General features: G+C 60.3%; 103 protein-coding genes. 41 read left to right on the forward strand and 62 right to left on the reverse strand.

The features are described from left to right. Positions 1-84 precede the first annotated feature (84 nt). Both EAY64_RS02935 and EAY64_RS02940 read left to right on the forward strand, forming a co-directional pair. The gene (locus EAY64_RS02935; protein WP_103523391.1) at positions 85-309 is read left to right on the forward strand and encodes a TIGR02450 family Trp-rich protein; all 225 of its coding nucleotides are present in this window, start codon (positions 85-87) and stop codon (positions 307-309) included. A gap of 40 nt (positions 310-349) precedes the next feature. Next, the gene (locus EAY64_RS02940; RefSeq protein WP_103523298.1) at positions 350-1,897 is read left to right on the forward strand and encodes an FAD-binding domain-containing protein; all 1,548 of its coding nucleotides are present in this window, start codon (positions 350-352) and stop codon (positions 1,895-1,897) included. Between the two features lie 14 nt (positions 1,898-1,911). On the opposite strand, the gene EAY64_RS02945 is transcribed toward EAY64_RS02940, so the two are convergent. Beyond that, positions 1,912-2,865 (reverse strand): LysR substrate-binding domain-containing protein, encoded by a 954-nt coding sequence (locus EAY64_RS02945; RefSeq protein WP_103523299.1) that lies wholly within the window; start codon positions 2,863-2,865, stop codon positions 1,912-1,914. Positions 2,866-3,072: 207 nt separating this feature from the next. On the opposite strand from EAY64_RS02945, the gene EAY64_RS02950 reads away from it, so the two are divergent. Further along, positions 3,073-5,364 (forward strand): NADP-dependent malic enzyme, encoded by a 2,292-nt coding sequence (locus EAY64_RS02950; protein ID WP_103523300.1) that lies wholly within the window; start codon positions 3,073-3,075, stop codon positions 5,362-5,364. A gap of 322 nt (positions 5,365-5,686) precedes the next feature. Continuing rightward, positions 5,687-6,112, forward strand: coding sequence for an organic hydroperoxide resistance protein (locus tag EAY64_RS02955; RefSeq protein ID WP_103523392.1), 426 nt, complete (start codon positions 5,687-5,689; stop codon positions 6,110-6,112). 85 nt (positions 6,113-6,197) lie between these two features. Here the strand turns inward: EAY64_RS02955 and EAY64_RS20340 are convergent, their stop codons facing one another. The 3 genes from EAY64_RS20340 to EAY64_RS02965 form a co-directional block, all read right to left on the reverse strand. Then, positions 6,198-6,362 (reverse strand): hypothetical protein, encoded by a 165-nt coding sequence (locus EAY64_RS20340; RefSeq protein WP_158604602.1) that lies wholly within the window; start codon positions 6,360-6,362, stop codon positions 6,198-6,200. A 105-nt stretch (positions 6,363-6,467) separates the two neighbouring features. Continuing rightward, positions 6,468-7,190, reverse strand: coding sequence for a TetR/AcrR family transcriptional regulator (locus EAY64_RS02960; protein WP_103523301.1), 723 nt, complete (start codon positions 7,188-7,190; stop codon positions 6,468-6,470). Between the two features lie 38 nt (positions 7,191-7,228). After that, entirely contained in the window at positions 7,229-8,743 is a 1,515-nt protein-coding gene (locus EAY64_RS02965; protein WP_103523302.1) for an MFS transporter, read from the reverse strand. An 86-nt stretch (positions 8,744-8,829) separates the two neighbouring features. On the opposite strand from EAY64_RS02965, the gene EAY64_RS02970 reads away from it, so the two are divergent. Next, positions 8,830-9,831, forward strand: a complete 1,002-nt coding sequence (locus EAY64_RS02970; protein ID WP_103523303.1) for a LysR family transcriptional regulator — start codon at positions 8,830-8,832, stop codon at positions 9,829-9,831. A gap of 18 nt (positions 9,832-9,849) precedes the next feature. Here EAY64_RS02970 and EAY64_RS02975 read toward each other — a convergent pair whose 3' ends face one another. Beyond that, positions 9,850-10,767 carry a LysO family transporter gene (locus EAY64_RS02975; RefSeq protein ID WP_103523304.1) on the reverse strand — a complete coding sequence of 306 codons (918 nt, stop codon included), beginning with the start codon at positions 10,765-10,767 and terminating at the stop codon, positions 9,850-9,852. A gap of 214 nt (positions 10,768-10,981) precedes the next feature. On the opposite strand from EAY64_RS02975, the gene EAY64_RS02980 reads away from it, so the two are divergent. Then, on the forward strand, positions 10,982-11,896 hold the full coding sequence (locus EAY64_RS02980; RefSeq protein WP_103523305.1) for a LysR family transcriptional regulator: 915 nt from the start codon (positions 10,982-10,984) through the stop codon (positions 11,894-11,896). Between the two features lie 20 nt (positions 11,897-11,916). Here EAY64_RS02980 and EAY64_RS02985 read toward each other — a convergent pair whose 3' ends face one another. Further along, positions 11,917-13,128, reverse strand: a complete 1,212-nt coding sequence (locus EAY64_RS02985; RefSeq protein WP_103523306.1) for an MFS transporter — start codon at positions 13,126-13,128, stop codon at positions 11,917-11,919. Between the two features lie 96 nt (positions 13,129-13,224). Here EAY64_RS02985 and EAY64_RS02990 point away from each other — a divergent pair, with 96 nt between their 5' ends. The 5 genes from EAY64_RS02990 to EAY64_RS03010 all read left to right on the forward strand — a co-directional run bounded on the left by EAY64_RS02990 (position 13,225) and on the right by EAY64_RS03010 (position 17,793). Further along, complete coding sequence (locus tag EAY64_RS02990) at positions 13,225-14,211, forward strand: LysR family transcriptional regulator (protein WP_199734376.1); 987 nt, start codon at positions 13,225-13,227, stop codon at positions 14,209-14,211. Positions 14,212-14,450: 239 nt separating this feature from the next. Continuing rightward, on the forward strand, positions 14,451-15,074 hold the full coding sequence (locus tag EAY64_RS02995; RefSeq protein ID WP_103523307.1) for a TetR/AcrR family transcriptional regulator: 624 nt from the start codon (positions 14,451-14,453) through the stop codon (positions 15,072-15,074). A gap of 99 nt (positions 15,075-15,173) precedes the next feature. After that, positions 15,174-15,914, forward strand: coding sequence for an NADPH-dependent oxidoreductase (locus EAY64_RS03000; RefSeq protein ID WP_103523308.1), 741 nt, complete (start codon positions 15,174-15,176; stop codon positions 15,912-15,914). 31 nt (positions 15,915-15,945) lie between these two features. Further along, positions 15,946-17,046 carry an N-ethylmaleimide reductase gene (gene nemA, locus EAY64_RS03005; protein ID WP_103523309.1) on the forward strand — a complete coding sequence of 367 codons (1,101 nt, stop codon included), beginning with the start codon at positions 15,946-15,948 and terminating at the stop codon, positions 17,044-17,046. A gap of 69 nt (positions 17,047-17,115) precedes the next feature. Then, complete coding sequence (locus EAY64_RS03010) at positions 17,116-17,793, forward strand: type 1 glutamine amidotransferase domain-containing protein (RefSeq protein WP_103523310.1); 678 nt, start codon at positions 17,116-17,118, stop codon at positions 17,791-17,793. A 146-nt stretch (positions 17,794-17,939) separates the two neighbouring features. Here the strand turns inward: EAY64_RS03010 and EAY64_RS03015 are convergent, their stop codons facing one another. Further along, entirely contained in the window at positions 17,940-18,878 is a 939-nt protein-coding gene (locus EAY64_RS03015) for a diacylglycerol/lipid kinase family protein (protein WP_103523311.1), read from the reverse strand. Positions 18,879-19,173: 295 nt separating this feature from the next. Here EAY64_RS03015 and queC point away from each other — a divergent pair, with 295 nt between their 5' ends. The 11 genes from queC to EAY64_RS03070 all read left to right on the forward strand — a co-directional run bounded on the left by queC (position 19,174) and on the right by EAY64_RS03070 (position 27,148). Beyond that, entirely contained in the window at positions 19,174-19,878 is a 705-nt protein-coding gene (gene queC / locus EAY64_RS03020) for a 7-cyano-7-deazaguanine synthase QueC (RefSeq protein ID WP_103523312.1), read from the forward strand. A 1-nt stretch (position 19,879) separates the two neighbouring features. Then, positions 19,880-20,911, forward strand: coding sequence for a 6-carboxytetrahydropterin synthase (locus tag EAY64_RS20900; RefSeq protein WP_103523313.1), 1,032 nt, complete (start codon positions 19,880-19,882; stop codon positions 20,909-20,911). Next, entirely contained in the window at positions 20,908-21,543 is a 636-nt protein-coding gene (gene queE, locus EAY64_RS03030) for a 7-carboxy-7-deazaguanine synthase (RefSeq protein WP_226034242.1), read from the forward strand. Before EAY64_RS20900 ends, queE begins: the two co-directional genes overlap by 4 nt. 255 nt (positions 21,544-21,798) lie before the next feature. After that, entirely contained in the window at positions 21,799-22,065 is a 267-nt protein-coding gene (locus EAY64_RS03035) for a BufA1 family periplasmic bufferin-type metallophore (protein WP_059286406.1), read from the forward strand. A 109-nt stretch (positions 22,066-22,174) separates the two neighbouring features. Continuing rightward, entirely contained in the window at positions 22,175-22,429 is a 255-nt protein-coding gene (locus tag EAY64_RS03040; protein ID WP_103523314.1) for a BufA1 family periplasmic bufferin-type metallophore, read from the forward strand. Positions 22,430-22,498: 69 nt separating this feature from the next. Then, positions 22,499-23,329: an MNIO family bufferin maturase gene (gene bufB / locus EAY64_RS03045; protein ID WP_103523315.1), complete on the forward strand. Its 831-nt coding sequence runs from the start codon at positions 22,499-22,501 to the stop codon at positions 23,327-23,329. Next, positions 23,319-24,068: an HvfC/BufC family peptide modification chaperone gene (locus tag EAY64_RS03050; protein ID WP_103523316.1), complete on the forward strand. Its 750-nt coding sequence runs from the start codon at positions 23,319-23,321 to the stop codon at positions 24,066-24,068. The genes bufB and EAY64_RS03050 overlap by 11 nt, the downstream gene beginning before the upstream one ends. A gap of 70 nt (positions 24,069-24,138) precedes the next feature. Further along, positions 24,139-24,606, forward strand: a complete 468-nt coding sequence (locus EAY64_RS03055; protein ID WP_103523317.1) for a DoxX family protein — start codon at positions 24,139-24,141, stop codon at positions 24,604-24,606. A 123-nt stretch (positions 24,607-24,729) separates the two neighbouring features. Further along, a complete protein-coding gene (gene serB / locus EAY64_RS03060; protein ID WP_103523318.1) occupies positions 24,730-25,572 on the forward strand; it encodes a phosphoserine phosphatase SerB in 843 nt (280 codons plus the stop codon). 23 nt (positions 25,573-25,595) lie between these two features. Continuing rightward, positions 25,596-26,108, forward strand: coding sequence for a hypothetical protein (locus EAY64_RS03065; protein ID WP_103523319.1), 513 nt, complete (start codon positions 25,596-25,598; stop codon positions 26,106-26,108). A 104-nt stretch (positions 26,109-26,212) separates the two neighbouring features. Next, a complete protein-coding gene (locus EAY64_RS03070; protein ID WP_103523320.1) occupies positions 26,213-27,148 on the forward strand; it encodes a GGDEF domain-containing protein in 936 nt (311 codons plus the stop codon). 6 nt (positions 27,149-27,154) lie between these two features. Here EAY64_RS03070 and EAY64_RS03075 read toward each other — a convergent pair whose 3' ends face one another. Both EAY64_RS03075 and mpl read right to left on the reverse strand, forming a co-directional pair. After that, positions 27,155-27,787, reverse strand: a complete 633-nt coding sequence (locus EAY64_RS03075) for a LysE family translocator (protein WP_103523321.1) — start codon at positions 27,785-27,787, stop codon at positions 27,155-27,157. A gap of 26 nt (positions 27,788-27,813) precedes the next feature. Then, positions 27,814-29,199, reverse strand: a complete 1,386-nt coding sequence (gene mpl / locus EAY64_RS03080; RefSeq protein ID WP_103523322.1) for a UDP-N-acetylmuramate:L-alanyl-gamma-D-glutamyl-meso-diaminopimelate ligase — start codon at positions 29,197-29,199, stop codon at positions 27,814-27,816. A 145-nt stretch (positions 29,200-29,344) separates the two neighbouring features. On the opposite strand from mpl, the gene ypfH reads away from it, so the two are divergent. Beyond that, positions 29,345-30,031 (forward strand): esterase, encoded by a 687-nt coding sequence (gene ypfH, locus EAY64_RS03085; protein ID WP_103523323.1) that lies wholly within the window; start codon positions 29,345-29,347, stop codon positions 30,029-30,031. A 66-nt stretch (positions 30,032-30,097) separates the two neighbouring features. On the opposite strand, the gene EAY64_RS03090 is transcribed toward ypfH, so the two are convergent. From EAY64_RS03090 to EAY64_RS03170, 17 genes are all read right to left on the reverse strand, one after another. After that, on the reverse strand, positions 30,098-31,501 hold the full coding sequence (locus EAY64_RS03090; RefSeq protein WP_103523324.1) for a sodium:proton antiporter: 1,404 nt from the start codon (positions 31,499-31,501) through the stop codon (positions 30,098-30,100). Positions 31,502-31,608: 107 nt separating this feature from the next. Beyond that, a complete protein-coding gene (gloA, locus tag EAY64_RS03095; RefSeq protein WP_103523325.1) occupies positions 31,609-31,998 on the reverse strand; it encodes a lactoylglutathione lyase in 390 nt (129 codons plus the stop codon). 52 nt (positions 31,999-32,050) lie between these two features. Further along, a complete protein-coding gene (locus EAY64_RS03100; protein ID WP_103523326.1) occupies positions 32,051-32,761 on the reverse strand; it encodes a M48 family metallopeptidase in 711 nt (236 codons plus the stop codon). Further along, the gene (locus tag EAY64_RS03105) at positions 32,721-33,491 is read right to left on the reverse strand and encodes a lysophospholipid acyltransferase family protein (protein ID WP_103523327.1); all 771 of its coding nucleotides are present in this window, start codon (positions 33,489-33,491) and stop codon (positions 32,721-32,723) included. The genes EAY64_RS03100 and EAY64_RS03105 overlap by 41 nt, the downstream gene beginning before the upstream one ends. Positions 33,492-33,520: 29 nt before the next feature. Further along, positions 33,521-34,057: a D-glycero-beta-D-manno-heptose 1,7-bisphosphate 7-phosphatase gene (gmhB, locus tag EAY64_RS03110; protein WP_103523328.1), complete on the reverse strand. Its 537-nt coding sequence runs from the start codon at positions 34,055-34,057 to the stop codon at positions 33,521-33,523. Between the two features lie 106 nt (positions 34,058-34,163). Further along, positions 34,164-36,224, reverse strand: a complete 2,061-nt coding sequence (gene glyS / locus EAY64_RS03115) for a glycine--tRNA ligase subunit beta (RefSeq protein ID WP_103523329.1) — start codon at positions 36,222-36,224, stop codon at positions 34,164-34,166. Between the two features lie 3 nt (positions 36,225-36,227). Then, complete coding sequence (locus EAY64_RS03120) at positions 36,228-36,662, reverse strand: surface-adhesin E family protein (RefSeq protein WP_103523330.1); 435 nt, start codon at positions 36,660-36,662, stop codon at positions 36,228-36,230. A 6-nt stretch (positions 36,663-36,668) separates the two neighbouring features. Next, positions 36,669-37,559 (reverse strand): glycine--tRNA ligase subunit alpha, encoded by an 891-nt coding sequence (gene glyQ, locus EAY64_RS03125; RefSeq protein WP_103523331.1) that lies wholly within the window; start codon positions 37,557-37,559, stop codon positions 36,669-36,671. Positions 37,560-37,859: 300 nt separating this feature from the next. Then, positions 37,860-38,414 (reverse strand): cytochrome b, encoded by a 555-nt coding sequence (locus EAY64_RS03130; protein ID WP_147456170.1) that lies wholly within the window; start codon positions 38,412-38,414, stop codon positions 37,860-37,862. Between the two features lie 562 nt (positions 38,415-38,976). Further along, positions 38,977-40,002 (reverse strand): L-threonine 3-dehydrogenase, encoded by a 1,026-nt coding sequence (tdh, locus tag EAY64_RS03135; protein ID WP_103523333.1) that lies wholly within the window; start codon positions 40,000-40,002, stop codon positions 38,977-38,979. A gap of 69 nt (positions 40,003-40,071) precedes the next feature. Continuing rightward, positions 40,072-41,271, reverse strand: a complete 1,200-nt coding sequence (locus tag EAY64_RS03140) for a glycine C-acetyltransferase (protein ID WP_103523395.1) — start codon at positions 41,269-41,271, stop codon at positions 40,072-40,074. A gap of 241 nt (positions 41,272-41,512) precedes the next feature. Then, complete coding sequence (locus EAY64_RS03145; RefSeq protein ID WP_103523334.1) at positions 41,513-42,478, reverse strand: PDR/VanB family oxidoreductase; 966 nt, start codon at positions 42,476-42,478, stop codon at positions 41,513-41,515. Between the two features lie 44 nt (positions 42,479-42,522). After that, entirely contained in the window at positions 42,523-43,971 is a 1,449-nt protein-coding gene (locus EAY64_RS03150) for an NAD-dependent succinate-semialdehyde dehydrogenase (RefSeq protein WP_103523335.1), read from the reverse strand. Between the two features lie 54 nt (positions 43,972-44,025). Next, positions 44,026-45,144 (reverse strand): aromatic ring-hydroxylating oxygenase subunit alpha, encoded by a 1,119-nt coding sequence (locus EAY64_RS03155; protein WP_103523336.1) that lies wholly within the window; start codon positions 45,142-45,144, stop codon positions 44,026-44,028. 125 nt (positions 45,145-45,269) lie between these two features. Next, positions 45,270-46,223, reverse strand: a complete 954-nt coding sequence (locus EAY64_RS03160) for an alpha/beta hydrolase (protein WP_103523337.1) — start codon at positions 46,221-46,223, stop codon at positions 45,270-45,272. A gap of 8 nt (positions 46,224-46,231) precedes the next feature. Continuing rightward, positions 46,232-47,806 (reverse strand): BCCT family transporter, encoded by a 1,575-nt coding sequence (locus EAY64_RS03165; RefSeq protein WP_103523338.1) that lies wholly within the window; start codon positions 47,804-47,806, stop codon positions 46,232-46,234. A gap of 93 nt (positions 47,807-47,899) precedes the next feature. After that, the gene (locus EAY64_RS03170; RefSeq protein WP_103523339.1) at positions 47,900-49,003 is read right to left on the reverse strand and encodes a tartrate dehydrogenase; all 1,104 of its coding nucleotides are present in this window, start codon (positions 49,001-49,003) and stop codon (positions 47,900-47,902) included. Positions 49,004-49,113: 110 nt separating this feature from the next. Between EAY64_RS03170 and EAY64_RS03175 the strand changes: the two genes are divergently transcribed. Continuing rightward, positions 49,114-50,019, forward strand: a complete 906-nt coding sequence (locus EAY64_RS03175) for a LysR family transcriptional regulator (protein WP_103523340.1) — start codon at positions 49,114-49,116, stop codon at positions 50,017-50,019. A gap of 38 nt (positions 50,020-50,057) precedes the next feature. Here EAY64_RS03175 and EAY64_RS03180 read toward each other — a convergent pair whose 3' ends face one another. Beyond that, a complete protein-coding gene (locus EAY64_RS03180; protein WP_103523341.1) occupies positions 50,058-50,273 on the reverse strand; it encodes a hypothetical protein in 216 nt (71 codons plus the stop codon). A gap of 61 nt (positions 50,274-50,334) precedes the next feature. Continuing rightward, complete coding sequence (hemB, locus tag EAY64_RS03185; protein WP_103523342.1) at positions 50,335-51,339, reverse strand: porphobilinogen synthase; 1,005 nt, start codon at positions 51,337-51,339, stop codon at positions 50,335-50,337. A 598-nt stretch (positions 51,340-51,937) separates the two neighbouring features. Between hemB and EAY64_RS03190 the strand changes: the two genes are divergently transcribed. Continuing rightward, on the forward strand, positions 51,938-53,023 hold the full coding sequence (locus EAY64_RS03190) for a porin (RefSeq protein ID WP_103523343.1): 1,086 nt from the start codon (positions 51,938-51,940) through the stop codon (positions 53,021-53,023). 165 nt (positions 53,024-53,188) lie between these two features. On the opposite strand, the gene dnaJ is transcribed toward EAY64_RS03190, so the two are convergent. From dnaJ to grpE, 3 genes are all read right to left on the reverse strand, one after another. Next, positions 53,189-54,319: a molecular chaperone DnaJ gene (dnaJ, locus tag EAY64_RS03195; RefSeq protein WP_103523344.1), complete on the reverse strand. Its 1,131-nt coding sequence runs from the start codon at positions 54,317-54,319 to the stop codon at positions 53,189-53,191. Positions 54,320-54,448: 129 nt separating this feature from the next. Beyond that, positions 54,449-56,368: a molecular chaperone DnaK gene (dnaK, locus tag EAY64_RS03200; protein WP_103523345.1), complete on the reverse strand. Its 1,920-nt coding sequence runs from the start codon at positions 56,366-56,368 to the stop codon at positions 54,449-54,451. Positions 56,369-56,500: 132 nt separating this feature from the next. Then, complete coding sequence (gene grpE, locus EAY64_RS03205) at positions 56,501-57,046, reverse strand: nucleotide exchange factor GrpE (RefSeq protein WP_103523346.1); 546 nt, start codon at positions 57,044-57,046, stop codon at positions 56,501-56,503. Positions 57,047-57,499: 453 nt separating this feature from the next. On the opposite strand from grpE, the gene aceA reads away from it, so the two are divergent. Together aceA and EAY64_RS03215 are read left to right on the forward strand one after the other, a co-directional pair. Continuing rightward, positions 57,500-58,798: an isocitrate lyase gene (aceA, locus tag EAY64_RS03210; RefSeq protein WP_103523347.1), complete on the forward strand. Its 1,299-nt coding sequence runs from the start codon at positions 57,500-57,502 to the stop codon at positions 58,796-58,798. Positions 58,799-59,060: 262 nt separating this feature from the next. Beyond that, entirely contained in the window at positions 59,061-59,615 is a 555-nt protein-coding gene (locus EAY64_RS03215) for a flavodoxin family protein (protein ID WP_103523348.1), read from the forward strand. Positions 59,616-59,697: 82 nt separating this feature from the next. Here the strand turns inward: EAY64_RS03215 and bcaP are convergent, their stop codons facing one another. The 6 genes from bcaP to EAY64_RS03245 all read right to left on the reverse strand — a co-directional run bounded on the left by bcaP (position 59,698) and on the right by EAY64_RS03245 (position 67,996). Continuing rightward, positions 59,698-61,095 carry a branched-chain amino acid transporter BcaP gene (gene bcaP, locus EAY64_RS03220; protein WP_103523396.1) on the reverse strand — a complete coding sequence of 466 codons (1,398 nt, stop codon included), beginning with the start codon at positions 61,093-61,095 and terminating at the stop codon, positions 59,698-59,700. Positions 61,096-61,521: 426 nt separating this feature from the next. Next, positions 61,522-62,817 carry a carbohydrate porin gene (locus EAY64_RS03225; protein WP_103523349.1) on the reverse strand — a complete coding sequence of 432 codons (1,296 nt, stop codon included), beginning with the start codon at positions 62,815-62,817 and terminating at the stop codon, positions 61,522-61,524. A gap of 131 nt (positions 62,818-62,948) precedes the next feature. Next, positions 62,949-64,607 (reverse strand): alpha,alpha-phosphotrehalase, encoded by a 1,659-nt coding sequence (gene treC, locus EAY64_RS03230; RefSeq protein ID WP_103523350.1) that lies wholly within the window; start codon positions 64,605-64,607, stop codon positions 62,949-62,951. Continuing rightward, positions 64,600-66,051 carry a PTS system trehalose-specific EIIBC component gene (gene treP, locus EAY64_RS03235; protein WP_103523351.1) on the reverse strand — a complete coding sequence of 484 codons (1,452 nt, stop codon included), beginning with the start codon at positions 66,049-66,051 and terminating at the stop codon, positions 64,600-64,602. The genes treC and treP overlap by 8 nt, the downstream gene beginning before the upstream one ends. Positions 66,052-66,300: 249 nt before the next feature. Beyond that, positions 66,301-67,005, reverse strand: a complete 705-nt coding sequence (gene treR, locus EAY64_RS03240) for a trehalose operon repressor (protein WP_103523352.1) — start codon at positions 67,003-67,005, stop codon at positions 66,301-66,303. A gap of 94 nt (positions 67,006-67,099) precedes the next feature. Then, on the reverse strand, positions 67,100-67,996 hold the full coding sequence (locus EAY64_RS03245; protein ID WP_103523353.1) for a LysR family transcriptional regulator: 897 nt from the start codon (positions 67,994-67,996) through the stop codon (positions 67,100-67,102). Positions 67,997-68,144: 148 nt separating this feature from the next. Here EAY64_RS03245 and aceB point away from each other — a divergent pair, with 148 nt between their 5' ends. From aceB to EAY64_RS03275, 6 genes are all read left to right on the forward strand, one after another. After that, positions 68,145-69,740: a malate synthase A gene (aceB, locus tag EAY64_RS03250; protein WP_103523354.1), complete on the forward strand. Its 1,596-nt coding sequence runs from the start codon at positions 68,145-68,147 to the stop codon at positions 69,738-69,740. A gap of 225 nt (positions 69,741-69,965) precedes the next feature. Further along, entirely contained in the window at positions 69,966-70,925 is a 960-nt protein-coding gene (locus tag EAY64_RS03255; RefSeq protein ID WP_103523355.1) for an ABC transporter substrate-binding protein, read from the forward strand. Positions 70,926-71,055: 130 nt separating this feature from the next. Then, entirely contained in the window at positions 71,056-71,958 is a 903-nt protein-coding gene (locus EAY64_RS03260) for an ABC transporter permease (RefSeq protein WP_103523356.1), read from the forward strand. Continuing rightward, positions 71,955-72,749, forward strand: a complete 795-nt coding sequence (locus tag EAY64_RS03265; RefSeq protein ID WP_103523357.1) for an ABC transporter ATP-binding protein — start codon at positions 71,955-71,957, stop codon at positions 72,747-72,749. The genes EAY64_RS03260 and EAY64_RS03265 overlap by 4 nt, the downstream gene beginning before the upstream one ends. A 166-nt stretch (positions 72,750-72,915) precedes the next feature. Further along, the gene (locus tag EAY64_RS03270) at positions 72,916-73,611 is read left to right on the forward strand and encodes an SIMPL domain-containing protein (protein WP_103523358.1); all 696 of its coding nucleotides are present in this window, start codon (positions 72,916-72,918) and stop codon (positions 73,609-73,611) included. 108 nt (positions 73,612-73,719) lie between these two features. Further along, entirely contained in the window at positions 73,720-74,331 is a 612-nt protein-coding gene (locus tag EAY64_RS03275; RefSeq protein WP_103523359.1) for a glutathione S-transferase, read from the forward strand. Positions 74,332-74,389: 58 nt separating this feature from the next. On the opposite strand, the gene EAY64_RS03280 is transcribed toward EAY64_RS03275, so the two are convergent. Both EAY64_RS03280 and EAY64_RS03285 read right to left on the reverse strand, forming a co-directional pair. Next, the gene (locus EAY64_RS03280; protein WP_059285787.1) at positions 74,390-74,713 is read right to left on the reverse strand and encodes a YnfA family protein; all 324 of its coding nucleotides are present in this window, start codon (positions 74,711-74,713) and stop codon (positions 74,390-74,392) included. Between the two features lie 53 nt (positions 74,714-74,766). Further along, positions 74,767-75,666: a LysR substrate-binding domain-containing protein gene (locus EAY64_RS03285; RefSeq protein WP_103523361.1), complete on the reverse strand. Its 900-nt coding sequence runs from the start codon at positions 75,664-75,666 to the stop codon at positions 74,767-74,769. 94 nt (positions 75,667-75,760) lie between these two features. On the opposite strand from EAY64_RS03285, the gene EAY64_RS03290 reads away from it, so the two are divergent. Both EAY64_RS03290 and EAY64_RS03295 read left to right on the forward strand, forming a co-directional pair. Further along, complete coding sequence (locus EAY64_RS03290) at positions 75,761-76,030, forward strand: DUF2917 domain-containing protein (protein ID WP_158604603.1); 270 nt, start codon at positions 75,761-75,763, stop codon at positions 76,028-76,030. A gap of 16 nt (positions 76,031-76,046) precedes the next feature. Beyond that, positions 76,047-76,652, forward strand: a complete 606-nt coding sequence (locus EAY64_RS03295; RefSeq protein WP_103523397.1) for a glutathione S-transferase family protein — start codon at positions 76,047-76,049, stop codon at positions 76,650-76,652. A gap of 122 nt (positions 76,653-76,774) precedes the next feature. Here EAY64_RS03295 and htpG read toward each other — a convergent pair whose 3' ends face one another. From htpG to EAY64_RS03340, 9 genes are all read right to left on the reverse strand, one after another. After that, entirely contained in the window at positions 76,775-78,676 is a 1,902-nt protein-coding gene (gene htpG / locus EAY64_RS03300) for a molecular chaperone HtpG (RefSeq protein WP_103523363.1), read from the reverse strand. Positions 78,677-78,748: 72 nt separating this feature from the next. Further along, positions 78,749-79,738 carry a xanthine dehydrogenase accessory protein XdhC gene (gene xdhC, locus EAY64_RS03305; protein ID WP_103523364.1) on the reverse strand — a complete coding sequence of 330 codons (990 nt, stop codon included), beginning with the start codon at positions 79,736-79,738 and terminating at the stop codon, positions 78,749-78,751. A gap of 39 nt (positions 79,739-79,777) precedes the next feature. Next, positions 79,778-81,133, reverse strand: coding sequence for a nucleobase:cation symporter-2 family protein (locus tag EAY64_RS03310; RefSeq protein WP_304511180.1), 1,356 nt, complete (start codon positions 81,131-81,133; stop codon positions 79,778-79,780). 139 nt (positions 81,134-81,272) lie between these two features. Next, complete coding sequence (locus EAY64_RS03315) at positions 81,273-81,776, reverse strand: ureidoglycolate lyase (protein WP_103523366.1); 504 nt, start codon at positions 81,774-81,776, stop codon at positions 81,273-81,275. 39 nt (positions 81,777-81,815) lie between these two features. Then, positions 81,816-82,856, reverse strand: a complete 1,041-nt coding sequence (alc, locus tag EAY64_RS03320; protein WP_103523367.1) for an allantoicase — start codon at positions 82,854-82,856, stop codon at positions 81,816-81,818. 57 nt (positions 82,857-82,913) lie between these two features. After that, positions 82,914-83,537, reverse strand: coding sequence for a LysE family translocator (locus EAY64_RS03325; protein ID WP_103523368.1), 624 nt, complete (start codon positions 83,535-83,537; stop codon positions 82,914-82,916). Next, a complete protein-coding gene (uraD, locus tag EAY64_RS03330) occupies positions 83,534-84,064 on the reverse strand; it encodes a 2-oxo-4-hydroxy-4-carboxy-5-ureidoimidazoline decarboxylase (protein ID WP_103523369.1) in 531 nt (176 codons plus the stop codon). The genes EAY64_RS03325 and uraD overlap by 4 nt, the downstream gene beginning before the upstream one ends. Next, a complete protein-coding gene (gene puuE, locus EAY64_RS03335) occupies positions 84,061-84,999 on the reverse strand; it encodes an allantoinase PuuE (protein WP_103523370.1) in 939 nt (312 codons plus the stop codon). The genes uraD and puuE overlap by 4 nt, the downstream gene beginning before the upstream one ends. Positions 85,000-85,025: 26 nt before the next feature. Then, positions 85,026-85,781, reverse strand: a complete 756-nt coding sequence (locus tag EAY64_RS03340) for a GntR family transcriptional regulator (RefSeq protein WP_103523371.1) — start codon at positions 85,779-85,781, stop codon at positions 85,026-85,028. On the opposite strand from EAY64_RS03340, the gene uraH reads away from it, so the two are divergent. Continuing rightward, positions 85,770-86,294, forward strand: a complete 525-nt coding sequence (uraH, locus tag EAY64_RS03345; RefSeq protein WP_226034241.1) for a hydroxyisourate hydrolase — start codon at positions 85,770-85,772, stop codon at positions 86,292-86,294. The two genes, EAY64_RS03340 and uraH, sit on opposite strands and share 12 nt — an antisense overlap. Before the next feature lie 29 nt (positions 86,295-86,323). Next, positions 86,324-87,583, forward strand: a complete 1,260-nt coding sequence (locus tag EAY64_RS03350; RefSeq protein ID WP_103523373.1) for a urate hydroxylase PuuD — start codon at positions 86,324-86,326, stop codon at positions 87,581-87,583. A gap of 140 nt (positions 87,584-87,723) precedes the next feature. Here EAY64_RS03350 and EAY64_RS03355 read toward each other — a convergent pair whose 3' ends face one another. Genes EAY64_RS03355 through gcl form a run of 3 tightly spaced genes read right to left on the reverse strand, consistent with a single transcriptional unit; the run spans position 87,724 to position 91,184 of the window. Beyond that, positions 87,724-88,608, reverse strand: coding sequence for a 2-hydroxy-3-oxopropionate reductase (locus EAY64_RS03355; protein ID WP_199107677.1), 885 nt, complete (start codon positions 88,606-88,608; stop codon positions 87,724-87,726). 20 nt (positions 88,609-88,628) lie between these two features. Further along, positions 88,629-89,408 (reverse strand): hydroxypyruvate isomerase, encoded by a 780-nt coding sequence (gene hyi, locus EAY64_RS03360; protein WP_103523375.1) that lies wholly within the window; start codon positions 89,406-89,408, stop codon positions 88,629-88,631. 30 nt (positions 89,409-89,438) lie between these two features. Beyond that, positions 89,439-91,184, reverse strand: a complete 1,746-nt coding sequence (gene gcl / locus EAY64_RS03365; protein WP_103523376.1) for a glyoxylate carboligase — start codon at positions 91,182-91,184, stop codon at positions 89,439-89,441. Between the two features lie 284 nt (positions 91,185-91,468). On the opposite strand from gcl, the gene iclR reads away from it, so the two are divergent. After that, positions 91,469-92,311, forward strand: a complete 843-nt coding sequence (gene iclR, locus EAY64_RS03370; RefSeq protein ID WP_103523377.1) for a glyoxylate bypass operon transcriptional repressor IclR — start codon at positions 91,469-91,471, stop codon at positions 92,309-92,311. Between the two features lie 71 nt (positions 92,312-92,382). Here iclR and ispH read toward each other — a convergent pair whose 3' ends face one another. The 8 genes from ispH to EAY64_RS03410 form a co-directional block, all read right to left on the reverse strand. Beyond that, a complete protein-coding gene (gene ispH, locus EAY64_RS03375; RefSeq protein ID WP_103523378.1) occupies positions 92,383-93,315 on the reverse strand; it encodes a 4-hydroxy-3-methylbut-2-enyl diphosphate reductase in 933 nt (310 codons plus the stop codon). A gap of 52 nt (positions 93,316-93,367) precedes the next feature. Then, positions 93,368-93,859: a signal peptidase II gene (gene lspA, locus EAY64_RS03380; RefSeq protein WP_226034240.1), complete on the reverse strand. Its 492-nt coding sequence runs from the start codon at positions 93,857-93,859 to the stop codon at positions 93,368-93,370. A 76-nt stretch (positions 93,860-93,935) separates the two neighbouring features. After that, positions 93,936-96,722, reverse strand: coding sequence for an isoleucine--tRNA ligase (gene ileS, locus EAY64_RS03385; protein WP_103523380.1), 2,787 nt, complete (start codon positions 96,720-96,722; stop codon positions 93,936-93,938). Further along, positions 96,719-97,654, reverse strand: coding sequence for a bifunctional riboflavin kinase/FAD synthetase (locus EAY64_RS03390; protein ID WP_103523381.1), 936 nt, complete (start codon positions 97,652-97,654; stop codon positions 96,719-96,721). The genes ileS and EAY64_RS03390 overlap by 4 nt, the downstream gene beginning before the upstream one ends. 129 nt (positions 97,655-97,783) lie before the next feature. Beyond that, the gene (locus EAY64_RS03395; protein WP_103523382.1) at positions 97,784-98,461 is read right to left on the reverse strand and encodes an OmpA family protein; all 678 of its coding nucleotides are present in this window, start codon (positions 98,459-98,461) and stop codon (positions 97,784-97,786) included. A 238-nt stretch (positions 98,462-98,699) separates the two neighbouring features. After that, positions 98,700-99,212 (reverse strand): DUF934 domain-containing protein, encoded by a 513-nt coding sequence (locus EAY64_RS03400; protein WP_103523383.1) that lies wholly within the window; start codon positions 99,210-99,212, stop codon positions 98,700-98,702. Next, complete coding sequence (locus tag EAY64_RS03405; protein ID WP_103523384.1) at positions 99,196-100,854, reverse strand: nitrite/sulfite reductase; 1,659 nt, start codon at positions 100,852-100,854, stop codon at positions 99,196-99,198. Before EAY64_RS03405 ends, EAY64_RS03400 begins: the two co-directional genes overlap by 17 nt. A 46-nt stretch (positions 100,855-100,900) precedes the next feature. Continuing rightward, positions 100,901-101,605, reverse strand: a complete 705-nt coding sequence (locus EAY64_RS03410; protein WP_103523385.1) for a phosphoadenylyl-sulfate reductase — start codon at positions 101,603-101,605, stop codon at positions 100,901-100,903. Positions 101,606-101,725: 120 nt separating this feature from the next. Between EAY64_RS03410 and cysB the strand changes: the two genes are divergently transcribed. Beyond that, positions 101,726-102,670 carry an HTH-type transcriptional regulator CysB gene (gene cysB, locus EAY64_RS03415; RefSeq protein WP_103523386.1) on the forward strand — a complete coding sequence of 315 codons (945 nt, stop codon included), beginning with the start codon at positions 101,726-101,728 and terminating at the stop codon, positions 102,668-102,670. 65 nt (positions 102,671-102,735) lie between these two features. Here cysB and fabG read toward each other — a convergent pair whose 3' ends face one another. Both fabG and EAY64_RS03425 read right to left on the reverse strand, forming a co-directional pair. Beyond that, a complete protein-coding gene (gene fabG, locus EAY64_RS03420; RefSeq protein ID WP_103523387.1) occupies positions 102,736-103,476 on the reverse strand; it encodes a 3-oxoacyl-ACP reductase FabG in 741 nt (246 codons plus the stop codon). 272 nt (positions 103,477-103,748) lie between these two features. Further along, on the reverse strand, positions 103,749-105,380 hold the full coding sequence (locus tag EAY64_RS03425; protein ID WP_103523388.1) for an ABC-F family ATPase: 1,632 nt from the start codon (positions 105,378-105,380) through the stop codon (positions 103,749-103,751). A 174-nt stretch (positions 105,381-105,554) separates the two neighbouring features. Between EAY64_RS03425 and dapA the strand changes: the two genes are divergently transcribed. After that, complete coding sequence (gene dapA / locus EAY64_RS03430) at positions 105,555-106,430, forward strand: 4-hydroxy-tetrahydrodipicolinate synthase (RefSeq protein WP_103523389.1); 876 nt, start codon at positions 105,555-105,557, stop codon at positions 106,428-106,430. Between the two features lie 24 nt (positions 106,431-106,454). Further along, on the forward strand, positions 106,455-107,609 hold the full coding sequence (gene bamC / locus EAY64_RS03435; RefSeq protein WP_103523390.1) for an NlpB/DapX family lipoprotein: 1,155 nt from the start codon (positions 106,455-106,457) through the stop codon (positions 107,607-107,609). A 13-nt stretch (positions 107,610-107,622) separates the two neighbouring features. On the opposite strand, the gene EAY64_RS20560 is transcribed toward bamC, so the two are convergent. Beyond that, on the reverse strand, positions 107,623-107,820 hold a 198-nt coding region (locus tag EAY64_RS20560; protein ID WP_233566463.1), incomplete at its 5' end, for a hypothetical protein.

The raw sequence follows: 107,820 nt of genomic DNA on the forward strand, positions 1-107,820 counted from the left end.
GTACTGTCTGCGGCGGCGCGCCTTGGCCCGGGTTCTCTGCGAGGTTTTGTTAGCGGCTCCAAGGATAATCAAGGTAAACAAGCCATGACGATGCGACTCAACCCGCGCAAGCTGCTGCTGAGCAAATGGACGGCCGTGCAGCCGCGCAACAAGGAAAAACACTTCATCGTGGTGCGGCTGATCGAGCCGGAAGACCCGGCCCAAGCCATCAGCGAGGTAGAGCTGGAAGCGGTATACAGCCGGCACAGCCGCATCATCGCCTGGCAAACGCTGACCGATACCGCCGTGTGGCGGCAAGGCTGGCATTGAGCCGCCAGCTTCCGCCAGCAGCGCTCCGGGATAACTTGCCATGAGTTACGGTGTGGTCTGGTTCAAGCGCGACCTGCGCCTGCACGACCATGCGGCCCTGTGTGCCGCCAGCGCACAGGGGCCGCTGCTGTGCCTGTACATCATCGAGCCACAGCTGTGGCAGCAGCCCGACCTGTCCAGCCAGCATTACCACTTTTTGCTGGAATGCCTGCACGATCTGCGCCAATCGCTGCAGCAGCGCGGCATGACACTGTTGGTGAAAGTGGGCGAGGCCTGCGCCGTGCTGGAACAGCTGTATCAGGCCAGCCCCTTCCGCGCGCTGTATGCGCATGAGGAAACCGGTAACCACTTCACCTTTCAGCGCGATCTGGCCGTCGCCAGCTGGTGCCGGGCACACGGCCTGCCCTGGCAGGAATTCCGCCAAAGCGGTGTCATCCGCCGTCTCGCTTCACGCGACGGCTGGGCGGCACGCTGGGAGCAGTTTGTCAGCGCCCCCTGCCTGCCAGTACCGCCAATGCAAGCCTGGCCTGCTCCGCTAGCCAGCGATACCACGCCATCGCCCGAGCAACTGGGCATCTACCCTTTCGACCCGCCACAACGCCAGCGTGGCGGTCGTCGCCGCGCCATTGCCGTGCTGCAGGATTTTCTCGCCACGCGCAGCGCCTACTACCGCGGCGGTATCTCCTCGCCGCTGTCTGCACCCAGCGCCTGTTCGCGGCTGTCCCCCTATCTGGCCATGGGTTGCCTCAGCCTGCGTGAAATCGTGCAGAGTACCCGCCGCCGGCTGACGCAATTACCGGCAGACAACACGCGCCAGCACAAAGGGCTGCAAGCCTTCATCAGCCGCCTGCACTGGCACTGCCATTTCATGCAGAAGCTGGAATCCGAACCCGCCATCGAATGGCGCAATCTGCACCCTGGCTACGACGGACTGCGCGAGGAGGAGGTCGACGCCGCACGCCTGCAGGCACTGATGGACGGCCGCACCGGCTGGCCGCTGGTGGATGCCTGCGTGGCCATGCTGCGCCACACCGGCTGGCTGAATTTCCGCATGCGCGCCATGCTGGTTTCGGTGGCGGCCTACCCGCTCTGGCTGCACTGGCGGCCAGTGGGGCTATGGCTGGCGCGCTGTTTTCTCGATTACGAGCCGGGTATTCACTGGAGCCAGCTGCAAATGCAGGCCGGCACTACCGGCATCAATACCACCCGCGTCTACAATCCGGTCAAGCAGGCCATGGATCACGACCCGCAAGGGCGCTTTGTGCGGCAATGGCTGCCCGCCATGCGCCGGGTGCCGGACAGCTGGCTGTTCCAGCCATGGAAAATGCCGGACGATCTGTGCCGGCAGCACGGGCTGGAAGGCGAATACGCGCTGGTGCAACCGCAGGTGGAGCTGGAAAGCGCGACCCGGCTGGCCCGCCAGCGCCTGCATGCCCGTCGCAATGATCAGGCGGTACGGGCCGGCAAGCAGGCCATCCTGCACAAGCATGGCTCGCGCAAGCAATTACCGCGTGCCGGCGGCAGCGCCAAGCCTGCGGCCACGGTGCAACTGGCGCTGCCGTTGGAGGCGGAGCCCGCGCCGGACTAAACGGTGTGCGAGGCTCAAGCCTCCTGACACAAGCCACGCAAGGCGGCACAGAACAGCGCCACGGTATGCCGTGCTCCACCGGCGCGGGTAAACATGGCAATCGGCGGCAGCGTCCAGTCGAATGAATAGGGCACGATGGACAGACCGGCAGTGCGCACCAGCTCTTCGGCAATATCCGCCGGCACGATGGACACTGCCCGCTCGCTGGCGACAATCATCTCGCCAATCAGCTTGGACGAATAACTCTCCACGATGGGCACCGGCGGGGCGACGCCAGCTGCCAGGAAGATATCCGTCACCTGCTCACGCATCGGCGTATTGGGTGCCCCCAGAATCCAGTCCAGTGCCACCAGCCGGCTCCAGTCCAGCCGCACCCGTCCCAGTTGCGCCGCCAGCCGCCGGCTGGCAATCAACCGTGGCTGTTGCCGGTACAGCACCTCGAACTCTACTTGTTGCAGATCCACCGCCGACGAGGCACGGCCAATCACGATGTCCAGGCTGTGATCCTGCAGCCGTGGCAAGAGCTGGTCGCTGGTGCCCTCATGCAGCGTCACCGTCATGCCGCCCTGACCTTCCGGCAAGGTGTGGCCGATGGCGGCCGACAACAGCCGCCCCGGAATGAAGGGAATGACACCAACGTGCAGATGAGCGCTATAGCCGGCAGCCGCGGTGGCCATGTCGCGCACCAGATGGTCCAGATCGTGCAGCATGGCCTGGGCGCGGGCCAGCACCAGCTTGCCCAGCGAGGTGGGGGCCATGCCGCGTGTCGAGCGGTCAAACAGCGCACCGCCAAACATGCCCTCCAGCTCGGACAGGGCATTGGTAATGGCCGGCTGGCTGCTGGCCATCTGTTCGGCCACCCGCGTCAGCGAGCCATGCTGCTGGATGTTCAGCAGCAGGATCAGATGGCGCATTTTCAGTCGGGCAGACAGGCGGCGCAGGATCTCGTCGGCATTGATTTCGGCCATGGCAGCTCAGATCATCAGGTAAATAGTATGGCTCGATAGTAAATCAAAATATTTACCTTATGTTATTTCGCTAGACTTGCCGCTAATCCAGTTAGCCGGCCCACGCGACACAGCCCGGCTGGAGACAAAGCGGCTGCCCTGCCGGCAGCCAAAACGGCATAGCGATGGCCTTGGCACTGTGACCAAGCCCACATCAGGAGCGACACCATGGATACGACCGACCGTCAGGCAGCACTGGACTACCACGAATTTCCCACCCCGGGCAAAATCGCCGTCAATGCCAGCAAGCCGCTGGTGACCCAGCGCGATCTGGCGCTGGCCTACACCCCTGGTGTGGCTGCTGCCTGCGAAGAAATCGTCGCCGACCCGCTCAATGCCAGCCGCTTTACCGCCCGTTCCAATCTGGTGGGCGTCATCACCAACGGCACCGCCGTGCTGGGCCTGGGCAATATCGGCGCGCTGGCCTCCAAGCCGGTGATGGAAGGCAAGGCGGTGCTGTTCAAGAAATTTGCCGGTGTCGATGTGTTCGACATCGAAATCAACGAAACCGACCCGGACAAGCTGGTGGACATCATCGCCAGCCTGGAAGCCACTTTTGGCGGCATCAATCTGGAAGACATCAAGGCGCCGGAATGCTTCGAAGTGGAACGCAAGCTGCGCGAACGGATGAAGATTCCGGTCTTCCATGACGACCAGCACGGCACCGCCATCACCGTGGCTGCTGCTTTCATCAACGGCCTCAAGGTCGTGGGCAAGGACATCCGCCAGGTCAAGGTAGTGACCTCTGGCGCCGGCGCTGCCGCGCTGACCTGCCTGGACCTGATGGTGCACCTGGGCCTGCCGCTGGAAAACATCTGGGTCACCGATATCGAAGGCGTGGTCTACCAGGGCCGCACCAGCCTGATGGACCCGGCCAAGGCGCGCTTTGCCCAGCCGACCAGTGCGCGCACGCTTGCCGAAGTGATTCAGGATGCCGACGTGTTCCTCGGCCTGTCCGCCGGTGGTGTGCTCAAGGGCGAGATGGTGGCGCAGATGGCCGCCCGCCCGCTGATCCTGGCACTGGCCAACCCGGCCCCGGAAATCCTGCCGGAAGTCGCCCACGCAGTGCGCGATGACGTGGTGATGGCCACCGGCCGCTCCGACTACCCCAACCAGGTCAACAACGTCCTGTGTTTCCCCTACATCTTCCGCGGTGCGCTGGATGTGGGTGCCACCACCATCACCCGTGAAATGGAAGTGGCGGCGGTGTACGCCATTGCCGGCCTGGCCGAAGAAGAGCAGAACGAAGTGGTGGCAGCGGCTTATGGCAGCTACGACCTGTCCTTCGGCCCGCAATACCTGATTCCCAAACCCTTCGACCCGCGCCTGATCGTGCGCATCGCCCCGGCCGTGGCCAAGGCGGCGATGGACAGCGGCGTGGCCACCCGGCCGATTGCCAACCTCGACGCCTACACCGAGCAGCTGCAGCAGTTTGTCTACCATTCCGGCAGCTTCATGAAACCGCTGTTTGCCGCCGCCAAGAAACAGGTGCGCGAAGGCGGCAAGACCCGCATCGTGTTTACCGAAGGCGAAGACGAGCGCGTGCTGCGTGCAGTGCAGGTGATCGTGGATGAAAAGCTGGCCCGTCCCATCCTGGTGGGCCGCCCGGAAGTGCTGCTGGCACGCATCGAAAAATTCGGCCTGCGCCTGCGCCTGGGCGAGGACGTGGAAGTCACCAACCCGGAATACGACGAACGCTTCCACCAGTACTGGACCAGCTACTGGGAGCTGATGTGCCGCAGCGGCGTAACCAAGGAAATGGCGCGTGTGGAAATGCGCCGCCGCCTGACCTTGATCGGCGCGATGATGGTGCGCCTGGGCGACGCCGACGGCATGATCTGCGGCACGGTGGGCAGCTATCACGACCACCTGCGCTATATCGACCAGGTGATCGGCAAGAAGGCCGGCTCGGATACCTACGCCGCCATGAACATCCTGCTGCTGGAAAAACAGACGGTGGCGCTGGTGGATACCCACGTCAACGACGACCCTACTGCCGAGCAGATTGCCGAATTCACCATCGCCGCCGCCGAGGAAATGGCGCTGCTGCACATGAAGCCCAAGGCTGCGCTGCTGTCGCGCTCCAACTTCGGCTCCGGCAGCTCGGCCTCGGGCAGCAAGATGCGCCGCGTGCTGGAACTAGTACGCCAGCAAGCGCCTGAGCTGGAAATCGATGGCGAAATGCACGGCGACTGCGCACTGGACGAGGCGCTGCGCATGGACATCCTGCCGATGTCGCAACTGAAGGGCGCGGCCAATCTGCTGGTCTGCCCCAATGTCGATGCCGGCAATATCGCCTACAACCTGCTGAAGACCGCTGCCGGCAGCAATGTCGCCGTCGGCCCCTTCCTGCTGGGTGTCAATGCGCCGGTGAATATTCTCACCTCCAGCTCCACCGTACGCCGCATCATCAATATGGCGGCACTGACCGTGATGGAAGCCAACCGCCAACAGCACTAAAACCCGATAACAAAACCCCGCTCCAGCGTTGCGCCGCCTGGCCGTGTTCTGTGTACTGTCTGCGGCGGCGCGCCTTGGCCCGGGTGCCCTACGAGGTTTTGTTAGCGGTTCTCAGCAGTAGCCACTCCAAACACGCCCCGGCCCGCCGGGGCGTTTTGCTGTCTGCACGGTGGCAAATCACCAGCATGGGCAGCCGGCCCTCAGCAAATCAGTACGTAAAATCAAATTTTCAGGACTTTATGCCACACAAAATCCTAAATCAAGGCGTAAAGTGAGCTCCATACCCCGCAGCAAGCCGCTGCTTTCCACCAAGGAGCCCACCATGTCCATCGAAAAAGTCCTGTACCGCGCCCAAGCCACTGCCAGCGGTGGCCGCGAAGGCCACGCCGAATCTTCTGACGGTGCACTGCACGTGCAGCTGTCCACCCCACGCGAGCTGGGCGGCGCCGGCGGTAGCGGCACCAATCCCGAGCAACTGTTCGCCGCCGGCTACTCGGCCTGCTTTCTGGGCGCACTGAAGTTTGTCGCCGCCAGAGAAAAAGTGGCCCTGCCTGCCGACGCCAGCATTACCGGCAGCGTAGGCATCGGCGCCATTGCCAGCGGTTTCGGCATCGAAGCCGAGCTGCAGATCAGCCTGCCGGGCCTGCCGCGCGAACAGGCGCAAGCACTGGTGGAGCAAGCCCACATCGTCTGCCCCTATTCCAATGCCACCCGCAACAATATCGACGTGACACTGACCCTGCTCTGATGCCACAGCACCCGGCTGCCGCCCGGCAAAGCGGCGGCAGCCCTTGCCCAGCTTGCCCACCGACCATCCATACGCAGCAGACCACTCAGGACAGCGGATTCCTGCCGCTGCTCGTCATCCCTGCCGCATCCAGGCCATCGCCATGCAGATAAACGGCCAGCGCCGCTGCCACTGACTCGGCAATGCGCTCCGGCCCGGGTTTGTCCACCTGGCCGCTGATGAAGAACTGCACATAGTCGGCCTCCAGCAAGCAGATCAGTTGCCGTGCCGACCGCCAGGGCGAGCGGCTGCTGACACAGTCGCTGCAGCCGGGAGCCGGGGCGATGCTGGCGGCGCAGCCGGCGTGGTTGCGGAATCAGCAGCAGAGCGTTGCGCGCTCACTGCCGGCCAGCCGGCCCGATAGCGCCAGCAGCGCCGGCAAACAGGCCGGGGCGGAAGCCACACGCTCGAATGCCGCCTGCCAGGCCGGCGCAATATGTGGCCGCAGAAAAGCCAACAATTGCCGGCGGCCATCCTCGACCACCTGCTCGGTGGCAGCAGACTGCCCGGCCCGTACCGGGTGGGCGATCCATGCTGCCTGCAACAAGTGGAAATGCACGGCCAGCATGCGGATGGTGGCAACACTGCCCTCAAACAGCCCATCCTCGCGCAGCTTGAGAAACAGCGACTCGATGCCGACGGCAATCTGCTCCACGTCGAACTTCTGATAGCTGGCGCGCAATTGTGCATTGAAGGGAAACAGGCTGGCGCTGCTTTGCAGCAGGAAGCGGTAGTCCCATTGATGCTGCAGGACGGCATCCAGCACCACCACCAGCTCCTCCAGCGAGTGACGACGCGCATCCGCCTCGGTCAGCAACCAGGCCATCCGGTCGCCATAAGACTGATAGAGCGCCTGAATGATGTCCTCCTTGCTGGAGAAGTGGTAGTACAGATTGCCAGTACTCATCGCCAGGTGACGGGCAATGTGGTTGGTCGTGACATTGCGCTCCCCCTGCTGGTTGAACAATTGCAGGCTGGCCTGCGCGATACGGCTGGCGGTGGGACTGATGCCCGTCTTGCGCTTGAGTGTGGATTTCATCAGCTAGGATTTTGTCTGCCAGGGCGGATGGCGAACGGTTAGTCGAATTGGCGCTGCCACAACACCAGCAGCACCAGCAAGGCCGCAATGAGGTATTCGGCCCGGAAAAAATCCTGGCAGGACAACAACATCGCCTGACGACCCAGTTCCCCCGCCAGCATGGCCATTCTTTGCCCCTGGCCCAGCAGTGGAAACACCTGGTGCAGATAGTCCATGGCCTGATCGAACAGCGGGTTGTTCCAGCTGAAACCTTCAGCCAGCCGCTGGTAGTGCTGCGCATTGCGCGCCTGCAGAAATACCGTGCTGCCGGCCACACCCATCGAGATCGCCAGCTGGCGGATGATGTTCTTGGTCTGATAGGCCTGGGCAAATTGCTCGGGCTCCACCGCACGGAAGGTGCCTTGCGCCACCGCCATGATGAACAGCGACATGAAACCGCCATTGAGCAGCAGCAGCGCCACCAGATAGCGGATATCCACCGCAGGGCTGACACCGGCCATCAGCAGGCCATACAGCGCCAGCAGGGCGCAGGCCAGCAGCAGCATCATGCGCAGCCCCGGCGCGCTGCGGCGAAACAGCGCCGCGGCATACAGCGTGGCAAAGCCGATGCCGGCCAGAAAGCTGACCGACAACAAGCGCCCGGTGGTCGGCACGTCAAAACCCAGCGCTTGCTGCACCATGACCGGCAGGATGTAGCTATTGGCGGACACCAGCAGGTAGCAGCAAAAGTAGCAAGCCAGCCCCAGCAGATAAGGCAGGCGTGCAAAAGCCGGCCAGCGGCCAGCCTGGCCGGCATGGCGGCGTTGCAGCCGGCTGGCCAGCAGTGCGGCAGCACAGCAGCCCAGCAGCAAGCCCAGCAGGGTTTGTGGCTGGCTGAAAAAATCATACGGCAGTTGCTGGATCAGCCACTGCCCGGACAGCACGGCCGCCGCCAGCCAGGCCAGCGAATGGCCGGAATGCGCCGCCGGCAACTGCGCTTGCGCCTGCTGGCTCAACAGCCGCGTTGCCGGCAGCGTCAGCACCAGCCAGGGCAGCATGCCCCAGAATATCCAGCGCCAGTCCAGATGCAGCAGCGCCTGCGCGCCCAGTAAGGGCCCCAGCGCCGAACCCAGCATCAAGGCATAGCCAAAGCACAACAGGCCCAGCATGCGGCTGCGTTCCTGCAAGCCATTCACCTCTACCCGCGCCGCCGTGAAAAACACCGCCCCACCCAGCCCCTGCACCGCCCGGCCCATGATGAAGGCGCCGGGTGAGGCGGCGCAGGCACACAGCACCGCCCCCAGCCCGAACAGCAGCAGCGACAGCCGGACAAAGCGGCGCAAGCCCAGCCACTGGCAGCACCAGCGGTGATTGAACAACACCAGGATGGCCGCCGTGGCATAGGCCATGGCGGCGTAGCTGAATTCTTCCGGAGCCGCGCCTATGCCCCCCATTACCGCACTGGCGGCAAAATTCAGCATGCCGTTCTGGATGAATTCCAGGCTGGCCACCAGCATGATGGCGACCAGATAGGCCGGGGAGAAACCGTTTGGGCGGGCAGTGGCAGACGACATGGCAGCATGACCAGATAAGCAGTGCTGCCAGTGTAGGAGGAGCAAATACTTTAATAAAATCGATATTCGTCATACTATTTATTAGTATGAATAATATAGACCCCCTGCTGCTGCGCCGGCTGGATCTGAACAGCCTGGTCGTGCTGCACACCCTGCTCACCACCCGCAGCGTCAGCCGGAGCGCCGACAAGCTGTGCCTGGGGCAGCCCGCGGTCAGCCATATCCTCAAGCATCTGCGCCAGCAACTGGCCGATGAGCTGCTGTGCCGCTATGGCCGCAGCATGGTGCTCACCCCATTGGCCGAATCATTGCTGCAGCCGCTGGGACAGTGGCTGCAACAAGGACAGCAGCTGCTGCAAGTGCATGCCTTCGATGTCCGCAGCATCAGGCAGACCGTGCGCCTGGCCATGCCCGATCTGCTGGAAGCCGCCCTGTTGCCAGCACTCATCATCGCGCTGCAAAAAGAAGCCCCCGGCCTCACCCTGGAAGTACAGGCCATGGCCTCACGCCAGGTTGAAGCGGCGCTGACCGACGGCCAGATTGATTGCGCCATCGGCTACTTTCCCCGGCTGCAAGGCCATGCCTGCCGGCAAATCATCCTGGACAGCCGCTTCATCTGCCTTTATCACCCGGACCAGCTGACACTGCCGGCCATGCTGAGCGCCAGCGCCGTGGCGCAAGCACCGCATATTTTCACCTCCTACACCGGAGAGAGCGCCGGCCTGATCGACGACTACCTGCGGCGGCACGGCCAGCAGCGGCGGATTCTGGCCAGCACGGCCAGCCTGCTGGCCATTCCCGGCATTCTCGAACAGGTCGCGGCTGTTTCGGTGTTGCCGGAAGTCATTGGCCCCATCGTCCAGCGCCACAGCCCCGGCCTGCACTGGCAGCCCATCACCGATGCGGCCCTGACCATTCCCATCGAGTTGCTGTGGCATCCCCGATTCAATACCGACCCCTTGCAGCAATTCCTGCGGCAACTGATCATCAGCCAGGCCGCCCTGTTGCAAGAAGCGATAGCCAGTTTCATTGCCGGCCCGCCAGGCCCAGTCACAGCACATTTCCCACACCGTGCAGGACGCCGTTGACGTCTGCCCCCAGCCGACTCAGCCAGTGACCGACAGGCAGACCATGATCAGCAGCGGGCTGAGCAGGGTCAGTACAAAACCGCTGATCAGCGCCAGCGACACATGCTGGCTGCCACACTGCTGGCGAATCAGCGGCAAGGTGGCATCCAACGCAGTGGCACCACAGATGCCGATGGCCTCGCGGCTGAAGCGCGCTCCCACCAGATACAACATGGCAATGGCAATCAGCTCGCGAAACAGGTCAACCAGCAAGGCGATGGCACCGTAAACACTGCCCAGCTTGCTGCCGACCAGAATGCTGGACAGGGTCACCCAGCCAAAGCCGCTGGATAGCGCCAGCCCGGTCCATAGCCCCTGGCCGGTAAACAGGGCCGCCAGCAAGCCGCCAGCCAAGGACCCCGCCACCACCAGCAAGGGTACCGCCATCACCGCCGGGGCACGCCAGGCAGCGCCGAGTTTTACCCCCACCAGGTCGATACCGACCAGCACAATCAGCAGATAGAGCAATTGCGTGGTGGTGACAGCAGCCAGCCAGGGCAGCGGGTAGCTGCTTGCCATCACTCCGGCCGCCACCATGCCCAGCGCCAGCAGGCAGTCACGCAGCGCCTGCAATAGCTGCGGCCAGGACGCAGCTCCCCCCGGCATCGCCCCCTTGTCCTGATGCGGCCGTGGCAGGCAGCACAGGATCAGCCCCCACGGCAGCAGCGTTGTCAGCAAGGCAAACACCAGCGCAGTGCCCAGGGTCTGGCCCAGCCCGGCGGCCTCGGTCAGCACATGGCCGAACTCCTTGCCGCAAAAGAACAGCAAGAGCCAGATCAACGGAGTCAGCAGCCTGGCGGCATGGCGGGTGTGCTGGCGCGGCAAGGCACGCCCAACACCATAGCCGGCCAGCAAGGCCAGCAGGATGGGAAGGATGGCCGCCAGAATCAGCTGCATGGCCGGCCTGCCCTGCTCATGCCACTGGCGGCATGCCGCTGCGCCAGTGGCCTTATTGTGTGGTGCTGCATGAAATTCTCCTGTTGCAGCGTCGGTAGCTGCGGTTCAAGCCGCCAGTATTCAGCAGGCGGGCCATCACAGGAATGAACAAGATTTGCTTTCAGAATTCCATAATGCGGAATAATCTGCTGGCAGAGCCACACAGGAGCCCATCATGCTGAACCGGCTGGAAATGCTGCGCATCTTCTGCTGCGCCGCCGAGGCGCGCAATTTCAAGGAAGCGGCCCAGCAATTGGGTATCTCGCCGCAGGCGGTCACCCGCGCCATCCAGCAGCTGGAAAGCCAGCTGGGCGAATTGCTGTTTCACCGCAATACCCGGCAATGCCGGGTCACCCGTGCCGGCGAGCGGCTGGCGGCCCAGGCCAGGCTGAGTGTCGAAGGCATAGACAGCCTGTTCCGCCAGGCCGAAGACAGCGCCACCCAGCCGGTGGAAGGGCATGTACGGCTGACCGCGCCGGAAGCCATCGGCCAGGCCAGCCTGGTAGACAGCCTGGCACGCTTGCGCCAGCAACATCCCGGCCTGCGCTTCGAACTGCATCTGGAAGACGATGAAACCAATGTGGTGGACGAGCAGATCGACATCGGCATCCGCCACGGCCTGATCCGCGACAGCCGTTTTGTCGCCCGCCAGGTAGCCGAAGTGCGCTTTTTCATGGTGGCCGCCCCCGCCCTGCTGCAACAGACCGGCCGCCCGCAAAGCCTTGCCGAGCTGCAAGCGCAGCCAGTAGTCAGCACCATAGACCAGCGCACCGGTCGCCCCTGGCCCTGGTTTTTCCGGCAGGACGCACAATGGATCCCGCGTGAGCCAGCCTTGCTTGGCAACAGCACGCAAGCCGAGTGCGCCGCCGCGCTGGCTGGCCTCGGCTTTGCCCAGCTGCCCGGCTTTATCGCCATACCGCATCTGCGCCAGGGCACGCTGTGCGAAGTGCTGCCGGCGCTGGCTCCCATGCCGTGGGCGCTGAGTGTGTACCGGCCACAGCGCAGCCCGGTGCCGCCGCGCATTCGTGCGGTGTACGACTGGCTGGTCAAGGATTTTTCCAATCCAGACTTCTTCCCGGCCAGCCCCTGAGCACACAGGCCGGTCCGCAGTCAGCGCCAGCGCACCAGCAAGGCCAGCAGTGCAAGAACAGTACTCATGCCGGTCACCGCCAGCCAGCCCCATTGCGCCAGCAACAGACTGCCGCCAATGGCACCGCCTGCCATGCCGATGAAAATACCAACAAACAGTACTGCGTTAAGCCGGCTGCGGGCTGCGGGCTCAATGCCGTACACGATGGTTTGATGGGCAATCAGGGCTGCTTGCACACCCAGATCAAAGCCGATGGCCCCCACGCCCAGCAACCACAGCTGCGCAGCAGGTGTCAGCCAGGGCGCCAGGCACAGCACAGCAAACGCGATGGCGGTAAGCCCGGCCCCCAGCCGGGTCACCATGGCCGGGCCATGGCGATCTGCCAATTGCCCGGCCAGCGGGGCGGCCAGTGCTCCGGCAGCACCGGCCAGACCAAAACTGCCGGCAGCGGCACTCCCCAAATGAAATGGTGCGGCATGCAGCATGATGGCCAGCGTGGACCAGAAGGCACTAAAAGCCATGGACAGCAGCCCCTGGGCCAGCGCGGCCTGGCGCAATGCAGCATGCCGGCGCAGCAAATCCCACAGCGAAGCCAGCAGCCGGGCATACGACAGGGTTGTGGTCGGGGCAAAGCCGGGCAGCCAGCGCCATGCGGCCGCGGCAATCAATGCCACCCCCGCAGCCGCCAGCAGAAACATGCTGCGCCAGCCCGCCTGCTCGGCCACCAGCCCGCTCACCACACGCGACAGCAGTATTCCCAGCAACAGGCCGGTCATGACCGTGCCCACCACCTTGCCACGGCTGTGCTCATGCGCCAGGGTAGCGGCCGCCGGCACAATATCCTGCGCCACGGTAGCCGTCAGCCCGACAACCAGGCTGGCCACCAGCAAAAACGGCAGCGACGGTGCCAATGCACAGGCCAGCAAGGCTAGCACCAGCAATAGCGACTTCAGCACGATGATACGACGGCGGTCATGGCGGTCACCCAACGGTGCCAGCAGCAGAATCCCCAGCGCATAGCCCAGTTGGGTCAGCGTGGGAACCAGCCCGATGTCGCGGCTGCTGGCACCGATGGACCCCGCCAGCACGCCCAGCATCGGCTGGCTGTAATACAGCGAAGCCACCGACAAGCCGGCGCCGGTGGCCAGCAACAAGGTCAGCGCCCGTCCCGGCTGCTGCGCTGCGACCTGGCCTGCGCCAGCCTGCTCATGCGTTTCATGGATGATGGTCATGTTGTAGCACTCCGTAAGAAGAATGGAGTGCAGTGTGCATGCAATGGCAGCAAGGATGTAGCAGGCTGACATGCAGATCTGTTATACATTCAACGTATGAAAAAAGCCGTCATCACCACCCATGGCACATCCCCGTCGCGGGTAAGCGATCACCTGCAATCAGCCAGTGCCGGCGACCGGCTCGCACTGATGCAAACCTTTGTGCGCATCGTTGAAGCGGGCAATCTGTCGGCAGCCGCCCAGCAGCTGGGCACCACCCAGCCCACGGTCAGCCGTCGTTTGCAGACGCTGGAAAAATCACTCGGCGTACGCCTGTTGCAGCGTTCCACCCACACCATGCGCCTGACCATGGACGGCGAGCGCTGCTTTGCCCGGGCCAAGGAATTGCTCTCCAGCTGGGACGCCTTCGAATCCGAACTGCGCGGGGCTGGCGAACAACCGGAGGGCGTGCTGCGGGTCGTGGCACCCCATGCCTTCGGCCAGGAAAAATTGATCGCCCCGCTGGCAAGCTATTTGCGACGCTATCCACGCATGCGGGTGGAGTGGCTGCTGCATGACGACTCTGCCATTCAGGACTTCATCAGCTCCGGCATCGACTGTGCCATCCAGGTGGGTGAGATCACCGACTCTTCGCTGGTTGCCATCAGGCTGGCGGAAGTACCGCGCATCGTGGTGGCCGCGCCCTCCCTGCTGAGCAGCACCATGCCGCCGCGCACGCCGGCAGATCTGGCCAGCCTGCCCTGGCTGGCCCTGCGCACCTATTACCGCCATGAAGTCCGGCTACGCCATCTGGCCAGCGGCGAAGAACAAACCATTCCCATTGAGCCGCTCATCAGCACCGACAGCCTGTACGCGCTACGTAGTGCAGCAGTCATGGGACTGGGCGTGGGTGTCGGCTCAGCCTGGGTCATGACTGAAGACCTGGCAGCCGGCCGCTTGCAGCAAGTGCTGCCGGAGTGGCAAGCCGCGCCCTTGCCAGTCAGCCTGGTTTATCCCTATAGCCGCTTCTATCCGGCGCGCTTGCGCTGCTTCATGGAAGTGATGCGCGCGGCATTGCCGCAGGCGATTGCGCCAACGACCTAGCGCGCAGCAGTTTTACTGCATGGGGCCATCATCTTGAGCAAGCTGGCATAGCTGCAACGCTATGCAATACCACGGCAGGAAAGGCCAGCACTGCCCGCCCAGGCGCATGCAGCATGCGGCTGACGCCCCTTCCGGGCAGCCAGGCTGCACATGCGCGGACAGCCCATCCGGCAAATCCGCACACGCTGTTTTAATAAACAGCTTGCAAACTAGACGACTGGTCTAGTACTATCCACTGCATGTCACGACCCAGCCAGTTTTCCGATACCCGCGAACACCTGCTTGCCACCGGAGAGTCCATCATCCTCGGCAAGGGGTTTTCTGCTGTTGGCCTGGCCGAAATCCTCGGCTGTGCCGGCGTGCCCAAGGGCTCGTTCTACCACTACTTCCGTTCCAAGGAAGGTTTCGGGGTGGAAATGCTGCGGCGTTACTTCGAACATTACGATGCCCGCCTGTTGCAGGCGCTGGCGGTAGATCAGGGCAATGCCCGCGACTGTCTGCTGGGCTATTTTTCCGGCTGGCTGGACCGCCACCAGCAATGTGAAGAAGGTAATCAGAGCTGTCTGGCCATCAAGCTGGCGGCCGAGGTGTCCGACCTGTCCGAGCCCATGCGCGAAGCGCTGGCCGAGGGCATGGGCCGGGTGGTGCTGCGGCTGTCCGACTGTATCCGCCGTGGCCAGCAGGAAGGCAGCCTGTGTACCCGGCTACCGGCCGAAGACACCGCCGGCAGCCTGTACAGCCTGTGGGTAGGGGCTGCGCTGTTGTTCAAGGTGCAGCACACCCAGCAACCGATGCAGCAGGCGCTGGCGCTGACCGCAGCCCTGCTCAAGCAAAGCGACTGTACACCGCCAGCCAGTTCCTGAAGCCTGGCATGGCTTGAAGTCCCCGCCCGAGCGGCGGGTATTTTTGACACAGCGACTAGACGACCGGTCTATTTATTTTCACCCACACGGGAGAATGCCATGAACAGCACACTGGAATTGATGCAACAACACCGCAGTGTCCGCAGCTATCAGGACAAGCCCATCCCCGCCGCAGTACTGGATGCGGTACTGGACGCCGCCTGGAAAGGCCCCACCTCCATCAACGGCCAGCAGGTGTCGCTGGTGGTGGTGCAGGACGCAGCCCGCCGCCAGCAGATTGCCGAGATTGCCGGTGGCCAGCCGTGGATTGCCCAGGCTCCGGTGTTTGTCACCCTGGTGGTGGATTTCTACAAGACCCGGCTGGGCGTGGAAGCTGCCGGTGCCAAGCAGGTGATTCAGGACAGCGTGGAAGGCTTTGCCGTGGGTGCTGTGGATGCCGGCATCGCCCTGGGCAACCTGATGACCGCCGCCCGCGCCGCCGGCCTGGGCGTGGTGCCCATCGGCGGCATCCGCCGCAATCCGCAAGCCATGATCGACCTGCTGCAATTGCCGGAATACACCTTCCCCATTGCCGGCGTGGTTATCGGCTATACCGATCAGGACAGCAACATCAAGCCGCGCCTGCCGCGTGAGAGCTTTGTCCACCACGAACACTACCAGGCAGCACAGCTGCCGGAGCAGATCCGCCAATACGACCAGACGCTGGCCAGCTACTGGCAGCAGATCGGCCGCCCGGATGGCCTGCCATGGAGCGCCAATACCGCCCAGTACTACCAGAATGTGTATTTCCCCGATGTCGCTCCGCTTGCCCGCAAACAGGGCTTTGGTTTTGATCGCTAATCATTTCATCTGCATACGAAAGGTCTGATTCATGAGCCTGGATAAACTGTTTACCCCGCTGCAAGTGGGTGCCGTCACCCTCAACAACCGTGTGGCCATGGCCCCGCTCACCCGCCTGCGCAATACCGAGCCGGGCGATGTCCCCACCGACTTGTCGGTGCAGTACTACACCCAGCGCGCCAGTGCCGGCCTGATCATTGCCGAAGGCACCCATATCTCGCGCACGGCCAAGGGCTATGCCGGCGCACCGGGCATTTATAGCGAAGAGCAAGTTGCTGCCTGGAGCAAGGTGAATGCATCCGTTCACGCAGCCGGTGGCAAGACCGCGCTGCAGCTGTGGCATACCGGCCGCATCTCGCACCGCTCCTTGCAGCCGGATGGCGAAGCCCCGGTAGCCCCGTCGGCCATCCGCGCCGAGAGCAATACCAATGTGCGCCAGCCGGATGGCAGCCTGGCCCGCGTACCCTGCGACGAGCCGCGTGCACTGGAAGTGTCCGAGCTGGCCGACATTCTGGAAGACTACCGCCGCGCTACCGACAATGCCCGCCGCGCCGGCTTTGACCTGGTGGAAATCCACGGCGCCCACGGCTATCTGCTCGACCAGTTCCTGTCGCCGGAAGCCAATGTACGTACCGACGCCTACGGTGGCAGCGTGGAAAATCGCGCCCGCTTCCTGCTGGAAGTAGTGGATGCCGTGGTGGCCGAATGGGATGCCGCACACGTGGGCATCCGCATTTCGCCGCTGGGCGTGTTCAATGGCCTGTCCAATGTAGAAGAACAGGACATCGCGCTGTATGTGATCGAAGAGCTGGCCAAGCGCAAGCTGGCTTTCCTGCACATTTCCGAACCGGACTGGGCCGGTGGCCCGGCGCTGAGCGAGGCCTTCCGCCAGGAAATCCGCAAGCGCTATCCGGGGGTGATCATCGCCGCTGGTGGCTATAGCGCGGAAAAAGCAGAAAAACTGATTGGCGAAGGCTATATCGATGCCGTGGCCTTTGGCCGCAGCTATATCGCCAACCCGGACCTGGTGGAACGCCTGCAAGCCGGTGCCGCGCTGAACACGCCGGACGCCTCCACCTTCTACGGTGGCGATGCACGGGGCTATACCGACTACCCGACGCTGAACAACTGAAGCTGAATCAGCAATAGCACATGGCCGGGCCGGCTACACGGCCCGGCACACCCCACACGAGAGCACCCCATGAAAAAAGTCCTGTTTATCCTTACCAGCCACGACACGCTGGGCAACACCGGCCACAAAACCGGTTTCTGGATCGAAGAATTCGCCGCGCCCTACTACGCGCTGGCCGACAAGGGTGTTGCCATCACCCTGGCCTCACCCAAGGGTGGCCAGCCGCCCATCGACCCCAAGAGCGCCGACCCGGCCTTCAGTACCCCGGCCACCGAACGCTTCAACCAGGACGCCGCCCTACAAGCCGTACTGGCCAATACCGTGGCACTGGACAGCGTAAACGCCGGTGATTTCGACGCCGTGTTCTACCCCGGTGGTCATGGCCCGCTGTGGGATCTGGTCGACAACAGCGCTTCCATCGCGCTGATCGAAGCCTTTATTGCTGCCGACAAGCCGGTAGCCGCCGTGTGCCATGCCTCGGCGGTACTGGTGAATGCCCGCGATGCCGCAGGCCAGCCGCTGGTGGCCGGGCGCAAGGTCACCGGTTTTTCCAATACCGAAGAAGACGCGGTTCAACTGACCGCCATCGTGCCGCTGCTGGTGGAAGACGCGCTGCAAGCCAAGGGAGGCATCTATGAGAAAGGCCCGGACTGGGGCGTATTCGTACGTGAAGACGGCCTGCTGATTACCGGCCAGAACCCGGCCTCGTCCGAACTGGTGGCAGAAAAACTGCTGGCACGGCTGTAAGACAGTCCCCCCGCGCCCTGCCCGGCCCCGCTTGCTGCGGGGCCTTTTTATTGCGGCAAAGCCTTGCAACGACTGCCAGAATAGCAGCGCGATGCAGGGACAGTAGCAAGAGCAAGACGCAGCAGCCGTGTTGTGCTTGGCCGTGGTTAATGCGCCCCCTCCTGCGCGCCCAGCGCAGACAGACAGCGCAGCGCCTGCGGCACCACTTGGATATGCGCCGGCGCATGGCCGGCCAGTTCGCCATCCACCTCCAGCGGACAAGCCTGGCCCTCTATGCGCAGGCTGCGCACACTCAGATAGCGCACCCGTGCATCCAGCACCGGCTGTGCCTTGCGCAAGGTCGGCAGGAAACGCACAAAATCCCAGCTGCCGGCATTGGCAATCATCACCACCTCCAGCAGGCCGTCATCCAGCCGCGCCATCGGCGCAATGCCCAGACCACTACCGAAATAGCGGCCATTGGCCACGCACAGGCTAATGAAATCACCGCTGATCTCCTCGCCATTATCCAGCAGCAGCCGCATGCGGCGTGGCCGGTAGCGCAGCAGAGTCAGCACGATAGACCAGTAAAAAGCCACACTGGCCGGCAGCCAGCGCGGCAGGCGCTTTACCTGCTCCACGATGGCCGAACTGATACCCAGCGAAGCGATATTGCCAAACCACACCACCCGCTCGCCTTCAGGCCCACCCGCCAGCGTCAGCCGGCCCAGGTCGATACGGCGCACCTGGCCGGAACGGATCAGCCCGTCCAGCTGCTCCACCGAATCGCTCACCCCCAGCGAACGGACAAAATCATTACCCGTGCCAAAAGGCAGCGCCCCTACCGCCACCCGCTCACGCGCAGCAGCCGGCGCACGCATCACGCCGTTGATCACTTCGTGGATGGTGCCATCGCCGCCCACGGCAATGAGAAAGTCGCAGCCCTGCGTCACCGCCGCCAGGGCCATGGCCTCGGCACTGATAGCCGAAGTGGTGATGTGAATGTCCACCTGAAAGTGCTGGCCAAACTTTTCCAGCAGGCGGTTGGGCAGCGAGCGCGGGCAGCGCTGGCCGTGCAGGATGAAAACCAGTCGGGTCTGATCCATAACATAAAGACGTTAGCAGTGAAGCGCTGGATTATCAGACAGATGTCATGCTTTTGAAACATCCAGCTCGCCTCAGCGCCCAAGGCCGGCAGGATAGGGACAAAACAGCAAAATCAAGGGCATAAACCGGCGGCAAGCTGGCCGGAGCCATGGTTTTCTGGTAGATTTGGCGGTTTTGCTGCGCCGTTTACAGGCTGCCGCCGCCTGCCGGGTGAGACCGATCCCGAGTGTGCGACGCGACAGCGCCGGCCACAGCCAGCAAGGCCACCTCGACTGTTTATCGATGGATCACACTATGAACCCCAATTCCACGCCGACTGCGGAAAAAGCCCTGGTGGTGCTTTCCGGCGGTCAGGACTCCACCACCTGCCTGTACTGGGCGCTGCAAAAATTCGGCGCCGGCAATGTGGAAGCCGTCACCTTTGATTATGGCCAGCGCCACCGCGTGGAGCTGGACTGCGCCCGCAAGATCGCCGCCATGGCTGGCGTACGCCAGACCGTGCTGCCCATCGACACCTTTGCCGCCATCGGTGGCAATGCACTGACCGACGACAGCATCCAGCCGGAAGCAGGCAGCCGCGACGACGACGCCCTGCCCAATACCTTTGTGCCGGGCCGCAACCTGATCTTCCTCACCTTTGCCGCTGCCTTTGGCTACACCCGTGGTGCACGCCATATCGTTACCGGCGTAGCGCAAACCGACTACTCCGGCTACCCGGACTGCCGCGAAAACACCCTGCAGGCGCTGCAACTGGCGGTGCGACTGGGCATGGACAGCCGGGTAGAACTGCACACCCCGCTGATGTATCTGAGCAAGGCCGAAACCGTCACCCTGGCACAGCAAGTGGGCGCGATGGAAGCGCTGGCCTGGAGCCACACCTGCTACAACGGCGCGGTGCCGCCCTGCGGCCATTGCGCCTCCTGCGAGCTGCGCGCCAAGGGCTTTGCCGAAGCCGGCGTGGCCGACCCGCTGGTCGAACGCTGCGCCAGGGAGGCCTGACATGCATGCATCCTGCCTGCTGGCCGGTGGCCGTTTCGAAGCAGCCCGCCGCGTCCCCGGAGATGAAGATCGCCTGAACGGCCTGCACGGCCACAGCTTTCGCGTGCTGGCCCGTGCCGATGTCACCCATATCGAACAAAACGAACTGCACAGCGCACTGGCCCGGGTACTGGCGCCGCTAGACTATGCCGATCTCAACCAGCAACTGGCACAGTGCGACGACCTGAGCCTGGCACAGCACATCAAGGATGCCCTGCCCTGCCCGGCTGCCCTGCTGCTGCAAAGCACGCCGCAGCGCGGGGTGATGCTGGAAAACGGCACCGCACTCTATTGGATTGCCGCCCGTTTCGAAGCCGCCCACCATCTGCCGCATGTGCCGGCTGGCCACAAATGCGGCCGCCTGCATGGCCATGGCTTTGGCGTACGTATCGTGGCCAATGCCCAGCACTGCAGCCAGCGCCAGCTGGAAGCCGCCTGGGCACCGCTGTTTTTGCGGCTGCACCAACGCTATCTGAACGACATTCCGGGGCTGGAAAACCCCACCAGCGAGGTGATTGCCGCCTGGCTGTATTCCCAGCTGCAAAGCGCCGGCCTGCCGGGCCTGGCCTGGGTGGAAGTACGCGAAACCCATACCGCCGGCAGTCAGTTCGACGGCAAGCGCTTCCGCATCTGGAAGGAACAGCGCTTTGAAAGCGCCGTGCCTTTCGACAGTGATGGCAATTACAGCGGCCACAGCTATCTGGTGCGGCTGATGCTCACTGGCAGCCTGGACCGCACCATGGGCTGGCTGCTGGACTTTGGCGACGTCAAAGACCGCTTCAAACCGCTGTATCGCCAGCTGGACCACAATCCGCTGGACAAGCTGGCCGGCGTGCGCGACGGCCACAGCCAGTCGGTAGCCGAGTGGATTCATGCCCACCTGTCACCACTGGTGCCGGAGCTGGCCCGTATCGACCTGATGGACGACGAGCACAGCGGCGTCTCGCTGCTGTTCCATGACGACATGCGCTGGCCGCTGCTGCAGGGGGAATGAGCATGTACACAGTCAAGGAAATCTTCTACACCCTGCAGGGCGAAGGCCGCCAGGCCGGCCGCGCCGCCGTGTTCTGCCGCTTTGCCGGCTGCAATCTGTGGTCGGGCCGTGAGGAAGACCGCAGCAAGGCAGTCTGCCAGTTCTGCGATACCGATTTTGTCGGTACCGGCCCGGACGGCGGCAAATTCGCCACTGCCACCGAGCTGGCTGCGCACATTGCCAGCCAGTGGCCGGCAGGCAGCGGCGGCACCCCCTATGTGGTGTGTACCGGCGGCGAGCCGCTATTGCAGCTGGACGCCGAGCTGATCGCCGCCCTGCATGCCGTGGGCTTTGAAATCGCCGTGGAAACCAATGGCACCATCGCCGCGCCGGACGGGCTGGACTGGATCTGTGTCAGCCCCAAGGCCGGTGCACCCTTGCTGCAAACCAGTGGCAACGAGCTGAAGCTGGTCTACCCGCAAGCCACCCAGCTACCGGAAACCGTCGCCCACTTGCAGTTCGACACCTTCTATCTGCAGCCGATGGACGGGCCGGAGCTGGCCGCCAATACCCGCGCCGCCATCGCCTACTGCATGGCCCATCCACGCTGGCGGCTATCGGTGCAGACGCACAAGGTAGTCAACATCCGTTAAACCGTCGGGCGCCTGGTCGCCCGATTTTTTTTGCCTGTCATTGTAAGAAGCCGACAGTAAGGCCGACTTATGCTGCAGAGACGGTCACGCAGCAGGCTTGCGGAAAACATCGTTGAATTTTTTGCAACAGCAGCCAATAGCAGCGAAATGCAAATAATTTCAAAATATTTTCCACCACCGTGTAAGAAAGCCCCGGCCCACGCGACTGACTCCTGAAACCCGGCACTTGCCGCTACCCCCTGACAGGAGATTGACATGAACGCTTCCAAGACCTTGCTTGCTTCCGCCCTCGGCGCTGTCGTTACCCTGGCCGCCCTGGCCGCCGCACCGGCCCAGGCCGCCGAACAGGAAAAATGCTATGGCGTGGCCATGGCCGGCATGAACGACTGTGCCTCCGCCACCGGTGTACATGGCTGTAAAGGCCAGGCCACCATGGACAAGGACCCGGGCGACTGGAAGCTGGTAGCCAAGGGTAGCTGCCAACAGATGGGTGGCAATACCATGGCACCAATGAAACAATAAACAGTCTATCGTTAACATGACGTACGCCGGGTAGCCCGCCAGGCTGCCCGATCCGGCGCAAATGGCTCACCATAAAACCCGCTTGAACCTGCTCCAAAGGAGAACCACCATGAATGTATCCAAAGCCCTGCTCGCCTCCGCCCTCGGTACCGTTATTGCCATGGGCGCCCTGAGTGCCACCCCGGCCGCTGCGGCCGACAAGGAAAAATGCTTCGGCATCGCCCAGGCTGGCAAGAACGACTGTGCCTCCGCCACCGGCACCCACTCCTGCGCCGGCCAGGCCACCAAGGACAAGGACCCGGGCGACTGGAAATACGTTGCCAAGGGCAGCTGTGAAAAAATGGGCGGCATGCTGGCCAAGTAATCCGCTGCGCCATGGTTGCCGGCCGGCGCCGGCAACCTTCCCCTCACCTTCCTTCCGGTAAACCTGGTCATGACTCCGTCCTCCCTTCCTGCCATCGCCGGCATCGGCCTGCGTGCGCCCCACTATCGTCAGGTCATGGATACCCTGCCGCCGCTAGGCTGGGTGGAAGTCCACAGCGAAAACTTTTTCGATGGTGGCATGCCGCTGGCCATGCTGCAGCAGGTGGCCAGCCACTACCCGCTATCGCTGCACGGTGTGGGACTGGGACTGGGTTCGCTGGTGCGCCCGGACGGAGAACATCTGGCCGCACTCAAACGGCTGGTGGATGCCATCCAGCCGCCGGCGGTATCGGAACACCTGTCGTTCAACCACAGTGCCCAGCGCTATGTAAACGACCTGCTGCCCATTCCCTATACCATGGCCTCGCTGGCGGTGATTGCCAGCCATGTGGATGAAACCCAGCAGGCGCTGGGACGGCGCATCCTGCTGGAAAACCTGTCCAGCTATGTGGAGTTTCCCGGCAACGAGATGAACGAAGGCGAGTTTCTGGCCGAACTGGTGGCCCGCACCGGCTGCGGCCTGCTGCTGGACGTCAACAACCTCTACGTCAACGGCATCAATCTGGGCACAGACGTGCAAGCCGTACTCTCTGCGCTACCCGCTGCGGCGATTGGCGAAATCCATCTGGCCGGCTATAGCGAGGGAGAAGGCATGCTGGTAGACACCCACAGCCAGCCAGTACACCCCGGCGTGTGGCAGCTATACGCCCAGGTCATCGCCAGCATCGGCCCGCGCCCGACGCTGATTGAATGGGATCTGGACATACCGCCACTGGACACGCTGCAGGCTGAAGCCGCCAAGGCCGAGGCCATCCTGCAAGGAGCACGCCATGACGCCTGAAGCACGCTGGCAGGCAGAGCTGCTGGAGCTGATCGCCCATACCGGGCAGCAGCCGGATGCCGCTCTGGGCCTGACCCCGGCCGGACTGGCGGTCTACCGCAACAACTACCGCGTCGGCCTGATCGAAACCCTCAAGATGATCTATCCGGTGACCGGGCAGATCGTCGGCGAAGAATTCATGACCGGGCTGGCGCGTGAATACAGCAAGCAGCACGCCTCATACAGTGGCAATCTGCACCGCTATGGCGGCAGCTTTGGTGATTTCCTGCAGGACTTCCCGCCGGCAAAGACACTGCCTTATCTGGCCGATGTCGCCCGGCTGGAATGGGCAGTACACCGCAGCTATTACGCCATCGACCAGGCTCCGCTGGCGGCCAGCGCGCTGACGGAAATCCAGCCGGAACAGTTCGGCCAGCTGCGCTTCGCTTTCTGCGATAGCAGCCGGGCATTGTCATCCCCCTGGCCGGTGGTCTCCATCTGGCAGGGACACCAGCCCGGTCAGACGCTGAATGTCAAGCTGGAGGCCGGCGGCGAGCAGGCACTGGTCAGCCGCCACGCCGGCAAGGTCCGCGTACAGGCAGAAACGGCCGGCATGGCGGCATTGTTGCTGGCGCTGCAGGATGGACAGCCGCTGGGCGAGGCCGCCGAACAGGCCTTGTCGGCACAGGATGATTTCGATCTGCAAGCCGGGCTGGCGCGGCTGTTCGCCGACGGCCTGCTCAGCCACTACCAACTGTAAAACCACGCAGGCATACCATCCGCCACTGCCGCGGAGGGGCAAGGCTTGCCCACATCAAGGGAGACCGACCATGCAAGTTCTCAGACAAAAACTGCTGCCGCTGCAGCGGCTGTTCGACCAGGCCAGTCATACCGCCCGTCCGCTGGTGCTGCTGCTGTTCCGGCTGTGGGTGGCCAATGTATTTTTCAAATCCGGCCTCACCAAGCTGGACGACTGGGACACCACGATATTGCTGTTTTCCAATGACTACCATGTACCGCTGCTACCACCCGTGCTGGCCGCCGTCATGGGCACTTTTGGCGAAACGGTGTTTTCCAGCCTGCTGGTGGCCGGCCTGTTTGGCCGCTTTGCCGCCGCCGGGCTGTTCGTGGTCAACCTGATGGCGGTCATCAGCTACCCCGACCTCACCGACATCACCCGCCAGTTCCACTACTACTGGGGCATGCTGCTGCTGGCACTATTCGCCTTCGGCCCCGGCTGCCTGTCGCTGGATGCGGCCTGGCACAGCTGGCGCGGCAAGCACCGCCAGCCGGCCTGAAGCCTGCGGGCAGGCCCGGCGCGCCGCAGACAGCACGCCAGCCTGCTCCCGCACACGGACATTCCGGCAGACTGCCCGGCAGTGGCATAATGGCGTATTGCCCAACTCCACATCCGCCCGCCCATGTCTCTTACCCTCGTCATCCAGTCCCCCCGTCTCGACAGCAAGGAATTGCAGGAACTGGCCGCACTGGCCGGTGCCAGCAGCTTCAGCCAGCCCACGCTGGAATCTGCCCGGCTGGAACAGGCCGACCCGGCCAGCCGTGATGCCATCAGCGCCTGCTGCCAGGCACTGGGCTACGACTTTGCCTTTGTCGACAGCAGCCTGCAGCTGGCCAACTTCGGCCTGCTGGTGTCCGATATGGACTCCACGCTGATCACCATCGAGTGCATAGACGAAATCGCCGACATGCAGGGCATCAAGCCCCAGGTGGCCGCCATTACCGAACGCTCGATGCGTGGCGAACTGGACTTCTCCGCCTCGCTGCGCGAACGGGTGAGTCTGCTGGCCGGCCTGCCGGAAAGCGCACTGGAAAAGGTCTATAAAGAACGCCTGCAACTGAGCCCCGGCGCCGAACAGCTGCTGGCTGCCTGCAAGCAGCACGGCATCCGCTTCATGCTGGTTTCCGGCGGTTTCACCTTCTTTACCGAAAAACTCAAGCAGCAACTGGGGCTGGACTACGCCTATGCCAACCAGCTGGAAGTGGTGGACGGCAAGCTGACCGGCCGCGTGGTGGGCGAGATTGTCGATGCCGCCGCCAAGCAGCGCCTGCTGATTGAAAAGCGCGAACAGCTGGGCTTGCGTCCGGACCAGGTCATCGCCATGGGCGATGGCGCCAACGACCTGCTGATGCTGGGCGAAGCCGGCGTCGGCATCGCCTACCGTGCCAAACCGGTGGTACAGGCCCAGGCCGATGTGGCCATCAATGTCATGGGGCTGGACGGCGTCAGCAGACTGTTCGCCTGATAGCCCATTCCGAGGAGAGCGCCATGAGCCCGCTACCACCGCTGGACAGTGCCAGTTTCGATGCCATGCTGCCACTGAGTGTGCACTTGCTCAGTGAAGAGCAGTGCTCGCCCGCGCGCCAGCGCGAAACCCGGCTGGCGCTGCGGGTGCTGGCCGCTCCCAGCGAAACACCGGAAGAACCCGACCCGATGCTGGTACGGCTGGAAGCCAAGCTGGATCTGGCGCTGGAAATCTCCTTGCTCGGGCATCACCCGGACCGCCCGCCACTGACCCGCTGCCGGCTGGGGCTGGACAGCATTGCCTGGCTGTCCGACCACCCGTGGCGGGTGGGAGACACCGTGCAGATTGCACTGTCGCCCAATCCCGATTCGGCGCTGATGCTGTTCATGGCTGCGCGTATCGAAGCACAGTGCCCGACTCCGGACGAAGCCTATGCCATTACCGCCCGCCTGCAGCTGCCACCGGACGAGCAAACCGGCCCACTGTGGGAGCGCTGGGTTTTCCGCCGCCACCGCCGCGCCATCCTGGAGCGCTGACCCCCCGCCCATCACAGGCTGCCGCCGACAGGTGAAATCCTCCGCCTGCTGGCTTAGACTGAAAATATCAGGCACTCAACTGCCATTTAGTCTAGGTATGCCCCATGGCCAGCTTCCCCTCATTCCAGTCGCTGATCGATACCGTACAGGGTGCCCTGCTGTTGGCACAGCCAGCCAGCGGCCGCATCATCAGCGCCAATCAGCTGGCGGCCATCCTGCTGGCCACGCCGCACGACGAGTTGCTGGGCCGCGATTTCGGCCAGTATCTGCAACACCCAGCCGACGCCGACGAACTCAAGGCCCTGCTGGCCAGCAACAGCATGGTCTATAACCGGCGGCTACAAATGAAAACCGCCACCGGCCGCCATTTCGAGGTGCAGCTATCGCTGCGGGAAGTCATGCTGGATGACAGCGTCACGCTGGTGATCAGCTTCAGTGACCGCACCGAAAGCCAGCTGATGAGCCAATTACTCAATTTCGAACACCAACTGGTGGAACGCTCGCTCAATCTGGTGAAAAGCATGAAGCACGAACAACAACCCAGCCACGATGACGATCAGCTCACCGGCGTGGTAGGCATGCCGCAACTACTGAGCGGAGCCCATGCCGAAACCGGGCGCATCCGCCGCTATGGCGGCGATCTGTCAGGCATGGCGGTACAGCTGATCAATATCCCGCAGCTGATTCCACAACAGGACAATGGCTCGGCACGACGCCACCTGCTGCGGCTGGCTGGCAGCCTGTGCGTGCAAAGCACGCGCGATAGCGATCAGGTGGCACGGCAGGAAGATGATGTTTTTCTGGTATTGATGCCCAATACCAGCCTGGAGGGCGCCCACGAACTGGGCCGCAGGCTGCTGCATTCGCTAGGGCAGCTCACCTATATCCATCAGGGGCAGGAAGAAAAGGCTCAGGCCTGCATCGGCATCAGTGCACTGCGGCTGGAAGAAAACTCGCCCAATGCCATGCTGGATCGTCTGCAGGGCGCACTGAGCTTGGCGCGGATAGCCGGAGCCAACCAGATCCACCGCCAGGCCTGAACCGGATCAGCGACGGCCCTCGCGGGCCAGATGCACGGCCATGACCGCCAGCACGCCACCCATCAGCCAGCGCTGCAAGCGCAAAAACAGCGGGCGGCCAGCAAGAAAGCGCGCCATGCTGCCAGCCAGCAACACCAGCAACGCATTGACCAGCAGGCTGATGGCAATCTGGGTAAAGCCCAGCCACAGCGACTGGCCCAGCACATTGCCTTGCGCGGTATCGATGAACTGCGGCAGCAACGACAGATACATCACGGCGACCTTGGGGTTCAGCAGATTGGTCAGCATGCCCATGGCAAACAGCTTGCGTGGGCTGTCTGCGGCCAACTGGCGCACTTCGAAAGGCGAGCGGCCACCCGGCCGGAGCGCCTGCCAGGCCAGATACATGAGATAGCCCGCCCCGGCCAAACGCAGCGCATCGTAAGCCAGCGGCACCGCCAGCAGCAGCGCGCTGATGCCTAGCGCGGCGCACAGCATGTAGCAGAGAAAGCCCGCGCCGACACCCGCCAGCGAAATCAGGCCGGCGCGCCGCCCCTGACAGATGGAACGCGACAGGAGATAGGCCATATTAGGGCCGGGTGTCAGCACCATGCCCAGCGCCAGCAGGGCAAAGGTCAACCAGTGAAGGGACTGTGGCATGGCGGGCTTTCTTCAGGGATGGGCGTTCAGTGTGCCTGAGTGGCAGCCAGCCCATCCAGCAGTTTCTGATGGATGCCACCGAAACCGCCATTACTCATCACCAGGATATGGTCGCCCGTCTTGGCCTCGGCCAGAATGGCGGCGATCAGCGTGTCCAGCTGGTCGAAGGTTTCCGCCTTGTCGCCCATGCCCTGCAGTGCCTCGGCCGGACTCCAGTTCAGGCCCGCAGCGGAGCAGAACACCCGGTCGGCCAGTGCCAGCGAGCCGGGCAAGGCGTCTTTCATCGTGCCCAGCTTCATGGTGTTGGAGCGAGGCTCCAGTACCGCCAGAATGCGTGCACTGCCCACATGGCGGCGCAAACCCTCCAGCGTGGTGGCAATGGCGGTGGGATGGTGGGCAAAGTCGTCATACACGGTAATGCCGGCCACCGTGCCGCGCACTTCCATGCGGCGTTTTACATTGTCAAAGCGTGCCAGGGCGGCGATGGCATCGCGTACCGCCACCCCGGCATGGCGGGCGGCAGCAATCGCGGCCACCGCATTCAGGCGGTTGTGCTCGCCCAGCAGCGTCCATTCCACCCGGCCTTGCGGCTGGCCATCCAGCAATACATCGAAATGACCCGCCGCATCCGGCTCGCCAGCCTGCCAGCCAGTAGCCACGCCGAACGCTTCCACCGGGGTCCAGCAGCCACGTTCCAGTACCCGCGTGAGGCTCGCTTCGCGGCCGTTGCTGACAATCAGGCCTTGTGCCGGAATGGTGCGCACCAGATGGTGGAACTGGGTTTCGATGGCGGCCAGATCAGGGAAAATATCGGCGTGATCGTATTCCAGATTGTTCAGGATGGCCGTGCGCGGGCGGTAATGGACAAACTTGGAACGCTTGTCGAAGAAAGCGGTGTCGTATTCATCGGCCTCGATCACAAAGAAGGGGCTGATGCTGGCCGGGTCCTGCGCCGGCACACCGGGGAGGCGGGCCGATACGCCAAAGTTCTGCGGAATGCCGCCAATCAGGAAACCCGGCGCCAGGCCGGCGTCTTCCAGAATCCACGCCAGCATCGAGCTGGTAGTGGTCTTGCCATGGGTACCGGCCACCGCCAGCACCCATTTGTCCTGCAATACATTCTCGGCCAGCCACTGTGGCCCGGAAATATAGGGCAGGCCACGATTGAGGATGGCCTCCATCAATTCTTTGCCACGGGTCACCACATTGCCTATCACATACACATCAGCCCCCAGCTCCAACTGCTCGGCACCAAAACCCTGGGTCAGGGTAATGCCCATGGCCTCCAGCTGGGTGCTCATCGGGGGATAGACGTTGGCATCACAACCGGTAACGGTGTGGCCGGCCTGCTTGGCAATGGCAGCAATGCCGCCCATGAAGGTGCCGCAAATGCCCAGGATATGAATGTGCATGACAGTAAATGCTGTGTTGACCGCGAGGGGGCTATTATAACGCCGCCTTGGCCGCATAATTCACTTGTTCGCACGCGGCTGACACCGCGGCACACTGCACTCAATCACCGTGGGTAGCTAGCGCTGCCCCATCAGGAGAATCACCATGACCCACGATATCGTCATCCAGCGTCCCGGCCAGCCACAGCAACTGATGCTGCTGTTTCATGGTGTGGGCGCCACCCCGGACAGCATGCAGCAAGTGGGCCAGTATCTGGCCAAGGGCTTTCCGCAGGCGCTGATTGTCAGCGTGGCCGGCAGCCATGCCAGTGATCTGGGCCAAGGTTTCCAGTGGTTTTCGGTGCAGGAAGTCACCGAAGAAAATCGCCCGGCACGGGTGGCAGCTGCCCTGCCCGACTTTCTCGCTGCGGTAAGACGCTGGCAACAGGACAGCGGCCTGGGCCATGCGGCCACCGCCCTGGTGGGTTTCAGCCAGGGCGCCATCATGGCCTTGGAGGCCGCGGCAGCCTACCCGGAACTGGCCAGCCGGGTGCTGGCATTCAGCGGGCGCTTTGCCAGCCTGCCGGCAGCACCGCTGGCACAAACCACGGTGCACCTGTTCCATGGCAAGGCCGATCCGGTGATTCCTTACCAGCACAGCATTCAGGCGGCCGAACATCTGATCGCGCTGGGCAGCGATGTCACCGCCGAGATCGAGCCCTTTGTCGGCCACCACATCCATGAAGATTTGCTGGAAAAGGCGCTGGAGTACCTGCAATCGCATATCCCGCGCCATGTGTGGGACGAGGCCATGAGCGCCAGCCCGGAACAGGCGGCCATCAAGCCCAAGTAAACAAGCAAACCCAGGTAACAAGACTGCAGCGGCGCGCCCCCGGAGTGGAGGCACGCCGTTTTTGCATCAGAAGAAAATCCAGGTCAGCAGGGCAAACAGCGGCATCAGCACGCTGATGGACCACAGCATGTAGGCAAAGAAGCTGGGCATGGCCACGCCGCGCTGCTCGGCAATCGACTTGACCATGAAGTTGGGCGCATTGCCGATATAGGTATTGGCACCCATGAATACCGCCCCCATGGAAATGGCCAGTAGCGTCTGGGCCAGCGGCCCCATCAGCGTGCCGGCATCACCATCGGCCAGATTGAAAAACACCAGATAGGTTGGCGCATTGTCCAGGAAACTGGACAGCAGGCCGGTCATCCAGAAATACATGGCATTCACCGGCTGGCCATCGGCAGCGGATACCGCATGCACCAGTGCGGCCAGCTGCCCGGCCGTACCTGCGCGCAAGATGGCAATGGCCGGCGCGATGGTGACAAAGATGCCGGCAAACAGCTTGCCCACTTCCAGAATCGGTGCCCAGTTGAATTCATTGCCCACCCGCACCTGCTTGGGCGTGACCCACAGGGAAACAATGGTCAGCAGCAGCAACAGGCCATCGCGCACCAGATTCTGCAACTCGGCATGCACGCCGGCCACTTCGAAATGCACCGCCGGCTGCCAGAAACCGGACAACAATACCGCCCCCACCACGCCGGCCAGCAACAGGAAATTGATCTTGCCGAACAAGTGCAAGGGTTGATCACGATGCGGCTTGAACTCCTCGTCCTCACGGCGGTAGAAATAGCTGTCCACCGCATAGAACACCAGCAGCAGCAAAGCAGCCAGCAGCGCCACCGGCAACAGCATGTGCTGGAAGGTCCAGCCGAAGGTCACCCCTTTGAGAAAGCCCAGAAACAGCGGCGGGTCACCCAGCGGCGTCAGGCCACCGCCCACATTGGCCACCAGAAAAATGAAGAACACCACCACATGCACCCGGTGCGTGCGGTTGTCGTTGGCCTTGAGCAAGGGCCGGATCAGCAGCATGGCGGCCCCGGTGGTGCCCATGATGGAGGCCAGCACAGTACCGATGGCCAGAATGCTGGTATTGACCCTGGGTGAGCCATGCAGGCTGCCGCCCACCAGGATGCCGCCGGACACGGTATACAGTGCCAGCAGCAGCATGATGAAGGGGATGTATTCGGTAATCAGCGCATGCACGATCAAGCTGAGCGTGCTGCTGGCCCCGAAACTGAAGGCAAAGGGCAACAGGAACAGCACGCTCCAAAGCGCGGTGACCTTACCGAAATGATGATGCCAGAATGCCGGGGCAAAAATCGGAAACAGGGCAATGGACAGCAGGATGCCGGCAAAGGGCAGGACCCAGGCCAGGCTCAGCGTGGTGCCATCCAGCTCTGCCGCCTGTGCCATGGCAGGCAGCGTGAGCAGCAGGATCAAGCTGAGGGTATTGCGCAGAGTAATAGGCATCGTGGCTCCGGTTGCGACGGATGGTGGGTAGGGTGCAGATGCAAAGGGCTGGGGCACTAGGCCCCGGCCTGTTCGCCTTCCGCCGGGATGGCGGAAAAGCGGCTGCCTTACAGGCTGCCCTTCTGAATGAACTCGATCTTATAACCGTCCGGGTCTTCCACGAAAGCGATGACTGTAGTGCCATGCTTCATCGGGCCGGCCTCACGGACTACCTTGCCGCCCTTGGCGCGCACCGCCTCACAAGCCTGGTAGGCATCTTCCACACCGATGGCGATATGGCCAAAGGCATTGCCCAGTTCATAGCTGTCGGTATCCCAGTTATGGGTCAGCTCCAGCACGGTATGGTCGGTTTCATCACCGTAGCCGACAAAAGCCAGGGTAAAGCGGCCTTCCGGATAGTCCTGGCGGCGCAGCAGGCGCATGCCCAGTACTTCCTGATAAAAGGCCAGCGAACGTTCCAGATTGCCGACGCGCAGCATGGTGTGCAGAAATTGCATGGTATGACTCCTGTATCAGGTTAACCGCCCGTACTCACTACCGGACAGGCGACTAGCCAAAACGAAACAGGCTACTCCCCTGTTGTTTCAACCAGTGGCGAGCATTTTTCCAGTCGGGAAACAAGCGGGCGGTTTCCGCCCAGAAGGCGGAAGAATGGTTCATGTGCAGCAAATGGGCCAGCTCGTGGGCCAGCACATAATCGATGATGGGCAGCGGAGCCTGCATCAGCCGCCAGTTGAGGCGGATATCGCCAGCGGCGGTACAGCTGCCCCAGCGGGTGCGGGCCGATGACAGCGACAGCTTGCCCGGCTGACGCGGGCAGTGCACGGCGAACTGCCCCAGCCGCTGGGCAAAGCATAGCTGGGCCTGACGCTTGAGCCAGACGCTGACCACAGCCTGTAGGCCAAGCGTGTCACCCGGGGCAATGCCGCATACCTGCAGCACATCGCCGTTCAGCCGCGCCGTGCGGCGCTGGCCGCCCTGCAGCTGGATGGGCAGCTCGCGCCCCAGATAAGACAGGCTGGTCAGATCGGCCAGCTGCTGTTTTTGTTCCCGCTGTGTCAGCACATGCCGGGCAATCCAGTCCTGCCGCGCCAGCAGCACCTCGCGCAAACGGGCCTGGCTGATGCGGGGGTGGGCAATCAGCTCCACCCGGCCATCGGCAATGCGGATGCCTATGCTTTTGCGCACCCGCCGCACCAGGTGCACCTCTACCGCGCCCTCAGGCAGCGGCAGGATGGTCCAGGCGGCGGCGCTTGTCATCGGGGTGGGCAAAGGGGCCGACGCCGCCGATCTCGCGCTGGCGCGCCTCGATCCACTGCTGCGCCTGCTGGGTCATGGCCTCCGGGCCAACACCATCCTGCGGGCGGATGGCCGGGCCGATCACCACGGTAATCTCGCCCGGATATTTCAGAAAAGCATTGCGCGGCCAGAATTCACCGGCATTGTGTGCCACCGGCACCAATGGCATGTCCAGCTGACGCGCCATGCGCGCTGCGCCGTGTTTGTATTTGCCAGCCACACCCGGCTTGGTGCGGGTACCTTCGGGAAACACGGTAATCCAGAAGCCGTGTTTCTTGCGCTCCAGCCCCTGTTGCAGCATGCGGTCGTTGGCTCGGGAACGGTCGGAACGATTGATGGCAATGGGGTTCATCAAGGCCAGGCCCCAGCCGAAGAAGGGCAGCCACAGCAATTCGCGCTTGGCGACATAAATCTGCGAGGGAAAGATTTTCTGCAAGGCCAGGGTTTCCCAGCCGGACTGATGTTTGGAGCAGATGATGGACGGCTCGGACGGGATGTTCTCCGCACCGATCACCCGGTATTTCAGGCCCACCACATGCACCAGCAGCCACAGCATGATCTTGGCCCAGCTCTCGCCAAACACATGGCGGGTACGGCGTGGCAGCGGTGCGGCGATGAACAGGCCCAGAAAGCACAGCGGCGTGACAATCAGCAGCAACAGCCAGTAAATCAGGTTACGAATCCAGATCATGGGTTATCTCAGCCTTGGGCTTAGCCAGTTCACAGATTGATCAAGTGCTCGGCGGCGTCGAACAGGTCGTCGAACACCAGCGTTCCTTCGGGCAGTCCGCCCTTTTCCAGGGTCTTCATGCCTTTGCCGGTACGCACCAGAATGGGCTGTCCGCCAACCGCAGCCACCGATTCCAGATCGCGCAGGCTGTCGCCAATCAAGGGCAGGCCCTGCAGCTTGACATTGAAACGCTCGGCCAGCTCCAGCACCATGCCCGGCAGCGGCTTGCGGCATTCACAGCCATGATCCGGCCCGTGCGGGCAGTAGGCGATGGCATCGATACGGCCACCAGCCTGCCCTACCAGCCGGTGCATCTTTTCATGCATGGCATTGAGTGCATGCACATCGAACAGGCCACGCGCCAGGCCGGACTGATTGGTGGCCACCACCACATGCCAGCCGGCCTGGGTCAGGTTGGCGATGGCTTCCAGACTGTGCGGCAGCGGTAGCCACTCCATGGTGTTCTTGACGAAATCATCACGGTCTTCGTTGATGACGCCGTCGCGATCCAGGATGACAAGTTTCATGGTTTTCCTTGCGATGGGAGAACAATCCGGCCGGTAAACAGGCTACCGTGCCGGATTGATGCAGGCAAAAACTGCGCCAGCCGGCCCCGCAGGACCGGCTACAAGCTTAATCCGCCAGCAGCGAGATATCCGCCACGCGGTTGAACAGATCAGCCAGACGGGCCAGCAGGGCGATACGGTTGGCACGTACCGCCAGGTCGTCTGCCATCACCATCACGCCATCAAAGAAGGCATCCACCGGCGCCTTCAGGCTGGACAACTGGGCCAGCGCACCGGCAAAGTCGTGCGCGGCAAACTTGGCATCCACCTGCGGAGCCAGTTCGGTCACGGCAGCGTACAGTGCCTGCTCGGCCGCTTCGCTCAGCAGGGCCGGGTTGACCGAACCCACTTCGCCTTCGGTTTTCTTCAGGATGTTCTTCACGCGCTTGTTGGCGGCGGCCAGCGTGGTGGCTTCCGGCAGCGCCTTGAAGGCGGCCACCGCAGCCAGTACTGCCGGCACTTCGTTCAGGACCGAAGGTGCCAGTGCCAGCACGGCATCGACTTCATCACCCTGATAATCGGCAGCCAGATAGTTTTTCAGGCGGTCCATCATGAAGGCAAACACTTCGTCTGCCGTGGTGGCAGACAGCTTGCCTGCCGGGAAAGCAGCGGCCACCAGCGCCAGCAGGGCCTTCAGGTCCAGCTTGGCTTCCAGCACCATGCGCAACACACCCAGCGCAGCGCGGCGCAGTGCGTAGGGGTCTTTGTCGCCAGTCGGAATCAGGCCGATGCCCCAGATGCCGACAATGGCTTCCAGCTTGTCCGCCAGCGCCACAGCGGTGGCGATGTCACCTTGCGGCAAGCTGTCACCGGCAAAGCGCGGGTGGTAGTGGCCTTCGATGGCTGCAGCCACCACTTCGCTTTCGCCGTCGTGCTGGGCGTAGTACATGCCCATCACGCCTTGCAGCTCGGGGAATTCACCCACCATGTCGGTCACCAGGTCGGCCTTGGCCAGCAAGGCGGCACGCTCGGCCACGGCCTGGTCGGCCCCCAGCAGCGCGGCGATCTGGCCGGCGATGGACTGCAGGCGCTCTACCCGTTCCAGCTGGCTGCCGATCTTGTTGTGGTAAACCACCTCGGCCAGTTTGGCCAGGCGGGTTTCCAGACGGGCTTTCTGGTCTTGCTCGAAGAAGAACTTGGCATCAGACAGGCGGGCGCGCAGCACGCGCTCATTACCCTGAATGATGTGGCTGGGGTCGGCGGTTTCCAGATTGGACACCAAGAGGAAGCGGTTCATCAGCTTGCCCTGGGCGTCCAGCAGCGGGAAGTACTTCTGGTTCTGCTGCATGGTGAGAATCAGGCATTCCTGCGGCACCTTGAGGAATTCGGCTTCAAAGCCGGCTTCCAGCACCACCGGCCATTCCACCAGCGCGCTGACTTCGTCCAGCAGGGCGTCGTCGGCAGCGATGGTGGCACCATGCACGGCGGCGGACTCGGCCAGACGCTTGCGGATCAGTTCGCGGCGGGCATTGAAGCTGGCCAGCACCTTGCCTTGCTCGAACAGCACGCGGGCGTAGTCATCGGCCTTTTCCACCATCACATCACCCGAGGACAGGAAACGGTGACCACGGGTGGCATTGCGGCTGGACAAGCCCAGCACGCTGCCTTCGATCACGGTTTCGCCCCACAGCATGATCAGGCCATGCACCGGACGCACGAACTGGTAGTCCAGATCGCCCCAGTGCATCAGCTTGGGGATGGGCAGCTTTTTCAGCGCCAGCGCCACGATATCAGTGAGCACGGCGGCCAGCGCTTCGCCGGTCTTGGTGCTCTCGTAAGCAAACACATCCTGCTTGCCATCGCTCATGGTGCTAAGCGCAGACACGTCCACGCCGCAGGAGCGGGCAAAACCGGCCAGTGCCGGAGTGGGCTGGCCATCTTTCATGCCTGCGGCCACGGCCGGGCCCTTGCGCACGATTTTCTGGTCCGGCTGCACAGCCAGCACGGCCGGCACTTGCACGGCCAGACGGCGCGGCGAAGCGAAGGCAATGGCCTCGACATCGGCGGCGACGAATTGCAGTTTTTTCAGTTCTTCGGAAATGGTCTGGGCAAAGCTGAGCGACAGCTTTTCCAGCGCCTTGGGCGGCAGCTCTTCGGTGAGCAACTCGATAAGCAGGGTGGCGTTCATGGTTTATTCAGATTTCTTGTGCGGAGCGGTTTTGGCGAGATAGCACACGACTTGCAGCATGGTGTCGGCCACCGAGTTCTGGTACACCGGCTGCCAGTTCCAGGCAAAGCGCTGCACCGGGAACATGCTGGAATACAGATGGCGGTTATTCTTGCCGGCGTATTCCAGCCCGACCAGCGCGTATTGCTGTTTGGCGCAATCGGCATAGCCGGTGGTGCGGCGGATGTAATACTTGATGTCGGTGGCCTTGTCGTACTGGCGCTCGCTGAACCGTTCCTGATTCACAAAATGGACCAGCCCGTCCTGCTCCACCCAGATGGAGTTGCGGTCCATGGCCAGTTCCAGGGCAGAGCCCTGCTGGTAGACGCCCCAATCGGCGGTTTCGGCCAGCGCCGGCGTGGCGGCCAGGGCAAGCAACAGGCTGATCCTGAGTTTCATTGGCAATCAGGCCTTGGGACACATGGGAAAGCCCAGCGCCTCGCGCGAGGCGTAATAGGCTTGCGCCACGCCACGCGACAGGGTGCGTACCCGGCCGATATAGGTGGCACGCTCGGTCACCGAGATGGCGCCGCGCGCATCCAGCAGGTTGAAGCTGTGGCCGGCCTTGAGCACCATTTCGTAGGCCGGTAGCGCCAGCGGAATCTCCAGCAGGCGCTTGGCTTCGGATTCGTAGTAGCTGAACAGTTCGAACAGCTTGGGCACATTGGCGTGTTCGAAGTTGTAGGTGGACTGTTCCACTTCGTTCTGATGGTAAACATCACCATAAGTCACGCGCTGGCCGTTGGGATACGCAGTCCACAGCAGGTCATAGACGTTTTCCACGCCCTGCAGATACATGGCCAGACGCTCGATGCCGTAGGTGATTTCACCCAGCACCGGCTTGCAATCCAGGCCGCCCACTTGCTGGAAGTAAGTGAACTGGGTCACTTCCATGCCGTTCAGCCAGACTTCCCAGCCTAGGCCCCAGGCACCCAGCGTCGGGTTTTCCCAGTCGTCTTCGACAAAACGGATGTCGTGCACGGTGGGGTCGATGCCCAGCACCTTGAGCGAACCCAGATAGAGTTCCTGGATATTGGCCGGCGACGGCTTGAGCGCTACCTGGAACTGGTAGTAATGCTGCAGACGGTTCGGGTTTTCACCGTAACGGCCGTCCTTGGGACGACGCGAGGGCTGCACATAGGCTGCATTCCACGGCTCCGGGCCGATGGCACGCAGACAGGTGGCCGGATGCGAGGTACCGGCGCCCACCTCCATGTCGAAGGGTTGCATGATGACGCACCCTTGCTCGTTCCAATAATTCTGGAGGGTAAGGATGATTTCCTGAAAGGTAAGCATAGACGTGGGGTAGCTAGTGAAAAGTCAAAGGACGATTCTACCGCCTAGCGCCCCCGGCGAAAAGCAAGGCAGTAGCCGAATGATGTGCCGCGTTGTGCATTGCACGACAACAAGAGTATAGCCAAGCGCGATGAGGTGGCGGCGCAGGTAGCAGTTTGCCAGCCGCGCCAGCGGCTTGTTGGGTAGGGAGCAAGGCCAGGGCAGCCCGATCCGGGCTCTGGCTCCATCCGGCCTTGTCCCTCCCTGCCGTCCGGGGTGGGCCGTCAGCATCGCCCCCCTGGCATCAGGAATGCGATGCGATTACAGCATGCGCCGCAGGATGGGGGTGCGCTCCAGCAACTGATGCTTCAGCACCGCACCAATATGCAAGATCACCAGCATGGCCAGCGCCATGCAGGCGATGCGGTGCACTTCAAATAATGAAGCAGTCAGCTCGCCTTGATGAAAGGGGGTGGGTATCCATAGCACACCGAAGAAATAATACCCATCCGGCACCATTAAAAAACCGCTCGCCAGCACCAGCATGGTCAAAAAATACAAGAGATGGTGTGCGGCATGAGCAAGGGCTGCCATGAATGGCGAGGTGTTTGGCAAGGGTGCTGTGCGATTGCGCAGCCTTGATAGCACTCTGACGGGAAACAGGAATATCAGCACGGTAGCAACTGACATATTGAGATGGGAAAGAAAACTTCTTAATGACAAGGGGAAGATATGACTGAGCATAAATCCAATTATCGATGCATAGATAATCGACACGGCAAATACCCAATGCAAAATTCGCGCAAGCCTGCTGTACCGGCCAATGGCATCTGGATGCACCCTATTTTCTTCAGACCACTGTTTCAAGGAATGCATGATCGGACGCACTCCAGCCACGAAGCCAAGCAATTCATCAGCCAACTTTCAAGATATTTTCCATAAGCGATGGCCGACTATACCCAAATCAGGAAAAAATGCAAATGATTATCATTTACTTACATGAATGACCACTTAGCCCTGCGGATACCCGCGCAAACAAGCAGTACATTTAGCCCCGCAGTCAGCTCCCCGCTCAGCGTGGTGCCGTGCAAATGGCCATGGTGAACGATGGGATAAACCGCCGGAACGGCAGGTCGATTGAGTCGCTGGGGATGTGAGCACGCAGCACAACCGGCATGGCGATCCGGCACACGGAGCAGAATCTGGCCAATTGGCATAAGAAATTAGCCAAATCGAGACCACCACTGAAAAAACGGCAGGCTTTGCACCTGCCGTCCATCCCGATTACCAAGCTGCTCAAAGGCGTGCGAGCCAGGGTGAGAGCAGACGAAAACAAGCCACAACCAATGGGGAAACGGAATTGATCTGGCGTAAATGTGCCCCCCGCCGATCTTGTTAGCACCATCTCACTGGCGCGCAGCAGACCTAGAACCGCTCCTTAGCTCCAGTCCAGAATCACCTTGCCGCTTTGACCGGACAGCATGGTGGCAAAGCCCTGCTCGAAGTCATCCACCTTGAAGTGATGGGTGATGATGGGGCGGATATCCAACCCAGACTGGATCAGCGCCACCATCTTGTACCAGGTTTCAAACATTTCCCGGCCATAGATGCCCTTGATTTCCAGGCCCTTGAAGATGACCTGGTTCCAGTCGATGGCGGTATTGGACGGCGGAATGCCCAGCAGCGCCACCTTGCCGCCGTGGTTCATGGTTTCCAGCATCTGGCGGAAGGCCTGCGGATTGCCGGACATTTCCAGGCCCACGTCGAAGCCTTCACACATGTGCAGCTCGCTCATCACCTGTTTCAGGTCTTCACGCGCCACGTTCACCGCACGGCTGGCCCCCATCTGGCGGGCCAGATCGAGGCGGTAGTCGTTGACGTCGGTGATGACGATATGGCGCGCACCCACATGCTTGGCGATGGCCACCGCCATGATGCCGATGGGGCCGGCACCGGTGATCAGCACGTCTTCACCCACCAGATTGAAGGACAGCGCGGTATGCACCGCATTGCCGAAAGGATCGAAGATGGCCGCCAGGTCGTCGGAGATGTCGTCCGGAATCGGGAAGGCATTGAAGGCCGGAATCACCAGGTATTCGGCAAATGCGCCTTCGCGGTTGACGCCCACGCCCACGGTGTTGCGGCACAGGTGACGACGGCCGGCACGACAGTTGCGGCAGTGACCACAGGTGATATGGCCTTCGCCGGACACGCGCTGGCCGATTTCAAAGCCGCGTACTTCTGAGCCCATGGCAGCGACCACGCCCACGTATTCGTGGCCCACATGCATCGGCACCGGAATGGTTTTCTGCGCCCATTCGTCCCAGTTCCAGATATGGATGTCGGTGCCGCAGATGGCGGTTTTGCTGATCTTGATCAGCAGGTCGTTATGGCCGATTTCGGGCTGGGCCACATCGTTCATCCACAAACCGGGTGCGGACTTGAGTTTGGAGAGTGCTTTCATTGCATTTACCTGCCTGTCTGTTGCGCGCCCGCCGGCCAACAGGCCCACGGGCAAAAGTCTGGATGCGGTTCAGTCGATCACTTTCAGCTCGCGGCCCACCTTGATGAAGGCGGCTACCGCACGCTGCACCTGCTCCACCGTGTGGCCGGCCGACATCTGGGTACGAATGCGCGCCTTGCCCTTGGGCACCACCGGGAAGGAGAAGCCGATCACGTACACGCCCTCCTGCAACAGGCGGGCGGCCATTTCGCCGGCCAGGCGGGCATCGCCCAGCATCACCGGGATGATGGGATGCTGGCCCGGCACCAGGGTGAAGCCGGCAGCGGACATTTCATTGCGGAACAGCTCGGCATTGCGCTTGAGCTGGGCGCGCAGCTGCTGGCCTTCGCTGTGGATCAGCTTGAGCACTTCCAGGCTGGCGGCGGTAATGGCCGGTGCCAGGCTGTTGGAGAACAGATAGGGGCGCGAACGCTGACGCAGCAGATCGACGATGGGCTGGCGCGCCGATACATAACCACCGGAGGCACCACCCAGCGCCTTGCCCAGCGTGCCGGTGTAGATGTCCACCTTGTCGGCCACGCCGCACAGTTCCGGTGTACCGGCGCCGTTTTCGCCGATAAAGCCGACCGCATGGGAATCATCCACCATCACCAGTGCACCATGACGGCCCGCCACTTCGCACAGGGTTTTCAGGTCGGCAATGATGCCGTCCATGGAGAACACGCCATCGGTCACGATCAGCTTGAAGCGGGCACCGGCCGCTTCGGCGGCAAGCAGCTGGGCCTCCAGATCGGCCATATCGTTGTTTTTGTAACGGAAACGCTTGGCCTTGCACAGGCGCACGCCATCGATGATGGAGGCGTGGTTCAGCTCGTCGGAAATCACCGCGTCTTCTTCACCCAGCAGGGTTTCGAATACACCACCATTGGCATCGAAACAGCTGGAATACAGAATGGTGTCGTCGGTACCGAGGAAAGCAGAAATGGCCTGCTCCAGATCCTTGTGCACCTGCTGGGTGCCACAAATGAAGCGCACCGAGGCGCAGCCATAACCATAGTCATCCAGCCCGCGTTTGGCGGCGTCGATCAGACGGGCATCATCGGCCAGACCCAGGTAGTTGTTGGCACAGAAGTTGAGTACATGGCGACCACCGGACAAGGCGATATCGGCACGCTGCGGGGTGGCAATCACCCGTTCCGGCTTTTCAAAACCATCAGCGCGGATTTGCGCCAGCGTCGCTTCAAGATGGGCAAGATAGGTATGGTTCATGGCAGGGATGTCCTTGTAGGCCAATCGTGGGGCGCCGGGTTCGAGCAGCTGCGGGATCGCCGCGCGCCTGGAAACTGTCATCCATTCTAGCCCAGCGCATGCGGCTTTATCAGTGACAGTTATCAAGGATTTCACCAAGCAGCTGTCACCTTGCTGCAAGCAGTTTTCGAACAACTGTCATCACTCACCCGGCGGAGACTTCCCTACCAGGACAGGCGGCTGGCTGGCCGCCCGCCACTGCTTACAGATCGAGCACCAGCCGGGAAGTGCGCGCCCGCGATACACAGATCAGCAGGCTTTTCTGCGCAGCCTTTTCCTCTTCACTGAGGTACTGGTCGCGATGTTCGGCCTCGCCTTGCACAATGGCGACTTCACAAGTGCCACAAACGCCCTCGCGGCACAGGCAATCCACGGCGACCGAACCATCCTGCTCGATGGCTTGCAGAATGCTTTGTTCGCCCTCAACCCGGATTTCGCGCCCGGAACGGGCCAGCACCACGGTAAATGCCTCTCCGCCTTGCGTGCTGGCGGCAAACTGCTCCCAATGCAGGCGCGCTGGCGGGATGCCCTGCGCCTCCCCTGCCGCCTGTACGGCCTGAATCAGCGACTGGGGCCCGCAGACATAGACATGATCTTGCCCGGTCATTTGTTGCAACAAGCCGGCGACATTGCACTGCTCGCCTTTGGCGGCATCATAAAAATGGCAGTGCTCACCGTAACGGGCGGTCAGTTCATCAACAAAAGCGGCCTGTTCGCGACTGCGAAAGGCATAGTGCAATGCAAACGCGGCACCGCTTGCCTGCAGCTCCTCCATCTGCGACATGAAAGGGGTGATGCCGATACCACCGGCAATCAGGATCTGCCGGCCACTGCTGGCATGCAGTGCAAACAGGTTGTTAGGCGGGGATATCTGCAGGATGTCACCCTCTGCCAGGTGCTCGTGCATGAAAGCCGAGCCTCCCCGCGAGGCTTCCTCACGCCGCACGGCAATCTGGTACTGCTGCAGCTGGAATGGAGAACTGAGCAGCGAATAGGCATTGTGGATAAGACCGCTGGCGGTGGGCATTTGCACAATGACATGGCTGCCACCACTGAAGGCTGGCAGCGGACCGCCATCTGCGGCCTGCAAGGTAAAGCGTTTGATCAGCGGACTGGCTTGTTCGATCCGCACCACGCGGACGGCAATATTCGGGGTCTGGAGGGTCATGTCGCTTCATGCTCGGAGTTGACTGGAGAAACAGACAGCGGCGCTCAGCACGCCATGCACAGATATTTGGACTCAAGATAGTCATCAATGCCGTAACGCGAGCCCTCGCGCCCCAGGCCGGACTGTTTGATGCCGCCAAAGGGGGCCACCTCATTGGACACCATGCCGGTATTGATGCCGACAATGCCGTATTCCAGTTGCCGCGCCACACGCCACACGCGGGCACTGTCGCGGCTGTAGAAGTAGGCAGCCAGGCCGTAAATGGTGGCATTGGCCAGTTGCACGACCTCTTCGTCGCTGGCAAACGGCATCACCGGCGCCAGCGGGCCGAATATTTCCTCGTCAAGCAGGCGCATGCCCGGCTTGACATCGGCAATGACAGTCGGCGCAAAGTACTGCGGCCCGGCAGCCAGACTGTGTCCGCCGGTGAGCAAGCGGGCTCCGCCCTGAATTGCGTCGTCCAGCAGGGATTGCACCTTGCTGACCGCACGGGCAGAAATCAAGGGGCCGATCTCGCTTGCCTCGGCAAAACCATTCCCCACCCGCAACGCGGCGACCCGTGCGCTAAAGGCTTCCAGGAACGCCGCATACAAGGACTGGTGCACATAGAAGCGATTGACGCAGACACAGGTCTGGCCTGCGTTGCGGTATTTGGCCTGGATGGCACCTTCCACTGCGGCGTCCAGATCGGCATCGTCAAACACGATGAAGGGCGCATTGCCACCCAGTTCCAGCGACACTTTCTTGATGGTGCCGGCACATTGCTCCATCAGCAGCCGGCCTATCGGCGTGGAGCCGGTAAAGCTGAGCTTGCGTACCAGCGGATGGGTGCTGAGCTGCCAGCCTATGGCTTGGGCATCGCCGGTCACGATGTTGAACACCCCGGGCGGAATGCCGGCACGGTGGGCCAGCTCGGCCAGTGCCAGGGCGGATAGCGGGGTTTCATTGGCGGGCTTGATGACGATGGTACAGCCGGCAGCCAGGGCCGGGGCGGCCTTGCGGGTAATCATGGCGGCGGGGAAATTCCACGGCGTGATCGCGGCGCAGACGCCGATCGGCTCGCGCATCACCAGCAGCGTCTGGTCCTGGCGCGGAGCAGGAATCACGTCGCCATACAAGCGCTTGGCTTCTTCGGCAAACCATTCGACAAATGAAGCGGCATAGCGGATTTCACCGCGTGACTCCGCCAGCGGCTTGCCCTGCTCCCAGGTCATCAGCCGCGCCAGGTCTTCCTCGTGCTGCTCCAGCAGGAAAAACCACTTGCGCAGCAGCCGGGCACGCTCTTTTGCGCTGAGGTCGCGCCAGGCCGGCAGCGCCGCATCGGCTGCCTGAATGGCACGGATGGTTTCCGCTTCGGCCATCAGCGGAATATGGGCAATCACCTGATCGGTAGCCGGGTCGTGTACGGCGAACGTGTCTGCCCTGTCGGCAGAACACCATTGGCCATTGATATACGCATGCTGCCGCAACAGCAGGGGGTCTTGCAATGTCATCGGAAACTCCGCATGAGCGGCGGCGACCGCGAACCGGCACCGCCGCGGGTGGCATCAGTCCTGGTGCTGGGCTGCTACCAACTGGTGGAAATGGGCAATGCCGTGCTCACTGATGCCGCTGCGCTGGCGGTCGGTCATGATGCGGCCCTGACCACGGTAGCCACGCGACTTCAGTCCGCGCTGCACGCTTTCCACCAGCCGCAAGTCCTCCGGCCGGAATACGGTGCGATACCATTCCACCAGTGCCTGCTGCTCGGCCGTCAGTTCCTTGTTGCGGAAATAGACGTCGTAGTGCTGCAAGGTGGTTTCTGCATCCACCGGGTATTCGTAGATCACCGTCATGAAGTCGGCACCGGGCGGTACGTTGAACATGGTGCAAGGCCAGGCCCAGTAGCCACTGAAGCTGGGGTTCTCTACCGAGGGATCGATCTTGAATGACTTTTCCGACGAACGCGCCAGACCGTACTGCACGGTCCAGTTGCCATGCAGGGTATGGGTGTATTTGTCTACTTGTACCGAGTCGGCAAAACCCGGATGCGCCGGCGCACAGTGGTAGCACTCCATGTAGTTGTCGACGATGATTTTCCAGTTGGCCGGGGTAGAAGTGACAAAGCGTGCGGCCAGATGCAGCTGGTCGATCACCGGACAGGCCGTGCGCAAGCTCTCTTCCAGACCGGGCAGCTGCTCTTCCACCGGGCCTGCCTCCAGATTCATGTTGATAAACACGAAGCCGGCATACAGCTCGACCTTGAGCGGTGACAGCGTGGCCTTGCTGGCATCAAAATCGACCACGTTTTCACAATTGCGCGCATGACCAAGCTGCCCGTCCAGTTTGAAGGTCCAGGCGTGGTAGGGGCAGGTGATCACATTCTTGGCGCGCCCACTGCCTTGCAGCAGTTGGTGACCACGGTGGGGACAGACATTGTAGAAACCCCGTAGCACGCCATCCCGGCCACGCACCACGATGATGCTCTCGCCCGCCACATCCCGCGTGATGTAGTCGTTGGATTCGGCCAGTTCGCTGACATGTGCTACACAAATCCAGCTATGGGCAAAAATCTTCTCCTTCTCATACTGATAAACCCGCGCTGAGGTGTAGTACTCGGCTGGCAAGGTCCAGGCACGTTCATGATCGGCACAGAAATCCGGGCTCAATCTGGTGTAATCATTCATGGGTGTTCTCCTCTGCTTGGGGGTCGTCACAGGGCGGTAAATGCCTGCCCTTTTCATATCCGGTCATGCCTGACGAACAAGCATGGCAAGACCGGTGGGAAGATCGCGCCGCGGTGCCACCGCTGTCATGTCTGGCCGGCCAGCATGCGGCGCATGGCGGCGACCAGCGCGCGGTACATGCGGGCCGTCTCCATGCCCTGTGGCCAGAAACGCAGGCAGCCATGCAGCAAGCCGCGTCCGACATGACACTCGGCCGCAACACCATGCGCCTGCAGGCGCTGCACATAGCGCAGGCCATCGTCACGAAGTGGGTCGTACTCCGCCACTGCAACAAAGGACGGGGGTAATGCGGCCAGATTGCTGGCCGCCAGTGGAGCCAGGCGCGGATCGGCATGCAGTGCCGGGTCCGGCGCGTATTGCTTCAGGTAATACGCCATGTCTGCACGGCTAAGCAGCGGTGCCATGGCATGCTCGATGGCCGATGGCAAGATTGCCGCTCCAGCCAAGGCGGGATAGAGCAGTGCCTGCCCGCGCAAGGGCGGGCCTGGCTTGCCGCGAGCTGCCAGGCAGAGTGCGGCAGCCAGATTGCCACCGGCACTGTCACCAGCCACCACCACTCGGGCTGCGTTGATACCCAGCGTCAGGCCATCCACGCGCAGCGTGTCCCACACCGCCATACAGTCCTCGAAAGCAGCAGGAAACACATGCTCCGGTGCCAGGCGGTAATCGACCACCAGCACTGCCGCAGCGCATTCCTGCGCCAGCGGTGCCGCAATAAAGGCATGGGAATCCAGCCCCCCCAGCATCCAGCCACCACCATGCAAATACAGCACACAGGGCCAACCGGCTGGCGGCATGGCTGCTGCGGGGCGGTACAAGCGTAGCGGGATAAATCCTCCGGCCACCGGCAGTGCGTGGTCTTCCACCTGCAGCCCGTCCGGCAGCGCCGGGGTGAAGTAACGACAGAGGGCGTCGTAGGCGACCCGCATTTCGGACAGGCTGTCATCGGCGGGTTGAAACAGGGCGCACTGGTTGACAAAAGACTGCATTTCCGCAGAAAGCTGATAAGTACTCGCCATGGCCGCACTCAGGAGCCGGACTGATGACTGGCCACTTCAGGGGGTGGCTGTTCGCCAATCTGATGCGCCGGAACATCGCCATAATCCTCACGCAGCCATTTGAGCAGGCCATACACCATGACCAGCGTAATCAGGGCGAAGGGGATGGCGGTCACGATCACGGTGGTCTTCATGGTATTGAGTGGTGCCTTGGCAAAAATCATTGCCAGCGGGACCAGGGTCAGCATCACACACCAGAACAGACGGTCGATGGGGGATGGGTCCTCACCCTCTGCCAGATGACGGGTACAGGTAGCCGATACTGCATAACCCACGGCATCCATGTGGGCGGCCAGAAATATCGCCATCACCGCCAGAAAGAAAGCCATCACCCAACGCCCGGCAGGCAGCAAATCCAGCAACTGGCCAATCGCCACCTCACCGCCCTGTTCGCTCAACACTTGCGGCACATTGATCAGGCCATTGATGAAGCTGTGCACGCTATAGCTTTCCAGTACGCCGTAAACGCACCAGATGCCGGCACACCCGCCCATCACCATGGCCAGTAACACTTCGCGAATGGTGCGGCCACGGGAAACGCGGGTGACAAACAATGCCACTCCTGGCGCATAGGAAATCCACCACAACCAGTAAAACACCGTCCACTCGCGGGTGAACTTGCCATCGCCCATCGGATCGGTGAACAGACTCATGTCGACAAAGCTGCTCAGCATCAGTCCCAGGCTGGACAGGGTATTACTGGTAATGAACTGGGTGGGGCCCAGCAAATAGATGTAGCCAGCCAGCACCACCACCCCCCAGCACACCATCTGGCTCAGGCGCTTCATGCCGCCATCCATGCCCACCCAGGAAGACAGGGTAAACAGCACCGATACCGCCAGGATGATGATCAGCTGCGTGGTGAAACTGTCGGGAATCCCGGTCAGCATGGAGAGCAACCGGGCAAAGGTGATGGCGGTCAGCACCAGCGAGATGGTCAGTGCGCCGAACATGCACAGCATGAACAGCAGATCCACCAGTCGCCCCAAGGCTCCGTCAGGCTTGCGGCCGGTAATCGCGCCGATAATCGCCGCCAGACTCAGCCCCTTGTTCTTGCGCACATGAAAGTGATAGCACATGGCTACCGCTCCCAGCGCATAGATGGCCCAGGCGCTCAGGCCGGAATGAAAGAAGGAGTAAGCCACACTGTATTTCAGTGCTTGCGGCGATGCCGCCGGCAAATTGAGGCCAGGCGTCTGGTAGTAATACGCCCAGTCCAGGAAGCCCCAATACAGCGTGGACGAGCCCAGCCCGGACATGATGAACATGAAAATCCATGTTGATGTCGAGTAATCCGGCCCGCCCTCCCCCAGCCGAATCTGACCGTACTTGCTCAGGCCCAGCCAGATGACAAACAGCACGGCAAAAAAGGCAAACAACAAAATGGGTGAGGCAAATACCGTGGTACACCAGTACATCAGCTGGTTGGCCACCGCAACCGATTGATTTGGCATGGCAATCATGACAAACACCAGCGCAAATACAATCAACAGGCTGACCACTGCCAGCGGAATATCACGCCGGCCTTGCTTGGAGGTGTGCATGTTTTCTCCTTATATCCTTGGCCCAGCAGCTGCCGGGAAATAGGAGCTGGCATCGCCGCACCATAGCGGACGGGTCTGCCAGCAAGCTCTGGATTAAGCCTCCACCACCAGCGGGGAGTGCATGACAACGTCCACAATGGCTTGACCCAGCTCGGTGGTGCTGGCCTTGCCGCCAAGATCAGCAGTCAGCGGCCCGCTCAGCAGCACCGATTCGATGGCCTGCATGATGGCGTCGTGCGCAGCGCGGCAAGGCCCCTGGCTATGGCCCAGAAAATCCAGCATCAGCGCACCGGACCAGATCATGGCGATGGGATTGGCAATGTTCTTGCCGAAGATATCCGGGGCGGAACCGTGTACCGGTTCAAACAGGGAGGGAAAGCGACGCTCGGGGTTGAGATTGGCGGACGCGGCCAGGCCAATGGTGCCGGTGCAGGCCGGCCCCAGGTCGGACAGGATGTCGCCAAACAGATTGGATGCCACCACCACGTCGAAACGGTCGGGCTGCAATACAAAACGCGCTGCCAGAATATCCACATGCTGCCGTTCCCATTGCACATCCGGGTAGTGCTGGGCCACCGCCGCCACCCGTTCATCCCAATAGGGCATGCTCACGGCGATGCCGTTGGATTTGGTAGCGGCCGTCAGCTTTTTGCGCGGCCGGCTTTGTGCCAGGGCAAAAGCGTGATGCAGGATGCGATCGACGCCATGGCGGGTAAATATCGATTGTTGCAACACCAGCTCGCGCTCTGTTCCTTCAAACATGCGGCCACCGACTGCGGAGTACTCGCCCTCGGTATTTTCCCTGACCACCAGGAAGTCGATATCACCCGGCTGGCGATTGGCCAGCGGACAGGGCACACCAGGCAGCAAACGCACCGGGCGCAGATTGACGTATTGGTCGAACTGGCGGCGGAACTTCAGCAGCGAGCCCCACAGCGATACATGATCTGGCACCTGCTCCGGCATGCCGACCGCCCCGAAGTAAATGGCATCAAAGCCCTGCAGGGTGTCAAACCAGTCGTCAGGCATCATCTGCCCGTGTTGCAGGTAATAGTCGCAGCTAGCCCAGTCAAACCGGGTCACCGTCAACTCGATAGCAAAGCGCCTGGCAGCGGCCTCCAGCACCCGCAAGCCTTCCGGTAGTACTTCCTGCCCGATGCCATCGCCCGCGATGGCGGCAATCCTGTAAGCCCGCATCCTGCCCTCCTCTGTTCTTTCGACATAATGACCTTGTACTTCGAGGCCTAGCATGGCGGAAAACAAAGCCCAGATAATGGGCAGATCCGTGCATACAGAAAACACGAAACATGAAGGATCTACTGCAGCTAGAGGATTTGCGGGTATTTTGCCTGGTCGTGCGCAAGGGAGGATTTGCTGCGGCCGCCGAAGCCATGGCTGCCTCGCCAGCCTATGTCAGCAAGCGTATTCGGGTGCTGGAGCAATGCCTGGGTTGTCGCCTGCTGGACCGCACCACCCGGCGCATTGCCATGACCGAGCGTGGGGAGCGCATCCACGACTGGGCAGGAAAAATACTGCAGGACGTAGAACAGATGAGCGTGGAGATCGGTACCGCACGAGAGCAAGCACGCGGCATCATCCGCATCAGCAGCAGCTTTGGTTTTGGCAGGGTGCACCTGGCACCGGCACTGGGCGAACTGGCAAGGCATTACCCGGAGCTGAGCATCCGCTTCGAGGTAGCCGACTGCCTGATCGACCTGGCCCAGGAGGGAATCGACCTGGACATCCGGGTGGGAAATGAAATTGCCCCACAGCTATTGGCGCGCAAGCTGGCGGATAACCGGCGCATCTTGTGCGCGGCACCCGCCTATGTGGCAGGGCATGGCTCCCCAGCCACGCTCAATGCACTGAGCCAGCACAATTGCTTGGTCATCAAGGAAAGGGATCACCCCTTCGGGGTGTGGCGGCTGACCGGCCCACAGGGGGAATGCAGCATCCGGGTGCAGGGTGCACTGGCGGCCAACCATGGCGAGGTAGTACACCAATGGGCCTTGCAGGGCCATGGCATCATGTTGCGCTCATTGTGGGATGTAGCACGCGAACTGGAAGAAGGAGAACTGGTACAGGTACTGCCAGACTATTACCTGCAGGCCGATATCTGGGCGGTATATCCGGAAAAGCTGGCCAGTTCGGCCAAGCTGCGTGTCTGTGTCGAATTCATCCAGCAGTATTTCCGGCGTGGCGGGCTGGCGTGATGCTCGCCAGCACCTCCATCACACAGCATGAAACATGCTTATTTTGGTTTGCGCAGACTGGCCGGGGCATGGCCAGCCGGACTGTCAGGCCCGTCCTGGTCGTCATCGTCATCCGCCGCATAGGGCTGCGGCTTGACGCCGGGCAGGTCGACCGGCGGCGGAGCCTTGGACAGTCTGGCCAGCGAACCGATGGTAGACATCACCAGCGCCACGATGACAAACAGCCAGAACCAGGTTGAGTGCAGAAAATCCATGGCCTACTCCTTTTTCAGCACAGAGCGCCGCCCGGGCAAACAGGCGGCGTAGTGCGAGTGATCAGCCGCGACGCAGCAGGCGCGCCGCATCCAGCGCAAAGTAGGTCAGGATGCCGTCGGCACCGGCGCGCTTGAATGCCAGCAGGCTTTCCATCATGCACTTTTCTTCGTTCAGCCAGCCATTCTGGAAGGCAGCCTTGAGCATGGCGTACTCACCGGACACCTGATAGGCATAGGTCGGCACGCGGAAAGTGTCTTTCACCCGGCGAATCACGTCCAGGTAAGGCATGCCTGGCTTGATCATCACCATGTCGGCGCCCTCTTCCAGATCCATCGCCACTTCCTGGATGGCTTCATCCAGATTGGCCGGGTCCATCTGGTAATTGTATTTGTCAGCTTTGCCCAGATTGCCGGCCGACCCTACGGCATCGCGGAAGGGGCCATAAAAGGCGGAAGCGTACTTGGCGGAGTAAGCCAGTATCTTGGTATGGATGAAGCCGGCTTCTTCAAAGGCATCGCGCAGCGCGCCAATGCGACCGTCCATCATGTCGGACGGGCCAAACACGTCCACACCGGCTTCGGCGTGGCACAAGCCCTGACGGATCAGCACTTCGGTGGTTTCGTCATTCAGCACATAGCCATTGTCATCGATCAGGCCATCCTGACCATGCACGGTATAAGGGTCCAGTGCACCATCCGTCATCACGCCCAGCTCGGGAAAGCGCTGCTTGAGCGCACGCACCACGGTGGGTACCAGGCCATCCGGGTTATAGGCTTCCTGCGCGGCATTGTCCTTGCCGGTCTCAATCACCGGGAACAGCGACAGCATGGGAATACCCAGTTCCAGTGCTTGTTCGGCGGTATACAGCAGCTTGTCCAGGCTCTGGCGCACCACGCCCGGCATCGAGGCCACCGCCTGCTCACGATTCTCGCCTTCCAGCACAAACACCGGATAGATCAGGTCATTGGCGGTCAATACGTTTTCGCGCATCAGGCGGCGGGAAAAATCATCCTTGCGCATGCGACGCATGCGGGTGGCCGGGAAATAGCGGTTGGCAAAAATCATGGGCTTTCCATCACAGGTGACAATAGCAATGCCGGGAATTGTACGCCTGTTGCTGCCGGCTGGCAGCGTCATTCCCTTGCGGCGCGACTGCTGGTGGCATGCGCTGCGGCAAGCAGTGCATTCGAGGCAAGCAGACGCAGCAACAGCGCGTCATGCATCAGAAAAAATCATACCAAGCATTCTCGCTACTCATGGTGAGTGGCGATAAGTGTTGTGTAAAAACAGCATTTTTATAAGACAAAATGTCTAATTTGCCAAAATGCAACAGTTAAAATACTTAGCAAAACACTGGGTCTCGCTGAAAAACAACAATGAAAAACAATATTCACCAGATGGAAATTGAACTTTCAAACAAACACAAGCAATTGTTTTAAAACGATAAAAAAGAACAAATCACATGAAATTAGTCAATCTGCACTGAATAATTAGGCAAGTTCCCATGGCAATTTGTTAATAAATGTTCGTTGACGGTTACAAAGGTGTTTCGCACACTCAGCCCCGTTGGTGAAATCAAGTTTTCACATGGCTTGCTTTACACCGCGCCCAGCCTGCCAACAGATCAGGCAGGCCAGAAAAAACTACTAAAGGATTTAGAGGAATGAAAAAACTCGTACTCGTTGCTGCCATCGCAGCCGCCATGCCGGTACTGGCCCAGGCCGACGTGACCATCTACGGCTCCGTGCGCGCCGGTATCGACAGCCTGAAATACAATGGCCAGACCACCACCGGTGTCGATGACTACAACAGCCGCATCGGTTTCAAGGGTAGTGAAGATCTGGGCAACGGCCTGAAGGCGGTATGGCAAGTGGAAAACGGCTTTGCGGTTGATGGCGTGGCCAGCAAGTCTGGCTCCGGCACCGGCACCCTGGCCAACCGTACCAGCTTTGTCGGCCTGGAAGGCAGCTTTGGTAAAGTGACCCTGGGCAATCAGCTGGACATCTTCAGCGAAACCGAAGCCACCGATAATCTGTATGGCCCGCGTCGCGATTCGATGGGCATCCCCTTCCCGCTGTATGAAGGTACTGACGTGTTTGGTACTTACGGCGACGGCTTCACCAAGAACGGCATCCGCTATGACAGCCCGGACCTGAACGGCTTTACCGCCATTGTTGAATATGGCGCTGGCGAAGGCCATTCCACCACCACCGGCAAACAGACAGGCAACAACTTCGGCGCACGTCTGGCTTATACCAATTCCGGTTTCTTCGGTGCCTACGCCAACATGACCCAGCTGAACGTGCTGGGTTCGGACAAGAACAGCTCGGTTCATCGCGTTGAATTCGGCTACGACGCCAACAACCTCTACCTGGCTGCCACCGTACAAAAGGCAACCCTGTATGGCGATGCATCGACTGCCGTCACCAACTACGCCAGCTTCGGCATCGCCGATACCGGCCTGAACAAGCTGACCAGCCACTCCTGGGCCATCAATGCGGCCTACACCATCGGCGCCTTCAAGCCGTCTTTTGTGTACTCCAAGCGTAGCGGCGTGAAAGTGGACGGCCAATCGCAAGACTGGGGTGCCAGCCAGTGGGCAGCCGCCGTCGACTACAGCCTGAGCAAGCGCACCATGGTGCAAGCCGGCTACGGTCAAGTGAAAGAAAACGATGGTGCGGCCTCCGCACTGGGCATGAGCGATGCCAAGACCACCCTCACCTGGCTGATGCTGAAGCACAACTTCTAAGCTGTGCTGTCTGGCTGGTTCCTTTGAAGAAAGTCATTTGCCACCGCCTTGCCGCGGTGGCTTTTTTCATTCTGCCGCCCTCAACACGCCAGAAAAACAAAACCCCCGGAAAACCGGGGGTTGTTCAACAGTGCCTGCACGCAGGCGCAAACGCTGTCTGGCGGCTTATTCGAAGAAATCGCGCAGCTTGTCCATAAAGGACTTGGAACGCGGATTATGCATGGCAACGTCGCCCTGGCTGATGGCTTCGAACTCACGCAGCAGTTCGCGCTGGCGCTCGGTCAGCTTGACCGGCGTTTCCACCACCACATGGCAATGCAGATCGCCATAGTCGGTGCCGCGTACCGCCTTGACGCCCTTGCCACGCAGACGGTATACCCGGCCACTTTGCGTTTCGGCAGCGATCTTCACCTTGGCCATGCCATCCAGCGTGGGGATCTCCACCTCGCCGCCCAGCGCTGCCGTGGCAAAGGAAATCGGCATTTCGCAATGCAGGTCCATGCCGTCACGCTGGAATACCGCGTGCTGCTTGATATGGGTAACCACATACAAATCGCCGGCCGGGCCGCCATTCTGCCCCGGCTCGCCTTCACCGGACAGGCGGATGCGGTCGCCCTCATCCACCCCGGCCGGAATCTTCACGTTCAGGGTCTTGTTGGTCTTCTTCTGACCTGCACCATGGCAGCTGGTGCAAGGATCGCTGATCTGCTTGCCGGTGCCGTGGCAGGTCGGGCAGGTCTGCTGGATGGAGAAGAAGCCCTGACTCATCCGTACCTGACCATGACCACCGCAGGTGGAGCAGGTCTTGGGCTGCGTACCCGGCTTGGCACCGGTGCCGTGGCAGACATCGCAATCCTCATGCGAGGGAATGCGGATCTGCTTTTCGCAGCCACGTGCCGCTTCTTCCAGTGAAATATCCAGGTTGTAGCGCAGGTCGGCACCGCGATAGACATTGGAACGACCACCACCGCCAGCACCACCACGGCCACCGCCGAAGATGTCGCTGAAGATGTCGGCGAAATCGCCAAAGCCACCAAACCCGGCACCACCGCCGCCACCACCGGCTTGCGGGTCTACCCCGGCATGGCCGAACTGGTCGTAGGCACTGCGCTTCTGGCTGTCAGAGAGGATTTCATAGGCCTCTTTGACTTCCTTGAATTTTTCTTCGGCTTCCTTGCTGTCCGGATTGCGGTCCGGGTGATATTTCATCGCCAGCTTGCGGTATGCCTTTTTGATGTCGTCCTCGGAAGCATCACGATTGATGCCGAGCACATCATAAAAATCTCTTTTGGACATGGTGTTTCACTCTCTGGCCGCGACCAGCCGGTCCGGCAGGCAATGATCTTCTTGATACGGCAAAGGCACAGAGGCCGGTGGAGAGCCCTCCGCCATTCCCTGTGCCTCGTTCAGTCAGCAAGCGGATGCTTACTTCTTGTCTTTCACTTCTTCGAACTCGGCATCCACCACATCGCCTTCGTCCTTGGCCTTGCCAGCATCGGCAGCGCCCTGGCCGGCTTCAGCCTGCTGTGCCTGGGCATACATGATTTCGCCCAGCTTCTGGCTGGCCTTGGCCAGTTCTTCGGTCTTGGCTTCGATGACAGCCTTGTCTTCGCTCTTCACCACTTCTTCAGCGGCCTTGACGGCGTCTTCGATCTTGGCCTTTTCAGCAGCGTCGATCTTGTCGCCGTGTTCCGCCAGCGACTTCTTCACACTGTGGATCAGGCCTTCTGCCTGGTTACGGGCAGTCACCAGCTCGTGCAGCTTCTTGTCTTCCTCGGCATTGGCTTCGGCATCCTTCACCATGCGCTGGATTTCATCTTCCGACAGACCAGAAGACGCCTGGATGGTGATGTTGGCCTGCTTGCCGCTAGCCTTGTCCTTGGCGGACACATGCAGGATACCGTTGGCATCGATGTTGAATTCCACTTCGATTTGCGGAATGCCACGCGGTGCCGGCGGGATATCGCCCAGGTTGAACTGGCCCAGGCTCTTGTTGGCGGCTGCCTTTTCACGTTCGCCTTGCAGCACGTGGATGGTTACCGCAGTCTGGTTGTCATCTGCCGTCGAGAAGGTTTGCGAAGCCTTGGTCGGGATGGTGGTGTTCTTCTGGATCAGCTTGGTCATCACGCCGCCCAGGGTTTCGATACCCAGCGACAGCGGGGTCACGTCCAGCAGCAGCACGTCCTTGCGATCACCGGACAGTACCGAGCCCTGAATTGCAGCACCAACGGCCACGGCTTCGTCCGGGTTCACGTCCTTGCGCGGTTCCTTGCCAAAGAATTCCTTCACCGCTTCCTGCACCTTGGGCATGCGGGACTGACCGCCAACCAGGATCACGTCAGTGATGTCGGACAGCGATACACCGGCGTCCTTCAGGGCCACGCGGCACGGTTCGATGGAGCGGGTGATCAGGTCGTCTACCAGGCTTTCGAACTTGGCGCGGGTAATCTTCATGGCCAGGTGCTTCGGACCGGTGGCATCCATGGTGATGTACGGCAGGTTCACTTCGGTCTGGGTGGCGCTGGACAGCTCGATCTTGGCCTTTTCAGCAGCTTCCTTCAGACGTTGCAGGGCCATTACGTCGTTCTTCAGGTTCACGCCCTGTTCGCGCTGGAACTCGGTCACGATGTAATCGATGATGCGCTGGTCGAAGTCTTCACCGCCCAGGAAGGTGTCACCGTTGGTGGACAGCACTTCGAACTGGTGCTCGCCGTCAACGTCGGCGATTTCAATGATGGACACGTCGAAAGTACCACCGCCCAGATCGTATACGGCAATCTTGCGGTCGCCTTCCTGCTTGGCCAGGCCAAACGCCAGGGCGGCAGCAGTCGGTTCATTGATGATGCGCTTCACTTCCAGACCAGCAATACGGCCGGCATCCTTGGTAGCCTGACGCTGGCTGTCGTTGAAGTAGGCCGGTACGGTAATCACGGCTTCGGTGACTTCTTCGCCCAGGTAGTCTTCGGCAGCCTTTTTCATCTTGCGCAGTACTTCTGCGGAGATTTGCGGCGGAGCCAGTTCCTGATCGCGTACCTTGACCCAGGCGTCGCCATTGGGCGCCTTCATGATCTGGAAAGGCATCAGGTCGATGTCTTTTTGTACTTCCTTGTCTTCGAAGCGGCGGCCGATCAGGCGCTTGGCTGCGTAGAGGGTGTTTTTCGGGTTGGTCACAGCCTGACGCTTGGCCGGTGCGCCAACCAGGATTTCGCCGTCTTCCATATAAGCAATGATGGACGGGGTGGTGCGTGCGCCTTCGGCGTTTTCAATCACCTTGGGGTTACCGCCCTCAACGACTGCTACGCAGGAGTTGGTGGTGCCCAGGTCGATACCAATGATTTTGCCCATATTCAGTATTCCTTTATCTCAATTCGTTGCGACTGCGGCCAAACGCTGATAGCCGAGGCCTGTTGTCTTCATAGGTATTGGCTATGCTGTCTTTTTCAAGTGGCCGCCAAGAACCTTTTTATGATTTCCGGGTCAGGCACGCGCCTTGGCCACGATCACCATGGCCGGACGCAGCGTGCGCTCAGCCAGCTGATAACCTTTCTGTAGCACCCGTAACACCGTATTGGCTTCGGCATCGGATTCTTCCGCGCTCATGGCCTGATGCTGGTGCGGGTCGAGCTTGTCGCCCACTGCCGGCGATATTTCCTTGATCTGCGCCTTGTCAAAGGCGGCCACCAGTTGTTTCAGCGTCATGTCCACGCCCATTTTCAGGGTGTCGATCTGGCCGCTCTGGTCTAGCAGCGCCATTTCCAGGTAGTCCTTTACCGGTACCAGTTCCTGGGCAAACTTGTTGATGGCGTACTTCTGGGTGTTAAGCAGCTCTTCAGCATTGCGACGACGCTGGTTTTCCTGATCTGCACGACTGCGCAGCAACTGATCCTGCAGTTCGGCAAGCTGTGCCTCCAGTGCGGCGATGCGCTGTTCAGCGGTTTGCTCGACAGTCTGCTCGCTGGCTGCTGCGTTGATGGTTTCGTCGACCGCGGCTTCGTTGGTCGCGTTGTTCTGGTTTTCCTGCATGGCAAGACCTCAAGTGAATCAGCTTTTAACGATGTCCCGATGCCAGATAAGGTCTCTCTGCGGGAATTCAAGTCCCTGGTCTTGCCCAGGGTTCACAACCGCTGTGACCAGCGCTCACCTCGCGGTGCGTTTTCGGACTTTTCTTTTCGCAACTGCAACAAAAACTGGGCGATCAATTATTCATTTTTCGCCACAATTGTCACCTTCTGAACATCGTGGTTTTTTCGGTGTTGCACCGCACACAAGCTATTTTTTTTGTGCTTATAATGAGCCACACACGCTGAATGACCCACCAAGCAAAGCCGTTATCCGCGGGCTTTTGGTGGTCAGAACGGGCAACAGGCAAAAACCGTTGTCAACAAAATCACTCCGGAAAAACCGGAATGTCATTTGGCCAGAGGATTGCCGGAATTCACCGGTCTGCAGAGAAAACTATTCGAGAAGGGTTTGAACATGACTACTCGCGAACAACGTATCGCCGCCATTCAACATGACTGGGACACCAACCCGCGCTGGAAGGGTATCAAGCGTGGTTACACCGCCGCCGACGTAGAGCGTCTGCGTGGTTCGGTGCAAGTGGAACACACCCTGGCCCGCCAAGGCGCCGAGAAACTGTGGAACCTGGTCAACAACGAACCCTACATCAACTGTCTGGGCGCGCTGACCGGTGGTCAGGCCATGCAGCAGGTGAAAGCCGGTATCAAGGCCATCTACCTGTCCGGCTGGCAAGTGGCTGCTGACAACAACGAATACTCCGCCATGTACCCGGACCAGTCCTTGTACCCGGTGGACTCGGTGCCGAAGGTAGTAGAGCGCATCAACAACGCCTTCACCCGCGCCGACGAAATCCAGCACTCCAAGGGCGTTGAAAAGGGTGCTGCCGGTTTTGTTGACTACTACGCTCCCATCGTGGCCGATGCCGAAGCCGGTTTCGGTGGCGTACTGAACGCCTACGAACTGATGAAGGCCATGATCCGCGCTGGCGCCGGTGGTGTGCACTTTGAAGACCAACTGGCCTCGGTTAAGAAATGTGGCCACATGGGCGGCAAGGTACTGGTACCGACCCAGGAAGCCATCCAGAAGCTGATCGCCGCCCGTATGGCTGCCGACGTATACGGCGTGCCGACCCTGGTGATTGCCCGTACCGACGCTGAAGCTGCTGATTTGATTACCAGCGACTACGATGCCAACGACAAGCCCTTCCTGACTGGCGAGCGCACTGCCGAAGGCTTCTACAAGACCAAGAAGGGTCTGGAACAAGCCATCAGCCGCGCCGTAGCCTACGCTGACTACGCCGATCTGGTATGGTGCGAAACCGGCACGCCGGATCTGGAATTCGCCCGCAAATTTGCCGAAGCCGTTCACGCCAAGCATCCGGGCAAGCTGCTGGCCTACAACTGCTCGCCGTCCTTCAACTGGAAAAAGAACCTGGACGATGCCACCATCGCCAAGTTCCAGCGCGAACTGGGTGCCATGGGCTACAAATACCAGTTCATCACTTTGGCTGGTATCCACAGCATGTGGTACAACATGTACGACCTGGCACAAGACTATGTTGCACGCGGCATGTCGGCCTACGTCGAGAAGGTACAAGAGCCGGAATTCGCAGCACGCGACCGCGGCTACACCTTCGTATCGCACCAGCAGGAAGTGGGCACCGGCTACTTCGACGATGTCACCACCGTGATCCAGGGCGGCCAGTCCAGCGTGACCGCACTGACCGGCTCCACCGAAGAAGAGCAGTTCCACTAAGCAGTCTGTGGCCGGGTCGGTTCGCCGGCCCTGACCACCACGCCCGCCAGCCTTGCGCTCGCGGGCGTTTTGCATGTCTGAGCGTGGTCTGCCTGACTGGTTAGCCCACTACTTTATTAATCTTGGCTAAACAATCAATTCATGGAAAACGACTTTTCTGTTGCCTGAGCATCTCTATACTGAGCACTGCTATCGTTTCAGGCAGTCATTGCTTAATGGCTGCCTGACAAGCTGATCCATCACCAGAGAAAAGGTTGTTTACATGACAAAAGTCGTCGTCGTTTATCACTCCGGTTACGGTCATACCCAGCGCGTTGCCCAGCAAGTGGCTGCCGGTGCCAATGCCGAACTCATCGCAATCGATGCCGAAGGCAATGTGCCGGACAGCGCCTGGGATACCCTGGCGGCTGCAGATGCCATCATCTTTGGCTCGCCCACCTATATGGGCAGCCCGAGCTGGCAGTTCAAGAAATTTGCCGATGCCAGCTCCAAGGCCTGGTTTACCCGTGCCTGGCAGGACAAGGTGTTTGGCGGTTTCACCAATAGCGCCAGTCTGAATGGCGACAAGCAGGTCGCGCTGATCAACCTGCAAACCCTGGCCTCGCAACACGGTGGCATCTGGGTCAGCCTGGGTCTGCTGCCCAGCAACAGCAAGGCAGCCGCACGTACTGACGTCAACAATCTGGGTGGCTCGGTTGGCCTGCTGGTGCAGTCGCCGTCGGATGCCAGTGTGGATGAAATTCCGCAAGGCGACCTGGACACCGCCAAGCAATACGGCGCACGCGTAGCCTCCATCGCCGCCAAGCTGCGCGGCTGATTGCGCTAGCTATATCAACTAGCTGAAGATGTAAAAAAAGCCACCTTGTTCAAGGTGGCTTTTTCCATGGGCAATCGCCGGCTCAGGACTGCTTGTGCAGATGAGAGTTCTTGCGTGAGTAACCGAAGTACACCACCAGGCCAATCACCAGCCACACCACGAAGCACAGCCAGGTGAGTGCGGACAGCTGGGTCATCAGGAAGACGCAGAAGATCACCGCCAGTGCCGGCACATAGGGCACGCCCGGGCAGTGGAACTTGCGCGGCAGGTTGGGTTCGGTCTTGCGCAGCTTGATGATGGCGATGGCAATCAGCGAGAACGCCGCCAGGGTGCCGATGTTCACCAGCTCGGCCAGGGTGTGCAGCGGAATGAAACCGGCAATCAGCGCAATGATGGAGCCGATCAGCCAGGTGGCCTTGTACGGCGTGCCGTATTTCGGGTTTACCTCGGAGAAGATCTTCGGCAGCAGGCCATCGCGGCTCATGGCGAACAGGATGCGGGTCTGGCCGTAGGTCATCACCAGAATCACCGTCAGCATGCCCAGAATGGCACCCAGGTCGACAAAGCCGGCAAACCAGTCCAGCTTGGCCACTTGCAGGGCCAGCGATACCGGGTGGTCGATACCGGCAAACTGGGCGTAAGGCACGATGCCGGTCATGATGGCCGACACGATGACATACAGGATGGAACAGATGGCCAGCGACCAGATCACGCCCTTGGGAATGTCACGCGCCGGGTCTTTCACTTCTTCGGCAGCGCAGGTCACTGCATCAAAACCGAGGAAGCTGAAGAACACGATGGCCGCGCCGTGGAACACGCCGTTCATGCCATAAGGCAGGGCCGGGCTCCAGTTGACCGGCTTGACGTGCCAGACGCCGATGGCGATGAACATCAGCACCACGGCCACCTTGATCAGTACCACGATATTGTTGACGCGCTTGGATTCCTTGATGCCAAAAGCCAGCAAGGCTGTGATCAGCATGGCAATGGTGAAGGCTGGCAGGTTGAACAAGGTAGCCTTGCCCGGTACCGCGCCAGCCGCAGCTATCAGCGCATCAGGCAGGTGAATGCCGAAACCGCCCAGCAAGCTCTGGAAATAACCGGACCAGCCGACGGATACCGCCGAGGAGGCCAGCAGGTATTCCAGCATCAGGTCCCAGCCGATGATCCAGGCCACCAGCTCGCCCAGCGTGGCATAGGCATAGGTGTAGGTGGAGCCGGAAATCGGCAGCATCGCGGCAAACTCGGCATAGCACAGCGCGGCAAAACCGCAGGCAAATGCACCGATGATGAAGGACAGTACCAGGCCCGGGCCGGCCACCGTGGCACCGGTGCCGGTCAGCACGAAAATACCGGTACCGATGATGGCACCGATCCCCAGCATGGTCAGGTCGAAAGCCGTCAGCTCCTTGCGGAGCCCTTTGGCGGTCTGGGCAAATTCCAGCATGCCCTGAACGCTCTTCTTGCGCATCAAACTCATGTTCAGACTATCCTGTGTGCGCCGTTCCCCTTGCCATGTTTGGGCGGCGGGGTAGCCGGCGTTGATGATCATACTCAGCCCTTCCGCGGCTGCCCCGTCTGTTGCCGGTTCGTGACCGACACCTCAACGCAGGGCACTGCAGCGGAAAACGCGCGATCTTACAGGAAGGGGGGAACAGTTCAAGCCATAAAATCGGACAAAGTGTATCCATTATCCATTGCCAAGCCGTTCTGGCAGCAGGATTTGCTGCAAAGCTGTCATAAGCCTGCAAGACAAGGCAGTTAATGGCGCTATTCGACCAATAATCCGGTAGAAATTGCCATAAAAACGCAATGCCATGCCTATTTGACAGCAGTTTGCCTTACTGCAAACCTGATTCACCCTGCCGCAACATATTGCGACAGGGCGCGATGACAGCAGACTGAATCACCACCAGGCTTCGATTTGCGCTCCCAGCGTGGTGGCATTGCGCCGGCCATTGCTGGCAAACGTACTGGCATTGGCCAAGGCTGCGGCATCATTCCAGTTAAAGCGGCTGACATATAGCCGGAACTCCGGTCGACTCCAGAAATCGGTATCCGGAGCAAACGCCAGCGCCAGCGTGGCCTTGTTCAACTGCTGCGTATCCTGCCCGTCGGTGTTGCGGCTGGTCAGGCCAACCTCACCCAGCAACTTGATATTGGCCGCCAGCCCGTAGGAAAGGCGCCCGCCCAGGCTGACATCACGGTATTTGGCGGCATGATCGGGGGCCACGGTCTGGTAGCCGAACACCGCCTGTCCGCCAAAACGACCACGCTGCCAGCTGAGCACTTCGGCCAGCCGGTTCTGTCTGGCCCCTGGCTGGGCGGCCCCCGCGCTATCCAGATTGTAAAACTCGCCGGACAGTGAGGCATGGCCGGAGGCAGTCTGCAAAAACAGTGCGTTTTGCAGCCCGGTCACCAGGAAGTCTTGCTGATTATGCAGCAGCCCCCAGGCGCTACCGGCCTTGCCCATGGCAAAGTCTCCGCTGATGACGCCACCGGTCAGCGCCAGCTTGCCCCCGGGATTGCTTGCAATATTGATCAGCTGGAAATTGACACGGCGCGCATTGTTCAGCGTGGCATTGCTATTGGCATAGTTGCCCGAGCTGGACAGGGACACATTCAGCCGCGCGCTGTGACCGATGGCAATGCCGTCGACGCCGGCACCGTAATTGTCACCATCCTGCATCAGCCAGTTGTCCAGAATATGGATATCCTGAATGCGGTGGTAGCGCTGGCCAGCCCAGAAGGTCAGCTCGGGGGCAAAGGCCAAGCCGGACAGATAGGCATAGAGCTGTGCGGCGCTGGTCTTGCTGGTGCTGCCGCTGTCGCCGATCACCGGGTCATAGCTATAGAAGGTGGGCATGGCGTATACCCCCCAGCTGACGCCACCGCTGCCACTCCATTTCTTGCCGATACCGAATTCGCCGTAGGTGTCACCTTCGTTACCCAGCCGGAAGTGCTGTAAATCCCCGCCCAGTTGGTATTGGCCGCGCGGTTCATCCTTGCTGCCGGAGTAAAAGCCGCTACGGAAATAGCCATCAAAACTGAAACCGTTGTCTTCCAGTGCCTGTTTCATGGCACTGCCCAATTGCTCGGCACTGGGCGTACTGCCGCCGCTTGTACTGTCGGTGGCCATGGCGGCTCCACTCAGGCCCAGTAGCAAGGCACTCAGGACGATGGTCGATGGTGTTGTTGTCATGGGTATTCTCCTTATCCGTGTTATTGATCTGCGCAACGCCGCCCTGCTGTCCCCCAGAGCGTGGCGTGCGGGCAAAGCTCCGCCCTGCCGGCGCAAGCGCAGGCATGACGGTCATGCGGGTCCAGGTGTCGTTAAGGCGGTGTGACGGGATAAAACCGGTACAGCAGCGAATGCCAGGGGCGCAGCTGCCATTGCCAGCCGGCTGGCGGTGCCGGGTAGTTGCTCAACAGCAACTCGGCTTGCCAGCCCTCCGGAATCACCCCCTCCGGCAGCCGGTAGCTTTGCGCTTCGGCTCCGAAATGGCTGATCACCAGCAACATTTCTGCGGCGCTTCGCCGGGTATACACCCACAGGCTGGGGTGTTCCGGCGTCAGGCAGCGGTAATCGCCATCAGCCAGCACCGGGTATTGCTTGCGCAGGGCAATCAAGCGCCGGTAGTGGTGCAAGACCGAATCCGGGTCGGCCAGGGCAGCGGCCACATTGATGTGGCCAGCATCATCTGCCAGCCGCAACCAGGGCTGGGTCTGGCTGAAGCCGGCAAACCGGCTGTTGTCCCATTGCATGGGCGTGCGGCTGTTATCGCGTGATTTCTGGCGGATGACCGCCATCGCCTGTGCGCGATCCAGCCCGCTGGCCAGCAGCTGCTGGTAGGCATTGAGGCTTTCCACATCGCGCAGCTCTTCAATGTGCTGGAATGCCGGATTGGCCATGGCGATTTCCTCGCCCTGATAGAGATAAGGCGTGCCTTGCAAGCCATGCAGGGCGGTGGCCAGCATCTTGGCCGAAACCTGCCGGTACTGGCCTTCATCGCCAAAGCGCGATACCACGCGCGGCTGATCATGGTTGCACCAGAACAAAGCGTTCCAGCCCCCCCCGGCATGCATGCCCTGCTGCCAGTCCGACAGGATGCGTTTGAGGCCGACAAAGTCGAAGCGGCCCAATTGCCACTTCTGCCCCTGCGGATAATCGACCTTCAGGTGATGAAAATTGAAGGTCATCGACAACTCACGCCGCTCCGGGTGCGAATAATCGATGCAGTGCGCCAGCGAGGTGGACGACATCTCGCCCACAGTCAGCAGTTCGCGCCCGGCAAAGACTTCGCGGTGCATCTGCTGCAGGTATTCGTGCACGCGCGGGCCATCGGTATAAAAATGGCGGCCGTCGCTGTCATCTTCGGAAAAAGCCGGGTCTTTCGAGATCAGGTTGATCACGTCCAGCCGGAAACCGGCCACCCCCTTGTCGGCCCAAAAACGCATCATCTCGAACACCGCCTGGCGCAACTGCGGGTTTTCCCAGTTCAGGTCGGCCTGGGTCTGATCGAATAGATGCAGATAATACTGGCCGCTTTCCGGCTCGAAAGCCCAGGCCGAGCCACCAAACTTGGACTGCCAGTTATTGGGCTGGTCGCGCCAGATATAGAAGTCGCGGTAGAAATTGTCGCGCCCCTTCAGCGCCTGGCGAAACCAGGCGTGCTCGGTCGAGGTATGGTTGACCACGATGTCCAGCATGATGCCGATGCCACGCTGCCGCGCCTCGGCCAGCAGCAGCTCGAAATCAGCCATGCTGCCGTAGGCCGGATCAATGCGGTAATAATCGCTGACATCGTAGCCATTGTCCTTTTGCGGCGAGCAGTAAAACGGCGTCAGCCATAGATAATCCACGCCCAGCCAGGCCAGGTAGTCCAGCCGGTCGACCACCCCCAGCAGATCGCCGGTAGCCTGCTGGCGATGGCTGCTGAAACTCTTGGGATAAATCTGGTAGACCACGGCCTGCTTCATGTTCTCAGGCATGCTGTGCTACCTCGTCCCCGGCCATGGCAGCATGCCGGCGCGCCAGCAGCAGGGTAAGGGTGATCGGGACGATGATCGCCACCAGTGTTCCCAGCAAAAACAGCGGAATGAATGTGGGAATGATGGAAATAAATGCCGGCAGGCCGCCTACCCCGATGGCCGCCGCCCGGACATGGCCCAGGGTAATCAGCACAGCGGCGCAGGCCGAACCGGTCAGCCCGGCATAAAAGGGCAGCTTGTAGCGCAGGTTCACCCCGAACATGGCCGGCTCGGTGATGCCGAAGAAGGCCGAGATGGCGGAGGTGGAAGCCATGCTCTTGTCGCGTGGCGACTTGAGCAGCCAGAACATGGCCAGCGCCGCACTACCCTGCGCGATATTGGACAGCGCAATCATCGGCCAGATGAAGGTGCCGCCCTGGTTGGCAATCAGCTGCAGGTCTACCGCGATAAACATGTGATGCATGCCGGTCAGCACCAGCGGGGCATACAGCGCGCCAAACAGTAAGGCGCCCAGCCATGGTGCCAGATTGAACACATAGACCAGCGCATCGGTAATGGCGATACCCAGATGGCGCGTCAGCGGGCCGATCACTGCCAGCGCCAGCAGGCCGCTGATCACAATGGTCACGATGGGAATCACCAGCAGCTGGATGGCGTTGGGCACGCGCGGGCGCAGCCACAGCTCGATACGGCTCATGACCCAGCTGGCGGCGAGAATCGGCAGAATCTGCCCCTGGTAGCCCACTTTTTCGATATGCAGGCCAAATACATCAAAATACGGCACGGATGCACCGTCCAGCCCGGCAGCGGCTTTGCCGTAGTTCCAGGCGTTGAGCAAATCCGGATGCACCAGCAACAAGCCCAACACGATGCCAAGGATCTCACTGCCGCCAAAGCGCTTGGCTGCCGACCACCCCACCAGCGCCGGCAAGAACACAAAGGAAGTGTTGGCCATCATATTGATCAGCCCCCACACCCCATCCAGGCCGGGATAGGCCTGCAGCAGGGTTTTATCCGCGATGAACATGCCACGGGCACCCAGCAGGTTGTTCAGGCCCATCAGCAAGCCAGCCACGATAATGGCCGGCAGAATCGGCATGAACACATCGGAAAACACCTTCACCAACTGTTGCAGCCGGTTTTGCTTGTGATCACCGCTGGACTTCACCTGCGCCACCGTGGCGGTGGCGATCCCTGCCTGCGCCACCAGTTCGGCATAAACCCGGTCGACATCACCGGCACCAATCACGATTTGAAATACCCCGGCATTGCTGAAACAGCCCTTGACCAGTTCGACCTGGCGTATGGCATCGACCTGCACCAGGCTGTCGTCCCGCAAGGCGATGCGCAGCCGGGTCAGGCAGTGGGCTGCCTGCTGGATATTGCCAGCCCCGCCAATGGCAGCAAGCAGTTGAGCGGCAATTGCTGAATAGTTCTGGCTCATTTTGTCTCCGTCCTGTTTGGCAGCCGGGACAAGACATTAATGCCGCTTGCCCAGACTGATGGTTTGTCAGTCACCATGACGGCATTAAACTCGTACAGACGAGTTATTGCAATACTCGTATGTACGAGTTGGCATTTTTATCATAAAACGCTGCGACCAAAACGCAACACGGCTGCGGCAATGACAAGGGCCCGGCCTGGATCAACCAGTACCGGGCCCTAAATTGTTGGCAAAAAACTCCAAAAAACGCTAACGTCTGGCAATATCGGTGAAGTAGAACTTATCCAGCCGATGACGCGACTCGGTGTACTCAAACAGCCGGCCATCGTAGAGATGAGTCAGGTTCTTCACCACGATGACGTGGTCCATGCCATTGAGATCCAGATACTGGCGGTCATCTTCATTGCAGGGCTGGGCCTCGATGATGCGCTGGGCATAGCTGATGGTCAGCCCCAGTTGCTGTTCGATGTAGTGATAGATGGAGCCGGCCGCCACTCCGGCATCCAAGCCGGGAACCAGCTCGGCCACGAAATGATTGATGTCGACAATGACATTTTCGCCGTCGATATTGCGCACCCGCTTGATCTTGACCAGCGGCGTCGCTTCCGCCACCCCCATCTGCCGGGCCAGCGCGGCATCAGCCAGCACCGCTTCCAGCGCGGCCACCTGCGACACCACCTGCCGCCCCATGCGGTCGTTCATTTCCTGAAAGCTGACAATGCCGCTCAGCTGGAATTCGATATTGCCCGGCTTGAGCACATACACGCCCTTGCCATGAATTTTCTGCACATAGCCGCGCTCCTGCAGCATGTCGACAGCCTTGCGCACCGTGCCACGGCTGGCCTGGTACTGGCTCATCAGCTCGGTTTCCGAAGGAATGCGTTCCCCCTGGGCAAAACGCTGATTGTCGATATCGGCAACAATGTCGGAATAAATCTGGTTGTACTTGTTCACAGGCTTTCACTCGGCCATTGGCCGGGACTCGCGTCCCGGATGAGAAACGCTACCTTACAAGACTGCCCGACGTCGGTCCACCCGCGCCCATGACTCAGTCCCAGTAGCCGGCAGCGGTGTAAATCTGCCGCAGGTGCTCGATGAAATGCCGGACACGTGCCGGCAGGAAGCGCCGCTGCGGCACCACGGCATATACCGGGTAGTCTGGGGCGGCAAACTGGTCGAGCACCGTCACCAGCCGCCCCTCCGACACATCGTCCTTCACCTCCCACAAGGAGCGCCAGGCCAGGCCCAGGCCCTGCAAGGCCCAGTCATGCAGCACCGCACCGTCATTACATTCCTGGCGGCCGGACACGCGCAGATTGATCAGCTCGCCATCGCGCTCGAAGCTCCAGCCACGGCTTTGGCTCTCGCCCAGAGACAGGCAGTTGTGGCTGGCCAGCTGTTCCAGCGTGCGCGGAATGCCATGACGTGACAGATAGGCGGGCGAGGCCACCACCACACGGCGGTTTTCTGCCAGACGCATCGCCACCAGCGAGGAGTCGGCCAGATCAGAAATACGGATGGCGCAATCGATGCGTTCGCGCTGCAAGTCGATCAGGCGGTCGGACAAATCCAGCGTAACCCGGATGTCCGGCTGCGCCAGCTGGAAAGCCGCAATATGCGGTGCCACATGACGGCGGCCAAAGCCTGCCGGCGCCGACACCCGCAGATGCCCGCGCGCCCGGCCGCTGCCAGAGGCTACTGCCGCCTCGGCCTCGGACAGCTCGGACAGAATGCGCTGACAGTCTTCAAAAAACGCCGCCCCTTCCTGGGTCAGAGTCACACTGCGGGTGGTGCGTACCAGCAATTTCACCCCCAGCCGCTCCTCCAGCGCATCCAGCCGCCGCCCTATCATGGCCGGCACCACGCCTTGCTGGCGCGCAGCGGCCGACAAGCTGCCGTGATTGACCACGGCGACAAAGGTTTCCAGTTGCTTGAACTCGCTCATTGCATACTTAAAAGTAAAAGATGTTATGCCTATTTATGCATTTTTTTTTACTGTTTGGCTAGATACACTGGCTGTCATCGCAATGCAGCATTTTGATCAATCAGGACGGCATTCCGCCGCCTACGGCAATTCAATCAGGAGCAAGCACATGGCTATCACCCTTCCGCAAGGCGTGGAAATCCTCGCCCCGCTGACCCCGGCGTTTGAAGAAATCCTCACTACCGAGGCGCTGGCCTTTGTCGCCAAGCTGCACCGCCAGTTTGAAGCGCGCCGCCGCGAACTGATCGCCGCCCGCGTGGTACGCCAGGCCGAACTGGATGCCGGCAAGCTGCCGGACTTCCTGCCGGAAACCGCCGCCATCCGCGCCGGCGACTGGAAAATTGCCCCGCTGCCGCAGGATCTGCTGGACCGCCGTGTGGAAATCACCGGGCCGGTTGACCGCAAGATGATGATCAACGCGCTCAACTCCGGCGCCAAGAGCTTCATGGCCGACTTCGAGGACTCCAACTGTCCGAGCTGGGAAAACCAGATCAGCGGCCAGATCAATGTGCGCGATGCCTATCGCAAGACCATTTCCTTTGCCAATCCGGACGGCAAGCAATACCGCCTGAACGACAGCGTGGCCACGCTGATCCTGCGTCCGCGCGGCTGGCACCTGATGGAAAAGCACGTGACCGTGGATGGTGAAATCGTCTCCGGTTCGCTGTTCGACTTTGCCCTGTCCTTCTTCCACAACATCGCCTACCTGCAAAGCGTGGGCAGCGCCACCTATTACTACCTGCCGAAGATGGAAGGCCATCTGGAAGCACGGTTGTGGAACGATGTGTTCGTGTTTGCCCAACAGGAACTGGGCATCGCCCAAGGCAGTATCAAGGCCACCGTACTGATCGAAACCATCCTCGCGGCCTTCGAGATGGACGAAATCCTCTACGAACTGCGCGAACACAGCTCCGGCCTGAATGCCGGCCGCTGGGACTACATTTTCAGCTGCATCAAGAAGTTCAAGCAGAATCGCGACTTCTGCCTGGCCAACCGCGCACAGATCACCATGACCGTACCCTTCATGCGTGCCTATGCCCTGCTGCTGCTCAAGACCTGCCACCAGCGCAATGCGCCGGCCATCGGCGGCATGGCTGCACTGATTCCGATCAAGAACGATCCGGTGGCCAATGAGAAAGCGCTGGGTGGCGTGAAGGCCGACAAGGACCGCGATGCCACCGACGGCTACGATGGCGGCTGGGTGGCTCACCCGGGCCTGGTACCGATTGCCAACGAAGCCTTCACCCGTGTGCTGGGCGATGCGCCCAACCAGATTGCCAAGCAGCGCCCGGATGTGAATGTCAGCGCCGCCGACCTGCTGAATTTCCAGCCGGAAGCACCGATCACCGAAGCCGGCCTGTCGATGAACATCAATGTGGGTATCCAGTATCTGGGCTCGTGGATTTCCGGCAACGGCTGCGTGCCCATCCACAATCTGATGGAAGATGCCGCCACTGCGGAAATCTCCCGCTCGCAGATCTGGCAGTGGATCCGCAGCCCCAAGGGCGTGCTGGATGATGGCCGCAAGGTGACCGTGGAACTGTTCCGCGAACTGCAAGCGGCAGAAGTGGCCAAGCTGAAAGCCGAATACGGCAGCCGCTGGAGCAAGCAATATGAAGACGCGGCCGGCATGTTCGATCTGCTGACCACCTCGGACGACTTTGTCGAGTTCCTCACCTTGCCAGGCTACGACTACATCGATTAAACGATCGACCCTATAGCTGGCAATTTGCCAGCTTACACTCATGCGGCCCGTGATCCGGGCCGCTTTTTTTATGCCTGCCCGCCGAATGGGCAACTTCCTGTCTCCAATATCCAATTTCAGCCATTTTATTGCGCATCGCAGCAAGAAAAATCTTTGGCATTGGAATAAAATTGCGCGAAATAAACATTTTCCAAAAAAATCTATCCTGACTCACAAGGAAACGCCATGTCCCTACGCCATCGCCAACTGCTGGCCGCTGCCGCTGCCGTGTTGTCTCTGTCTGCTGCCGCTGCGGAAATGCAATCTGTCGCCATTACCGCCATCGTCGATCACCCGGCACTGGATGCCGCACGCAAAGGCATTACCGATGAACTGAAAGCTGCCGGCTACGGTGACGACAAGCTCAAGGTGCAATACCAGAGCGCCCAGGGTAATCCGGCCACTGCCGGCCAGATCGCCCGCAAATTCGTCGGTGACAAGCCGAATGTCGCGGTAGCCATTGCCACTCCGTCGGCCCAGGCTCTGGTTGCTGCCAGCAAGACCCTGCCCATCGTGTTCACAGCGGTGACCGACCCGGTGGCCGCCAAACTGGTGAGCAGCTGGAAAGCCAGTGGCAGCAATGTCACCGGCGTGTCCGACATGCTGCCGCTGGGCCCGCAGGTAGACCTGATCCTGAAAGTGAAACCGGCCGCCAAGCGTATCGGCATGGTTTATAGCCCGGGTGAAGTCAACTCCACCATCGTGGCCAAAGAGCTGAAGGCCGAGCTGGCCAAGCGCGGCATGACCCTGGTGGAAGCCCCGGCCGCCCGTACCGTGGACGTGGCCCCGGCCGCCAAGAGCCTGATCGGCAAGGTTGATGCCATCTACACCAGCACCGACAACAATGTGGTGTCCACTTACGAATCGCTGGTGGCCGTGGCCAACCAGGCCAAGCTGCCGCTGATCGCCTCGGATACCGATTCGGTCAAGCGTGGTGCCATCGCGGCACTGGGCATGAACTACTACGATATGGGCCGCCAGACCGGCAAGATCGTCATCCGTATCCTGAAGGGTGAAAAGCCCGGCACCATCGCCCCGGAAGTGGGCAGCAAGCTGAGCCTGACCGTTAACCCGGCAGCCGCCATCAAGCAAGGTGCCCCGCTGTCGGCCACCCTGCTGAAAGAAGCCCAGAACACTGTCAAGTAAGCAATAGCTGCGCAACGCTGCCCTGATGGCCTGATGGTCGTCGGGGCTTTGTCCGTTATCACCGCCCTGCCTGCCAAGACAGGGCCTGCCGGCCCCCTATCCGGGCCGCCGGTTTGTCGTAGAGGTTTTCATGTCCCTGATTTCACTGATGGGTGCGCTGGAAATCGGCCTGATCTTTGCGCTGGTCGCACTGGGCGTGCTGATTTCCTTTCGCCTGCTCAATTTCCCCGACCTCACCGCCGACGGCAGCTTCCCGCTGGGCGGTGCCGTCGCCGCCGTATTGATTGCCGGTGGTCATGATCCCTGGCTAGCCTGTGGCCTGGCGGCCATTGCCGGCGCCGCCGCCGGCTGGCTCACCGCCTGGCTCAATGTCCGCCTGGGCATCCTGCAATTGCTGGCCAGCATTCTGGTGATGATTGCGCTGTACTCGATCAATCTGCGCATCATGGGCGCGCCCAATATCGCGCTGATCGGCCTGCCCACTGTCTTCACTCCCTTCATCAGCACGGTCAATGACAATGCCTGGCTGATCCAGCCTGCAGTGCTGGCGGTCATCGTGGTGTTGGCCAAGCTGCTGCTGGATGCCTTCTTTGCCTCCGAAGCGGGACTGGCACTGCGCGCCACCGGTGCCAATCCGCGCATGGCGCGTGCTCAAGGCATCTCCACCGACCGCATGACGCTGGCCGGCATGGCCTTGTCCAATGCGCTGATTGCCCTGGCTGGCGCCCTCTATGTGCAAACCCAGGGCGGTGCCGACATCTCCATGGGTATTGGCACCATCGTGGTCGGCCTGGCGGCGGTGATCATTGGCGAAACCCTGCTGCCACCACGCAGCCTGTGGCTGGTGACACTGGCCACCGTGCTGGGCGCCCTGCTCTATCGCCTGCTGATAGCACTGGCCCTGAATGCCGACTTCATCGGCCTGCAAGCGCAGGACCTGAACCTCATTACCGCCGTATTGGTGGGCCTGGCGCTGGTACTGCCCAAGATCAAGGCCAAACTGCGCAACAAGCAAGGAGGACGCACCGCATGATGCGCGCCGACAATCTGTTCAAGACCTTCAACCCCGGTACGCCGCTGGAAAACCCGGTGCTGCGTGGCCTGTCGCTCACCATCGAGTCCGGCCAGTTTGTCACCGTGATCGGCAGCAATGGGGCGGGCAAATCCACCTTTCTCAATGCCATTAGCGGCGACATCAGCCCGGATAGCGGCAGCCTGTTTATCGATGGCCAGGATGTGACGCGCCAGACAGCTTGGCAGCGCGCCGGGCTGGTGGCCCGGGTATTCCAGGACCCGCTGGCCGGCACCTGCGAGGGCTTGTCCATCGAGGAAAATCTGGCGCTGGCCATGCAGCGTGGCCAGGGTCGTGGCCTGTCGCGTGCAGTCAAAGCCAGCTATCGCGAGCAATTCCGCGCCAAGTTGGCCACCCTGCAACTGGGGCTGGAAAACCGCCTGGGTGACCGCATGGGCTTGCTTTCCGGTGGCCAACGCCAGGCGGTGAGCCTGCTGATGGCGTCCTTGCAGCCTTCACGCCTGCTGCTGCTGGACGAGCACACCGCTGCGCTCGACCCCAAAACCGCAGCCTTCGTGCTGCAACTGACCGACCGCATCGTCAGCGAAAACAAGCTGACCGCGCTGATGGTGACCCACTCCATGCGCCAGGCGCTGGACCATGGCCACCGCACCGTGATGTTGCATCAAGGCCGGGTGGTGCTGGATGTCAGCGGCGAGGAGCGCAGCCGCATGGATGTGCCCGACCTGCTGGCCATGTTCGAGCAGACTCGCGGAGAAAAGCTGGACGACGACGCCCTGCTGCTGGGCTAAGACAAACAGCAGCTACACCACCTGGCCGGCTGTCTGCTGCTTGTGCGGCCGGTCAGGTGACAAACTCCCCGCGACCTTGCTCGCTGCCATTTCTCCATGTTGTATGCGAACCTTCTGCTACGTTCATGTTCAAAAGTCTGTTTGAAAACACACGCAGGGAGATGGCATGGAAAATATTCGGATTCCCCTTCTGCTTTGGGCCGGTTTGTTAAGTGTTTCCACCTTTGCCGTGGCTGCTGACGGCATCGAATTACGTCTTTCTGCCTCGGCACAGCAGGAAGTGGCCAACGACCAGATTCAGGCCACCCTCTACCTGCAGGACAAGAGCGAGCAGCCGGCCGTGCTGGCAGACCGCCTCAACAAGGGTATTGCCCGTGGCATGGCCACCGGCAAGGCCTACCCCCAGGTCGAGCTGAGCAGCGGCAGCTACAATAGCTGGCCCAGCTATGACAAGAACGGCAAGATCAGCAGCTGGCAAGGCCGGGCGGAAATCCGGCTGAAAAGCCGCAACATGACGCAGGCGGCGGAACTGGTCGCACAATTGCAAAAAACCATGCTGCTGGAGGGTGTACAATTCAGTGTTTCCGACAACACGCGCCGCGCTGCTGAAAAAGCCATGATTCCGGCCGCACTGGCAGAAATGCAGGAACAAGCCGACATCACCGCCAAAACACTGGGGAAAAGCCGGGTCACCATCAAGGAACTGGAATTCGGCAATGCCGCCCCGGCTTATCGCCCACCCATGCTGATGCGGGCTGCCGCGGCGCCCATGGCCAAGGAGATGGATGTGGCCCAGCCAGACTGGCAGCCGGGGCAAAGCCAGCTGCAACTGCAGATTACCGGCAAGATCGAACTCAACTAGATCGCACTCAACTAGGGCTTTATGCATGGGCAGCCATGCGCTAAAGTAAGCAGATAACGGGCTGAGTTCATCAGCCCGCTTTTACGACCCGCCGAGCACCCTACCACCATGAAACTGATTGCCTCCCTCACCAGCCCGTATGCCCGCAAGGTACGCATCGTGCTGGCCGACAAGAAGATTGATTGCCCGCTGGAAGAGGACATGCCATGGAATCCGGACAGCCAGGTCCCGCATTACAACCCGCTGGGCAAAGTCCCCGTGCTGGAGCTGGATGACGGCAGCACCCTGTTCGATTCACGGGTCATTGTGGAATACCTGGACAATATCTCGCCGGTGGCGCGCCTGCTGCCGCAGGAAAACCGCCGCCTGATCAATACCCGCCGCTGGGAAGCGCTGGCCGATGGCATCACCGATGCTGTCGTGGCCATCGTGCTGGAGCAGCGCCGCCCGGCCGACAAGCAGATGCCGGAGTGGATTGCCCGCCAGCAGGACAAGGTGGATCGCGGTCTGGCTGCCCTGTCCGGCGACCTGGGCGAACGCCAGTGGTGCAATGCCGAAAGCTACAGCCTGGCCGATATCGCCGTCGGCTGCTGCCTGGCCTATCTGGACTTCCGCTTCCCCGCCATCGACTGGCGTGCCAGCTATCCCAATCTGGCCGCCCTGCTGGAACGCTTGTCCACCCGTCAATCTTTCATCGATACCCAGCCACCCGCAGTCTGAGCAAGGCACATGAAAAAACCGGGCCAGTCCCGGTTTTTTGTTTCGACCACCACCACGCTCATGCCTGCCGCGGTGCCAGCATGATGATGCCCATCCCCAGCAGCGCCAGCGTGGCCCCCAGCACGTCCCACAGTCCCGGCCGCACACCGTCGACCAGCCACAACCACAGCAAAGCCACCACCACGTAGACACCACCATAAGCAGCATAGACACGCCCCGCCGCGGCCGGGTGCAGGGTCAGCAGCCAGACAAACAGCAGGAGTGCAAGCGCCGCCGGCAGCAACAGCCAGACCGAGCCCTGCTGCTTCAGCCACAACCAGGGCAGATAGCAGCCGGTAATCTCGGCCAGAGCGGTCAGGCCAAACAACAGCAATAACTTCAACAATGCCACTACGGTTTTCCTTTAATACGGTGTGACTGCAAGAACAGGCAAGGTCAGCAGGCTGCCTGCGCCAATTCCCGCTGATACACAGCCACTTCTTCTGCCATCCAGCCGGCAAAATCACGCTGCTTGCGCTGCGAACTCTCCCGCGCCGGCCACACCAGCCAATGAGGATAGGGGTAAGGCACCACGATATCACTCACCTGCACCAGCGTACCGGCCTGCAAGGCGGCATGCACCAGGCTACGGCGCTCCAGCGCCACCCCCAGCCCCTGCTGTACCGCCTGCAGCACCAGATTGGAATCGTTGATCCACAAACCGGCCTGGGCCGGTTCGGCCACGCCGGCAGCCTGACACCAGCCCATCCAGCTCTCCACCGTGCGTACCACCGGCCCGGCCACGATCTCGGCCGGCGTGCGCGGCAACTGCCCTTGACGAAAGCTTGGTGCCGCCACCACCACCAGCTCGTCGTCAAACAGATGCTGTTGTTGCAGCCCCTCCCAATCGCCCTGCCCCATGCGGATGCCGATATCCACCAGCCCCTGACGCAAATCCTGGATATCCAGGCTGGCACGCAGACTGATGCGGTAGTGCGGGAAGCGGGCCTGAAAACGTGGCAGGCGTGGCAGCAGCCAGTGCGCGCCAAACGACGGCAGCACCGCCAGCACCAGTTCGCCATCGCGCGGCCGTGCCTGAACCAATCGTGTAGCTTCGGTTAATTCTGCCAGGCCTATTCTCACCTGCAGCGCATACAGCCGGCCATCTTCAGTCAAGCGCAAACCGCGCCCCTCGCGCACAAACAGCACCACGCCCAATATGTCCTCAAGCTGGCGTATTTGCTGGCTGATGGCCGAGTGTGTCACATGCAGCTCACTGGCGGCCAGGGTGACGCTCCCCAGACGGGCCAGCGCTTCGAAACTGCGCAGGGCAGATAGTGGTGGCAAGGGTCTCATGTAAGTAAAACTAACATTAATCCCAAATAAATATCAATTTTCAGTGACCAGGCCGCCACTTATAGTGAAGTCACCCCCACGCAAGGAGATGACCATGGCCCATTCATTACGGCTGGAACTGGCGGATGGCGAACTGCTGGTGCTACAGCTTGCCCGGCGCTGCCAGCTGATTGCCCGCAGCGGTTCGCACTGGCTGACGATTGATGGCCGGGACATTTGCCTGCACGATGGAGAATCAGCCGACCTGCCGGCTGGCAAGTTATTGCTGGAAGGCCGTGGCCAGCTGGAAGTACGGCTCTGCGCCGACCAGGCAGCAACCCGACATGCCTGGCTCCGGCTGGGCAGCCATTACCAAACCGTTTGAACCGGAAAGGATGATCATGCAACTGATAGGCATGCTGGATTCACCTTATGTACGCCGTGTCGCCATCAGCCTGCGACTGATGGAGATTCCCTTCAGTCACCGTGCGGTATCGGTATTCCGCCATCTGGCCGAATTTCAGGCCATCAATCCGGTAGTCAAGGCACCAACCCTGATTCTGGGTGATGGCAGTACGCTGATGGATTCCACCCTGATCCTGGATTATCTGGACACCTTGCATCCGGAACGCAGCCTGATGCCGCAAGCCCTGCCACAGCGCCAGCGCACGCTGCGCTTGCTGGGGCTGGCCTTGGCTGCCATGGAAAAAAGCGTGCAGCTCGCCTACGAGCAAAACTTGCGTCCCGAGGACAAACGGCATCAGCCCTGGCAGGAACGGGTCAGCGCGCAATTGCTGGCTGCCTATGACTTGCTGGAGCAGGAGCTGGCTATCGAAGCACTATCGTCCACACCGCTAGACCAGGCAGGTATCAGTATCGCTGTGGCCTGGCGCTTCAGCCGGGAAATACTGCCACAACAATTGGCCTGGGATGACTTCCCGCTGTTGCAGCAATGGAGCGCGCAGGCAGAAGCCCTGCCGGCCTTTGTCGCCACGCCCTTCGAGTAGGCCTGGTCCTCAGCATGCGGCGAGATAAGCCCAGGCCGCTTGCATTACAATCGCCAGACACAAAAAAACCGCCTGCCCACTACAGAGGACAGGCGGTTTTCATGGAGAGCAGCAGGCCTGCCTTAGGCCGACAGCTCCAGCAGCAGCTTGTTGATGCGCTTGACGAAGGTGGCCGGGTCTTCCAGCTTGCCGCCTTCCGCCAGCAAAGCCTGGTCGTACAGCACCTGGGCCAGATCAGCCGCACGGCCGGCATCGGACTCTTCCGCCAGACGTTTCACCAGTACATGCTCCGGGTTGATTTCCAGCGTCGGCTTGCTGGCTTCAACCTTTTGCCCTGCCGCCTTCAGCATGCGCTCCAGGTGTGCACTCATATCATGCTCACCCGCCACCAGGCAGGCCGGGCTATCGGTCAGGCGCACCGTGGCGCGCACTTCCTTCACCTTGTCACCCAGGGCGCTCTGCACTTTTTCTACCAGCGGCTTGGCGGCTTCTTCAGCCTGCTTCTGGGCTTCCTTGTCGGCTTCGTCTTCCAGCGCGCCCAGGTCCAGTGCGCCCTTGGCTACCGACTGCAGCGACTTGCCATCGAACTCGAACAGCGAACCGACAACCCACTCATCCACGCGGTCGGTCAGCAGCAGCACTTCCACACCCTTCTTCTTGAATACTTCCAGGTGCGGGCTGTTGCGGGCAGCGGCCAAGGTGTCGGCGGTGATGAAGTAAATCTTGTCCTGACCTTCTTTCATGCGGCCGATATAGTCGCTCAGGCTGACCGTCGGCTCGTCACCATCCACAGCCGTGGAGGCAAAGCGCAGCAGCTTGGCAATGCGTTCCTTGTTGGCGTGATCTTCGCCCACGCCTTCTTTCAGCACCTGGCCGAACTCTTTCCAGAAGGCGGCATATTTTTCGGTCTGGTTGGCGGCGAGGTCTTCCAGCAGACCCAGCACCTTCTTCACGCAACCGGCGCGAATGGCATCGATATCCTTGCTTTCCTGCAGGATTTCACGGGATACGTTCAGCGGCAGGTCGTTACTATCAATCACCCCACGCACAAAACGCAGGTATTGCGGCATCAGCTTGTCGCTGTCTTCCATGATGAACACGCGGCGCACATACAGCTTGATGCCCTGCTTGCGCTCGCGGTCCCACATATCGAACGGCGCACGTGCCGGGATGTACAGCAGCTCGGTGTATTCCTGGCGGCCTTCGACACGGGCATGGCTCCAGGCCAGCGGGTCGGTGAAGTCATGCGCCACGTGCTTGTAGAATTCGGTGTACTGCTCGTCGCTGATCTCGCTCTTGCTACGGGTCCATAGCGCCGAGGCCGCATTGACCGCTTCCAGCTCGTCGCTTTCGATTACTTCGCCGTTTTCGCCGTAGCTGCTGCCCTTCTTCATCAGAATCGGGATGGAGATATGGTCGGAATAGGTACGTACGATGCGCTTGAGTGCCCAGTCGGCCAGCAGTTCGTCTTCGCCTTCTTTCAGGTGCAGCACGATGTCGGTACCGCGACCAGCCTTTTCCACCTGCTCCAGCGTGTACTCGCCTTCACCTTGCGACTCCCAGCGGATGCCTTCCGCCGTATTGCTGCCGGCACGGCGGGTGGTGAGGCTGACTTTGTCGGCCACGATAAAGGCCGAGTAAAAACCGACGCCGAACTGGCCGATCAGGTTGGCGTCTTTCTTGGAGTCACCGGACAGCTGCTCGAAGAAGGCCTTGGTACCGGATTTGGCGATGGTACCGATATTGGCAATCACCTCGTCACGGCTCATGCCGATGCCGTTGTCGGAGATGGTGATGGTGCGGGCTTCCTTGTCGAAGCTGACAGTGATTTTCAGCTCGGCATCATTCTCGAACAACTCGGGCTTGGCCAGACCTTCAAAACGCAATTTGTCGGCAGCATCCGATGCATTGGAGATGAGTTCTCGCAGGAAGATCTCCTTGTTGGAATACAAGGAGTGGATCATCAGGTGAAGGAGTTGCTTGACTTCGGTCTGAAAGCCCAGGGTTTCTTTCTGTGCGCTCATGGTCTCTATTCATCAGTAGTTGGGTAATGGTGAGCTGACAGATAGGGGCAGAGTTAAGCGATTTCAATACCCTTACCCAGAATGCGGTCGCGGCAGGGTAGTGCCGGGCAGTTGCAATAGTTCGGCCACCACGGCAATGGCCACCACTGCCGGTTGGCGGCTGTCGATACCGGCGATGCCAACCGGACAGCGTATCGAGGCAATCTGCCCCAGCGACAAGCTGCCCATCAGCCGCAGATTAAAGCTGGCCAACTTGCTGTGACTCCCGTGCAAACCAACATAGCGTGCGTCAGCGCGCTGCAGTATCTGCTCGACCCAGCAAAAATCCAGCAGATCACTATCGGTCATCACCAGCCAGCAGGCATTTGCCGGCATGTGGCTGATCAGTTCCACGCCACCCTGCAGAGTAGTGATATGTTCCGGACAAGCCACCGGGAACACCTCCGGCCGGTTATCCAGCCAGATAAGCCGGACCGGCAGCTCACCCAGCAGGCGGCCCACCGCACGTCCGACATGGCCGGCCCCACACAGCACCACGGTCAGCTGGGGAGCCGCCAGATCGTCCTGCAGCACGGACTGCTCGGGCAGCCAGCGCACGCCTTCAGCGCTGCCGGCAGGCCAGCTGCAGCTAACCGGCGCAGCGCAGTCCAGCTGTAGCGTACGCCGCAATACCCGCCCCTCGCATCGGGCCTGCCAGGCCAGCTCCAGCCAGAGCTCATCCTGCTTGCCCAGTTTTTCAAACAACAGCCATACCTTACCCGCGCAGCAATAATCACCAGTCGGCCCCAACTGAAAGCAGGTGCACTGCCGCACTGCTGGAGGCTCAGCCAGCAGGCGACGGGCATGCATGCACGCCTGTTGTTCCAGCCAGCCGCCGCCCAGCGAGTCGGCCTGCCAGTCATCCGCCAGTGCCAGCCGTGCGCCGGTTTCTCGCGGCACCTGCCCCTGGCTACGCACCACCGTCACCAGCATGGCCTGGCCTTGTTGCGGCAGTTGCCGCCGCAGCACGGTCAGCCAATCCCCCTCCAGCAGCATCGCCCCGTCCTTTTCCATGCGCCTCATCAAGCAGCCAGCGACCCGCTGGCAGGCGGGTCCACAAGCTTAGTGCCCTGGCACCGACATCACCTCGGTCGCGCTGGCTTCGGTCAAGTCCGCCTTACCCAGGCCATTAAAAAATGCATTAAGCACCACGGCAGTCAGGCTGGCCAGCAGGATGCCGCTGTGCAATAGCGGTGCCATGCCCGCCGGCATCTGGCCAAAAAAGTCTTTGGCGACGGTGGGAATCATGCCCATGCCCAGGCTGATGGCGACGATGTACAGGTTGTAGCGGTTATGGAAATCCACCCGCGACAACACCTTGATGCCGGTGGCCAGCACCATGCCGAACATCACGATACCGGCCCCGCCCAGCACGAAGGGGGGAATGGAGGCCACCACGATGGACATCTTGGGTACCAGGCCAAAGGCGATCAGGATAAAGCCGGCCATTACGCATACCCAGCGGCTGCTGACCCCGGTAATGCTGACCAAACCGATGTTTTGCGAAAACGAAGTATGCGGGAAGGTATTGAACATGCCCCCCACCATCGTCCCCAGTGCATCCACCCGCAGACCGCGTACCAGATCATCCCGCTTGACCGGACGGTCGACGATTTCACCCAGAGCCAGGAACATGCCCATCGATTCGATGAACACGATCAGCATCACCACGGTGAGGGTGACGATGGACCACAGTTCGAATCGCGGTGCACCAAACTTGAAGGGCGTAATCAGGGCAAACCAGCTGGCATCCTGCAAACCGTCGAAATCCACCTTGCCCAGCAGCAGCGCAATGCAAAAACCCAGCACCAGCCCCAGCAGGATGGAGATATTGGCCAGGAAGCCACGGGCAAAGCGGATGATCAGCAAAATGAAGATCAGCACACTGAGTGAAATGCCCAGATACAGCGGACTACCATAATCAGGCGAGCCCAATCCGCCAGCCGACCAGTTGATGCCGACACCGATGATGGACAAGCCGATGGAGGTAATCACCACACCAGTCACCAGTGGTGGAAAAAAACGGATCAAGCGGCCGATCAGCGGCACCAGCAATAACGACAGCAAGCCCGCCGCCATGGTGGCACCAAAGATGCCGGGCAGGCCCAAAGCCGGATTCTGGCCGATGGCGATCATCGGCCCCACGGTGGCAAAAGTCACCGCCATGATGACCGGCATGCGGATGCCAAAGCCCTTGCAGCCCAGGCATTGCAACAGCGTGACCAGACCACAGCAGAACAGATCTGCGCTAACCAGAAAGGCAATTTGCTCCTTGGGCAGGCCAACCGCCCCACCAACAATTAGCGGCACCGCCACCGCTCCGGCATACATTACCAGCACGTGTTGCAAGCCCAGTGTGAACAGCTGCAGCAGCGGCAGCTTTTCGTCCACCGGATGAACCTTTTGCGTCGCGTTCATCGAGTCTCTCCTTCGCATGAGTCTTCCGCCAGCGCAAAAGACGCTGCACGGGTGGGTGGCTCGCCAGACGACAGACGTGACGAGGCCACCCTGTTGCATCAACAACAAGGACTACAGCAGGAACCATCGGGAATTAAGGCTAGCTGGCGGCCTCGATACGATAGCTTGTGGACAAGTCCACCTCATCGCAGTTGTGCCCGCTGCCTACACGGTCGACCACAATGAAATCCCCCTCCTGCCCCAGACTGATCAAGGGGTGATGCCAGCAGCCGCGGCGATAATTGACGCCCTGATCGGAATAGGCCTGAAAGGCGCGCAAGCCGCTTTCGTCCGGCAGGCCATCCGGCAGGCTGGGGGCTACTACCACGATGAAAGGCACACCGTTGCAGGGGATGAAGGACTGACTGCCCAGTGGGTGACGCTCGAGCATGCTGATGCGCAATGGAAAATCAAAGGCCGCACCACGTGCCATGCTGATGGCGGGAGCACCGCCCTCGCCGAGCACCTCGACCATGCCCAGCTTGTGATAGCGCCGGGTGCTGCCGTTATTGATGGGAAACCAGTCGCTGCCTTCGATTTCAATGACATCGCCAAACTGGGCGAATGCTTCCTTGCTCAGGGCTTCCAGGACAAGCAGGGCCATGGTGTTTCTCCTCTTTATAATCGGCGGGTCTGCTGGCGGTTAATCAACCAGACGACCCCAGATCCGTAAGCGGCTAACCCCGCCATCAGGGAAGATGTTCAGGCGCACGTGATTGACCGGCCCCAGCGGGCGGATCTGCTCGCGGTCATAAAAGTGCTGCTTGTCCATGGCGGTTTTCTGTTCGGCCAACAAGGTGTCCCAAAACATGGCCTGAGTCACGATGGACTGATCGGTGCCCTGTGTCACCAGCGCCGCCTGAATGGAAACGCTGTCCGGATAATTGCCCTTGAAGTGAGCGGTATCCACCTCGATGCGCTCGACAATGGCCGTTCGCCCCAGCTGCACAATGCACCAGTCGTTGCCTGGTTCGCGGCGGCGGCGGGTTTCCCAGCCATCGCCCATATTGATGCCACGACCCGGCATGATCAGGCGAAAGGGCACACCGAAATGTGCATCGTTATAGGCAACGATGCGGCCACCTTGCTGCAGCGCAGACACTTCATGCAGGGCAGAACGGTCCTTGCCCTCCCAGTCGCAGTCGGGCTGGCCATACACCCGCAGGCGCGCAACACCACCATCCGGATAGATGTGCAGGCGCAGATGCGTCCACACCCGTTGGTCGTCAATGGCAAAAAAGTGATGCGCGCTGCTGCCCAGCGCAGCCGCCGGCAGGATTTCTGTCCACACCGTGTGCTCATCAGGCGAACCCGCAAGATGGCAAGCCTCCACCGAGGCGGCTGGCGGAAAATTGCCGGTGAAGTGGCTGGTATCGATATCCAGTCCCTTGATCACGCCAGGCAGCCCCAGCTGGATGACTGCATGGTCATGCCCGCCATTGCGGCGACGGCGCGTCTCCCAGCCATCCATCCATTTGCCGTGATCGTCAAACTTGCCCACCACGAACACCGGTGACGATGACTGCAGCATGCGCTCTGCCGGCGCAAACCACTCGTCAGAGCAGGACAGCACGCAAGCACCGAAATCCGGATCGGCCAGATTGGCATGGCGACGGGCAAACTCGGGCAATTCAACCGGCGCAGCAGGTACAACGGTCGCCGAGGGATGCAATGCAATACTCATGATGTCTCTCCTTTATTTTTGCTTTACCACCAACACGATTTGCTACTTACCACTCCTTCACAAGACAAGGCTGGCCAGGGTCTGCCCCAGCAGTACGCCGCCCATCACTACAAAACAGAGGGCAGAAGCCATCAGGAACAGCCGGCGCAATGCGGCCATACTGGCCAACAGCCGGCTGGCCAGCAGGCCATAAGCGAGCTTGCACAACAGATCGATCACCATCCAGCCCAGCACCATCCACAGCAGCTGCGGCAATAAGGGCCTGGACGGCGTCATGAATTGCGGCAGCAAGGCCAGGAAAAAGGCGATGTCCTTGGGATTACTGATCCCCAGCAAAAAGGCTTTGGAAAACAGCTGAGCCCGGCCCTGGCGACTATCGGCCGCACTGGCCGCCACACCACGCCCCTGCCAGGTGCGGATACCCAGATAAAACAGGTAGCAGGCACCAATGACTTGCAGCAGCAGGAAACTGCGCGGCGATGCCAGCAGCAAGGAGCCGATACCCAGAGCCGACAGCAGCAGCAGGCTGACCGAAGCCAGCACGCCACCAACAAAACCGGGCCAGCTCTTCCACACGCCAAACTGCAGGGCATTGCCAACCATGAAGAGCGACAGCGGTCCTGGAACGGCAATCACCACGGCAATGGCCAATAGATAAAGGCCCAGCATTTCCGGACTCATACACTGACGCTTTCCGGTAGCAGTGCCTCCAGACGCAAACGACCGATACGATAGATCTGCTCCAGGCACTCGCGCCGTTCTTCCTCCACCCCCAGTTGCAAGCGCCGTGCGAATTCGCGCATGATGCCTGCCCGGTCATAGCCACGTACCGCCAGGATGAAAGGGAAGCCGAATTTGCTGCGGTAGGCATCGTTCAGTTCGGTCAGCCGGGCAAACTCTTCCGGGCTGCATTGATCAAGCCCGGCTCCTGCTTGCTCGTTGCTCGACTCTGCAGTCAGCTCACCGCGTATCGCCGCCTTGCCGGCTAGCTCAGGGTGAGCCCGGATCAGCGCCATCTGCGCACCATAACCGGCTTTTTCAACTTCGCCAGCCATGACAGCAGCCAGCTCCGCCACCGAATGGAAAGGACGCAAGGCTGCGGTACGCTCCGCCACCCACGGCGAGTGTTCGAAGATACCGCCCAGCACCGCGACAAAAGCATCGAATGGCAGCTGGTTCAACAATGACAGGGTGAGAGGCTGGCTCATCGGCAGGACTCCAGAGCGGGGTGGGGATGATGGCGCAGCCAGTGATGGGCGATATCGGCACGACGGCATACCCATACCCATTCATGCTGCTGCACATAATCGAGAAAACGCTGTAATGCGGCAAAACGGCCGGGGCGACCAATCAGCCGGCAGTGCAGGCCGATGGACAGCATGGCCGGGCGGGTTTCGCCCTCGGCATACAGCACGTCGAAGCTATCCTTCAGATACTGGAAAAAATGCTCACCGGTGTTGAAGCCCTGCGGTGAGGCAAAGCGCATATCGTTGACATCCAGGGTATAGGGCACCACCAGATGAGGTTTGCTGCGGCCCTTGCCCAGATCCACTTCGGTCCAGAAGGGCAGCTCATCGCCATAGTGATCGGCGTCGTAGAGGAATCCGCCTTCCTCCACCACCAGCCGGCGGGTATTCGGGCTATCGCGGCCGGTGTACCAGCCGGCCGGATGTGCTCCGGTCAGCTGGCTGATGATTTCCACACAGCGCTGCATGTGCTCGCGCTCCAGGCCGACATCCGCATTCTGGTAATGCAGCCAGCGATAACCGTGGCAGGCCAGCTCATGTCCCAGTTCGACGAAGGCGGCCGCCGCTTCCGGATTGCGCTCCAGCGCCATGCCAACGGCAAATACCGTCAGCGGCAACTCACGTTTTTCGAATTCACGCAGAATGCGCCATACCCCCACTCGCGAACCGTACTCATACAGGCTTTCCATCGACATGTGCCGCGCAGGGTAGGCCGCTGCACCGACGATGTCGGAGAGGAACTGCTCGGATACCACATCGCCATGCAGCACATTGCTTTCCCCTCCCTCCTCGTAGTTGAGGACAAACTGCACGGCCACCCTGGCCTGCCCCGGCCAATTCACCTCCGGCCGCTGGCGGCCATAGCCGATCATGTCGCGCGGATACGCCTGTTGCATGCGTTGAACTCCTTGGTCTTGGGCACCTAAAGCTGGCGATGAAACATCGTCCATGGATCAGGTACATTTCTGTCGGCAAAATGCATGCGCTCTTCACAGTCCTGCAAATGCTGCCGCATGGCTTGCTGTGCCGCTTGCCGGTCGCCCCGGGACAACTGCTGCAGGATGTGCTCATGCTCATCGAATGAGCAGGCACTGCATCCCGGCTTGTCGTACAGGGCAATGATGAGCGAGGTGCGCGAACACAGGCTGTTCATCAATTCGGTCAGGACCTCATTTTCGGCCAGTCGTACCAGCTGCACATGAAAGGCATTGGATAGGCGAATCCAGCTGACCCGGTCCTGCCGTTCGAATGCAGCCCGCTCCTGTCGCACCATTTGCCACAACTGCTGCAGACGATCTGGCAAATCGGGCAGGCTCAGCAATTTGTCCAGAATGGCCGCCTCCACCATGCGTCTGGCCTCGAACACATCGCGGGTTTCCTTGATGTCCGGCTGTGCCACAAATGCGCCGCGATTGGGCTGCAGCTCAACAATCTTGTCATGCTGCAACTGGGCCAATGCGGCACGTACTGTGCCGCGCGAACAGGCAAAGGCGTCACACAACACGGCCTCGGTCAGCTTGACGCCAGGCCGCAGACGCTGGTCGATCACCGCATCGAAAATTTCCAGATATAGCCGCTCGACTTCACCTGCGGGCTGGTTTTCGTCGCGCAGGCTGGAGGCAGGCGGAGCTGAAATGACTCCCTCACCTTCCGGTACAGGCCATTGATGATTATTCATTTTTGCAATTTCCACAATACGGTAACGACTTCCAAAATATTGTTGACAATTATCGACAGGATAAAACAATATCGTCAACTCAAATCGCCCATGCTTTGCACAACAACAACAGCCCGCCGGTCAAAGACCGCGCAGGGCTGGCACATCGGAGACAAACAGATGGGAAAACTTTCCACACACGTGCTGGACACCATGCATGGCCGCCCCGCGGCCGGGGTGCGCGGTGAGCTGTATCGGATACAAGGAGATGAACGCACGCTGCTGCGCCAGTTCGACACCAATGAGGATGGCCGCTGCAACGAGCCGCTATTGTCTGGTGCGGCCATGCAGCCCGGGGTGTATGAGCTGGTTTTTCATGCCGCTGCCTACTTTGCAAGTCAGGGTGTGGAGCTGGCACAACCCTGTTTTGTCGATCAGGTTGTTTTGCGCTTCGGCATTGCCAACCCGGCTGAAAACTATCACGTCCCGCTGCTTGTCACGCCCTGGACGTATGCAACCTACCGCGGCAGCTGACCCCCTACTTTCGATCAGGAACTTCGCTCATGGAAAGCTACCTCCTCGAGTTCGGCAACTTGCTGCTACGCTGGTTGCACGTGATCGCCGCCATTGCCTGGATTGGCGAATCCATCTACTTCGTCATGCTGGACAACAGCCTCTCGGCCCCAAAAGGAGAGCAAGACCCACGTTATGATCTGCTGGGTGAAATGTCCTCAGTACACGGCGGTGGCTTTTACCATAACCAGAAATATCTGACCCGCCCGCCCTTTCCGCTGGATAACAAACTGCACTGGTCGTTCTGGAAGTCCTATACCACCTGGCTATCCGGCTTTGCCTTGTTCTGCTTGCTCTATCTGAGTAACCCGGCGGTTTATCTGGCCAACCCGTCCAGTCCCTGGGCCTGGGCAGCGGTACTGACACCGACCGAGGTCAATATTGCGGCCATTGCCCTGCTCATTGTCGGCTGGCTGGTTTACGACGAACTATGCCGGCGCATCAGCCCGGAAATGCAGCGCGATGGCCTGCTGAGCGTGGCGGTTGCACTGATGATGGCCGGCGTGGCCTACTTCAGCGCGCATGTATTCCAAGGACGTGCTGCTTTTCTGCTGACTGGTGCGGTCATGGCCACCTGCATGTCGGCCAATGTGCTGTTCTGGATCATCCCCGGTCAGCGCCGCATGGTGGCTGCATTGCAAGCCGGGGAGACACCCAACCCGCTGGACGGCAAGCGTGGCAAGCAAAGATCCGTGCATAACACCTACTTCACGCTTCCGGTGGTGTTCCTGATGATCAGCAACCACTATGCCTTTGCCTATAGCAATGACACTGCCTGGTTCATCATGGTGTTGTTCATCTTGGCGGGTGCCTTGATCAGGCAATATTTTGTCCTGCGTCATCGTGGTCAGAACGTACTGACCCTGCCGGCAGCCAGCGCCATCCTGCTGCTGGTCATTGGCATGATTGCCGCACCTTCCAGCACGCCGAGCGATAGCGCGGCTCCCAGCACGCATGCAGCCAGTAGTAATGCCGCTCCCCCTGCCAGCAGCAAGGCAGAGGACAAGGGCAATGCAATGCAAAGTGTGGCCAGTGTGCTGCAAGAACGCTGCATCGCCTGCCATGCCGCCAAGCCAACCCAGCCTGGCTTTGCCGCGCCGCCAGCGGGTATCAGGCTGGATAATGAGCGAGATATCCGTTTGCATTACGTCAAGATCAAACAGGCTGTCGCCAGCAAATACATGCCGCTAGCCAATATGACCAAGATGAGCGAGGAGGAGCGCCAATTGATTGCCCAGTGGCAGCCATAAAGCCCGCAGGCACCAAACTGTCCGGCTGATTGGCGGTATGAAGTGGTGTGACCTGATCTAGTGTGGTGGATAGTATAAAGGGGCGGATTTCTCCGCCCCTTTATACATCATCATTGTATGGTGGCTTGCCGCTACCAGTCTTACTGGGCCGGAATGGCAAAGTCCGACAATTGCTCCAGCGCCCGGACCATGGCGCTGTGATCCCAGGCGCCTCCACCCTGTGCCACACAACTAGTGAACAGCTGCTGTGCCAGTGCCGTTGCCGGCAAGGCCAGCGCCATTTTCTGCGCACTGGACAAGGCCAGGTTCAAGTCCTTCTGATGCAGGGAGATGCGGAAGCCGGGATCAAAAGCCCGTTTGACCATGCGCTCGCCATGCACTTCGAGAATCCTCGACGAAGCAAAGCCGCCCAACAGTGCCTGGCGCACCTTGGCCGGGTCGGCACCGGCACGTGCCGCAAAGAGCAGGGCCTCCCCCACGGCTTCTATCGTGAGCGCCACAATCATCTGGTTAGCTACTTTGGCAGTCTGGCCATCGCCATTCTCACCGACTCGGGTGATGTTCTTGCCCATCAACTGCAAGATGGGCAGCAGTTGCTCGAACACGGCCTGCGGTCCACCAACCATGATGGACAGGGTGGCCGCCTTGGCTCCCACTTCGCCACCGGATACCGGCGCGTCCAGATAGTGGCCACCGAGCTGTTCGATACGCTGGGCATACTGCTTGGTGTCCAGTGGAGAGATCGACGACATGTCGACAACAACCTTGCCGGCCAACTCGGCCTCAGCCACACCGCTGGTGCCAAACAATACCTCGCCCACATCCGGCGTATCCGGCAACATCAAAATGATGACTTCTGCCTGCTGGGCTACCTGCCTGGCTGTTTCACACAGGGTCAGGGGCTGGGCCGCCAGGGATGAGGGCAGGCCGCTACGAGAATTGACAAACAAGGTATGGCCGGCTTGTAGCAGATGCCCGGCCATGGGAGCGCCCATGATGCCCAGTCCAATGAATCCTATTTTCATTGCCATCTCCTTCAGTCTGTTCAGGAAAGATATTGCTCGGCCCAGGCCAGGCCTGCCTGGGTGCCATTGCGCGGTTTGTACTCGCAGCCTATCCAGCCCTGATAGCCGATTTCATCCAGCAAGCGGAACAGATAGGGATAATTGATTTCACCGGTTCCGGGCTCGTGTCGACCGGGGTTGTCAGCCAGCTGGATATGGGCGATGTGCGCCAGCTGCGACTGCAGGGTCTGGGCCAGTTCGCCTTCCATGCGTTGCATGTGATAGATGTCGTACTGGACAAACAGATTGTCACTGCCGATATCCCGTATCAGAGCCAGCACCTGGCGGGTGCGCGATAGCGCAAATCCCGGGATGTCAAAAGTATTGATGGCCTCAACCAGCAATTTGATACCCTCGGCCCGCAACGCATTGGCAGCAAAGCGCACATTGTTGTAGAGGGTTTCCTCCACCATGTCAGCATCGACTCCCGCCGGACGAATGCCGGCCAGTACATTGAGCTGGCGACATCCCAAAGCCTTGGCATAGGCAATGGCCTCCCCCACCCCATCCTGAAACTCGCCGACACGGTCGGGCAGGCAGGCAATGCCGCGCTCCCCTGCCTCCCAATTCCCGGCGGGCAGGTTATGCAGCACCTGCACCAGCCTATGCCTGTCCAGCAGCTCGGCCAGTTGCAGCTTGTCGTAGGCATAGGGAAACAAGTACTCCACGCCATGAAAACCGGCGTGGGCCGCCGCCTCGAAGCGCGACAGGAAATCGACCTCGCCAAACAGCATGGTCAGATTGGCAGCAAATCTTGGCATAAGACTCTCCCGATAAAGGTAGCAAGCACATCAGACCGGCAGGTCGATGATGTCTTCGAACTCGTTGATGGCATTGATTTCTGCCCCCATGGCGATATTGGTGACTCTTTCCAGAATCACCTCCACCACCACGGGCACCGCATGCTGTTCCATCAGCCGCTGCGCCTCGGCCAGCCCCGCTGCCAGTTGCTCCGGATCACGGACACGCACAGCCTTGCAGCCCAGGCCTTCCACCACGCGGACATGGTCGACGCCATAACTGCCCAGCTCCGGGGCATTGATGTTTTCAAAACTGAGCTGTACGCAGTAATCGATATCAAACTGGCGCTGCGCCTGACGAATCAGGCCCAGATAGCTGTTGTTAACCAAGACATGGATGTAGGGGACACGGAACTGCGCACCAACGGCCAGCTCTTCCAGCATGAACTGGAAGTCGTAATCGCCGGAAATCGCGACGACAGCGGTGGAGGGGTCCGCCACCTTGGCGCCGATGGCGGCCGGAATGGTCCAGCCCAGCGGGCCGGCCTGGCCGCAATTGATCCAGTTGCGCGGGTGGTAGACATGCAGGAATTGCGCTGCGGCAATTTGCGACAGGCCGATGGTGCTGACATAGCGGGTGTTCTTGCCGAAAAAGCGGTTCATTTCCTCGTATACCCGCATCGGCTTGATCGGTACATTGGCATGATCACTACGACGCAGCATGCTGCTCTTGCGACGCTGGCAGGCATCGCTCCACTGCGGGCGCGTCGGCAGACGCCCCTGCTCCTGCCATTCGCGGGCAATGTCGATCAGCAGGCTCAGCGCGCTGGCGGCATCCGACACAATGCCGTAATCAGGAGCAAACACCCGGCCAATCTGGGTAGGTTCGATATCGATATGCACGAACTTGCGCCCGGCGGTATAGACATCAACCGAACCGGTATGGCGATTGGCCCAGCGATTACCGATACCAAGCACAAAATCCGCCGCCAGCAAGCTGGCATTGCCGTAGCGGTGGGAGGTTTGCAGGCCGGCCATCCCGGCCATCAGCGGATGGTCGTCCGGTATGCTGCCCCAGCCCATCAGCGTGGGAATCACCGGCACCTGGACGATTTCGGCAAAGGTGGTCAGCAGTGCCGAAGCATTGGCATTGATGATGCCGCCACCGGCCACGATCAGCGGGCGCTCCGCCTCAATCAGCATGCCCAATGCCTTTTCCAGCTGGGCACGGCTGGCCGCAGGCTTGAACACGCCTAGCGGCTGATAGGTGTCCGGGTCGAAATCGATCTCGGCCATTTGCACATCGAAAGGCAGATCGAGCAGTACTGGGCCAGGGCGTCCGGAACGCATCAGATGAAATGCTTGCTGCAAGGCCCCTGGCAGCTGGGCAGGCTCCATCACCATGGTCGCCCATTTGGCGACCGGCCGGGCGATCTCCTTGATGTCGATCGCCTGGAAATCTTCCTTGTGCAAACGCGAACGCGGCGCCTGGCCGGTAATGCACAGAATGGGAATGGAGTCGGCAGCTGCAGAATACAGGCCGGTGATCATATCGGTACCCGCCGGGCCAGACGTGCCAATGCAGACACCGATATTGCCGGCACGGGCACGGGTATAACCCTCGGCCATGTGCGATGCGCCTTCCACGTGGCGTGCTAACAGATGCCGGATACCGCCGATTTTTTTCATGGCGGCATACAGCGGGTTGATGGCAGCGCCCGGCACGCCAAAGGCCGTGTCCACCCCTTCCTTGATCAAGATATGAACGGCTGCTTCGATTGCTCGCATTTTGGCCATGGATTGCTCCTGAATTTGGCAGGCCTCACCACCTTGGTCATGGCCTAGCATGGCCTCAACTATCCCGCAGCACAGAAACATAGTCAACAAATAATGGAAATGGTTTCCATTATTTTGTATTTTAAAATTTTATCCATTAAAATCATTTTGTTACATAAAAACAAGAAAAGAAAATGAATACCGATAATCAAAAACAAGCCATGAAATCAGTAATAGCTACACCCAACTGTACCTAAGGCGTAAAATCGCAGCGAACTTCCCATCCGCCCAAGTCACGAGGACATATGGCCAAAGCCGACAGCACCCCGCGTACCCCCACCCGCAAACGAGCAGAAGGCGGAAGCGCTAGCACAGGCCAGGTGCAGTCACTGACCCGCGGTCTGGTATTGCTGGAGCGGATTGCCGAAGCACCGGCCGGCATCATGCTGACCGACCTTTCCATGCAAGTTGGCCTGCCCAACTCCACTACCCACCGCCTGCTCACTACCATGCAGCAAATGGGTTTTGTGCAGCAAACTGGTGATCTGGGACTATGGAGCATAGGCGTGCGTGCCTTTACCGTGGGGAGTGGCTTTCTTGGCAGCCGCGACCTATCCACCATCGCCATGCCGGTATTGCGCCGCACCATGGAGGCGGCAGGCGAAACCAGCAATCTGGTGGTCTTCGATACCGATGCCTGGCAAAGCGTGGTGGTCGGCCAAGTGCAATGCCGCGAACTGATGCGCATGCTCGCGCCGATTGGTGGCCGCCTGCCATTGCATGCCTCGGGCGCGGGCAAGGCTTTTCTGGCAGCCCAGGATGCAGAACACCTGAACCGTATCTTGCAAAAGACCGGCTTGCCGCATTACACCGAGCACACCATCACCACCCCCGCCCTGCTGAAAGAGCAGCTACTGCGAGTTCAGCAACAAGGCTTCGCATTTGACGATGGCGAACATGCACTGGGCCTGCGCTGTGTCGCCAGCTGCATCTATGACGAAAGTGGCCAGGCCTTCGCTGCCATCTCGGTATCCGGCCCCAAATCGCGCATCCCGGATGAGCGCATCACCCATCTGGGATCTTTGGTGATGCAGGCGGCCAGTGAAATCACCCAGCACTATGGCGGCAAACCCAGGAAAAGCAGCTGAGCCCAGCTGGCCAGCAATAAAAAAAGCTCTGCAAGCATTTGCAGAGCTTTTTTCTGATACAGCCACAACCGTTACTTGTCGCGCAGCCCTGCTGGCAAGGCAAATACGGTCGACTCTTCCACGCCATCCAGTTCGGCGATCTCTTCTGCACCATACTGGCGGATCTGATCGATGACCGCCTGCACCAGCACTTCAGGCGCACTGGCTCCAGCAGTCACACCTACACGCTGCTTGCCGGCAAACCAGGCTTCCTGCAGCAGGCTGGCATTATCGACCATATACGCATCAACTCCCTTCAGTGCTGCAACCTCACGCAGGCGATTGGAATTGGAGCTATTGGGCGATCCCACCACGATCACGATATCGCACTCGTCGGCCAGCACCTTGACCGCATCCTGACGATTCTGCGTGGCATAGCAGATATCGTCCTTCTTCGGGCTGGTAATACCCGGAAAGCGTGCTTTCAAGGCGGTGATGATGTCGCGGGTTTCATCCACCGACAGCGTGGTCTGGCTGACATAGGACAAAGCTTGCGGATTGCGCACCTGCAGGCTGGCGACATCAGCAACGTTTTCCACCAGATACATGCCGCCCTGCACCTGACCCATGGTGCCCTCCACCTCGGGGTGGCCGGCATGGCCAATCATGATGATTTCCATTGCCGCCTGATGCATGCGCTTGACCTCGACATGCACCTTGGTGACCAGCGGACAGGTGGCATCGAATACTTGCAGGCCCAGCGCCTCGGCTTCGGCGCGCACCGACAGCGGCACACCGTGCGCCGAATACACCAGGGTGCTGCCTGCCGGCACATCCTTCAGCTCTTCAATGAATACCGCACCCTTGGCACGCAGGTTTTCCACCACGAAGCGGTTGTGCACCACCTCGTGACGCACATAAATGGGGGCACCAAACTTCTCGATGGCACGCTCGACGATGGCGATGGCCCGGTCTACCCCGGCACAAAAGCCACGGGGATTGGCCAGCATGATGGTCTTCGTCATCAGCAATCCTTACAGAAAGACCGCCGCCAGCGGCGACGGTGCAAAACAGGTATCAGGCAGATTTGGGCTGTTTCATGCTGTCCAGCACCATCAGCACGGCACCAACACAGATGAAAGAGTCAGCCAGATTGAAGGCCGGGTAGTACCAGCTGTGCTGGTAATGCACCAGGATGAAATCCACCACATGGCCATAGGCCAGGCGGTCGATCACATTGCCGATGGCACCACCGATGATGAAGCTGGCAGCGATATTCATCAGGCTGGTAAAACGCCCCTTGATGATGTTCCAGCCCAGATAGCCGGACACGCCCAGCGCCAGCAGGGTGAACAAATACTTTTGCCAGCCTCCGGCATCACGCAGAAAGCTGAAGGCAGCGCCCGGATTGTAGATCAGGGTAAAGCTGAAATAGCCGGGAATGACATCCCGCATTTCACCAAACTGGTACTGGCTGTTGAAATAAATCTTGGACAACTGGTCCAGCACGATGACCAGCAGTGCCAGCCCCATCCACTTGGGCCAGCTTTTGGCGTGAGGCGCACTCATTACGGATTCCATTGCATTACATCCCTTGCCGCCAGGACGCTCCCGGGTCCTGCCCCGGGAGCCGAATCAGGCCAGATCAGGCGTGAGCCCGCTGCTCACCCTTGCCATCGATATTGTCCACGCAGCGTCCACACACCGCGCCATGACCAGCATGTGACCCGACATCGGCACGATAGTGCCAGCAACGCTCACATTTCTGGTAAGTGGACGGCGTGACCGTGATGCGGGTTTCATCTGCTTCCTTGACCCGTACCGCCGACACGATCAGCACAAACTTCAGATCATCACCCAGGCTGGCCAGTTGCTGGTACAGATCGCCGGAGGCTTCGATATCCAGTTCGGCCTGCAGCGAGGAACCGAGTTGATCGGCACTGCGCAATGCTTCGATCTGCTTGTTGACCTGGGCGCGCAGGCTGCGGATGGCATCCCACTTCTGCTGCAAGGCTTGTTCGCTGGCACTGCTCAGTGCCGGGAACTCGTGCCAGGTGTGGAAGAGTGTGGATTCTTCATCGCTCTTGGTCAGCACTTCCCACGCTTCGTCAGCGGTAAAGCATAGCACCGGTGCGATCAGCAGCAGCAGGCTGCGGCTGAGGTGGTACAAGGCAGTCTGGGCACTGCGACGAGCACGGCTGTCGGCCTGGGTGGTGTACAGGCGATCCTTGATGATGTCGAGGTAGAAGGCGCCCAGATCTTCCGAGCAATAGTTCACCACTTCCTGCATCGCATGGTGGAAGGCATAACGGGTGTACAGCTCGCCCGCCACACGCTCCTGCACCTGGCGCGCCATCAGCAAGGCGTACTGATCCAGTTCCAGCATCTCGCCAAACGGCACGGCATTGTCCAGCGGATCGAAATCCGACAGGTTAGCCAGCAGGAAGCGCAGGGTATTGCGCAGACGACGGTAGCTCTCGGTCACCCGCTTGAGAATTTCGTCGGAAATGGCCAGTTCGCCAGAGTAATCAGTCGATGCCACCCACAGGCGCAGGATGTCGGCGCCCAGGCTGTCATTCACCTTCTGCGGGGCCACCACATTGCCCTTGGACTTGGACATTTTCAGGCCCTTGCCATCCACTACAAAACCATGGGTCAGCAATTGCTTGTACGGTGCGCGGCCAATGGTAGCGCAGCCAGTGAGCAAGGAGGACTGGAACCAGCCACGATGCTGATCGCTACCTTCCAGATACAGGTCGGCCGGCCAGGCCAGCTCGGCGCGCTGCTTGAGCACGGCAAAGTGGGTGGAGCCGGAATCGAACCACACGTCCAGCGTGTCGGAAAGCTTGCGATACTGTTCGGCCTCGTCACCCAGCAGTTCACGTGCATCCAGGCTGAACCAGGCTTCGATACCCTGCTGTTCGATGCGCAGCGCCACTTCTTCCAGCAAAGCCAGCGAACGCGGATGCAGCTCGCCGCTTTCCTTGTGCACGAAGAAGGTCATCGGCACGCCCCAGTTACGCTGGCGCGAGACACACCAGTCCGGGCGGTTGCCAATCATGGCCTCCAGACGGGCACGCCCCCAGGCCGGGAAGAATTCGGTGGCATCGACTGCGCTCTTGGCACGCTCACGCAGCGCCACGCCATCCTGGCCGGCCTTGTCCATGCCGATGAACCATTGGGCTGTCGCACGGAAAATGATCGGGGTCTTGTGACGCCAGCAGTGCGGGTAGCTGTGCAGCAGGCGCGCCTGATGAATCAGGGAGCCATGTTGCTCCAGCGTCTCGATGACCTTGGGGTTGGCTTCCCATACGGTCAGACCAGCAAACAGTTCGGTGGTGGATTTGTAGCGGCCATCGTCGGCGACCGGATTATCGATGGGCAGGCCATATTGCTGCCCCACCTGGAAGTCTTCCAGACCGTGCGCCGGCGCAGTGTGCACCAGACCAGTACCCGCGTCGGTGGTAACGTGGTCGCCGCAGATCAGCGGTACGCTGCGTGCATAGAACGGGTGTTGCAGCTGGATCATGTCCAGCTCTGCGCCGATGGTTTCTCCCAGTACGACCGTATCGGAGAAGCCATAGCGCTGCAGGGCCGACTCGGCCAGCTCCTTGACCAGGAGCAGCTTGCCCTTGGGGGTTTCGATCAACTGGTAAGTCAGCGTGGCGCTCACCGCTACCGCCTGGTTGGCCGGCAGGGTCCAGGGCGTGGTGGTCCAGATGACGGCACGGGCATCACTCACCTGCGCTTCGGTCAGGCCAAACGCGGCTGCCAGCTTGTCGCTGTCCAGCACCTTGAAACCAACATCAATAGCCGGGGAGTTCTTGTCTTCGTATTCGACTTCGGCCTCGGCCAGTGCCGAGCCGCACTCGATACACCAGTGCACCGGCTTCTCACCCTTGAACAGATAGCCATTGCTGTAGATCGTGCCCAATGTGCGCACGATGTCGGCTTCGGTCTTGAAGTCCATGGTGAGGTAGGGATTGTCCCAGTCACCCAGCACGCCCAGACGGATGAAGTCCTTTTTCTGACGGGCAATCTGCTCCTTGGCATATTCTCGGCACAGCTCGCGGAACTTGGCCGCCGGAATCGCTTTACCGTGCAGCTTTTCCACCATCAGCTCGATGGGCAGGCCATGACAATCCCAGCCCGGCACGTAGGGGGCATCAAAGCCGGCCAGAGTCTTGGAGCGGACAATGATGTCCTTTAGCACCTTGTTGACGGCATGGCCGATATGGATGTCGCCATTGGCATACGGCGGGCCATCGTGCAGGATGAATTTGGGACGGCCAGCCGACAGTTTGCGTACCTTGTCGTAGCGCTTCTGTTCCTGCCAGCGCTTGACCCAGGCAGGTTCGCGCTTGGCCAGATCCCCTCGCATGGCGAACGGGGTATCCAGCAGGTTGACGGTTTTACGGTAATCGATGCTCATGCCTGCTCTCGCTGCAAACTGGTCAAATAGGTATGGGCACTGGCAGCATCGCGTTCGATCTGTGCTACCAATGCCGGCAAATTGTCATAGCGCTCTTCATCGCGCAGTTTCTTCAGGAAGCGTACCGTGACGCGCTGGCCATACAGATCGCCAGAGAAATCAAACAGATGGGCTTCCAGTTTGTAGTCGCTGCTGGTGCTGACCGTGGGGTTCAGCCCCAGGCTGGCCACACCACCCTTGCGGCCAAAGGGGGTCTCTACTTCTACCACAAACACGCCCTGTAAGGCCGGCTTCAAATGTGGAAGATGGACATTGATGGTGGGAAAACCGATGGTCCGCCCCAGTTTCTGCCCATGCATCACCTTGCCAGACAGCTGATAGGAGCGCCCCAGCAAGGCATTGGCCGCATCCATGTCCCCCAGCGCCAGCCGCTCGCGCACCAGGGTACTGGAAGCACGCTCGCCCTGGACCAGCACCGACGGCATGGCCTCGGTAACAAAATCCGGACAGGCGGACAACAAATCGAAATTCCCCTTGCGGGCAGCACCAAACTGGAAATCGTCACCAATCAGCAGATAGCGGGTTTTCAGATCACGTACCAGCACATCCTGGATGAAGGCTTCTGCGCTCATCCCGGAAAATCGCTGATTGAAACGAAAGACAAACACGTAATCCAGCAGGCCCAGTTCGCGCAAAAAGGTAAATTTGTCGCGCAAGGTGGATAGCCTGGCCGGCGGATTGCTGCGGGTGAAAAACTCGCGCGGGTGTGGTTCGAACGTCAGCAGCGCAGTGGGCAAGGAACGGGCCTTGGCCTCTTCCTTGAGGCGCTGCAGCATGTGCTGGTGGCCCAGATGCACGCCATCGAAATTGCCGATGGTCAGTGCACAGCCAGCGAGCCCAAAGCGTCGCGGGTCTCCTAGAAATACCTGCATGTGCTGCCTAGCATCCTGAAAACCTACGATTGTAGCCGTGCGTAGCGCGCAGCGTCCAGCCAAGCGCACAGATGGTGCAAAACAAAAAAGCCCCACATCCGTGGGGCTTTTCAGGTCTACCGTAGCAGATTACTGCTGGGTGGTAACCTTAACGGCGTCGATGACTACGTCAACACGACGATCCGGCTCGATGCAGGCCTTGATTTCAGCATTTTGCTTCTTGTTCTTGGCATACTTCGGGAACTTGGACTTGCACTCGTCGGTCATCTTGGCATCAGCCTTGCCCTTGCCAACTGCAGTCACCTTCTCAGCCGGTACGCCGGCGTTTACGAAGTATTCCTTAACAGCGTCAGCACGCTTCTGCGACAGAGCGTTGTTGTACTTGTCGCTACCCAGGAAGTCGGTGTAACCGTCGATTTCAACACCGTTCAGAACGCCTTGACCAGCGTGAGCCTTCAGCTTGGCAACCAGCGGATCCAGTTCGTTCTTGGCATCAGCACGCAGGGTAGCCTTGTCGAAGTTGAACAGAACCTTGGCGGACAGGGTTACGTGTTCCTTCACGGAAACCGGAGCAGCCTTCGGAGCTTGCACTACCGGAGCAACCGGCTTGGCAGCTTCGCGATCGCCACACTCAACCAGGCCATCCTTGGCCTTGTCGAAGTAGGTGGTGTGCCAGCATTCGCCGTAGTTGTTACGGGAAACGGCATCAGTGGTTTGATCTACGGTGTAGCCCGGCTTAGCTGCGAACGCGCTAGCAGAAACCAGCAGAGCAGCAACCAGGGCGCTCAGTTTCAGCTGTTTAGTCATATTATTCCCTCTTTTATCTATGAATCGGTATTGATGCGGTTGACGCAAACACCACGCGGACAATTCTACTGCAAACAACAGGGTAAGCGCCAAACTGTGTTTATGCAGTTAACGGGCACTATAGAAATGCGTCCACCCGGTGTCAACACAGCACGACAGCTGCTGCAGAGAAAATGTTGCAAAAAAGCATCAAAATTTAGACTGAAGTCAGCACTTCTGTATCATTAACACGACACTATCACAGCGATGTTACACGCCGACGAAACAGGGGAACCGGTTCACGATGGGTGGACTGGTAGCGTTCCGTGAAGGTGTCATATCCGGACAGAGCCGTGTCAATAGCCTTACCATCCTTGATTTCAAAGGCATTGAAGCCAACCTGCCAGAGATAGTGCAGCAAATCCACCCACACGTCGCCCAAGGCTCTTAACTCACCGGCATAGCTGTATCGTTCGCGCAACAGTCGTCCCAGACTGTAACCTCGACCATCGGTAAAGGCCGGAAAATCTACGGCCACCAGTGGCAATGCAGCCAGATCTGCAGCCAGCAGCTGCGGATCGTCCGCCGGAGCCAGCCAGACCGCAGTCTTGCCCGAGCGAGCCAACCAGCTGGCCTTGTCGGCCAGCCATTGCGACAGCGGAACGATCACGTCGACATCGGGCGCCACGGCTGGATACTGCCCTTCGGCATCGGCACGCAGGATTTGCCAGCCATCCTGAACAATCTGACCATCTTTAATGATGCTTTGCATAAACGCGCTCCTTGAAGGGGTCGAGGCCAATGCGGCGTACGGTTTCGATAAAGCGCTCGCCGGCTGCGCGCTGCTCCAGATATACGGTCATGATTTTTTCGAAAGCCAAAGGCACATCCGCCTGGGCAAACGAAGGACCAATCACCTTGCCAATGGTGGTGTGGCTACCCTGGCTGCCGCCAAGAGTGATCTGGTACCACTCCTCGCCATTCTTGTCGACGCCCAGAATGCCGATATTACCGATGTGATGATGGCCGCAGGCATTCATGCAACCGGAGAAATTGCAGTCGATGTCCCCCAGATCAAACAGGTAATCCAGATCCTCAAAGCGGGTCTGGATGGCTTCTGCCACCGGGATGGAGCGTGCATTGGCCAGGCTGCAGAAGTCACCACCCGGGCAGCAGATGATGTCAGTGAGCAGGCCGATGTTGGGTGTGGCAAAGCCCTGGCTCTTGGCCAGTTGCCAGACTTCATACAAATCACTTTCGCGTACATCCGGCAGAATCAGGTTTTGCTCGTGTGCCACGCGCAGTTCGCCATAACCGAAACGGTCGGCCCAGTCGGCCGCAGCGTCCATTTGCTCGGCACTGATGTCACCCGGCGGCACGCCGGTTTTCTTCAGCGACAGTACCACCGAGCGATAGCCGGCACGCTTGTGCAGACGGGTATTCCGTTCCACCCAGCGGGCGAAGGCGGGCTCTTCTGCCAGTTTGCTGCTGAATTCGGGCGGATTGGCAGACAGCTGTTCATAGTCAGGGTCGATGAAGAAGGAGGCATAGTGTGCGACATCGACATCACGCAGAGTGGACGGGCCATCCTTCAGATGCAGCCATTCGTCTTCCACCTTGGCGGCAAAGGCCTCCACGGTCATGGCCTTGACCAGGATCTTGATGCGCGCCTTGTATTTATTGTCACGTCGGCCAAAGCGGTTGTACACGCGGAGTACCGCATCCAGGTAGGTCAGCAAGTGGCGGGTGGGCAGGAAGGACTTGACCACTTCACCGACTATCGGCGTACGGCCCAGACCACCACCAACAATCACTTTAAAGCCGACTTCACCGGCCTCGTTGCGTACCACATGCAGGCCGATATCGTGCACCTGGGTGGCCGCGCGGTCTTCCACGCTGCCGGAAACGGCAATCTTGAACTTGCGTGGCAGGAAAGCGAATTCCGGATGCAGGGTGCTCCACTGGCGAATGATTTCGCAATAGGCACGCGGATCCAGCAATTCGTCCTGGGCGACGCCGGCAAATGCGTCGGTAGTGGTGTTGCGCACGCAGTTGCCGGAGGTCTGGATGGCGTGCATTTCCACTTCGGCCAGTTCGGCCAGAATATCCGGTACCCGCGCCAGTTCCGGCCAGTTGAACTGGATGTTCTGCCGCGTGGTCAGGTGAGCGTAGCTTTTGTCGTACTGGCGGGCGATGTGCGCCAGCTTGCGCAATTGGTGGCTTGCCAGGTGACCATAGGGAATGGCCACCCGCAGCATGGGAGCGTGGCGCTGCACGTAAAGACCATTCATCAGCCGCAGCGGGCGGAATTCATCTTCGGACAGCTGACCCGCGAGAAAGCGCTGAGTCTGATCACGAAACTGCTCGACACGCTCGCGCACAATGCGATGGTCGACTTCATCATAACGGTACATGGTTCGATGTCCTTGGGTAAGGTTGGCCTGTACTGGCCGGCCAGCCTTATGCTGGGCGCTTGAGCGGGCTTGCCTTGATGTGCAGGCCACACTCCTTGGATTCCGGATTTTCCCACCACCAGCGGCCAGCACGCACGTCCTCACCGACCGTGATCGAACGGGTACAGGGTGCACAGCCGATAGAGGGGTAACGCTGATCGTGCAAGGCGTTGTAGGGCACATCGTTACTGCGGATGTATTCCCATACTTCGGCCTCGGTCCATTCGATCAGCGGATTGAATTTCATCAGGCCATTGTCGGCATCGAATTCCTGATTACCCAGGTCCTGGCGCGTCGGCGACTGCTCGCGACGCAGGCCGGTAATCCAGGCTGACTTGCCCGCCAGGGCACGTTTCAGCGGCTCTATCTTGCGAATCTGGCAACAGGATTTGCGCAGCTCCACGCTGTGATAGAAACCATTGATGCCATGAGTATTGACGTAGGCTTCGGTGGCACCGGTTTGCGGGAAGTACACCGTGACCGGAACGGCCGGGTAGCGCTCGGCGACCTGCTGCATCAGGGTATAGGTTTCCACCGGCAGGCGCCCGGTGTCCAGGCTGAACACCTGCAGCGGCAGGGCCAGGCGGGCGATCAGGTCGGTCAGCACCATGTCTTCGGCGCCATAGCTGTTGGCCAGCACCGCATCCGGGTGCTTGGTGGCAATCTCCGTCAGCAAGGTTTGGGTTGCGGCAAGTTTCACATCCAGGCTCATCGAGCGCTCCACATAGGTATAGTCTGGCTAGGGCATCATCCTACCCAAGCCCCATATAAACCTAAAAGAATATTGTGTTAGTATTTAATGCCTACAGGTTTTATGGAACATGCCCGTCTTATGAAACTGCAACAGCTGCGCTATCTGGTCGAAGTGGCCAAACAGGGCCTGAATGTCTCCGAAGCAGCGGAAAAGCTGCACACTTCTCAGCCCGGCATTTCCAAACAGATTCGCCTGCTGGAAGACGAACTGGGCATTCAGGTATTCATCCGCAATGGCAAGCGCGTGGTGTCGGTTTCCGAACCAGGCAAGGAAGTGCTGCGCATTTCCGAGCGCATTCTACGTGAAGCACAGAACCTGAAACGGGTAGGTGATGAATTTTCGCGGGAATCGGAAGGTGCGCTGACCATTGCCACCACCCATACCCAGGCCCGCTACGCCTTGCCCCCCACTATCGCGGCCTTTGTACAACGCTACCCCAAGGTCAGACTCTCCATCAAACAGGGCAGTCCGACCCAGATTTGCGAAATGGTGGTGTCCGGCGAGGCTGATCTGGCGGTAGCGACCGAAGGCATTGCGCTCTACAAAGAGCTGGCGATGCTACCCTGCTACGAATGGAACCGTTCGGTGGTGGTGCCGCAGGATCACCCGCTCTTGCAACTGGAACGCCCGATTACCCTGGCTGATATCGCCAGTTATCCGATTGTCACTTACGACTTTGCCTTTGCCGGCCGCTCGAAAATCAACAAGGCCTTTGCTGATCAGGGGCTGAGTCCGAACGTGGTGCTCACGGCCATCGATACCGATGTGATCAAGACCTATGTGTCGCTTGGCCTGGGCATCGGCATCATCGCCAGCATGGCGTTCGAACCGACGCGTGACGCCGGTTTGCGCATCATCGATGCCGGTCATCTGTTCGAGCCGTCGACTACCAAGATCGGTATCCGCAAGGATGCCTATCTGCGTGGCTTTGCCTACACTTTTGTCGAACTGTTTGCGCCCCACCTGCACCGACGTGAAGTGGATGCGGCCTTGCTGGCTCATGACAGCGATCTGGATGACTGAAACAAGCTAGCAGACAAACAAACGCCCCGGCATGCCGGGGCGTTTGTTCTGATGACAAGCCGCAATTACAGCGTCAGGCCACCGGTCACTTCGATCGCCGCGCCATTGATGTAGCTGGCTTCGTCCGATGCCAGGAAGGCATAGACATTGGCGATTTCGGCCGGATCGGCCATGCGCTTCATCGGCACCTTGTCTTCCATGGCCTGGATCACTTTTTCCGGCATGGATTTCAGGATCGGGGTAGCGACAAAGCCCGGGCATACGGCGTTAGCACGGATACCCTTCTTGCCCAATTCCTTGGCCCAGGTCTTGACGAAGCCGATTACACCGAACTTGGTGGCCGCGTAGTTGGTCTGGCCGAAATTGCCATAAACGCCGACTACCGAGGATGCGTTCAGGATGACGCCACTACCCTGCTCCACCATGGTATCCACCACGGCACGAGCGCAGTTGTATACGCCCTTCAGGTTGATGTCGATCACCTTGTCGAACTGATCATCGGTCATCTTGATCAGCTGGGCGTCCATCACGATGCCCGCATTGTTCACCAGTACGTCGATGCGGCCAAAGCGTGCTTTCAGATCACCAACCATATCGGCGATCTGTGCCTTGTCCGTTACGTTTACCTGGTAGCCGACAGCCTCCCCGCCCAGAGCCTTCAGTTCTTCCACCACCGCATTGACAACGTCAAGGTTCAGGTCACAGACGGCAACGATAGCGCCTTCCTTGACGAACTTTTCCGCAGTAGCCTTGCCGATGCCGCTGGCACCGCCAGTGATGATGGAGACTTTCCCTTTCAATCGCATGGTTCTTCCTTCATTAACTTGAGGTTGCAGGCAACCCGATCACGGGTCGACTTTCGGGCTCCACCATCGACCCATTCGAGATCAGGTTCCTGTTCTTGTCTTGTAATTATTATGTCGGCACTACGTAAAAACGGGAGCATCGTGCGCTGTCGTTATTGCAGCGCAACACAATGTCGCACTGCAATATAGCGCACCTGCTCCCGTCGGTAAAGCAATCGCTCTAGCCGGCCTGTTGCGATGACAAAGGCAAGGCTGGCAGCGTGTCTTCCTGCTTACTCCAGGCCCTTGCTGGCCAGATAATCCTCGTAATTGCCGGTGTAGTAGTCATAGCCGCCCTTGCCATCCAGCTCCAGCACATGGGTTGCCAGCGAGCTGACGAACTGACGGTCGTGCGACACGAAAATCAGTGTTCCCTTGTACTTTTCCAGCGCCATGTTCAGCGCTTCGATGGATTCCATATCCATGTGGTTGGTCGGTTCGTCCATGATCATCACGTTCGGCTTTTGCAGCAGCAGCTTGCCATACAGCATGCGGCCCTTCTCGCCACCGGACAGTACGCGCACCGGCTTGGTCACCTCGTCGCCGCCAAACAACAAGCGGCCCAGCGTGCCACGGATAACCTGCTCGTCGTCGCCTTCCTGGCCCCACTCGCGCATCCATTCGGTCAGCGTCATGTCGCTGTCGAACTCGGCTTCGTGGTCCTGAGCGAAATAACCGATCTGTGCCTTTTCCGCCCACTTGATATTGCCGTAGTCGGCCGTCAGGCCTTCGGCCAGACGCGCTTCGAATGCACCAGCCAGCAACTTGACCAGCGAAGTCTTACCGGCGCCGTTCGGGCCGATCACCGCCAGGCGGGCACCCGCTTCCAAGATGAAACTCATGTCCTTGAACAGCACTTTGTTGTCGTAGGCCTTGTTCAGGCTTTCCACTTCCACCGCCTGACGATGCAGCTTGAAGCGGTCGTCGGTTTCAAAGCGGATAAACGGGCTCTGACGGCTGGATGGCTTTACATCCACCATCTCGGACTTCAGCTTGTCCACCTGCTTCAGGCGGGAAGTCGCCTGGCGTGCCTTGGACTTGTTGGCCGAGAAACGCGCCACGAACTCTTGCAGCTCCTGGATACGCTCCTTGGCCTTGCTATTGGACGACAACTGGCGTTCGCGTGCCTGGGCCGAGGCAATCATGTAATCGTCGTAATTACCCGGATAGATGCGAATGGTGTTGTAGTCCAGATCCGCCATGTGAGTACACACGGAGTTCAGGAAGTGACGGTCATGCGAAATGATGATCATGGTGGAATTGCGCTCGTTCAGCACATTTTCCAGCCAGCGAATGGTGTTGATGTCCAGGTTGTTGGTCGGTTCGTCCAGCAACAGGATGTCCGGGTTGGAGAACAGCGCCTGCGCCAGCAAAACACGCAGCTTCCAGCCTGGAGCCACTTCGCTCATCGGGCCAAAATGCTGCTCGACCGGAATGCCTACCCCCATCAACAGCTCACCAGCGCGAGCTTCGGCGGTATAGCCATCGTACTCGGCGAACTTGGCTTCCAGTTCGGCCGCGTGCATGTAGTCATCTTCGGTGGCTTCGAGATTGGCATAAATGGCGTCGCGTTCGCTCATTGCCGACCACATTTCGGTGTGGCCCATCAGCACGACATCAATGACGCGCTGCTCTTCGTAACCAAACTGGTCCTGACGCAGCTTGCCCAGGCGCAGACCATTTTCAATGGCCACTTCGCCACTGGTCTGTTCCAGGTCACCGCCCAGAATTTTCATAAATGTCGATTTGCCGGAACCGTTGGCACCAATCAGGCCATAACGGTTGCCTTCGCCAAACTTGACGGAAACCTTTTCAAACAAAGGCTTCACGCCAAACTGCATGGTAATGTTGCTAGTGGTAATCACGCTTGAGATCCTTCAGCCAGTCCAGCCGTAAGTATCGGAAAAACCGTGGATTCTATCACATCGGCACGACAATCCGGCGCTCGGCACCAAATGCGATGACATGCTTTTGACCCGTAGGGGAATTCCGCTACAATCGAAGACTTTGAATCCTCATCCCTAGATATAGGCAGAACTATGCTTACCGGTAGCTTGGTTGCCCTGGTCACCCCGATGACCACAGATGGTCGGGTCGACTTCGAATCGCTCTCCCGCCTCGTTGATTTCCACATCGACAACGGAACCAGCGGCATTGTCGCCGTCGGCACCACTGGCGAATCCGCCACGCTGGCCGTTGACGAACACATCGCTGTTGTCGAAGCCGTCATCAAACAAGCCAAGGGACGCGTCAAGGTAATCGCTGGCACCGGGGCGAACTCCACCGCCGAAGCCATCGAACTGGCCGCACATGCCAAACAGGCAGGCGCCGACATGACCCTGTCTGTCGTGCCCTACTACAACAAGCCGACTCAGGAAGGCATGTACCGCCACTTCCGCGCCATTGCAGAAAGTGTCGACATCCCGGTGATCCTGTATAACGTACCGGGCCGTACTGTTGCCGACATGAATAACGACACGGTGCTGCGCCTGACCCAGGTACCCGGCATCATCGGCCTCAAAGACGCCACCGGCGATATCGGCCGCGCCTGCGACCTGATCAGCCGCGTTCCGAAGAATTTCGCGCTGTACTCCGGCGATGACGCTACCGGCATGGCTTTCATGTTGTGCGGCGGCAATGGGGTGATTTCGGTTACTTCCAATGTGGCACCGAAACTGATGAGCCAGATGTGTGCCGCTGCCATCGCCGGCAACGCTGCACTGGCTCGCGAACTGAATGACAAGTTGCAGGGCCTGCACAAGCAGTTGTTTGCCGAACCCAATCCGATTCCGGCCAAATGGGTGCTGCAAGAGCTGGGCCTGATTCCTGACGGTATCCGCCTGCCCCTTCATGTGATGTCGGAAAGCCTGCGCCCGCAGCTGACCGCCGCCATGAAGCAGGCTGAACTCATCTAACCCCCTGACGACAAGGGAGTCCGCATGAAACGAAGCGCGCCCGCCGCGATTCTGCTGGCAACCGGCATCCTCGCCGGTTGCAGCACCTCCAATCCGCTGGAAAAGAAGCTGGACTACAAGTCCGCTGAGCCGCCCAAACTGGGCAACTCGCTGGAAGTACCGCCAGACCTGACTGCACCGCAAATCCAGAACAAATACGTGATTCCGGCTACAGGTAGCGCATCGGCACTGGCCAGCAGCAACAATGCCGCTGCCGCACAACAAACAGCACAGCCGGCAACGACTGAAACGGTTGCCATCAAGAGTATCGACAACATCACCATGGAACGCGCCGGCACCCAGCGCTGGCTCGCCGTGAAGGGCAAGTCACCTGCCGAACTGTGGCCGGTACTGAAAGCCTTCTGGCAGGAAAACGGCTTTGTCATCAAGACCGAAGAGCCTGACCTCGGCATCATGGAAACCGACTGGGCCGAAAATCGCGCCAAGCTGCCGGCTGATGGCATTCGCAAGCTAATGGAAACCGTTGGCCTGGGCGGCGCAATGTCGACCCCGGAACGCGACAAATTCCGCATCCGTCTGGAAAAGACTGCCAACGGCACCGAAATTTACTTCTCGCATCGCGGCATGTACGAAACCTTCATCAACGAAGGCAAATCGGACACGATGTGGCAACCGCGTCCGGTGGACCCGAATCTGGAAGCCGAACTGCTGGGTCGTTTCATGATCCGCATGGGCATTACCGAAGAAAAGGCCAAGGAAGCGCTCAAGCAAACGCAGACCGCGGCAGACAAGCCCAAAGAAGCAATTGTGGATGGCAAGCTGAACATCAACGACAGCTTCGACCGCGCATGGCGCCGTGTGGGCCTGGCTCTCGATCGTATTGGCCTGGTCGTCAACGACCGCGATCGCTCGCAAGGCATTTACTATGTGAAGCCTGCCAAGGGCGAGTTGGACAAGAACGACGGCAGCTCCAGTGGTGGTTTCTGGTCCAGCCTGGCCTTCTGGAAGAGCAAGGAAGCTGAAGACAAGACCAGCCCCACCGGGCCGGAATACCGCATCCTGGTCAAGGATGTCGGCAATGGCCTGAGCACTCTTGCCGTACAGGACAAGCAAGGCAAGCAACTGTCAGACAGCTTCGCCAAATCCGTTCTGTCCAAGCTTCAGACGGAACTGCAGTAAGGCCAGCGCCTTCTTAAGAAAAAAGCCCGCACAAGCGGGCTTTTTTCTTGCCTGCACCGGAAGCAACACAAGGCTTCTGGTGCATGGACGTAAAAAAACCGGCCGAAGCCGGTTTTTGGTGCTTTCGCGCTGAATTACTGAGCAGCGGAAGCAGCCGGAGCGGAAGCAGCAGCAGCGGAAGCGTCAGCAGCCGGAGCGGAAGCGTCAGCAG

The organism is Aquitalea palustris, from assembly GCF_003693445.1.
GTDB classification, from domain to species: domain Bacteria; phylum Pseudomonadota; class Gammaproteobacteria; order Burkholderiales; family Chromobacteriaceae; genus Aquitalea; species Aquitalea palustris.

Excerpts from the sequence above, each read along its gene's own strand:
- EAY64_RS03065 (WP_103523319.1), top strand. The coding sequence starts at position 25,596 with ATGAGCCCGCTACCACCGCTGGACAGTGCCAGTTTCGATGCCATGCTG.
- EAY64_RS03395 (WP_103523382.1), bottom strand. The coding sequence starts at position 98,461 with ATGACTAAACAGCTGAAACTGAGCGCCCTGGTTGCTGCTCTGCTGGTT.
- lspA (WP_226034240.1), bottom strand. The coding sequence starts at position 93,859 with ATGAGTGCGCCTCACGCCAAAAGCTGGCCCAAGTGGATGGGGCTGGCA.
- uraD (WP_103523369.1), bottom strand. The coding sequence starts at position 84,064 with ATGAGCCAGCCTCTCACCCTGTCATTGTTGAACCAGCTGCCATTCGAT.
- EAY64_RS03075 (WP_103523321.1), bottom strand. The coding sequence starts at position 27,787 with ATGCCACAGTCCCTTCACTGGTTGACCTTTGCCCTGCTGGCGCTGGGC.
- EAY64_RS03295 (WP_103523397.1), top strand. The coding sequence starts at position 76,047 with ATGCAACTGATAGGCATGCTGGATTCACCTTATGTACGCCGTGTCGCC.
- EAY64_RS03325 (WP_103523368.1), bottom strand. The coding sequence starts at position 83,537 with ATGAGTCCGGAAATGCTGGGCCTTTATCTATTGGCCATTGCCGTGGTG.
- EAY64_RS03400 (WP_103523383.1), bottom strand. The coding sequence starts at position 99,212 with ATGCAAAGCATCATTAAAGATGGTCAGATTGTTCAGGATGGCTGGCAA.
- EAY64_RS03355 (WP_199107677.1), bottom strand. The coding sequence starts at position 88,608 with ATGAAAATAGGATTCATTGGACTGGGCATCATGGGCGCTCCCATGGCC.
- EAY64_RS02955 (WP_103523392.1), top strand. The coding sequence starts at position 5,687 with ATGTCCATCGAAAAAGTCCTGTACCGCGCCCAAGCCACTGCCAGCGGT.
- bcaP (WP_103523396.1), bottom strand. The coding sequence starts at position 61,095 with ATGAGTTTGATGCGCAAGAAGAGCGTTCAGGGCATGCTGGAATTTGCC.
- ileS (WP_103523380.1), bottom strand. The coding sequence starts at position 96,722 with ATGAGCATCGATTACCGTAAAACCGTCAACCTGCTGGATACCCCGTTC.
- puuE (WP_103523370.1), bottom strand. The coding sequence starts at position 84,999 with ATGCAACAGGCGTATCCGCGCGACATGATCGGCTATGGCCGCCAGCGG.
- EAY64_RS03405 (WP_103523384.1), bottom strand. The coding sequence starts at position 100,854 with ATGTACCGTTATGATGAAGTCGACCATCGCATTGTGCGCGAGCGTGTC.
- EAY64_RS20900 (WP_103523313.1), top strand. The coding sequence starts at position 19,880 with ATGCATGCATCCTGCCTGCTGGCCGGTGGCCGTTTCGAAGCAGCCCGC.
- EAY64_RS03340 (WP_103523371.1), bottom strand. The coding sequence starts at position 85,781 with ATGAATAATCATCAATGGCCTGTACCGGAAGGTGAGGGAGTCATTTCA.
- dapA (WP_103523389.1), top strand. The coding sequence starts at position 105,555 with ATGCTTACCGGTAGCTTGGTTGCCCTGGTCACCCCGATGACCACAGAT.
- EAY64_RS03170 (WP_103523339.1), bottom strand. The coding sequence starts at position 49,003 with ATGCGGGCTTACAGGATTGCCGCCATCGCGGGCGATGGCATCGGGCAG.
- EAY64_RS02940 (WP_103523298.1), top strand. The coding sequence starts at position 350 with ATGAGTTACGGTGTGGTCTGGTTCAAGCGCGACCTGCGCCTGCACGAC.
- EAY64_RS03190 (WP_103523343.1), top strand. The coding sequence starts at position 51,938 with ATGAAAAAACTCGTACTCGTTGCTGCCATCGCAGCCGCCATGCCGGTA.
- treP (WP_103523351.1), bottom strand. The coding sequence starts at position 66,051 with ATGAGCCAGAACTATTCAGCAATTGCCGCTCAACTGCTTGCTGCCATT.
- EAY64_RS03105 (WP_103523327.1), bottom strand. The coding sequence starts at position 33,491 with ATGATCTGGATTCGTAACCTGATTTACTGGCTGTTGCTGCTGATTGTC.
- hemB (WP_103523342.1), bottom strand. The coding sequence starts at position 51,339 with ATGATTTTTGCCAACCGCTATTTCCCGGCCACCCGCATGCGTCGCATG.
- EAY64_RS02995 (WP_103523307.1), top strand. The coding sequence starts at position 14,451 with ATGTCACGACCCAGCCAGTTTTCCGATACCCGCGAACACCTGCTTGCC.
- glyS (WP_103523329.1), bottom strand. The coding sequence starts at position 36,224 with ATGAACGCCACCCTGCTTATCGAGTTGCTCACCGAAGAGCTGCCGCCC.
- treC (WP_103523350.1), bottom strand. The coding sequence starts at position 64,607 with ATGCCTGAGAACATGAAGCAGGCCGTGGTCTACCAGATTTATCCCAAG.
- nemA (WP_103523309.1), top strand. The coding sequence starts at position 15,946 with ATGAGCCTGGATAAACTGTTTACCCCGCTGCAAGTGGGTGCCGTCACC.
- EAY64_RS03165 (WP_103523338.1), bottom strand. The coding sequence starts at position 47,806 with ATGCACACCTCCAAGCAAGGCCGGCGTGATATTCCGCTGGCAGTGGTC.
- EAY64_RS03315 (WP_103523366.1), bottom strand. The coding sequence starts at position 81,776 with ATGGCCCTGCTTGTCCTGGAAGCCCTGAGCAAGGAAGCATTCGCCCAG.
- aceB (WP_103523354.1), top strand. The coding sequence starts at position 68,145 with ATGGCTATCACCCTTCCGCAAGGCGTGGAAATCCTCGCCCCGCTGACC.
- hyi (WP_103523375.1), bottom strand. The coding sequence starts at position 89,408 with ATGCCAAGATTTGCTGCCAATCTGACCATGCTGTTTGGCGAGGTCGAT.
- EAY64_RS03070 (WP_103523320.1), top strand. The coding sequence starts at position 26,213 with ATGGCCAGCTTCCCCTCATTCCAGTCGCTGATCGATACCGTACAGGGT.
- cysB (WP_103523386.1), top strand. The coding sequence starts at position 101,726 with ATGAAACTGCAACAGCTGCGCTATCTGGTCGAAGTGGCCAAACAGGGC.
- EAY64_RS02970 (WP_103523303.1), top strand. The coding sequence starts at position 8,830 with ATGAATAATATAGACCCCCTGCTGCTGCGCCGGCTGGATCTGAACAGC.
- EAY64_RS03050 (WP_103523316.1), top strand. The coding sequence starts at position 23,319 with ATGACGCCTGAAGCACGCTGGCAGGCAGAGCTGCTGGAGCTGATCGCC.
- EAY64_RS03285 (WP_103523361.1), bottom strand. The coding sequence starts at position 75,666 with ATGAGACCCTTGCCACCACTATCTGCCCTGCGCAGTTTCGAAGCGCTG.
- dnaK (WP_103523345.1), bottom strand. The coding sequence starts at position 56,368 with ATGGGCAAAATCATTGGTATCGACCTGGGCACCACCAACTCCTGCGTA.
- EAY64_RS03010 (WP_103523310.1), top strand. The coding sequence starts at position 17,116 with ATGAAAAAAGTCCTGTTTATCCTTACCAGCCACGACACGCTGGGCAAC.
- EAY64_RS03040 (WP_103523314.1), top strand. The coding sequence starts at position 22,175 with ATGAATGTATCCAAAGCCCTGCTCGCCTCCGCCCTCGGTACCGTTATT.
- EAY64_RS03410 (WP_103523385.1), bottom strand. The coding sequence starts at position 101,605 with ATGAGCCTGGATGTGAAACTTGCCGCAACCCAAACCTTGCTGACGGAG.
- EAY64_RS02975 (WP_103523304.1), bottom strand. The coding sequence starts at position 10,767 with ATGCAGCTGATTCTGGCGGCCATCCTTCCCATCCTGCTGGCCTTGCTG.
- EAY64_RS03120 (WP_103523330.1), bottom strand. The coding sequence starts at position 36,662 with ATGAAACTCAGGATCAGCCTGTTGCTTGCCCTGGCCGCCACGCCGGCG.
- gcl (WP_103523376.1), bottom strand. The coding sequence starts at position 91,184 with ATGGCCAAAATGCGAGCAATCGAAGCAGCCGTTCATATCTTGATCAAG.
- EAY64_RS03090 (WP_103523324.1), bottom strand. The coding sequence starts at position 31,501 with ATGCCTATTACTCTGCGCAATACCCTCAGCTTGATCCTGCTGCTCACG.
- EAY64_RS03150 (WP_103523335.1), bottom strand. The coding sequence starts at position 43,971 with ATGACATTGCAAGACCCCCTGCTGTTGCGGCAGCATGCGTATATCAAT.
- EAY64_RS03245 (WP_103523353.1), bottom strand. The coding sequence starts at position 67,996 with ATGAGCGAGTTCAAGCAACTGGAAACCTTTGTCGCCGTGGTCAATCAC.
- tdh (WP_103523333.1), bottom strand. The coding sequence starts at position 40,002 with ATGAAAGCACTCTCCAAACTCAAGTCCGCACCCGGTTTGTGGATGAAC.
- dnaJ (WP_103523344.1), bottom strand. The coding sequence starts at position 54,319 with ATGTCCAAAAGAGATTTTTATGATGTGCTCGGCATCAATCGTGATGCT.
- EAY64_RS03215 (WP_103523348.1), top strand. The coding sequence starts at position 59,061 with ATGACAAAAGTCGTCGTCGTTTATCACTCCGGTTACGGTCATACCCAG.
- EAY64_RS03155 (WP_103523336.1), bottom strand. The coding sequence starts at position 45,144 with ATGAATGATTACACCAGATTGAGCCCGGATTTCTGTGCCGATCATGAA.
- ypfH (WP_103523323.1), top strand. The coding sequence starts at position 29,345 with ATGACCCACGATATCGTCATCCAGCGTCCCGGCCAGCCACAGCAACTG.
- iclR (WP_103523377.1), top strand. The coding sequence starts at position 91,469 with ATGGCCAAAGCCGACAGCACCCCGCGTACCCCCACCCGCAAACGAGCA.
- grpE (WP_103523346.1), bottom strand. The coding sequence starts at position 57,046 with ATGCAGGAAAACCAGAACAACGCGACCAACGAAGCCGCGGTCGACGAA.
- EAY64_RS03390 (WP_103523381.1), bottom strand. The coding sequence starts at position 97,654 with ATGCAGGTATTTCTAGGAGACCCGCGACGCTTTGGGCTCGCTGGCTGT.
- EAY64_RS03260 (WP_103523356.1), top strand. The coding sequence starts at position 71,056 with ATGTCCCTGATTTCACTGATGGGTGCGCTGGAAATCGGCCTGATCTTT.
- bamC (WP_103523390.1), top strand. The coding sequence starts at position 106,455 with ATGAAACGAAGCGCGCCCGCCGCGATTCTGCTGGCAACCGGCATCCTC.
- gmhB (WP_103523328.1), bottom strand. The coding sequence starts at position 34,057 with ATGAAACTTGTCATCCTGGATCGCGACGGCGTCATCAACGAAGACCGT.
- EAY64_RS03225 (WP_103523349.1), bottom strand. The coding sequence starts at position 62,817 with ATGACAACAACACCATCGACCATCGTCCTGAGTGCCTTGCTACTGGGC.
- serB (WP_103523318.1), top strand. The coding sequence starts at position 24,730 with ATGTCTCTTACCCTCGTCATCCAGTCCCCCCGTCTCGACAGCAAGGAA.
- queC (WP_103523312.1), top strand. The coding sequence starts at position 19,174 with ATGAACCCCAATTCCACGCCGACTGCGGAAAAAGCCCTGGTGGTGCTT.
- EAY64_RS03270 (WP_103523358.1), top strand. The coding sequence starts at position 72,916 with ATGGAAAATATTCGGATTCCCCTTCTGCTTTGGGCCGGTTTGTTAAGT.
- EAY64_RS03035 (WP_059286406.1), top strand. The coding sequence starts at position 21,799 with ATGAACGCTTCCAAGACCTTGCTTGCTTCCGCCCTCGGCGCTGTCGTT.
- htpG (WP_103523363.1), bottom strand. The coding sequence starts at position 78,676 with ATGAGCGCACAGAAAGAAACCCTGGGCTTTCAGACCGAAGTCAAGCAA.
- gloA (WP_103523325.1), bottom strand. The coding sequence starts at position 31,998 with ATGCAATTTCTGCACACCATGCTGCGCGTCGGCAATCTGGAACGTTCG.
- queE (WP_226034242.1), top strand. The coding sequence starts at position 20,908 with ATGAGCATGTACACAGTCAAGGAAATCTTCTACACCCTGCAGGGCGAA.
- mpl (WP_103523322.1), bottom strand. The coding sequence starts at position 29,199 with ATGCACATTCATATCCTGGGCATTTGCGGCACCTTCATGGGCGGCATT.
- EAY64_RS03255 (WP_103523355.1), top strand. The coding sequence starts at position 69,966 with ATGTCCCTACGCCATCGCCAACTGCTGGCCGCTGCCGCTGCCGTGTTG.
- EAY64_RS03130 (WP_147456170.1), bottom strand. The coding sequence starts at position 38,414 with ATGCATTCCTTGAAACAGTGGTCTGAAGAAAATAGGGTGCATCCAGAT.
- EAY64_RS02950 (WP_103523300.1), top strand. The coding sequence starts at position 3,073 with ATGGATACGACCGACCGTCAGGCAGCACTGGACTACCACGAATTTCCC.
- EAY64_RS03160 (WP_103523337.1), bottom strand. The coding sequence starts at position 46,223 with ATGGCGAGTACTTATCAGCTTTCTGCGGAAATGCAGTCTTTTGTCAAC.
- EAY64_RS03145 (WP_103523334.1), bottom strand. The coding sequence starts at position 42,478 with ATGACCCTCCAGACCCCGAATATTGCCGTCCGCGTGGTGCGGATCGAA.
- EAY64_RS02960 (WP_103523301.1), bottom strand. The coding sequence starts at position 7,190 with ATGAAATCCACACTCAAGCGCAAGACGGGCATCAGTCCCACCGCCAGC.
- uraH (WP_226034241.1), top strand. The coding sequence starts at position 85,770 with ATGATTATTCATTTTTGCAATTTCCACAATACGGTAACGACTTCCAAA.
- EAY64_RS03140 (WP_103523395.1), bottom strand. The coding sequence starts at position 41,271 with ATGAACCATACCTATCTTGCCCATCTTGAAGCGACGCTGGCGCAAATC.
- EAY64_RS02980 (WP_103523305.1), top strand. The coding sequence starts at position 10,982 with ATGCTGAACCGGCTGGAAATGCTGCGCATCTTCTGCTGCGCCGCCGAG.
- EAY64_RS03265 (WP_103523357.1), top strand. The coding sequence starts at position 71,955 with ATGATGCGCGCCGACAATCTGTTCAAGACCTTCAACCCCGGTACGCCG.
- EAY64_RS02990 (WP_199734376.1), top strand. The coding sequence starts at position 13,225 with ATGAAAAAAGCCGTCATCACCACCCATGGCACATCCCCGTCGCGGGTA.
- EAY64_RS03290 (WP_158604603.1), top strand. The coding sequence starts at position 75,761 with ATGGCCCATTCATTACGGCTGGAACTGGCGGATGGCGAACTGCTGGTG.
- EAY64_RS03180 (WP_103523341.1), bottom strand. The coding sequence starts at position 50,273 with ATGGATTTTCTGCACTCAACCTGGTTCTGGCTGTTTGTCATCGTGGCG.
- EAY64_RS03100 (WP_103523326.1), bottom strand. The coding sequence starts at position 32,761 with ATGACAAGCGCCGCCGCCTGGACCATCCTGCCGCTGCCTGAGGGCGCG.
- glyQ (WP_103523331.1), bottom strand. The coding sequence starts at position 37,559 with ATGCTTACCTTTCAGGAAATCATCCTTACCCTCCAGAATTATTGGAAC.
- EAY64_RS02945 (WP_103523299.1), bottom strand. The coding sequence starts at position 2,865 with ATGGCCGAAATCAATGCCGACGAGATCCTGCGCCGCCTGTCTGCCCGA.
- xdhC (WP_103523364.1), bottom strand. The coding sequence starts at position 79,738 with ATGAGGCGCATGGAAAAGGACGGGGCGATGCTGCTGGAGGGGGATTGG.
- EAY64_RS03310 (WP_304511180.1), bottom strand. The coding sequence starts at position 81,133 with ATGAACGCGACGCAAAAGGTTCATCCGGTGGACGAAAAGCTGCCGCTG.
- ispH (WP_103523378.1), bottom strand. The coding sequence starts at position 93,315 with ATGACGAAGACCATCATGCTGGCCAATCCCCGTGGCTTTTGTGCCGGG.
- EAY64_RS03000 (WP_103523308.1), top strand. The coding sequence starts at position 15,174 with ATGAACAGCACACTGGAATTGATGCAACAACACCGCAGTGTCCGCAGC.
- EAY64_RS02985 (WP_103523306.1), bottom strand. The coding sequence starts at position 13,128 with ATGACCATCATCCATGAAACGCATGAGCAGGCTGGCGCAGGCCAGGTC.
- EAY64_RS03175 (WP_103523340.1), top strand. The coding sequence starts at position 49,114 with ATGAAGGATCTACTGCAGCTAGAGGATTTGCGGGTATTTTGCCTGGTC.
- EAY64_RS03350 (WP_103523373.1), top strand. The coding sequence starts at position 86,324 with ATGGAAAGCTACCTCCTCGAGTTCGGCAACTTGCTGCTACGCTGGTTG.
- fabG (WP_103523387.1), bottom strand. The coding sequence starts at position 103,476 with ATGCGATTGAAAGGGAAAGTCTCCATCATCACTGGCGGTGCCAGCGGC.
- EAY64_RS03055 (WP_103523317.1), top strand. The coding sequence starts at position 24,139 with ATGCAAGTTCTCAGACAAAAACTGCTGCCGCTGCAGCGGCTGTTCGAC.
- EAY64_RS02935 (WP_103523391.1), top strand. The coding sequence starts at position 85 with ATGACGATGCGACTCAACCCGCGCAAGCTGCTGCTGAGCAAATGGACG.
- EAY64_RS03275 (WP_103523359.1), top strand. The coding sequence starts at position 73,720 with ATGAAACTGATTGCCTCCCTCACCAGCCCGTATGCCCGCAAGGTACGC.
- aceA (WP_103523347.1), top strand. The coding sequence starts at position 57,500 with ATGACTACTCGCGAACAACGTATCGCCGCCATTCAACATGACTGGGAC.
- alc (WP_103523367.1), bottom strand. The coding sequence starts at position 82,856 with ATGAGTATTGCATTGCATCCCTCGGCGACCGTTGTACCTGCTGCGCCG.
- EAY64_RS02965 (WP_103523302.1), bottom strand. The coding sequence starts at position 8,743 with ATGTCGTCTGCCACTGCCCGCCCAAACGGTTTCTCCCCGGCCTATCTG.
- bufB (WP_103523315.1), top strand. The coding sequence starts at position 22,499 with ATGACTCCGTCCTCCCTTCCTGCCATCGCCGGCATCGGCCTGCGTGCG.
- EAY64_RS03015 (WP_103523311.1), bottom strand. The coding sequence starts at position 18,878 with ATGGATCAGACCCGACTGGTTTTCATCCTGCACGGCCAGCGCTGCCCG.